Origin of the sequence: Variovorax sp. Root473 (assembly GCF_001426505.1) — a bacterium.
Classification (GTDB): Bacteria; Pseudomonadota; Gammaproteobacteria; order Burkholderiales; family Burkholderiaceae_C; genus Variovorax.
In genome coordinates, this window is sequence record NZ_LMEV01000017.1 from 1,567,577 (window position 1) to 1,679,871 (window position 112,295).

Consider the following 112,295-nt stretch of genomic DNA (forward strand, 5'->3'; position numbering starts at 1 on the left):
TGCGCCGCCGCCTTGGGGCTTCATGCAGTTCCAGAAGAAGGTGTGGTTCCAGATCTGGGCGGCGTTGTTGTAGATGCCGCCGCTGGACTTCTTGACGATCTCCTCGAGCGTCATCGCTTCAAACTCGGTGCCCTTTTGCAGGTTGTTCAGGTTCACCACGTAGGCGTTGTGGTGCTTGCCGTGGTGGTACTCGAGGGTTTCCTGCGAATACTCGGGCGCCAGTGCGTCGATGGCGTACGGCAGGGGTGGGAGCACATGTTCCATGGTTTTTCTCGTGGGTTGGTTGTGGGGAATGAAGGATTCTAGGAACTAATTTTCGGAGACGCGTCGGACGTGTTCCCGTTGTGGTTCCCTCCATGCGTCACGGTCAGGTCGACCTCGCCATCCGCGAGCCGCGCGACGACCGCATCGCCTGCATGAAGCTTTTTCGCACTGATGACCGCGCGGCCGGAGCCATCGGTGAGCCAGGCGTAGCCACGCTGCAGCACCAGCGCCGGATCGAGCAGCCGCAAGCGCAGCGCCACGCGGTCCAGGCGTTCGCGCCGCTGCACCAATGCACGGTCGAATTTCGAAGAGAAGTCGGCCGCGATCGATCGCGGCACCTGCGTCAGGCGCTCCCGTCGAGACAGCACCGCGAAGTGCAGGCGCTGCGCATGGTGGGCGAGGCGAATCTGCTGGCGAGCCACCAGGTTCGACGGCCGGCCAAGACGCCCCGCCGCTTGATCGAGTCGCTGCCCCAGTACGTCCAGGCGTGCGCCGAGCGCGTCGCCCAGCCGTTCGTCGAGCAGGTCGAGCGCGCCGAGCCACAGGTCGCGCGGCGCGCTGACGAGTTCCGCGGCGGCCGTCGGCGTCGGCGCGCGCAGGTCGGCGCAGAAGTCGGCGATGGTGAAATCGGTTTCGTGCCCCACGCCGCTGATCACCGGCACGGGACTCTGCACGATGGTGCGCGCCAGCGTTTCGTCGTTGAAGGCCCAGAGGTCCTCGATCGAGCCACCCCCGCGCACCAGCAGGATCACGTCGACGGCCGGCGCCAGCGCGTAGAGCGACTGCAAGGCGCGCACCAGTTCAGCCGGCGCGTTGGCGCCCTGCACTGCCGCTGGGGCCAGCACCACGGGAATATGGGGCACGCGCCGCCGCAGCGCGGTCACGACGTCGTGCAGTGCCGCGGCGCCCAGCGAGGTGACGACGCCCACGGCACGCGGCATGGACGGCAGCGCGCGCTTGCGTGCCGGATCGAACAGGCCCTCGGCTTCGAGGCGCGCCTTGCGCTGCAGGAACTGCTCGAACAGCGCGCCCTGCCCCGCGCGGCGCAGGCTTTCGGCCACCAACTGGAGGTCGCCGCGCGGCTCGTACACCGCCAGGCGGCCACGCACCTCGACCTGATCACCGTCACGCGGCGTGAAGTCGAGCAGGCCGGCCGCGCGGCGGAACATCGCGCAGCGCAGCTGGCCGGATTCGTCCTTGAGCGAGAAATAGCAGTGACCGCTCGATGCGCGCGAAAACCCCGAGATTTCCCCACGCACCGAAACTGGATTGAAGCGCGCGTCGAGCGCATCGGCCACCGCGCGGCACAACGCGCCCACGGCCCACACACGCGGCCCGAGCGCCGCATTCGGCTCCCTGACGCTCATGGTGCCGCTCCGCCGCCGATTGCCACTCTTCCACAACGGGTGCTGTGTTCCCTGCTTTGAAAGGGCATGCTGGAACAGATGCACGAGTTCTCGTGCAAGCTGTTGATTTCATTAAAAAAAGTGCTGCTCAAAATTCAATCGATCTAGCGAAAAGCCCGTCCCATGCGGGTTCGGAGACATTGCGCCACGGGTTAATCACAAAGTTATCCACAGAATCTGTGCGTCTTTGCCGACATGCAAACAAGCCGCGAGCCGATGGTTGGCTCGGTGGATAATCGCCGCGCATTTGCAGTCTACGGGCCGGAGGATTTTCTTGTTTTCCATCATTGTTGCCGCGGGCTGGCCAATCTGGCCATTGCTCGCCTGTTCGGTCATCGCACTCGCGCTGGTCATTGAACGATTCACCAGCCTGAAGACCACCAAGGTCCTGCCGCCGAAGCTGCTGGACGAGACCATCACCGTGTCACGCGGCGCGGTTCCCGGCCCCGATGTCGTGACCAAACTGGAAAGCAACTCGATGCTCGGCCAGGTGCTGGCCGCCGGCCTGCGCGCGCTGAACGCCAACCCTCGCTGCACCGAAGAAGACCTGCGCGCCGCCATGGAGGCCTCGGGCCGCACCGTGGCGCACAAGCTGGAGCGCTACCTGCCGGCGCTGGCCACCATCGCCTCGGCCGCGCCGCTGCTCGGCCTGCTGGGCACGGTGATCGGCATGATCGAGATCTTCGGCTCGCAGTCGCCTGGCAGCGGTGCCGTCGGCTCGGGCAACCCGGCGCAGCTGGCGCACGGCATCTCGATCGCGCTCTACAACACGGCCTTCGGCCTGATCGTGGCCATTCCGACGCTGATCTTCTGGCGCTACTTCCGCAGCCGCGTCGACGAGTACCTGCTGAACCTCGAACTCTCAGGCGAGCGCTTCGCCCGCCACCTGAACGCCCTGCGCAAATGAGCACGCGGGGCCGCATGCAGTTTCGCCACGGCGCGCGCGACGAACCGGAGATCAACCTGATCCCGTTCATCGACGTGCTGCTGGTCGTGCTGATCTTCCTGATGCTGTCGACCACCTACAGCAAGTTCACCGAGATGCAGCTGCGGCTGCCGACGGCGGACGTCGACGCCCAGCGCGACTACCCGAAAGAGGTGATCGTGGCAGTGTCGGCCGACGGCCGCTACGTGATCAACAAGTCGCCGCTGGCGGACCGCAGCGTCGACACCGTGGCCGCTGCACTCGGCGCCGCCGCCGCCGGTGGCAAGGACAGCGTCGTGATCATCAGCGCCGATGCCGCCAGCCCGCACCAGGCCGTGGTGACGGTGATGGAGGCCGCGCGCCGCGCCGGCCTGATGCAGATCACCTTCGCCGCCCAGTCGACGGCCCAGGGCGGTCACTGAGTGTCGACTGGCGCGCGGCTGCAGGATGCCTGGCTGTGCCGCGGTGCGCTGGCCTGCCTGTTGTGGCCACTGTCGCTGATCTACGGCGCCCTTTTCGCGCTGCGACGCGCCTTCTATCGCTGGGGATGGCAGAAGACCGGACGCGTGCCGGTTCCCGTGATTGTGGTCGGCAATGTGGTCGCGGGCGGGGCCGGCAAGACACCGGTCGTGATGGCGGTCGTGCGCCACCTTCAGGCGCGTGGCCTGCGGGTGGGTGTGGTGTCGCGCGGCTACGGCCGGCGCACTGATGACTGCCGTGAAGTCCAGGCCGACTGCGATCCGCAGGACGTTGGCGACGAGCCCGCGCTGATCCACCATGCGACTGGCGCGCCGGTCTTCGTGGCCCGGCAGCGCATCGAGGCCGCGCGCGCTCTGCTCGAACGGCATCCGGCCACGCAGGTCATCGTCAGCGACGACGGCCTGCAGCATCTGGCGCTGGCGCGCGACATCGAGATCTGCGTGTTCGACGATCGCGGTGTCGGCAACGGCTGGCTGCTGCCCGCCGGCCCCCTGCGCGAACCCTGGCCGCGCCCCTGCGACCTGCTGTTGCACAGCGGCGAACGGCCCGCTTTCACTGGCGGCTACACCGCCATCCGCGAGCTGGCGCCGTACGCCCTCGCGAAGGATGGCCGACGCATCCCGCTCGAGACGCTCGCCGGCCAGCCCGTGATCGCGCTCGCCGCCATCGCGCGGCCGGAGGCCTTCTTCACGATGCTGCGTGCACGCGGCCTGACGCTCGCGGACACCTTCGCACTGCCCGATCACCACGACTTCACCGGCTGGCAACGTCCGGCCGGTCCCGCCCTGCCCCTAATCTGTACGGAAAAAGACGCCGTCAAGCTCTGGCAGCATGCGCCCGACGCGCTCGCCGTGCCGCTGCACTTCGAACCCTCGCCGGCGTTCTTCGCCGCCCTCGACGCAAAGCTATCATCGCTCGATGGATACCAAGCTGCTTGAACTGCTCGTCTGCCCCGTCACCAAGGGCCCGCTGACCTGGAATGCCGAAAAGCAGGAACTCTGCTCGCGCAGCGCGCGCCTTGCCTATCCGGTCCGCGACGGCATCCCGGTGCTGCTAGAAAACGAGGCCCGCACGCTGTCCGACGAAGAGCTGGGCCTGTGAGCTTCACCGTTCTGGTGCCAGCCCGGCTGGCTTCGACGCGACTTCCCAACAAACCGCTGGCCGACATTGCCGGCCTGCCGATGGTCGTGCGCGTGGCGCAACGTGCTCGCCAGTCCGGCGCCCTTCGCGTGGTGGTGGCCGGCGATGACGCTTCCATCATCGACGCCTGCAAGGCGCACGGCATCGAGGCCCTGCTCACCCGACAGGACCACCCCAGCGGCACCGACCGGCTGGCCGAAGCCTGCGAACAGCTCGGTCTCGACGGTGACGCGATCGTCGTCAACGTGCAGGGCGACGAGCCGCTGATCGACCCCGCGCTGATCGACGCCGTCGCCGCCACGCTGGCCGCGCGCCCGCAAGCCGCGATGAGCACCGCCGTCCACGCGATCGACTCGCTGGCCGACTTCATGAATCCGAACGTGGTGAAGGCCGTGCTCGACGCCCAGGGCCATGCGCTGTACTTCAGCCGCGCGCCGATCCCCTGGTGGCGCGACGGCTCGTCGGGTGGTGCGGCGCCGTCGGTGCTGCCCAACTCCGCACCGCTGCGCCACATCGGCATCTACGCCTATCGCGCAGGCTTCGTGCGGCAATTTCCATTGCTGTCACCCGCCCCTGTCGAAGCCACCGAGGCGCTCGAACAGTTGCGCGCGCTGTGGCACGGACACCGCATCGCGGTGCATGTGAGCGATGTGGCACCGGGTCCCGGGATCGACACGCCCGAAGACCTGGCGCGCGTGCGTGCCGTCTTTGCGGCCGGCTCGCCCGCGTGAGCTGCAGGCCGCCCCGAGGGAGACGGCGGCAATTTGTCACGGGGACGCATGCTATCCTCGATGCAATTCCGCCTCGGCGCGCCTGAGGGCGCGCATGGGGCGCGACACAAAATCTAAGAACCTTCCGAGGACACCATGAGACTTATTTTGCTGGGCGCGCCCGGAGCAGGCAAAGGCACGCAAGCGACCTTCATCTGCCAGAAATACGGCATCCCCCAAATCTCTACAGGCGACATGTTGCGCGCCGCCGTCAAGGCAGGCACCCCCCTCGGGTTGCAGGCCAAGACGATCATGGATTCGGGCGCGCTGGTCAGCGACGACCTGATCATCAATCTCGTGAAGGAACGCATCGCGCAGCCCGACTGCAACGGCGGTTTCCTGTTCGACGGCTTCCCGCGCACCATTCCCCAGGCCGACGCCATGAAGGCAGCCGGCGTGAAGCTTGACTACGTGCTCGAGATCGACGTGCCCTTCGGCGACATCATCGAACGCATGAGCGGCCGCCGGTCGCACCCGGCATCGGGCCGCACCTACCACGTCAAGTTCAATCCGCCGAAGGTGGAAGGCAAGGACGACGTGACCGGCGAAGAGCTGATCCAGCGCGAAGACGACAAGGAAGAGACGGTGCGCAAGCGGCTCGACGTCTACAGCCAGCAAACCCGTCCGCTGGTCGACTATTACTCGGCCTGGGCCAAGGCCGATCCGGCCGCCGCGCCGAAGTACCGCGCCATCCAGGGCGTGGGCACGGTCGACGAGATCACGCAACGTGCGCTCGCCGCACTGAACAGCTGATCCGCCAGCGTCTCTCTTAGCCGCCCTCCGACTCCGGCAGGGCGGTCACTCCCAAGAGTTCCAGCACCAGCGCGACCCGCGCCTTCACCGGCGTGAGTGCGCCCGCGTCCCGCAGCGGGTCACCGGGTTTTGGCAGGATGCGTCCGTTCGTGCAACGCGTGGCGCGCAGCACCGCCACGCCGGCGCCTTGCGCCTTGAGCGCTGCGGCTTCTAATGCGTGGTGCACGGTGCCGTTGCCGGTTGCGGCCACGACCAGCCCACGCAAGGGTTCAGCCAATGGAAGCAGCAACGCTTCGACGATCGCGCCGCTCGCGCCCGCGTGGCTCATGACGATCTCGACGCGAGGCCACGGCTTCGACACCGCCTCCAGCCGTGCCGCATCCATCGGCGCTCCCTGCGGCCACGCGCGCACGCGCCGCACCTCACCCTCTTCCACATAGCCGATCGGCCCCGCGTCGCCCGACGCGAAGGCATCGAGGCGATACGTGTGCACCTTCTGCACATCAAGGCCGCCGTGGATCGTGCCCGCGCAGACCACCGACACACCCTGCGCGCCTGGCGTCGAAGCCACTACGAGCGCGTCGCGCACGTTCTGCGGACCATCGGGCGACAGCGCCGTCGCCGGACGCATCGCGCACGTCAGCACCACCGGCTTGGCGGGCGCCAGCACCGCATGCAGGAAGAAGGCCGTTTCCTCCAGCGTGTCGGTGCCGTGCGTGACCACGACGCCCGCGACGTCGGGCTGGGCCAGCCAGTGGGTGCAGCGCGTGGCCAGTTGGTGCCAGGTGTCGGCATCCATGTCCTTGCTGTCGAGCTGCGCGACCTGCTCCGCCACCAGCGTCACGCCGGACGGTGCCTCGATGCCGCCCAGCAGGTCCGCCACGCTCACCTGCCCCGCCGTGTAACCGATGTTGTCGCCGCTGCTGGCGGCCTTGCCGGCAATGGTGCCACCGGTGCCCAGCACCACCACGCGGCGCGTCTGGGACAAAGAGGAATGAGTCATGGCTTGTCAACTTTTGAAAACTGGTTAAAAATACAGGTACTGGATATCTAGCCAGTGCCGCAAGGAAACACTATGCAGTTCGCAGTGAAGCTTACCGCCCGCCAGCAGCAGATCCTGGACCTGATCCAGGCCGCCATCGCACGCACCGGTGCGCCGCCCACGCGCGCCGAAATCGCCAACGAGCTGGGCTTCAAGTCGGCCAATGCCGCCGAAGAGCACCTGCAGGCCCTGGCCCGCAAGGGCGTCATCGAACTCGTCAGCGGCACGTCGCGCGGCATCCGCCTCAAGGGCGATGCGCTGCGTTCGCTCCACGAAACGCGCCATCGCGAAGGCAACCAGTTCTCGCTCTCGCTGCCCGGCATGGCCCAGCTCGCGCTGCCGCTCATCGGCCGTGTGGCGGCGGGTTCGCCCATCCTCGCGCAAGAGCACGTCGACCAGACCTACTACGTCGAGAACACGCTGTTCCAGCGCCAGCCCGACTACCTGCTCAAGGTGCGAGGCATGTCGATGCGCGACGCCGGCATCATGGACGGCGACCTGCTCGCCGTGCAGGCCACCAAGGAAGCGCGCAACGGCCAGATCGTGGTGGCGCGCCTTGGTGAAGAAGTCACCGTGAAGCGCCTGAAGCGCAACAAGCAGGTGATTGAGCTGCACGCCGAGAACCCCGACTATCCGACCATCATCGTCCAGCCCGGCGAGCCCTTCGAAATCGAAGGCCTTGCGGTCGGCCTCATCCGCAACACCATGCTGATGTAAGCCTCAGGCCTGCTGCGTCAGCAGCAAGCACCTCATCCGGCCGCGACAGGTGGCGGGCGTATGGCGCGAAGTTGCCATCACCCTGTTGCGGCCGATTCAAGAAATCCTGCCTGTGTTCAACCTCATACTTTTTTGGAGTTCACATGGGAATCGCCCTCCTCGCCATCGCCGACTTCTGGTCGCCCCTGCAATCGTTGGCCATCCGCTGGATGCCCGTCCGCCGCTCGCCGCGCGGTGACAGCAGCGACGCTGCAGCCGGCCTGCGCTACGTGGCTGTGCGCCCGGCCTGCACGGCGCGCGCCGCAGGAAGCCCCACACCGGCAACGTCGCCATCTGCGGCCGCAACGCCTGCCCGTCCGCTGCGTGTGGTCCGCGTGGTCGACCGGCAAGGCACGCAGCGCGGCTGCGCCAACCGGGTCGTGATCTCCGGCCGCATGGCCGACGTGTGCGCCGAGCTCGACCGGCTCGCCGCGCTGGAAGCCGCTGAAAGCGGGAGCGGCACGCCCCGCCCCAGCCACCTGCACTGAGAAGGTGCGAGCGAGCCTGCCGTGCCTGCGCGCCTCGCAGGCGCACGGTGGATTCACACACAATGGTCTGGAACAGGCCCTCAAAGTGCCATCTGGTGCGGGGTATCCAAACGTTCACACGTGCGACCTGCCAATGCTGCGAGGCACAATGGCATGCCATGAACATTGTGATCCTCGACGATTACCAGGACGCCGTGCGCAAGCTGCAGTGCGCTGCCAAGCTGGACGCGTACGCCGCCAAGGTCTACACCAACACGGTCAAGGGCATCGGTCAACTGTCGGTTCGCCTGAAAGATGCGGACGTCATCGTGCTCATCCGCGAGCGCAGCCAGATCTCCCGCCAACTGATTGAGAAGCTGCCCAAGCTCAAGCTGATTTCCCAAACCGGCCGCGTCGGCGGCCACATCGACGTCGCGGCCTGCACCGAACGCGGTGTGGCGGTGGCCGAAGGCTCGGGCTCCCCGCAAGCGCCCGCCGAACTCACCTGGGCGCTGATCATGGCGGCCATGCGCCGCCTGCCGCAGTACATCAGCAACCTCAAGCACGGGGCCTGGCAGCAGTCGGGCCTCAAGTCGGCATCGATGCCGCCGAATTTCGGCGTGGGTTCGGTGCTCAAAGGCAAGACGCTGTGCATCTGGGGTTACGGGCGCATTGGCCAGTTGGTGGCGCGCTACGGACAGGCCTTCGGCATGCAGGTTGTGATCTGGGGCCGCGAGGCCAGCTGCGCCAAGGCGCGCTCCGACGGCTTCCAGGTGGCGCAGAACCGCCACGAATTCTTTGCTGCGGCTGACGTTCTGTCGGTGCACTTGCGGCTCAACGAGGAAACCCAGGGCCTCGTCAAGCTCGAAGACCTCTCCCGCATGAAGCCAACGGCGCTGTTCGTCAACACCTCGCGCGCCGAGCTGGTGGAGGCCGATGCCCTGCTGGCCGCGCTCAACCGCGGGCGCCCCGGGCTCGCCGCCATCGACGTGTTCGAGAGCGAGCCGCCGCTGCAGGGCCATGCGCTGCTGCGTCTCGAGAACTGCATCTGCACGCCGCACATCGGCTATGTCGAGCAGGAAAGCTACGAGAGCTACTTCGGCCAGGCGTTCGACAACGTCGTGAGCTTCATCAAGGGCAACCCCACGAACATCGTGAACCCCGGCGCGCTGCAGGTCCGGCGGTGAGCGCATGAGCCGGCCCGCGCCGCAGCGAGGCGCGCTCTGGGCGCTGCTGGCCGGCAATTTTGTGATCGGCACGGGCGTGATGGTCGTGCCCGGCACGCTCAATGAGATCAGCGTCTCGCTGGCGATCAAGGTCGCCACGGCGGGCCAGCTGATCACTGCAGCCGCTTTCGTGATGTGCCTGGGCGCCCCGCTGCTGGCCGCCGCGGTCGCAGGCTGGGACCGCCGCAAGCTGCTGGCGCTCACCCTGCTCTGGTACGCGGCGTGGCACGTGGTTGCGGCGCTCATGCCCAGCTTCGGCGCGCTGCTGCCGGTGCGCATGCTCACGGTGATCGCTCCCGCCATCTTCACGCCACAAGCTGCGGCCTGTGCCGGCATGCTGGTGCCGCCCGAGCAGCGCGGGCGCGCCGTGACCTTCGTCTTCCTCGGCTGGTCGGTGGCCTCGGTGCTGGGCCTGCCGATCGGCGCGCTGATCGGCGGCCACCTGGGCTGGCGCATGGCCTTCATGGTCATCGCGGCGCTCAGCGTCGTGAGCGCCGCTTCGGTCTGGCTTACGCTGCCCAACGGCATCCGTCCCGCCGCGCTCACGGCCGCCGCCTGGTCACGCGTGCTGCGCAGCCCGGTGCTGATGGGCATCGTGTCGGTCACGGCACTGCAGGGCGTCGGCCAGTTCGTGCTGTTCAGCTACTTCGGTCCGCTGCTCAAGCAAGGCTTCGGCGCCGACGCCAACACGCTGAGCCTGATGTGGGCACTGTTCGGCGCCTTCGGGCTGCTGGGCAACATGGTCGTGAGCCGCTACATCGACCGCGTCGGTGCCGGACGCATGGTGCTGCTCACGACTGGGCTGATCGCGCTGAGCCTGCTGCTGTGGCCGCTGGCCAGCACGCTGGCGTGGCTCGCGGTGGTGCTCGTGCCCTGGGGCCTGGGCTGCTTTGCCACCAATTCCTCGCAGCAGGCGCGGCTGGTGGGGCTGGCGCCTGCCCTGGCGCCGGGCTCGGTGGCGCTCAACAGCTCGGGCATCTACATCGGCCAGGCCCTGGGCGCGGCGCTCGGCGGCTGGCTGCTGGCGAACGACGCCACCGAGTGGATGAGTCGGGTCGGTTTCGCGCTGATGCTGCTGGCCATGGGCCTGAGCATCGCCATCGACCGCAGCCGCCGCCCGGCCTGATTCCGATGCCCCGCGTAACACCCCGGGGCGCGGGCCTCCCGCGAGATTGCAAAATCGGAGCTTTCGTCCGTGTCGCGCACCCGCGCCGGCACGGCCGCCCGGACACCCACCAACCCATGAGAACCTTGATCCCATGACAGTGAACTACCCCCGAATCGGCGTGATCGGCGCCGGCGCCATGGGGCGCGGCATCGCGCAGATCGCCGCCCAGGCCGGCAGCGAAGTGCTGCTGCTCGACAGCTTTGCGGGCGCCGCCGAACGCGGCCGCGAAGCCCTCGCCGCCCAATGGAACAAGCTGCACGAGAAGGGCAAGATCGACGCCCCCACGCGCGACGCGTATGTCGCCCGTGTGAAGGCGGTCGACGCCATGCAGGCGCTCGCGGGCTGCGACCTCGTGGTCGAGGCCGTGGTCGAGAACCTCGAGGTCAAGCGCACGCTGTTCCGCGAGCTCGAAGACGTGGTCGCGCCCACCGCGACACTGGTCACCAACACCTCGTCGCTGTCGGTGACGGCCATTGCAGCCGGCCTGCAGCATCCCGCGCGCTTTGCGGGCTTTCACTTCTTCAACCCCGTGCCGCTGATGAAGGTGGTCGAGGTGGTAGCCGGTTTCAAGACCTCGCCCGAGGTCTGCCGGCAGCTGGCGGGCTATGCCGCGCAGATGGGCCACAGTGCCGTGCAGGCGCAGGACACGCCCGGCTTCATCGTCAACCACGCGGGCCGCGGCTACGGCACCGAGGCGCTGCGCATCGTGGGCGAAGGCGTGGCCGACTTCGCGACCATCGACCGCATCCTGAAGGACCAGGCCGGCTTTCGCCTCGGCCCGTTCGAGCTGCTGGACCTGACGGCACTCGACGTGTCGCACCCGGTGATGGAGTCGATCTACCACCAGTACTTCGAAGAGCCGCGCTTCCGCCCGAGCGTGATCACCGCGCAGCGCCTGGCCGCCGGCGCGCTGGGCCGCAAGACCGGCGAAGGTTTCTACCGCTACGACAACGGCGTGATGCAGCAGACGCCCGAAACGCCGGCGCCCGTGGTCGAGGGCACGCCCGCGGTCTGGGTGTCGCCGCGCGCTGCGCGCCGGGCTGAGCTGCTGCGCCTGGTGAACACGCTGGGTGCGCAGATCGACAGCGGCAGCGCCCCCGCACCGCAGTCGATCATCCTGGTCGCGCCGCTGGGCTTCGACGTGACGACGGTCGCGGCCGTCGAACGGCTGGACGCCACGCGCACGGTCGGCATCGACATGCTGATCGACGACGCCGCCACCAAGCGCCGTGTGCTGGCCACCAACCCGGCCACGCGCCGCGACGTGCGCGACGCCGCCCACGCCCTCTTCGCTCGCGACGGCAAGGCCGTGAGCGTGATCCGCGACAGCGGCGGCTTCGTCACGCAGCGCGTGGTCGGCGCCATCGTCAACATCGCCGCCGACATGTGCCAGCAGCGCGTGTGCACGCCGGCCGACCTGGAGACCGCGGTGCAGCTGGGCCTGGGCTACCCGCGCGGCCCGCTCGCCATGGGCAACCTCTACGGGCCGACCAACATGCTCGAAGTGCTGTTCAACCTGCAGACCGTGTATGGCGATCCGCGCTATCGCCCGAGCCCGTGGCTGCGCCGCCGCGGTGCACTGGGCCTGAGCCTGCTGCACGAAGAAGAATAAACACACAGACAACCGAACAGGCACACACGCCATGACCGCCGAACTCAAGAGCACCAGCGAAGGCAGCACCATGGTGCTGACCATCGTCAACCCGACCCAGCGCAATGCGCTGGGCCCCGAGATCTACGCCGCCGGCATCGAGGCGCTGAACGGCGCCGAGAGCAGCGACGAGATCCGCAGCGTCGTCATCGTGGGCGAAGGCGCCTGGTTCTGCGCCGGTGGCTCGCTGCAGCGGCTGCAGGCCAACCGGCAGCTCGACCGCTCGGTGCAGGCCGAGAGCATCGAGGGCCTGCACAACTGGATCGACTCGATCCGCACCTTCCCCAAGCCGGTGATTGCAGCCGTCGAGGGCGCGGCGGCCGGCGCCGGCTTCTCGCTCGCGCTGGCCTGCGACTTCGTCGTGGCCGCGCGCGACGCCGTGTTCGCGGCCTCGTACAGCAACGTGGCGCTCTCGCCCGACGGCGGCCTCAGCTGGCACCTCGGGCAGGCGCTGCCGCGCCAGCTGGCAAGCGAATGGCTCATGAACGGAGAGCGCATCGAGGCAGCGCGCCTGCACGCCTTCGGCCTCGTCAACGAACTCACCGACAGCGGTCAGGCGCTGTCCGGCGCGATGGCCCTGGCCACGCGCCTGAATGCGCGCGCGCCCAATTCGCTGGCCAGCATCAAGGAGCTGCTGAGCGACGCGCGCAGCGCCACGCTGGCCTTGCAGCTGTCGCAGGAGCGCGATCATTTCGTGCGCAACCTGCACCACGCGAACGCGGGCATCGGCATTGCCGCGTTCCTCGACAAGACATCGCCACGCTACGAGTGACGCCTGACGGCGTCGCTCCCGAGACACCCCACAGCTTTTCAGTCGCCGAGAGGACAGACCATGGACGACCCCATTCTTACCATCGAAGAACGTGAAGCGATCAACAGTGGTCGCTGGTTTTCTTCCCTATCTCCATCACTACGGCACGACATCCTCCGATGCGCCTTTGTCAAACGCTACAAGGACGGCGACCTGCTCGCTGCGCGCGGCGACCCGCCCGAGCACTGGATCGCCTGTGCCAAGGGGGCGTTGCGCGTGAGCTCGACCGCGGTGTCGGGCAAGCAGGTGACGCTGACCTACGTCGAGCCGGGCATCTGGTTCGGCGACGTGGCGATGTTCGACGGGGAACGCCGCACGCACGACACGTACTCGCACGGCGACACCACCGTGCTGTGCGTGGCGCGGGCCGACTTCCAGAAGATCCTGGCCACGCACGTCGAGCTGTACGAGGCGCTGATGCGGCTGCAGGCGCGCCGCATCCGCACGCTGTTCGGGCTGGTGGAAGACCTCAACACCCTGCCCTTGCGCGCACGCCTGGCCAAGCAGCTCATCCACCTGGTGCGCAGCTACGGCGTGCCCAGCCTGGACGACGGCAGCCAGACGCGCATCGGCCTGCAACTGGCGCAGGAAGAGCTCGCGCAGCTGCTCGGTGCCTCGCGCCAGCGGGTCAACCAGGAACTCAAGACGATGGAGCGCGAAGGCACCATCCGGATCGAGCCGGCCGGACTGGTCGTGCTGGACCGCTCGGCGCTGATGCAAATCTCCGTAGCAGACAACTAAAAGAATCGACATGAGCCAGGACTTCTCCAGTTTCATTGGCACCCGCGCGGTGTCCCAACAGCACACCTTCGACGCGGACGCACTCGCGGCCTGGCTCGAAAAGAACCTCGAGGGCTTCCAGGGTCCGTTGACGGTCGAGATGTTCAAGGGCGGCCAGTCCAACCCGACCTACAAGCTCGTCACGCCCACGCAGAGCTACGTGATGCGCGCCAAGCCCGGCCCGGTCGCCAAGCTGCTGCCCTCGGCCCATGCGGTCGAGCGCGAATACAAGGTGATGCGCGGCCTGCAGGGCACCGACGTGCCCGTGCCGCGCATGTACTGCCTGTGCGAAGACGAAGCCATCATCGGTCGCGCCTTCTACATCATGGAGTTCATGCAGGGCCGCGTGCTGTGGGACCAGTCGCTGCCCGGCTTCAGCAACGCCGAACGCGCCGCCTACTACGACGAAATGAACCGCGTCATTGCGGCGCTGCACACAGTCGACTTCGCCGCGCGCGGCCTGGGCGACTACGGCAAGCCCGGCAACTACTTCGAGCGCCAGATCGGCCGCTGGAGCAAGCAGTACAAAGCCTCGGCCGATGGCGCCGGCGAACTGTCGCAGCCCATCGAGGCCATGGAGCGCCTCATCGACTGGCTCCCCGCCCACATGCCGGCGAGCGCACGCGACGAAACCAAGGTCTCGATCGTGCATGGCGACTACCGCCTGGACAACGTGATGTTCCATGCCACCGAGCCGCGGATCATCGCGGTGCTCGACTGGGAGCTCTCCACGCTGGGCCATCCGCTGGCCGACTTCAGCTACCACTGCATGTCGTGGCACATGCCTCCCACCACCGGCCGCGGCATCGGCGGCGTGGACGTGGCGGCACTGGGCATTCCCACCGAGAGCGAATACATCCGCCGCTACTGCGAGCGCACGCGCATCAGCACGCCCGAGGCGCTGGCGCCCGACTGGAACTTCTATCAGGCCTACAACCTGTTCCGCATGGCTGCCATCCTGCAGGGCATTGCGAAACGGGTCGAAGCCGGTACCGCATCGAGCGAGCAAGCCGTGGCGTCCGCACGCGGCGCGCGGCCGATGGCCGAGATGGCCTGGCAATTTGCCCAAAAGGCATAGCCAGCCCTCCCCCCTTAACCCCACCAGGAGACAGCATGGATTTCGAATATTCGGCCAAAACCAAGGAGCTTCAGAAGCGCGTTCTCGCCTTCATGGAAGACCACATCTACCCGGCCGAAGCCGAGTACACCGCCGAACTGGCCGCCAACACGGTCGCCGGCAAGCGCTGGAGCGCCCTGCAGACCGTCGAGAAGCTCAAGGCCAAGGCCAAGGCCCAGGGCCTGTGGAACCTGTTCCTGCCGGTCGACAGCGCCTCGGCCTCGGGCTATGAGGGTGCGGGCCTTACCAACCAGGAATACGCCCCGCTGGCCGAGATCATGGGCCGGGTGCCATGGGCATCGGAAGCCTTCAACTGCTCCGCGCCGGACACGGGCAACATGGAAACCATCGCCCGCTACGGCTCGGAAGAAATCAAGGCGCGCTGGCTCAAGCCGCTGCTCGAAGGCCAGATCCGCTCGGCCTTCGCCATGACCGAACCCGACGTTGCCTCCAGCGATGCCACCAACATCGCCACGCGCATCGAGCGCCAGGGCGACGAGTACGTCATCAACGGCCACAAGTGGTGGATCTCCGGTGCCGCCGACCCGCGCTGCGCCGTGTTCGTCACCATGGGCAAGACCGACCCCGAGGCGCCCAGGCACTCGCAGCAGAGCATGGTCATCGTGCCGGCCGACACGAAGGGCATCCGCATCGTGCGTCCGCTCAATGTCATGGGCTACGACGATGCGCCGCACGGCCACGTCGAGATGTACTTCGAAAACGTGCGCGTGCCCGTCGGCAACATCCTGCTGGGCGAAGGCCGTGGCTTCGAGATCGCCCAGGGCCGCCTGGGTCCCGGACGCATCCACCACTGCATGCGCCTGATCGGCCTGGCCGAGCGCGCGCTCGAGCTGATGTGCAAGCGTGCCTCGTCGCGCGTGGCCTTCGGCAAGACCGTCGCCTCGCAGACCGTCACCCAGGAACGCATCGCCGAAGCGCGCTGCAAGATCGACATGGCCCGCCTGCTCACACTGAAGGCCGCCTGGCTGATGGACGTGGCCGGCAACAAGGTCGCGCGCACCGAGATCGCCATGATCAAGGTCGTGGCGCCCACCATGGCCTGCCAGGTCATCGACTGGGCCATGCAGGTCCACGGCGGCGGCGGCATGTGCGACGACTTCCCGCTGGCCTCGGCCTATGCGCAGGCGCGCACGCTGCGCTTTGCCGACGGTCCGGACGAAGTGCACCGCAACGCGATCGCCAAGTGGGAGCTGGGCAAGTACGCCGCCGACAAGTCGGGCGTCACCGCCGACGCGCCTGTCACGCGCTTCTGATCCGGAAAAAAGTAAGGGCGCGATCGCCGCACCCTTTCTTTCTGTTCCAGCCATGCCGCCCACGCCTTGCGCGTCGGCGGCATTTTGTTTGGTCTTAGAGCGGCCTCTGCAGGAAGACGGCGTGGCCGAATTCCGGGTCGAGCTGGTAGTTGACGAAGCCCTCGCGCTCGTAGCTGCGCAGCGCGGACGCATTGCCCGACAGCACCTCGAGGGTGAGCTTGCAGGCGCCGCGTCGGCGGGCTTCCTGCGCCACCAGTGCGAACATCTGCTGCGCCACGCGCTGGCCGCGGTGGCTGGCGCGCACGACCACGTCGTGCACGTTGACCAGGGGCTGGCAAGCGAAGGTCGAAAAACCCTCGATGCAATTGATGAGGCCCACGGGCGTGTCACCGTCGAAGGCCAGCACGCTGAACGCCTGCGGACGCGCCGCGAGCGCAGCAGGCAGACCTTCGCGCACCGACGCCGCCAGCGGCGTGCCACCACCAGCAGGATCGCGTGCGTAGCTGTCGAGCAGCTCAACCACGGCCGCGGCCTGCAGCGGATCGCGGTAATCGGCCAGGCGCGTTTCGATGCGGCCCGCCGTCGTCATGCGGCAGTCTTGAGTGTGGCCGCGAGGCGCTCGGCGCAGGACCGCGACTGCTTCGGATCGCGCGCCTCGACCATCACGCGCACCAGCGGCTCGGTGCCACTCGCGCGGATGAGCACGCGGCCTGCATCGCCCAGTTCGGCTTCGATGCGCTTCGTTTCGCTGGCGAGCGCTGTGTTGCTCTTCCAGTCCTGCTCGGGTGCAAGGCGCACGTTGATCAGCGTCTGCGGGAACAGCGTGACGCCTTCGAGCAGCTGTGCCACCGTCTTGCCGCTGCGCACGCAGGCCTGCAGCACCTGCAGCGCACTCACGATGCCGTCGCCGGTGGTGTGGCAGTCGAGCGCCAGCAGGTGGCCCGAACCTTCGCCGCCGAGCAGCCAGCCGCGCTTGTCGAGTTCTTCGAGCACGTAGCGGTCGCCGACCTTGGCACGCACGAACTCGATGTCCTGCGCGCGCAGGGCCATCTCGACGGCCTTGTTGGTCATCAGCGTACCGACCACGCCCGCCGGCTTCTCACCGCGCGCGATGCGCTCGGCCACCATCAGGTACAACAGCTCGTCGCCGTTGAACAGGCGGCCGCTGGCATCGACCAGCTGCAGCCGGTCGGCGTCGCCATCGAGGGCGATGCCGTAGTCGGCCTTCTGCGCCGTCACGGTGGCGACCAGCGCCTCGGGATGCGTGGCACCGAAGCCTTCGTTGATGTTGAGCCCGTCGGGCGCGCAGCCGATGCTCGTGACGTCCGCCCCCAGTTCGTGGAACACGTTGGGCGCCACCTGGTAGGCCGCGCCGTGCGCCGCATCGACCACCAGCTTCATGCCGCGCAGCGACAGGTCGTTGGCGAAGGTACTCTTGCAGAACTCGATGTATCGGCCGTCCGCATCATTGAGGCGGCGGGCCTTGCCGAGGTCGGCGGAGGCCGCCCACACCGGCGCTTCCTCGAGCGCAGCCTCGACGGCCAGCTCCCAGGCGTCGTCGAGCTTGGTGCCCTGGGCGCTGAAGAACTTGATGCCGTTGTCGGGAAAGGCGTTGTGGCTGGCGCTGATCACTACGCCCAGGCTGGCGCGCTGGGCGCGCGTGAGGTACGCCACGCCCGGCGTGGGCAGCGGACCGAGCAGCACCACGTCGACGCCGGCCGAGTTGAAGCCGGACTCGAGCGCCGATTCGAGCATGTAGCCCGAGATGCGGGTGTCCTTGCCGATGAGCACCGTGGGACGGGCCTGGGTTTTCTTGAGCACGCGGCCGACCGCGTGTGCGAGGCGCAGCACGAAGTCGGGGGTGATGGGCGATTGGCCGACCGTGCCACGGATGCCGTCGGTGCCGAAGTATTTACGGGTCATTTGCTGTTATTGCTCTTGTGAAGTTCGTTGGTCCTGCGGTGCTTCCGCGCGCATGGCACGCCATACGGCGAGGGCGGCGACGGTGTCGCGCACGTCGTGCACCCGCACGACCGCTGCGCCCCGGTCCACGGCCAGCACGGCGGCTGCCACGCTGGGCACGGAACGCCCGGATGCATTGTCGATGCCCGTGACCGCCCCGATCGAGGACTTGCGGGACCAACCTAGCAACAAGGGGTAACCAGTTGCCAACAATGCCCTCTGCCGCCCGAGGAGCGCGAAGTTCTGCGCCACGCTCTTGCCAAAGCCGACGCCCGGGTCGAGTGTGATGCGCGCGGGATCGATGCCCAGTGCCTTCAAAGGCGCCAGTTGCGTGTCCCAGAAAGCCAGGACCTCGGGGATCACGTCGCCCTGCATCGGCAACGTCTGCATGGTCTGAGGGTCGCGGTGCATGTGCATCAGGCAGATGCCGCAGGTCGGGTGCGCCGCCACTGCCTCGCGCGCGCCGGGCTGGCGCAGTGCCCAGATGTCGTTGACGATGTCCGCCCCCAGATCGAGCACCGCCCGCATCACCTCGGGCTTGTAGGTGTCGATGGACAGCGGCACGTTCAGCTTCACCGCCTCGCGCACCACGGGCAGCACGCGTGCCAGCTCGGCGTCCAGCGGCACGGCGGGGCTGCCGGGGCGGGTCGATTCGCCGCCGATGTCGAGGATGTCGGCACCCTCCTCCAGGAGCTGCTCGCAGTGCCGAAGCGCAGCTTCGGTGGACGCGTGCGCGCCGCCATCGGAAAAGGAATCGGGCGTGACGTTGACGATGCCCATCACGCGCGGCTGCGCGAGGTCGATGCGAAAACGCGAGGTCTGCCAGACCGCCGCACCATGAAAAACGGGGCCAGAGGCCCCGTTGCTGTTTGCCGTGGTACCCACTCAGGCCGCCGTGGGCGCCGGGTCGGTTGCGACGGCCGGCGTGCCACCGCTGCCGCCGCTGCCCGAAGGCGGGATGCGCGGTGTCCAGTCCTTCGGCGGACGCGGTGCACGGCCGGCCATGATGTCGTCAAGTTGTTCGCTGTCGATGGTTTCCCATTCAAGCAGCGCCTTGGCCATGGCGTGCATCTTGTCGCTGTTCTCTTCGATCAGGCTGCGCGCCAGGGCGTACTGCTCGTCGATGATGCGCCGCACTTCGGCATCGACCTTTTCCATGGTCTGCTCGCTCATGTTCGTGGTCTTGGTGACCGAACGGCCCAGGAACACTTCGCCTTCGTTCTCGGCGTAGACCATCGGGCCCAGCGCGTCGGTCATGCCGTAGCGCGTGACCATGTCTCGGGCGATGGAGGTCGCGCGTTCGAAGTCGTTGCTGGCGCCGGTGGTCATCTGGTGCATGAACACTTCTTCGGCGATGCGGCCACCGAACAGCATGCTGATCTGGTTCAGCATGTACTCGCGGTCGTAGCTGTAGCGGTCCTGCGAAGGCAGGCTCATGGTCACCCCGAGGGCACGGCCCCGCGGAATGATCGTGACCTTGTGGACCGGGTCGCACTTGGGCAGCAGCTTGCCGATGAGCGCGTGGCCGGACTCGTGGTAGGCCGTGTTGCGGCGCTCTTCCTCGGGCATGACCATGCTCTTGCGCTCAGGGCCCATGAAGATCTTGTCCTTGGCCTTCTCGAAGTCCTGCATCTCGACCACGCGCGCATTGCGGCGTGCGGCCATCAGCGCGGCTTCGTTGCACAGGTTGGCCAGGTCGGCGCCCGACATGCCGGGCGTGCCGCGGGCGATGACGCTCGGGTTCACGTCCTGGCCCAGCGGGACCTTGCGCATGTGCACGCCGAGGATCTGTTCGCGACCGCGGATGTCGGGCAGCGTGACGTACACCTGACGGTCGAAACGGCCCGGGCGCAGCAGTGCGGCGTCCAGGATGTCGGGACGATTCGTGGCAGCCACGACGATCACGCCAAGGTTGGTTTCGAAGCCGTCCATCTCGACCAGCATCTGGTTGAGGGTTTGCTCGCGCTCGTCGTTGCCGCCGCCGAGGCCTGCGCCACGCTGGCGACCCACCGCATCGATTTCGTCGATGAAGATGATGCAGGGGGCATTCTTCTTGGCGTTCTCGAACATGTCGCGCACGCGGGCCGCGCCCACGCCGACGAACATTTCAACGAAGTCGGAGCCCGAGATCGAGAAGAACGGCACCTTGGCTTCGCCGGCGATCGACTTGGCCAAGAGGGTCTTGCCGGTGCCGGGAGGGCCGACCAGCAGCAGGCCGCGCGGAATGCGACCGCCGAGCTTCTGGAAACGCTGCGGGTCTTTGAGGAAATCGACCACTTCACGGACTTCTTCCTTGGCCTCGTCGCAGCCTGCGACGTCGGCGAAGGTGACCGTGTTGTTGTTCTCGTCCATCATGCGGGCCTTGCTCTTGCCGAAGCTGAACGCCCCGCCCTTGCCGCCGCCCTGCATCTGTCGCATGAAGTAGATCCAGACGCCGATCAGCAGGAGCATCGGGCCCCAGCTCACCAGGAGCGTCATGAGGAGCGAGCCCTCTTCGCGCGGCTTGACGTCGAACTTGACGTTGTGGTCGATCAGGTCGCCCACGAGGCCGCGGTCCAGGACCGTGGCGGTCGTGCGGATCTTGCGATCGTCGTTGGTGACAGCGACGATCTCGCCGCCACCGGCGCCTTCAGGGATGACGGCGCTCTTGATCTGGTTGTTGCGGACCTGGTCCAGGAACTCGGAATAGCTCACCGTTCCCGAGCCGACGCCGCCGCGGGTGTCGAACTGCTTGAACACAGTGAACAACACCATGGCAATGACGAGCCATACGGCAACTTTGGAAAACCACTGATTGTTCAAACGAAGCTCCAGTCGAAAGCGCGTGACGGGAATATGAATACGCGCTGAGGGTACGCAATTGCGCCCCATTTTAGGCTTTTCAAGCTGCGAAAAGCGGACATTTCCCTATAGCAGCCATAGGCTGACAAGGGTTTGCACCCCTGGAGGGCACGCATCGGCAAGGTATCAATGCGTATCGAGCGCCTTCAGTCCCCTGCCAATGAGGAAGGTCTCTGCCGATTTATCGCGCGACGCCTTCGGCTTGAGTGGCTTCACAACGCGGAAATTGGCCTTGAACATCTTGACCAATTCGTCGTACCCGCTGCCGTGGAATACCTTGGCCACCAGTGCCCCTTCGGGCTTCATGTGGTGCTGGGCAAAGTCGATGGCCAGCTCGATCAGGTGCGCCACCCGGGCGGCGTCGGCCGAGTGGATGCCCGACAGGTTGGGCGCCATGTCGGACACCACCAGATCGGCCTTGCGCCCGGCCAGCACGGCCAGGAGTTGCGCCAGCAGCGCGTCCTCGCGGAAATCGCCCTGCAGGAAGGTCACGCCCTCGATGGGCTCCATCGGCAGCAGGTCGAGCGAGATGATGGTGCCGTCGAGGTCGCCGACCGCCGCCCCGCCGGGCGACATGCGCCGCCGCAGGTACTGGCTCCAGGCGCCCGGGGTCGAACCCAGGTCGACCACCAGCTGGCCGGGCTTGACCAGCCCGAGCGACTCGTCGATTTCCTTGAGCTTGTAAGCCGCGCGGGCGCGGTAGCCTTCTCTGGTCGCGAGCTTCACGTAGGGGTCGTTGATGTGGTCGTGAAGCCACGCCTTGTTGACTTTTTTGCTTTTGGCTTTGGTGCTCATGAGGGTGTTCGTGTACGCGTCGATAATACGGGGATGCCCGCCATTCAACTTACCCCTGCCGAGCGCAAGGTGCACCGCGCCGAAGCTCACCACCTGGATCCGATCGTCATGGTCGGTGGAGACGGGCTTACCCCTGCCGTGAAAAAGGAGGCCGACGCGGCCCTGAAGGCCCATGGCCTGATCAAGGTGCGCGTGTTCTCCGACGACCGTCTTGCCCGCGACGCCATGCTGCAAGAGCTCGCCGACGAACTCAACGCCGCCCCGATCCAGCACATCGGCAAGCTGCTCGTGCTGTGGCGCCCGAAGCCCGAAAAAGAGCGGGTGATCGACGAAGACCGCATGCCCGGCCCGCGCGACGTGAAGATCGTCAAGTACAGCAAGCGCGGCGGCCAGCGCCCAGAAATCAAGACCCTGCGCGTGCTCGGCAACCAGCGCCTCACCCCGGGCGGCACCATCAAGCGCGCCAAGGCCAAGCGTCCGCTGTCGGCCAAGAAACGCAACCAGGCGGACTGAACTTGGTGGCAGCGCAAGGCGCCCAGCGCCATATCCTCTGCATGAAGTGGGGCACCAAGTACGGCCCCGAGTACGTCAACCGGCTCTATGCCATGGTGCGCCGCCACCTCAGCGGCGACTTCAAGTTCGTCTGCCTGACCGACGACGGCAACGGCATCCGTCCCGAAGTGACGTGCCTGCCGATTCCACCGCTCAACCTCCAGCTGGCCCCGGGCCAGCGCGACGGTGCCTGGAAGAAGCTCACCACCTTCGAGCAGGACCTGCACGGCCTGCACGGCACCGCCCTCTTCCTGGACGTCGACGTGGTGATCGTCGGCAGCCTGGACGCCTTCTTCGAGCAGCCCGGCGAATTCCTGATCATTCACGACTACGCCCGCCCCTGGCGGCGCGAGCGGATCACCGGGAATTCATCGGTCTACCGCTTCGAGCTAGGGGCGCATGCCGACGTGCTGGCGTACTTCCGCGCCAACATGGACAAGGTGCAGGCCGAGTACCGTAACGAGCAGGCCTACCTGTCGGACTTCCTGCACAAGCAGGGCAAGCTTTCCTATTGGCCCGAGGCCTGGTGTCCGAGCTTCAAGTACCACGGCATCCCGACCTGGCCGACCAACTACTGGGAAGAGCCCTTCGTCCCTGAAGGTGCCCGTGTGATGGTGTTCCACGGTGAGTGCAACCCGCCCGATGCACTGGCAGGACGGCGCAATCGCGCCTTTCGCTATATCCGGCCGGCGAGCTGGGTCGCCAAGCACTGGAAAGAGTAAGACCGGAGGCGGCGACGATATCTGTCGCTGCCCGCCTCCCCGGGTTGCTCAGCGCGGCACCCGGGCGGCGCCCATGTGCCACAGCAACGTGCCGACGCACGCCCACTGAACGAAGTACATGCCGGTGCCCACGGCATGCCACAGCTTGAGGTTGTCGCGCGCCACGATGCGCGGCGCCACGGCGTACTGCTGCAACAGCGCCAGCAGCAAGGCCGCCAGCACGAGGAAGATCGCTGTCAATACCGGCCCGGTCATGCCGTCATCAGCCTTCTGGCGGAAATGGATCAGCAGGATCAGCCCGCAGCCGATGGCGATCCAGCTCTGCGCCTCGAACAGCTGGGCGGCGAAGTTGCCGGCGACCGCAGGGTTACCGAGCTTCGCGAACAGCATCGGCACGACCAGGAAGCCGATCGTGGTGAGGCTGCCCCACCAGAGGGCTGCCAGCATCAGCGCGACGCGGTCTTTCATTCGCCCGTTCAGAGGTAGCGGACCGCCACGATCTCGTAGCGCTTGAGGCCACCCGGCGCTTGCACTTCGGCCGTGTCGCCCTCTTCCTTGCCGATCAGCGCGCGCGCAATCGGGCTGGAGATGTTGATGAGCCCGAGCTTCAGGTCAGCTTCGTCTTCGCCGACGATCTGGTACTTGACCGCTTCGCCCGACTCTTCTTCCTCGAGCTCGACGGTCGAACCGAACACCACCTTGCCACCGGCGTCGAGTTCACTCGGATCGATGATCTGTGCCGCCGAGAGCTTGCCCTCGACCTCCTGGATGCGACCCTCGATGAAGCCCTGGCGGTCCTTGGCGACTTCGTACTCGGCGTTTTCGCTCAGGTCGCCCTGGGCGCGCGCTTCGGAAATGGCGTTGATGACCCAGGGACGGTCGACCGTCTTGAGTTGGTGCAATTCGGCGCGCAGCTTTTCTGCGCCGCGCTTGGTGATCGGAATGGTGGCCATGTTTGGTTCTCCATAAAGCGAAACCGCCGAACGATGCCGTTCGGCGGTCGATGGGTGGGACAGATCAGACGAGATTGCGTCCGGTCAGCCGGCTCAGGATGGCGAGCGGGCTCGAATCTGGATTGTATTGCTTCGAAGCGGCCAGATGAAGGGTCTGCTCAAGCATGTACTGGCCCGCCATCACGGCGTGCGAGGTCTGGTCCGAGAAGCACACCCACACCGAACCCGGCGGGAATTCGGCCTTCTCCTGTGGCGAGTTTTCCTGGTACGCCATGTCCGACTTCATGCCATCGTGCAGCTGCAGCATCAGGTGGTCGTACTCGCTGCGCAACGACTTGGTGACGTGCAGCGCCTGCAGCAGCTTGGCCTGCCAGCGCGCATAGGGCTTGGCACGCGGCAGGAAGCGCCTGGCGATGTCCTCGAAAGGCTCGCCCACACGCCACACGCGCGGTGCGCCGTCGGGGTTGACGTTGGTGAACACACGCAGGATGCGCTCGCCGTAGTTGGGACGCGACGGGAACGCATCGACGTGCAAACGCCGATCGTCCGCACGCCACGACTGCACGCGCGTCTCGACCTGCGCCGGCCGGTAGCTGGTCGGCGCAAGCCGCAAGGCCGATGTGTAGTGCGGCAGCAGGCCGTGGATGAGCTGCTGCGCCTGTGCACGAAAGCGCCCCACCATCGCCGCCGCCGTGCGTTGCACCGCCTCGTCCCCGACAGCGCCCTTGAGCTTGCCGTTGGCATCGAGGCTGATGTTGCGCACATCGGGCGACAGCAGGCTGGGCGTCAGCAGGCTGCGCTCCTCGGCCAGCAGCTCGAAACCCAGGCGCGGGAAGTACAGCACCTTGCCGGCTTCCAGCTCCGCGATCCACGCCTCATTGGGCGTGGCCGCATTCCAGTCGGTCAGGTCCAGTTCGACCAGCTGCGTTTCCATGGCGGCGCTCGATCAGGCGGCAGCCAGCTGCGCGTGCATCTCCTGCACCGAGATCACGCCCAGCTCGTCCATGAAGCCCATGCCCTCGACCGCCGCTTCGGCGCCGAAAATCGTGGTGAAGGTCGTCACGCGCGCCAGCAGCGCCGAGGTGCGGATCTGCCGCGAATCGGTGATTGCGTTGCGGCGCTCTTCCACCGTGTTGATGACCAAGGCAATCTCGTTGTTCTTGATCATGTCCACGATGTGCGGGCGGCCTTCGGTCACCTTGTTCACCGTCGCGCACTCGATGCCGGCGGCACTGATGGCGGCGGCCGTGCCCTTGGTCGCGACGATCTCGAAGCCCAGCTTGACCAGTCCGCGCGCCACTTCCACGGCGCGCGCCTTGTCGTTGTTCTTCACCGAGATGAAGACCTTGCCCGACTTGGGCAGGTGCGTGCCCGCGCCCAGCTGCGACTTCACGAAGGCTTCGCCGAAGGTCCTGCCCACGCCCATCACCTCGCCGGTCGACTTCATCTCGGGGCCGAGGATGGTGTCCACGCCCGGGAACTTGACGAACGGGAACACGGCTTCCTTCACGCTGAAGTACGGCGGCGTGACTTCCTTCGTGATGCCTTGTGATGCGAGCGACTGGCCGGCCATGCAGCGTGCGGCCACCTTGGCGAGCTGGATGCCCGTGGCCTTGCTCACGTAAGGCACGGTGCGCGACGCACGCGGGTTCACTTCGAGCACGTAGATGACGTCCTTGCCATCCTTTTGCTGAATGGCGAACTGCACGTTCATCAGACCGACCACGTTCAGCGCCTTCGCCATGGCGGCGCTCTGGCGCTTCAGCTCGGCAATGGTGTCGGCGCTCAGGCTGTAGGGCGGCAGCGAGCAGGCGGAGTCGCCCGAGTGCACGCCGGCTTGCTCGATGTGCTCCATCACGCCGCCGATCAGCGTGCCGCCTTCGGCGTCACGGATGCAGTCGACGTCGCATTCGACGGCATCGTTCAGGAAGCGATCGAGCAGCACCGGCGAGTCGTTGCTCACCTTGACCGCTTCGCGCATGTAGCGCTCGAGGTCACGCTGCTCGTGCACGATTTCCATCGCGCGGCCGCCAAGCACGTAGCTCGGACGCACCACCAGCGGGTAGCCCAGGGCCGCAGCCTTTTCGAGCGCTTCGGGCTCGGTGCGCGCGGTGGCGTTCGGCGGCTGGCGCAGGCCCAGCTCATGGAGCAGCTTCTGGAAACGCTCGCGGTCTTCGGCTGCGTCGATCATGTCGGGCGAGGTGCCGATGATCGGCACGCCGTTGGCTTCGAGGTCGAGCGCGAGCTTGAGCGGCGTCTGGCCGCCGTACTGCACGATCACGCCGAGCGGCTTTTCCTTGTCGACGATCTCGAGCACGTCTTCGAGCGTCAGCGGCTCGAAGTACAGGCGGTCGGAGGTGTCGTAGTCGGTCGACACGGTCTCGGGGTTGCAGTTGACCATGATGGTCTCGTAGCCGTCCTCGCGCATGGCGAGCGCGGCGTGCACGCAGCAGTAGTCGAACTCGATGCCCTGGCCGATGCGGTTGGGACCGCCGCCGAGCACCATGATCTTCTTCTTGTCGGTCGGGTCGGCTTCGCACTCGTCTTCATAGGTCGAGTACATGTAGGCCGTGTTGGTCGCGAACTCGGCCGCGCAGGTGTCCACGCGCTTGTAGACCGGGCGCACGCCCAGGGCGCGGCGCTTCTCGCGGATGGCCGTGTCGGTGGTCTTGAGCTGCTTGGCAAGCCGGCGGTCCGAGAAGCCCTTCTTCTTCAGCGCGAGCAGCGTGTCCTTGTCGATGTCGTCGAGCGATTTGGTTTCCAGCTCGAGCTCGATCTTCACGATCTCCTCGATCTGCACGAGGAACCACGGGTCGATCTTGGTCAGCGCGAACACTTCATCGACGCTCAGGCCCATGGCGAAAGCATCGCCCACGTACCAGATGCGCTCGGGACCGGGTTCGCCCAGTTCCTTCTCGAGCACTTCGCGGTCCTGCGTCTTCTCATTCAGGCCGTCGACGCCCACTTCGAGGCCGCGCAGGGCCTTCTGGAACGACTCCTGGAAGGTGCGGCCCATGGCCATCACCTCGCCCACCGACTTCATCTGCGTCGTCAGGCGCGAATCGGCCTGCGGGAATTTCTCGAAGGCGAAGCGCGGGATCTTGGTGACCACATAGTCGATCGAGGGCTCGAACGACGCGGGCGTGGCACCGCCGGTGATCTCGTTGCGCAGCTCGTCGAGCGTGTAGCCCACGGCCAGCTTGGCCGCGACCTTGGCGATCGGGAAACCCGTGGCCTTGGAGGCCAGCGCCGAGGAACGCGACACGCGCGGATTCATCTCGATGACGACCATGCGGCCGTCCTTCGGGTTGATCGAAAACTGCACGTTCGAGCCGCCGGTGTCGACTCCGATCTCGCGCAGCACGGCCAGCGAGGCGTTGCGCAGGATCTGGTATTCCTTGTCGGACAGCGTCTGCGCGGGGGCCACGGTGATCGAGTCGCCGGTGTGCACGCCCATCGGGTCGAGGTTTTCGATCGAGCAGACGATGATGCAGTTGTCGGCCTTGTCGCGCACGACTTCCATCTCGTACTCTTTCCAGCCGAGCAGCGATTCTTCGATCAGCAGCTCGTTGGTGGGCGAGGCTTCGATGCCGCGCTTGCAGATGGTTTCGAATTCGTCGGGGTTGTAGGCGATGCCGCCGCCCGTGCCGCCGAGCGTGAAGCTGGGACGGATCACGGTCGGGAAGCCGAGCGTCTTCTGCACGGCCCAGGCTTCGTCCATCGTGTGCGCAATGCCCGAACGCGCCGAACCAAGACCGATCTTGGTCATCGCGTCCTTGAACTTCAGGCGGTCTTCGGCCTTGTCGATGGCTTCGGGCGTCGCGCCGATGAGTTCGACCGGCTTGTTGGTGGACGCGCCCGTGTACTTGTCGAGCACGCCGTTGCGCCAGAGGTCCAGCGCACAGTTCAGTGCGGTCTGGCCGCCCATGGTCGGCAGGATCGCGTCGGGACGTTCCTTGGCGATGATTTTCTCGACCGTCTGCCAGGTGATGGGCTCGATGTAGGTGACGTCGGCCGTGGCCGGGTCGGTCATGATCGTCGCGGGGTTGCTGTTGATCAGGATGACCTTGTAGCCCTCTTCGCGCAGCGCCTTGCAGGCCTGCACGCCGGAGTAGTCGAACTCGCAGGCCTGGCCGATGATGATCGGGCCGGCGCCGATGATGAGGATCGATTTGAGGTCTGTGCGCTTAGGCATTCTCTTTCTCCGTCTTTTCCGTCTTGTTCTTTTCCATGAGTGCCGTGAAGCGATCGAACAGGTAGCCGATGTCGTGCGGGCCCGGCGAGGCTTCCGGGTGACCCTGGAAGCAGAATGCGGGCTTGTCGGTGCGCGCCAGGCCCTGCAGCGTGTTGTCGAACAGGCTGATGTGGGTGGGACGCAGGTTGGCCGGCAGCGACTTCTCGTCGACCGCGAAGCCGTGGTTCTGGCTGGTGATGCTCACGCGGCCGTTGTCCAGGTCCTTCACCGGATGGTTCGCGCCGTGGTGGCCGAACTTCATCTTGAAGGTCTTCGCACCGGAAGCCAGCGCCATGATCTGGTGGCCCAGGCAGATGCCGAAGGTCGGGATGCCGGTCTCGATCAGTTCCTTGACCGCGGCGATGGCGTAGTCGCAGGGCTCCGGGTCGCCGGGGCCGTTGGCCAGGAAGATGCCATCGGGCTTGAGCTTGAGCACGTCGGCCGCGGGCGTCTGCGCCGGCACGACGGTGATGCGCGCGCCGCGCTGCGCAATCATGCGCAGGATGTTCTTCTTGACGCCGTAGTCGAACGCAACCACATGGAACTGCGGCGTGATCTGCACGCCGTAGCCCGCACCCAGCTTCCACTCGGTTTCGGTCCACTCGTAGGTCTGCTTGACCGACACCACCTTGGCCAGATCGAGGCCCGACATGCTCGGTACGGCCTTGGCGGCGGCAATGGCCTTGTCGATCAGCGCCTGTGTCACGGCTTCGCCTGCGGCCAGGCCCAGGATGCAGCCGTTCTGCGCGCCGTGGGTGCGCAGGTGGCGCGTGAGCTTGCGGGTGTCGATGTTCGCGATGGCCACCGTGTTGCCGGACACGAGGTACTCGGTCAGCGTGGCGGACTTGCGGAAGTTGGACGCGACGAGGGGCAGGTCCTTGATGATCAGGCCCGCGGCATGGATCTTGTCGGCTTCGATGTCCTCGCCGTTGACGCCGTAGTTGCCGATATGCGGATACGTCAGGGTGACGATCTGCTGGCAGTAGCTCGGGTCGGTGAGGATTTCCTGGTAACCGGTCATCGAGGTGTTGAACACCACCTCACCGGTCGTGGAGCCGGCGGCTCCGATCGAGTTGCCGAGAAAGACCGTGCCGTCTGCGAGCGCCAGGATGGCGGGCGGGAAACTTCCCTTGAGAGACAAAAGCACTGGGTTCTCCGAATGGTTACGGTCGCCCGGAGCCCCAGGCGCGTTGCCTGCGGACTGCTGCTTAAGGGGATTTTGGCGTTGAAGGCGGCCGGGCGACGCTGATTTGCGAGTAAGCCCCCGATTGTAGCCCGGACTGGGTGTGTTATTTGGCCTGTAGGGCCGCTCCGCTTGCGTGCAGGCAGATGGCAGCGGCAGCGGCCACGTTGAGCGACTCCTCGCCGCCCGGTTGCGCGATGCGGATGTGGTGGGCGGCCCGGGCCTCCAGCGCGGCCGAAACGCCCTGCCCCTCGTGGCCCATCAGCCAGGCGCAAGGGTGCGGCAGATCGGCCTTGTGCAGCCATTCGCCCCGGTGCGAGCTGGTGGCCACCAGCGGCACCCGCAGCGCATCGAGCGCGTCGATGTCCACGCCTTCGACCAGCCGCAGGCCGAAGTGGGCCCCCATGCCGGCGCGCAGCACCTTCGGCGCCCACAGCGCGGCCGTGCCCTTGAGCGCGATCACCTGGGTGAAGCCGAAAGCCGCTGCGCTGCGCAGGATGGAGCCGGCATTGCCGGCATCCTGCAGACGGTCGAGCACCACGCTCGGCGCGTCGGGCAGGATTTCGGGTCGCGCCGGCAGGTCGAGCACGAAGCCCATCGGCGCGGGCGACTCCAGGCCGCTCACTGCGCGCAGCAGGTCGTCGGCGACCACTACCGTTTTGATAGCACTCTGCACCCATTCGGCGGGCACCGAAGGCCAGAACGCCTCTGAAAACACGGCCACCGCCGGCCTGACGCCGCGGGCCAGCGCCGCACGGCACAGGTGATCGCCCTCCAGCCAGAGACGGCCGAGCTTGCGATAGGCGCCCGGGTCCTGCGCGAGCTTGCGCAGGTCCTTGAGCAAGGGGTTGTCGCGCGAGCTGATGTGGCTCGGGCCGGTGTCGATGGTCATGCTGGACTCAAGCGGCGGCGCGCGGATCGAGGCGCGCGCCGTGGTTTTCGGCAGCACCGATCACGAGGCCCGTCTGCACATCGCCGGTCACGACGGTGATGCCCCGGCTCTCGGCGGCCGTGCGCGCCAGCGCTGCGGCCACCGGACTGAACGAGCGGCGGTGGTGCACGCAGGCGCCATGCTGCTGAAGCGCCTCGAGGTGCTCGCGCGTGCCGTAGCCCTTGTGGCCGGCAAAACCGTAGTGCGGAAATTCGTCGTGCAGCTGCGTGCACAGCCGGTCGCGATGCACTTTGGCAAGAATGGACGCAGCAGAGATCGCCTTGACCCGCGCGTCGCCCTTGACGATGGCCTCGGCCAGCACGTCGAGGCGAGGCAGCCGGTTGCCGTCCACCAGCACCTTGACAGGCTTCAGTCGCAGGCCCTCGACCGCGCGACGCATTGCGAGCATCGTGGCCTGCAGGATGTTGAGGGTGTCGATCTCCTCGACCGAGGCCTGCGCGATGGAGCAGCACAGCGCCTTGGCGAGGATCTGGTCGTGCAGGCGTTCGCGCTGCAGCGCCGTGAGCGTCTTGGAGTCGGCCAGACCGCGGATCGGCCGCAGGTCGTCCAGGATCACGGCTGCGGCCACCACGGGGCCGGCCAAGGGCCCGCGTCCGGCTTCGTCGACGCCTGCCATCAAGCCGGGCGCGTCCCAGACCAGCGGAGCCTGCTCAGCTTTCAAGAACTTTCTGGATCGCATCGGCGCAGAGTGTGGGCGTGTCGCGCTGCAATTGCACATGCAGCGCTGAAAATCTTTGTTGCAGCGCCTGCGTCTTCGCGGGCGCGTCGAGCCATTCGAGCGTGGCCTGTGCCAGCGCCTCGGGCGAGGCGGCTTCCTGCAGCAGCTCCGGCACCACGAACTCGCGGCACAGGATGTTCGGCAGTCCGACCCAGGGCTGCAGTTGCTTGCGCTGCATGAGGCGCCACGAGAGTCCGTTCATGTTGTAGGCGATGACCATCGGCCGCTTGAACAGCGCCGCCTCGAGCGTGGCCGTGCCGCTGGCGATCAGGGTGACGTCGCAGGCGGCAAGCGCAGCATGCGACTGGCCATGGAGCAGTGTCACCCGCCCCGCCATGCCGGCCGCCTGCAGCAGGCCTTCGACCTCGGCGCGCAGCCCGGGCAGGATCGGCGCAATGAGCTGCAGCTTCGGCTTGGCCTTCTGCATCAACGCCGCAGCTGCGAAGAAGCGGGCTGCGAGGTAGCGGATTTCGGAACGGCGGCTGCCGGGCAGCAGCGCAACGACCTGCGCCTCGGAGTCCAGCCCCAGCGCGGCGCGGGCAGCGGTGCGGTCGGGCGTCATCGGGATCACGTTGGCAACCGGATGGCCGACGTAGCTTGCCGCGACGCCCTGCTTTTCGAGCAGCTCGGGCTCGAACGGAAAGATGCACAGCACGTGGTCGGCGGCAGCGCGGATCTTGTCGATGCGCTCGGGGCGCCAGGCCCAGATCGAGGGACAGACGAAATGAACCGTCTTGATGCCTTCGCGGCGCAGACCGGCCTCGAGGTCGAGGTTGAAATCGGGTGCATCGACACCGATGAACAGCTCCGGGCGCTCGCGCAGCAGGCGGGCCTTGAGCTGGCGGCGGATTCCGGCGATTTCGGCGTAGTGCCGCAAGACCTCGATGTAGCCGCGCACCGCCAGCTTTTCCTGCGGCCACCAGCTCTGGAAGCCATGCGCCAGCATGCGCGGACCGCCGATGCCGCCCGCCCGCAGCGCAGGCCAGCGGGCTTCGAGTCCGTCGAGCAGCAGGCCCGCCAGGAGGTCGCCGGACGCTTCGCCCGCGACCAGCGCGAAGTGGCGCTGCTCGCTCGTGCTCATCGCGCCCATGTCAGCGCGCGATGCCGCGCGTTGAACTGGCGAGGAAGGCCTCCATCAGCGCAACATCGCCGGCGGCCTCGGGCATTTCCGCCGCGAGGGTGGCGATACCGGTGCGCGCCTCTTCGAGCGTCTTGCCCTGGCGGTACAGCAGGCGATGCATCTGCTTGACCGCGGCGAGCCGCTGCGCGGAGAAATCGCGTCGGCGCAGGCCCACGACGTTGAAGCCCCGAACGGCCAACGGATTGCCGTCGACCAGCATGAAAGGCGGTACGTCCTGCGAGACCGCGCTGGCAAAGCCGACCATCGCATGCGCGCCGATCGATACGAACTGATGGATACCGGTCAGCCCACCGACCGTGACCCAGTCGGCCAGGTGCACGTGGCCTGCCAGCGTGGTGTTGTTGGCCAGTGTGGTGTGGTTGTCGACATGGCAGTCGTGCGCAATGTGCGTGTACGCCATGATCCAGTTGTCGTTGCCCACGCGCGTGACGCCGCCTGCTCCGGGCACGCCGAGGTTGAAGGTGCAGAACTCGCGGATCACGTTGCGGTCGCCGATGGTCAGCTCGGTCGGCTCGCCCGCGTACTTCTTGTCCTGGGGAATCGCACCAAGCGACGAGAACTGGAAGATCCTGTTGTCGCGGCCGATGGTGGTGCGCCCTTCGATCACGCAATGCGGACCGATGGTGGTGCCCGCGCCGATCCGCACATGCGGGCCGATCACGGTGTAGGGACCGACCGACACCGAGGCGTCGAGCTGGGCCTTCGGGTCGACGATCGCTGTCGAATGAACCTGGGTCATGCCTTGCAGAAGACGATGCGCCGGATCAGCTGTTGATCTGGCGCATGGCGCACATCAACGAGGCTTCGCACGCCAACTCGCTGCCCACGAGCGCGCGGCCCTTGAACTTCGAGATGCCGGCCTTCATGCGTTCGATCTCGACTTCCAGGGTGAGCTGGTCGCCGGGTTCCACGGGCCGCTTGAAGCGCGCGCCGTCAATGGCCGCGAAGTAGTAGACCGTGTTGTCATCGGGCACGATATCGAGCGAACGGAACGACAGCAGCGCCGCGGCCTGGGCCATGGCTTCGAGCATCAGCACGCCCGGCATCACGGGGCGGTGCGGAAAGTGGCCATTGAAGAACGGCTCGTTCATCGTGACGTTCTTGAGCGCCGTGATGCGCTTGCCCTTCTCCATGCTCAACACCCGGTCCACCAGAAGAAACGGGTAGCGATGCGGCAGCAACTTGAGAATTTGGTGGATATCGAGCGTCGTGTCCGTCATGGTGTTCTGTTCCTGCATCGTCTTCATTGATTCGAGGGGGCTTTTTCCAGCGCCTTCAGTCGTTCGCGCAGGCTGTGCAACTGCTTGAGCGTTGCCGCATTTTTTTCCCAGCTCGCATTGTCATCGATCGGAAACATGCCGGTGTACTGGCCGGCCTTGCGGATGGAACGGGTCACCACGGTTGCTGCCGACACATGCACACCGTCGGCCACCGTGAGGTGACCCAGCACGATGGCGCCGCCGCCGAAGGTGCAATTCGCACCGATGGTGGCACTGCCGGCCACGCCGACGCAGCCCGCCATGGCGGTGTGCTTGCCGACGCGCACGTTGTGGCCGATCTGGATCAGGTTGTCGAGCTTCACGCCGTCTTCGATGACGGTATCGTCGAGCGCGCCGCGATCGATGCAGGTGTTGGCGCCGATTTCGACATCGTTGCCGATGCGCACCGCGCCCAGCTGCTCGATCTTCACCCAGGCACCCTGGTGCGGCGCGAGGCCGAAGCCGTCGGCCCCGATCACCACGCCGGGGTGCAGCAGGCAGCGCTCGCCAATGCTGCAGTCTTCGCTGACCGTGACACGCGACTTCAGCACGGTGCCCGCACCGACGCGTGCGCCCCGCTCCACCACGCACAGCGCGCCAATGCGCGCGGTGGCGTCGACCTGGGCTTCGGGATGGATCACGGCAGACGGATGAATGCGGTCGGCGTCCGGACGCGCATGGTGCGCTTTCCAGAGCTGCGTCAGGCGCGCAAAGTAATAGTACGGGTCGGGCGTGACGATGTAGGCGCCACGCGCCGCGGCAGCCTCGCGCATGGCGGGCGACACGATGACACAGGCCGCCCTGGAGGCGGCCAGTTCCTGCTGGTATTTGGGATGGCTCAGGAAACTGAGCGCATCGGGCTGTGCATTCTGAAGCGGGGCAAGCCGCTCGATGGACAGCGTGGCATCTCCATGAAGCTCGCCCCCGAGGGCGTCAACGATGGCTCCGAGCTGCAGCGACACGCCGGTTCGCGGCGTTACTTGCCGGCCGCAGGCGCAGAGGAGCCGACCGACGCGTTCAGCGCCTTGATCACCTTGTCGGTGATGTCGTGCTTCGGGTTGATGTAGATCGCTTCCTGGAGGATGGCGTCGTACTTCTCGGCTTCGGCGACCTGCTTGACCACGCGGTTGGCGCGCTCATAGACCTGCTGGAGCTCTTCGTTCTTGCGCGCGTTCAGGTCTTCCTGGAACTCGCGCCGTTTGCGCTGAAAGTCGCGATCCTGGTCGACCAGCGAGCGCTGGCGCGAGACGCGCTGGCTTTCCGACAGGGTTGGTGCCTCGCGCTCGAACTTCTCCGAGGCCGTCTTCAGCGCATCGCCCTGAACGGTCAGGTCCTTCTCACGCTTGAGAAACTCGGCTTCGAGCTTGGCCTGCGCAGCCTTGGCCGGTTGCGCTTCACGCAGCACGCGATCGGGGTTCACGAAACCGATGCGAAAGCTCTCCTGGGCCTGCGCGGGCGCAGCCACCAGGGCAAAAGCGGGAATCAGGAACGCGCCGGCTGCGGCGCGAATCAATTGCTTCATTTAGAAAGACGTTCCGATCTGGAATTGGAGGCGCTGAATTCTATCCTTCGGGATCACGACGAACCCGGTGTTGGGATCCAGCACTTCCTTCTGGGACTTGACGGGGAAAGCATAGGCCAGGCGCAGCGGGCCCAGCGGCGAGATCCAGCTGATGCCCAGGCCGACCGAAGCGCGCAGCTTCTTCTGCGACTTCCACTGTTCGTCCGTGATGTTGGGCGCACGGGAGCCGAACACATTGCCGACGTCGAAGAAGCCATACAGGCGCAGCGTGCGGTCGTTGCCGGCGCCGGGGAACGGCGTGCTCAACTCGGCGTTGAAGATGGCCTTCTTGGTACCGCCGATGGCGGCGCCTTCGGTCTGACCGAGCAGCGGCTGGTCGCGCGGGCCCAGCGAGTTCTGTTCGAAGCCACGGATCGACCCCAGGCCACCGGCATAGAAGTTCTTGAAGATCGGATACGTCTTGCCGCCGAACGCCTTGGCGTAACCGACTTCACCATTGATGGCGAAGGTGTACTGCTTGTTGATCGCGAAGAACTGCTGGTACTGGTAGCTGGTCTTGAGGTACTTCATGTCCCCGCCCACGCCCAGTTCGAGGTTGGCGCGCTGCAGGCGACCGGTGGTCGGGACCAGCGCGCTGTCGCGGCTGTCGCGGCCCCAGCCCACCGTCAGCGGCACGCCCCACACGCTCTTCTGGTCGCAGCCGGTGACGAACCAGCCGGTCGCGTCCTTCGCGCACTGGAAGTAGTTGAGGTACGACTGCGGCGTGGTGAGGCCGGCGAGCGCCGAGCGGTTCGGATCGAATGCGTAGCGCTCCAGGCCGATGCCGAAGAAGACGGTGTCGAGTTCGCTGAACGGCACGCCGAAACGGATCGAGGCACCCTGGTTCACCAGCTTGTAGTCGCCGTCTTCGTTCGTGGAGTACGGCCGCGTCGTCGTGTGGTAGACGCTGATCGTGCGCGAGATGCCGTCCTTCGTGAAGTACGGATCGGTGGTGGTCAGCGACAGTGTGCGGTTGTACTTGCTGGTGTTGACCTGCACGCCCAGGAAGTTGCCCGAGCCAAACACGTTCTCCTGCGAGATGCCGAAGGTCAGCGCGACCTTCTCGGCGCTCGAGTAGCCGGCGCCGAGCTGCAGGGTACCGGTGGGTTTTTCGGCCACGTTGACGGTCAGGTCGACCTGGTCGGGCGAGCCAGGCACTTCTTGCGTTTCGACGTTCACCTCGGTGAAGAAACCCAGGCGGTCCACGCGGTCGCGCGAGATCTTGATCTTGTCGCCGTCGTACCAGGAGGCTTCGAACTGACGGAATTCGCGGCGGATCACTTCATCGCGCGTCTTGTTGTTGCCGCCCACCGACACGCGACGCACATACACGCGGCGCGCGGGCTCGGCCTGCAGGGTCAGCGTGACGCGGTTGTTCACGCGGTCGATGTCCGGACGCGCCTGCACGCGGGCGAAGGCGTAGCCGAAGGTGCCGAAATAGTCGCTGAAGGCCTTGGTCGTCTCGGTGACCTGCTCGCCGTTGTAAGGCTCGCCGGGCTTGATGGTGATGAGCGACTTGAACTCGTCGTCGCGGCCGAGGTAGTTGCCGTCGAGCTTGACGCCTGCCACCACGAACTTCTCGCCTTCGGTGATGTTCACCGTGACGGTCAGGTCCTTGCGGTCCGGCGAAATGGCGACCTGGGTCGAATCGATGCGGAACTCGAGGTAGCCGCGCGTGATGTAGTACGAGCGCAGGGTCTCGAGGTCGGCGTTGAGCTTGGCGCGCGAGTACTGGTTCGACTTGGTGTACCAGCTCATGAAGCCGCCGCTGTCCTGGTCGAACAGGCTCAGCAGCGTCGATTCGCTGAAGGCCTTGTTGCCGACCACGTGCACTTCGCTGATGCGGGCGGACTCGCCTTCGGTCACGGTGAACGTGAGATTGACGCGGTTGCGCTCAATGGGCGTGACGGTGGTCACGACGCTCGCGTTGTAGAGACTGCGGCTCACATACTGGCGCTTGAGCTCCTGCTCGGCGCGATCGGCCAGTGCCTTGTCGTACGGTCGGCCGTCGGCCAGGCCGATTTCGCGCAGCGCCTTCTGCAGCGCCGCCTTGTCGAATTCCTTGGTGCCGACGAAGTCGACATCGGCAATGGTGGGCCGCTCTTCGACGATCACCACCAGCACGTTGCCGTTCACGTCGATGCGCACGTCCTTGAACAACCCCAGGTCGAACAGCGCGCGGATCGCGGCCGAGCCGCGTTCGTCGCTGTAGGTGTCGCCCACACGCAAGGGCAGCGACGCAAAGATCGTGCCGGCCTCGACGCGTTGCAAGCCTTCGACGCGAATATCGCGCACCGTGAAAGGCTCGACGGCCCAAGCGGCCGTGGCCGCCAGCGCACTGGCCACCACCGCGGCAACGCTACGCAGGCGAAAGCGACTGAAGTTTGTATTCATCTGTGAATTGGGCCGGCACGGAAAGGGCCGGCAGAAAGTTAACCAAAGAGCCGCGTGACGTCGTTGAAGAGTGCGACCGACATCATCAGCAGCAACAAGGCGACACCGCCGCGCTGCAGCCGTTCCATCCAGGCGTCGGAGACGCTTTTCCCGGTCAGGCCCTCCCAAAGATAATACATCAGGTGTCCTCCATCGAGGACCGGGAGCGGCATCAGGTTGAGCACCCCGAGGCTCACGCTGATCAGAGCGAGAAAGACCAGGTACTGTGTCAGTCCGAGGCTCGCGGACTTGCCCGCGTAGTCAGCAATTGTTAAGGGACCGCTCAGGTTCTTGATCGACGCTTCGCCGATCAGCATCTTGCCCATCATGCGAACCGTGAGCGCGGACACCTCCCAGGTGCGCACTGCGCCGCGCCAGATGCCGTCGACCACACCCTGGCGCACCGTGACCATCTCGGGCGGCGCGCCGACGTAGGCGCCGATGCGCGCGACCTTGGCCGCGCCCTCCTCGCGCACTTCCGGCTTGACCTCGAGCGAGAGCGGCTGGCCGCCGCGCTGGAGCTGCCAGGTCTGCGTGCGCGCCTGCCCGGTGGCATCGACCGAGGCACGAATGACTTCGCGCAGTTGCTGCCCGTCGAAAATGGGCGTGTCGCCGATGGCGAGGACCAGGTCGCCGTTGCGAAGGCCCGAGCGCTCGGCAGCGCTGCCCGCCATGACCTCGCCGATCTCGGGGCGGGTCAGCGGTGCGACCACGCCGATCTTGCGGAACATCTGCGCATCGGCGTCCTTGGCCTCGATACGGCTCAGCGGCAGGACCAGCTGACGGCCGGGGCGACCACCCTCGCCCGCCACTTCGAGCGTGAGGTCGCGCCCGTCGAGCGCGCCGCGCGTCATGCGCCAGCGCAGGTCTTCGAACGACTGCACGGGCGACAGGTCGCCGTCGAAACCGGCCTGGGTGATGTGTTCGCCGCCGCGCAGGCCGGCTGCCTCGGCCAGCGACGCCGCCACCGGCCGGGCCAGCTTGGCAACGGGCTCGTCGACACCGATCCAGTTGACCGCCGTGTACAGCACGACCGCCAGCAGCAGGTTGGCGACCGGACCCGCAGCCACGATGGCCGCGCGCGAACGCAGCGGCTGGGTGTTGAAGGCGCGATGCCGCTCCTCGGGGGCCACAGGGCCCTCGCGCTCGTCGAGCATCTTGACGTAGCCACCGAACGGAAAAGCCCCGATCACGAACTCGGTCTGCTGCCCCGGATGCTGACGCCTGGGCTGCCAGCGCAAGAGGGCCTTGCCGAAGCCGACCGAGAAGCGCTCCACCTTGACGCCGCAGGCCACCGCGACGCGGTAATGGCCGTATTCGTGGACCGCGATGAGGACGCCGAGGGCGACCACAAAAGCTATGACGGTGAGCATCAGGGTCCTCTGCGCTGTAGGGAATCAGGCCGCGAAACGTGCCGCGGCGGCATTGGCCGCCTCGCGGGCACTGGCGTCGAGTGCCAGCAGGTCGGCCAGCGATGCCGGTTTGGAGGGCAGGATCGCCTCCAAAGTTTCCAGGTTGACCGCATGAATGCGATCGAAGCGCAGACGCCGATCGAGAAAGGCGGCCACAGCCACCTCATTGGCCGCATTCAGTACCGCGGTGGTGCCCGAGGCGGCGCGCAAGGCCTGCCACGCCAGCCCCAGGCCCGGGAAGAGCGCCGGATCGGGTGCATCGAAGGTCAGCGAACCCATCTGACGGAAGTCGAGCCGTGCCGCGCCGCTCTCGATGCGCTCCGGCCAGGCCAGGCCGACCGCAATCGGTACGCGCATGTCGGGCGTGCCGAGCTGCGCGATGACCGAGGCATCGGTGAACTGCACCATCGAATGAACCACGCTCTGCGGATGGATGACGACCTCGATCTGCTCCGGCGACACGCCGAACAGGTGGCGCGCCTCGATCACCTCGAGCGCCTTGTTCATCATCGTGGCCGAGTCGACCGAAATCTTGCGGCCCATGACCCAGTTCGGGTGCGCACAGGCCTGCTCGGGCGTCACGGCGCCTAGCGTGTCGGGCGCGCGGGTACGGAACGGACCGCCCGACGCCGTCAGGATGATCTTGTCGATGCGCCGCGACCAGGTGGACGGGTCTTCGGGCAGCGACTGGAAGATGGCCGAGTGCTCGCTGTCGATTGGCAGCAGCGTGGCGCCGCCCTCCTGCACCGTGCGCATGAACAGCTCGCCGCCCACGACCAGGGCTTCCTTGTTGGCCAGCAGCAGGCGCTTGCCGGCGCGCGCCGCGGCCAGGCACGGCGCGAGACCGGCTGCGCCGACGATGGCGGCCATGACGGCATCGACTTCGTCGTCGGAGGCGATTCTTTCGAGCGCATCGTCGCCCATCAGGACGCGGGTCGGCAGGTTGTTCTGCTCGAGCTTTTCGGCCAGCAGCGCGGCATGCGGCGCGCTCGCCATGACGGCGAAGCGCGGCGAGAAACGCGCGCATTGGGCCAACAGCTCGTCGACCTTGGTGGCCGCCGAGAGCGCAAACACCTCGAAGCGTTCGGGGTGACGGGCAATGACGTCAAGCGTGCTGACACCGACCGAACCGGTCGAGCCGAGCACCGTGACACGTTGTTTGGGAGTGTTCACAGGAACGCCAGCATCATGGCGATGGGAAGCGCCGGCAAGAGGGCATCCACGCGGTCGAGCACGCCGCCGTGGCCCGGCAGCAAGCGGCTGCTGTCCTTGGCGCCGGCACTGCGCTTGATCAGCGACTCGACAAGGTCGCCGACGACGCTCATCGCCGCCAGGAACACGGCACCGATCAGCAGCAGCCACCAGCCGCGCTCATGCAGGCGGGTGTAGAGGCTGGGCACCGTGGCGCCAAAACTCTTGTCGGCCCAGACCCAGGCAAACGCCAGCACGACCACGCCGGCCATGCCGCCCCAGACACCTTCCCAGCTCTTGCCGGGACTGATGGCCGGCGCCAGCTTGGCGCGCGTGAATTTCAGGCCGAAGGCACGGCCGGCGAAATAGGCGAACACGTCCGCCACCCAGACCAGCACCAGGATGGACAACAGGAAGTTGATGCCGACCATGCGCGCCTGCACCGCGGCGAGCCAGGCGACCCACAGCGCCAGCAGCCCGCCGACCAGCCGCAACCCGCGTGGAATGCGGGGCCAGCCCGGCACCGCGACGCGCAGCAGCGCTGCGCCGCCGAGCACCCAGGCCGCACTGGCCAGTGCCCACATGAGGAACAGGCGCTGCTCCAGCAGGCCCAGCCACCACGACAGCCCGCACAGCACCACCATCTCGGCGCCCAGGAACAGCGACATGCCCTGCCCGTAACCGTTCAGCCGTCCCCACTCCCATGCCGCAGCGCCGATCAGCACCAGCATCACGCAGGCGAACGGCAGGTAGTTCCGGTAGAACAGCGCTGGCAGCAGGATCGCGAGCAGCACGATCGCCGTGAGGATGCGTTGTTTGAGCATGCGAAAGGGAAGTGACGGGCCGTCGTCAGGCCGCGGAAGTCGAGACCTGCGCCGAGGTCTGCCCGAAGCGACGCTCGCGGCCCTGGAACGCGGCGATGGCCTCGTCCAGCGCGGCCTCGTCGAACTCGGGCCACAGCTTGTCGCTGAAGAACAGCTCGGCATAGGCACTCTGCCAAAGCAGGAAATTCGACAGCCGCTGCTCGCCGCCGGTGCGGATGAACAGGTCGGGGTCGGGCACGTGGGCCAACGCCATGGCACGGTCGAGGTTCATCTCGGTCATGGGCAGGCCCTGCTCGGCGAGCTTGGCCGCGGCGCGCGCGATGTCCCAGCGTCCGCCGTAATTGAAGCAGATGTTGAGAATCAGACGCGTGTTGTGGGCCGTGATCTGCTCGGCCGACACCAGGCCGGCCACCATCTTGTCGGACAGGCCGGCGCGTTCGCCCACGAAATGCAGCCGTACACCGTCGGCGTTGAGGCGCGGCACTTCGCGCGCCAGCGCCCCGACCATCAACTGCATCAAGCCGGAGACTTCTTCAGGCGGACGGTTCCAGTTCTCCGAGGAGAACGCGAACACGGTCAGCACGCCCACGCCGCGGTCGGCGCAGGCCTTCACGCAGCGCCGCAGCGACTCGACGCCCTGCTTGTGCCCCGCCACGCGGGGCAGGAAGCGCCGGGTGGCCCACCGGCCGTTGCCATCCATGACGATGGCAACGTGGTGCGGTGGGGTCGTCGTCTGCGGCGAGGAGGCCATGCGGAGCCTCAAACGGCCATGATCTCCGCTTCTTTCGCGGCGACCAGACGGTCGATTTCCGCGATGTGCTTGTCGGTGACCTTCTGGATGTCGGCTTCGGCGCGCTTCTGGTCGTCTTCCGAGGCCAGCTTGTCCTTCACGAGCTTCTTGACCGCTTCGTTTGCGTCACGGCGCAGGTTGCGCGTGGCGATCTTGGCGCTCTCGCCTTCGTTGCGGACCAGCTTGGTCATTTCCTTGCGGCGCTCTTCGCTCATGGCAGGCAGCGGCACGCGGATCAGGTCGCCCATCGAGGCCGGATTCAGGCCCAGGTCGCTTTCGCGAATGGCCTTTTCGATCTTGGCGCCCATGCCCTTTTCCCAGGGCTGGACGCTGATGGTGCGTGAGTCGAGCACCGAGACGTTGGCCACCTGGCTCAGCGGCACCTGCGAGCCGTAGTACTCGACATGGATCGAGTCGAGCAGCGCCGAGTTGGCGCGGCCCGTGCGGATCTTGGTGAGGTTGTTCTGGAAGGCGGCGAGCGACTGGTTCATCTTCGCGTCGGTCGCACTGCGAATGTCTGCAATGGTCATCTCATTTACTCCTAGGCATGCACCAGCGTGCCCTCGTCCTCGCCCATCACGACGCGCTTGAGGGCGCCGTTCTTGAGGATCGAGAACACCTTGATCGGCAACTTCTGGTCGCGGCACAGCGCAAAGGCCGTGGCGTCCATGATGCCGAGGTTCTTGGCGATCGCCTCGTCGAAGCTCAACGTGGCGTAACGGGTTGCATGGGGGTCGATTTTCGGATCGGCCGTGTACACGCCGTCCACCTTGGTCGCCTTGAGCACCAGCTCGGCGCCGATTTCGGCACCGCGCAGCGCGGCGGCCGTGTCGGTCGTGAAGAAGGGGTTGCCCGTGCCAGCAGCGAACACCACAACCTTGCCCTCTTCGAGGTACTGCAGGGCCTTGGGCCGCACGTAGGGCTCGACCACCTGCTCGATGGCAATGGCGGACATCACGCGGGCCACGAGGCCCTGCTTGTCCATCGCGTCGGCGAGGGCCAGCGAGTTCATGACGGTGGCCAGCATGCCCATGTAGTCGGCTGTGGCGCGATCCATGCCGACGGAGCCTCCCGCGACGCCGCGGAAGATGTTGCCGCCGCCGATCACGACCGCCACCTGGACGCCCATGTGCACGACCTCGGCCACCTCCTCCACCATGCGCACGATGGTGGCGCGATTGATGCCGAAGGCGTCGTCGCCCATCAGTGCCTCACCCGACAGCTTCAACAAGATTCGCTTGTGGGCTGGGCGGGCATCAGACATGGACATATTCCTTAGGGGGTTGGCGGGGGCGAGTGTAAAACGTGACGGTGAAAAAGCGGCGGCACGCTGTCGCGCACCGCCGCCTGGAGGCCAGCCGAATCAGGCGGCAGCCTTGGCAGCAGCGACCTGGGCGGCGACTTCTGCGGCGAAGTCGTCGACCTTCTTCTCGATGCCTTCGCCGACCACATACAGGGTGAAGCCCTTGATCGTGGTTTCGGCAGCCTTGAGCATCTGCTCGACGGTCTGCTTGTCGTTCTTCACGAATGGCTGGTTGTGCAGCGAGACCTCCTTGAGGTACTTCTGCACACCGCCTTCGATGCGCTTGGCAACGATGTCGGCCGGCTGCGGCTTCTTGCCTTCGGCTTCGGCAACCTTGCGGTCTTCTTCGGCCTTGCCAGCGGCCACAGCGCGCTCTTTTTCGATCAGGTCAGCGGGCACGTCCGATGCCTGGACGGCGACCGGCTTCATGGCGGCGATGTGCATCGCGACGTCCTTGGCCGAGGTGTCGTCACCTTCGAATTCGACCATCACGCCAATGCGCGTGCCGTGCAGGTACGACGCCAGCTTGCCGTTGCCGGCGAAGTGCTTGAAGCGGCGGAAGCTCATGTTCTCGCCGATCTTGCCGATCAGGCCCTTGCGCACGTCTTCGAGCGTGGGGCCAAAACCGTCCTGCTCGTAGGCCAGCGCACCCAGCGCAGCCATGTCGGCGGGGTTGTGCTTCGCGACCAGCATGGCGGCAGCATTGGCCAGGGCCAGGAAGCTGTCGTTCTTGGTGACGAAGTCGGTTTCGCAGTTGATTTCGATCATGCCGCCGGCAGCGCCATCGACAAAAGCCGTGACCACGCCTTCAGCAGTGATGCGGCCCGATGCCTTGCCCGCTTTGTTGCCGAGCTTGATGCGCAGCAGCTCTTCGGCCTTTTCCATGTTGCCGTCGGCCTCCGTCAGGGCCTTCTTGCATTCCATCATGGGCGCATCGGTCTTCGCGCGCAGTTCGCCGACCATGCTTGCGGTGATTGCAGCCATTTGTGTATCTCCGTAAATTCAAAAATCAGGTTAAAAAAAAGGGGCACCAAGCCCCTTCTTCAGGCTCGCGAACGCGCCTATCAGGCCGAAGCGCCCTCTTCGACTTCGACGAATTCGTCGCTACCGCCTTCGGCGACAGCCTTGACCACGTCACCGCCCGCGCTGTTGCGGCCTTCGATGATGGCGTCGGCGATGCCACGGGCGTACAGCGTGACGGCCTTCGACGAGTCGTCGTTGCCAGGAATCACGTAGTCGATGCCTTCAGGCGAGTGGTTGGAGTCGACCACGCCGATCAGCGGGATGCCGAGCTTCTTGGCTTCGGCCACAGCGATCTTGTGGAAGCCCACGTCGATCACGAAGATGGCATCGGGCAGCGCAGCCATGTCCTGGATGCCGCCGATGTCCTTCTCGAGCTTCGCGATTTCGCGCGAGAACGTGAGCTGCTCCTTCTTGCTCAGGCTGTCGAGGCCGGCTTCTTGCTGGGCCTTCATGTCCTTCAGACGCTTGATCGAGGTCTTGACGGTCTTGAAGTTCGTCAGCATGCCGCCGAGCCAGCGGGTATCAACGAAAGGCACGCCGGCGCGGCGGGCTTCTGCAGCGACGATTTCACGGGCTTGACGCTTCGTGCCAACCATCAGGATCGTGCCGCGGTTGGCCGTGAGCTGCTTGGCGTACTTCATCGCATCCTGGAACATCGGGAGCGACTTTTCCAGGTTGATGATGTGAATCTTGTTGCGGTGACCGAAGATGAACGGAGCCATCTTGGGGTTCCAGAAGCGGGTTTGGTGACCGAAGTGGACACCGGCTTCCAGCATTTCGCGCATGGTGGTCGACATTGAATTTACTCCAAAGGTTGGGTCTAAAATCCAGCCCGTTTTGCGCCCCTTCGACGGGGCCGCAACACCTTGATTGGGCCGGTTTGCGGATGTGCTTGACTGGCGGCGACAAAACTGTCGCATAACCAGCGAAACCCAAAGAGTATAGCACGGCGGCCACCCCCTCCTGCCTCGAACCGAGCCGTTCCAAGGTACCCTCGACGCCATGAACGACCTTCACGCCACCCGTCTCACCCTTCTGGCTGGCGGTTCCGATGCGCGCACCGAAATGGAGCGCGCCATCGCCCTCTCCGAATCACCCGCCTGCGCCCACGTTTTCACCCGCACGATGTTCGACGAGGCCCGCGCGGCCGCCGCCGCATCGGCGCCCGAAAGCCGGCTGGCCGGACTGGCCTTCACCAGCAAGGACCTGTTCGACGTCGCCGGCCAGCCGACACCCGCCGGCTCGGCCGTGCTCTCGCACGCACCAGCCGCCCCGGCCGATTCGCTCGCTGTGGCCCGACTGCGCGCCGCCGGCGGCGTGCTGACCGGGCGCACCAACATGACGGAGTTCGCCTTTTCCGGCGTCGGCGTCAACCCGCACCACGGCACGCCAGCCAACGTGAGCGATACCGCCACGCCGCGCATTCCGGGCGGCTCGTCGTCCGGCGCGGCCATCTCGGTGGCGAGCGGCGCGGCCTTCATCGGCCTGGGCTCCGACACCGGCGGCTCGATCCGCATTCCGGCTGCGCTGAACGGCATCGTCGGTTTCAAGAACACCGCCCGCCTCACGCCGGCCGACGGCGCGCTGCCACTGTCGACCACGCTCGACACCGTCTGCGCCATGACCCGCTCGGTGCGCGACGCCGTCACCGCACACGAAATTCTCTCGGCGCGTCAGGTGACGCCCGGCTCGGTGCCCCTGTCGGCCTACCGGCTGGCCGTGGTGAAGAACGTCTTCCTCGACGATCTCGAACCCGCCGTGGCCACGGCTTTCGAGCGCACCCTGGCGACCCTGCGCGACACGGGCGCTCATATCCACGAGATCGAACTGCCCGAGCTGGCCGACCTGCAGGCCATCAACGCCACTGGCGGCTTCTCGGCGGCCGAGTCGTACGCCTGGCACCGGTTGCTGCTGGAACGCAGCGGCGCCGGTTACGACCCGCGCGTGGCGCAGCGCATCCTGCGCGGCGCCGGCATGAAGGCACATGAATACATCGACCTGGTCCGCGCCCGTCGCGACTGGATCGCCCGCGTCGAGAAGGCGCTGGCGCCGTTCGATGCCATGCTGTCGCCAACCGTGCCGATCACGGCGCCTTCCATCGCCAGCGTGAGACCGGGCGCCGAGCGCGACGACGAATTCTTCCGCGTCAACGCGCTGCTGCTGCGCAACCCGTCGATCGTCAACATGCTCGACGGCTGCGCCATCTCCCTGCCCTGCCATGTCGCCGGCGAACTGCCGGTTGGCCTGATGCTCTGGCATGCAGCGATGCACGACGACGCCGTGCTCGCAGTGGCGCTCCAAGCCGAACACACGCTGCAGAAATAACCGCTGTCACCGTCCGTCTCACGGGCATCAGCCGCCTCTTTTATCTAGAACATTTCAATGAAAATCGCGATCGTGGGCGCCGGCATCGTCGGCGTCACCACCGCCTGGGAACTGGTTTCCGACGGCCATGAAGTGAGCGTGTTCGAGCGCCGCGGCGCCGCCGCCGAAGAGGCCAGCTTCGCCAACGCCGGCGTGGTCGCGCCGGGTTATGTCACGCCGTGGGCCGCACCAGGCATGCGCGGGAAGGTGCTGCGCTCGCTGCTGTCCTCGCACGGTGCCATCAAGCTGCGCTGGCCGCTGAGCACGCGCGACCTCGGCTGGATGGCGCGCTGGCAGAAGGCCTGCAAGCTCGAAACCTACCTCGCCAACCGCGCCCGCATGCAGCGGCTGGCCTTCTACAGCCGCACCCGGCTGCACGCGGTGACCGAAGCGCGCGAACTGAGCTACGAACGCAGCGACGGCTACCTGGTGCTGCTGCGCTCCAAGCGCGAGAAAAAACTGGTGCAACCCGGACTCGACGTGCTGCGCGCGGCCGGCAGCGTGTTCCGCGAGATCGACGCCGACGAGGCCCGCCTGATCGAGCCCGCGCTCAACCCCGACACCCCGCTGGCAGGCGCCATCCACCTGCCGGAAGACGAAGTCGCGAACTGCCGCCAGTTCGCGCTGCTGCTCAAGTGGGAAGCCGAGGCCTTGGGCGCGCAATTCCACTTCAACTGCGACATCGCGCCGCTGAGCCGCGCCGCGCCCACCTCGCTGACGCTGGCCAGCGGCTCGGACGCCTTGCAGTTCGACGCCATCGTGGTGTGCGCCGGGCTGTCGTCCGCCGCGCTGCTGCGCCCGCTGGGGCTGCGCATTCCGCTGGCGCCGGTCTATGGCCATTCGGTCAGCGCCCCGGTGCGCGAGCCGCTCAACGCACCGCGCAGCGCGGTGATGGACGAACGCTACAAGGTCGCCATCTCCCGCCTGGGCCAGCGCGTGCGCGTGGCCGGCAGCGCCGAGATCGGCGGCTCGCCGGACGCCATGAGCCCCGCCGCGATCCAGACCCTCTACAAGGTATTGCACGACTGGTTTCCGGGCGCAGCCACGCTGCAATCGGGCATCCAGCAATGGAAAGGTGCGCGGCCGATGCTGCCCGATGGCCCGCCCGTCCTCGGCGCCAGCGGCATTCCCGGCGTGTGGCTCAACCTGGGTCACGGCTCGAGCGGCTGGGCGCTGTCGTGCGGCAGCGCGCGCGTGCTCGGCGACCTGATCGCAGGACAGGACCCCGGCATCGACCTCGAAGGCCTGGGAATCGAACGGCTCAGTCTTTAGGGCCCCAGCGGCGCAGTTGCTCGGGGCTTGCCGGCGTTTCCGTCGGCGGTTCGGGCCGAGGCACCCGCCGTTGGGCGATCAACCCCAGAACAGCTGGCGCAATCAGCCCGAAGAACACCAGCACCAGCAGGTCCACGCCCAGCATCAGCCACTGCGTGCCGGACCCCGCCTCCACCGGCACATCGAGCCACCGGACCACGCCGAGTCCATAACCGACGCCCAGGGCCCAGGCGACGTCGCGCATCGGCACTCGGCGCAACACCTCGGCCAGCAGGAACACCCCCCACACCACGATCAGCAGGCCGACCGCCCAGGCCGCACCGGCGATCATCGCCACGGCCGTGCCGAGGAAGCCGGCAATGCACGCCAGCAGCAGAACCAGCAACCAGCCGAAGGTCTTGAGCATCATCGGCCGATGATAGGAGGCGCGGCGTCGGCGGCACAATGGATCGATGCATCGCATCACGTCCGCCAGCGCCGCCGATCTGTTCGATACCGCCGCCACGCGCCGCATTGAGCAGGCAGCGGCCTCCGCCCTGCCCCCTCACACGCTGATGCAGCGCGCGGGTCTTGCCGCGGCACGACTCGCGATGGCGCTCGCGCCGCACGCGCGAACGATCTGGATCGCATGCGGGCCGGGGAACAACGGCGGCGATGGCCTTGAAGCCGCGGCGCAGTTGCGGCACCGCGGCTTCTTTCCGGTCGTCACCTTCGCGGGCGACGAACGCCGGCTGCCGTTGGATGCCAAAGCCTCGCTGCAGCGTGCGCGCGATGCGGGCGTCACCTTCGCCTCGAAGCCTCCATCGAGCTTCGAACTGGCGATCGATGCGTTGCTCGGCATCGGATCAACCCGCCCGCCGTCGGGCGCAATGGCCGAATGGCTTGCGCGGATGCATGCGAGCGCCTCGCCAGTGCTCAGCATCGATGTGCCCTCGGGCCTCGATGCCGACACCGGCTCGTTGGCCTCCGCTGCAGACCAAGCACCCGCATCGGTTCGCGCCACCCTCACCTTCCTCACGCTGAAACCGGGGCTGTTCACGGCGCAAGGCCGCGACGCGGCCGGCACGGTGTGGTTCGACGATTTGGGTTACAGCGCTTTCGTCCAGGAGCGACCGACGGCCCGCCTCGCAGGCGCGCCCGATATCCAACCGCGCACGCACGCCTCGCACAAGGGCAGTTATGGCGATCTCGCGGTGATCGGCGGCGCCTCGGGCATGGCAGGCGCGGCACTGCTGGCCGGCTCGGGTGCCCTCCATGCGGGCGCGGGACGCGTGTTCGTCGGATTGCTCGATCCCCGCGCGGCGCCGGTCGACACCTCGCAACCCGAGCTGATGCTGCGTGACGCGCATGCGCTGGATCTCGCGGGCATGACCGTCGTGTGCGGCTGCGGCGGCGGCGATGCCGTGCGAGAACTCCTGCCGCGTGTGCTGTCGACGGCCGCCGCGCTGGTGCTCGACGCCGACGCGCTCAACGCCATCGCCGCCGACGCGTCACTTCAAACGCAACTGATCGTGCGAGGCAAATCTGGCGCCCCCACCGTGCTCACGCCGCATCCATTGGAAGCCGCACGCCTGCTCGGCGCCACGGCGGCCAGCGTGCAGGCCAACCGCCTCGCCGCGGCCCGCGCGCTGGCGTCGCGCTTCGGCGCGGCAACGGTGCTCAAGGGTTCTGGAACAGTGATTGCCGATGCGGGCGACAAGCCGCCGGTCATCAACCCGACCGGCAATGCCCGTCTCGCCACCGCAGGCACCGGCGATGTGCTCGCCGGCATGATCGGCGCGGCGTTGGCGATGCGCCGCCCCGCGTTCGAGGCGGCGTGCGAAGCCGTCTGGCAACACGGCCACATCGCCGACACGTGGCCGGCCGATGCGGCCCCGCTCACGGCAGGCGCACTGGCCCGCCGCGCGCCCGCCTGAGCGCAGGACTCAGCCGCGCCCGACGAAGGGCATCTTCGTCGCCATGATGGTGTGGAAGAGCACGTTGGCTTCCAGCGGCAAGTTCGCCATGTAGAGCACAGACTGGCCGACGATCTTCACGTCGATCAGCGGTTCGATCGCGAGCTCGCCATTGGCCTGCGGCACACCGGTGGCCATGCGCGAAGCCAGCTCGGTCATGGCATTGCCCACGTCCACCTGCCCCACCGCGATGTCGTACTTGCGGCCGTCAAGCGAGGCGGTCTTGGTCAGCCCTTCGACTGCGTGTTTGGTCGAGGTGTAGGCCGCCGAATTGGGCCGCGGCGTGGTCGCCGAGATCGACCCGTTGTTGATGATGCGGCCGCCGCGCGGCGTCTGCGCCTTCATCGTGCGGAAGGCCTGCTGGATGCAGAAGAACATGCCGGTGAGGTTGATGTCGACCACCCCCTTCCACTGCTCGGGTGTCCAGTCCTCGAACGGACCCGGCGGGTTGCCCACGCCGGCGTTGTTGAAGAGCAGGTCGACACGCCCGAAGCGCTCGACCGTGGCACCGAACAGCGCCTGCACCGAGTCGGCATTGGCCACGTCGGTGGGCACCGCAAAGGCGCGCGCACCAGCGCCCGATTCTTCCGCCACCTGTTCCAGCGGCTCGAGGCGGCGCCCCGCAAGGGCCACGCTCCAATCGTCGGCCAGCAAGGCCAGCGCGGCCGCGCGGCCGATGCCCGACCCGGCGCCCGTGACGATCGCGATGCGGCCCTTGTTGTTTTCCACGCTCATGCTTCATGTCTCCTTTTCAGTTGGTCCATACACACGGAAAACACGTAGTGTGCATGGCGCCCTCATCCACGGCGGGGCTTGCGCCCCTTGCCCTGCATCTTGTTGGCGGCTTTCTTCACCGCCGACTTGAAGGCCTGCATCGCCGATTGCGGACCGGCGGGCGCCACGGCAGCGCCGCCGCCGTGATCCGACCGCGACTCGCCAGCGGCCTCCGCCTTGTGGCGGGAGCTTCGCTTGGCCGATGCCTTCGCCGGTGCGCTGCCTTTGTCCTTCATGGCGCGCGAGGTCAGGTCTTCGCCTTCGCGCACGAGACGGAAGTCGATCTTGCGGCCATCGAGGTCGACGCGGCTCACCTGCACCCGCACGCGCGTGCCGATGGCATAGCGGATGCCCGTGCGCTCGCCGCGCAGCTCCTGGCGCATCTCGTCGAACTTGAAGTACTCGCCGCCGAGCTCGGTGATGTGGACCAGGCCCTCCACGTACATCGCATCGAGCGTGACGAAGATGCCGAAGGTGGTGGCCGCCGTGACCACGCCGCCGTATTCCTCGCCGAGGTGCTCGCGCATGTACTTGCACTTGAGCCAGGCCTCGACGTCGCGGCTGGCTTCGTCGGCACGGCGCTCGTTGGCGCTGCAATGCAGGCCCGCCGCTTCCCATGCCAGCACTTCCTTGGTCGGTGCGATCGTGGCTTTGTGCGGCTTGGTCGTCGGCGCCTTCACGCGCGAAGCCAGGCGCTTGGCCAGCTTGGCATGTGCCTCGCCCGGCGTCGGCAGCATCGGCAACTGGTAGCGCGTCTTGCCGAGGATCGCCTTGATCACGCGGTGCACCAACAGGTCGGGATAACGCCGGATCGGGCTCGTGAAGTGCGTGTAGGCCTCGTAGGCCAAGCCGAAGTGGCCGCTGTTGAATGGTGTGTAGATCGCCTGCTGCATCGAGCGCAGCAGCATCGTGTGGATCTGCTGTGAGTCGGGGCGCTCCTTGGTGGCTTCGGCGATCGCCTGGAACTCGCCGGGACGCGGATCGTCGGTGATGCTCAGGCCCACGCCCATGGCCTTCAGGTAGCCCCGCAGGATTTCCTTCTTCTCGGGCGTCGGGCCTTCATGCACCCGGAACAGGCCCGGGTGCTTGCCTTCGGCGATGAAGTCGGCGCTGCAGACGTTGGCGGCGAGCATCGCCTCTTCGATGATCTTGTGCGCCTCGTTGCGCGTACGTGGCACGATCTTCTCGATACGGCCTGCGTCGTCGCAGATGATCTGCGTCTCGGTGGTTTCGAAGTCGACCGCCCCACGCTTGCCGCGCTGCTTGAGCAGGGCCTTGTAGACGTCGGCAAGATTCAGCAGATCCTTGACGCGGTCCTTGCGCTTGGCGGCTTCAGGGCCGCGCGTGTTGCCGAGGATGGCCGCGACTTCGGTGTACGTGAAGCGAGCATGGCTGAACATCACGGCCGGGTAGAACTGGTACGCGTAGATCTCGCCGTCGGCTGCGACCAGCATGTCGCACACCATGCACAGGCGTTCGACCTCGGGGTTGAGCGAACACAGGCCGTTCGACAGCTTCTCGGGCAGCATCGGAATCACGCGGCGCGGGAAGTAGACACTGGTGGCGCGGTCGTACGCATCGATGTCGATGGCCGAGCCGGTATGCACATAGGCACTGACGTCGGCGATCGCAACCAGCAGTCGCCAACCCTTGCCGCGGCCCACCTTCGCAGGCTCGCAGTACACGGCGTCGTCGAAGTCGCGGGCGTCTTCTCCGTCGATGGTGACGAGCGGCACGTCGGTGAGGTCGATGCGGCCCTTCTTGTCGGCGGGGCGCACCTTCTCGGGCAAGGCCTTGGCCTGCGCCAGGCATTCTGCGGAAAACTCATGCGGCACGCCGTACTTGCGCACGGCGATTTCGATCTCCATGCCGGGATCGTCAATCTCGCCCAGCACTTCCCTTACGCGGCCCACGGGTTGGCCGAACAAGGCCGGCGGCTCCGTGAGCTGGACGACCACGACCTGTCCGACCTTGGCGGGGCCGGTGGCGCCCTTCGGTATCAGGACGTCCTGGCCGTAGCGCTTGTCTTCTGGCGCAACGAGCCAGATCCCGCCTTCGTGCAGCAAGCGGCCGATGATCGGCTGCTCGGGTCGCTCGACGATCTCGACCACGCGCCCTTCGGGACGACCCCGGCGGTCCTGTCGCACGATGCGCGCCTTGACGCGATCCTTGTGCAGCACCGCGCGCATTTCGTTCGGCGGCAGGTAAATATCGCCCTCCCCGTCGTCGCGCTGCACGAAGCCGTGCCCGTCGCGATGTCCTTGAACAGTTCCTTCGATTTCGTCCAACAAGCTGCTGGAAGTGACATTATTTTTGATATGATCTCCTTCTTTCCTGAAATTCAAAACGTGACTGCTTCTGCAGTCATGTGGGCCCAGATGGCGGAATTGGTAGACGCACTAGTTTCAGGTACTAGCGAGTAACATCGTGGAGGTNNTTTAAACAGACCTTTACCAGGTCATCCGATTGAAGCCACCGGTCCCCGGTGGCTTTTTTCATGGCTGCTCGAAACTGCATCAAACGGGCGACGCGATCATCAGATCACGCCCCTCGACGCCGGCCATGCACGCACGATCGCACCCACCCGCCTTCGACAGGACACTCGCCGCACGAGCGATGTCGCGCAGAAGCCGAAATGTCGACTCGCTCAAAAGAGCGCGCCAAATTTGTGTATATAATCGTGGTCTTTGCTGAGAAGCAAAATCAGCCCAGATGGCGGAATTGGTAGACGCACTAGTTTCAGGTACTAGCGAGTAACATCGTGGAGGTNNNNATTGAACAGACCCTTACCAGGTTTTCTGACAAAAGCCACCGGCCTCCGGTGGCTTTTTTCTTGGCCGTTTGAATCAGGTGCATCAAACGGGCAACGCGATCAGGTCGTGGCCTTCGGCGCCCACGATGCGTGCACGCGTGAACTCGCCGACCTTCATCGTCTTGCTGATCTTCTCGGGTGGCAGGAGGCGAACAGTGCCGTCGATCTCCGGTGCATCGGCGTACGTGCGCCCCACCCCACCCTTGCGGCCCAGCGCCGGCGCTGAATCGACCAGCACCTGCATGGTCGAGCCGATGCGCTTTTGCAGCTTGGCGATCGACACGGCCTCGGCCACTTCCATGAAGCGGGCGCGGCGCGCTTCGCGCTCCGCCTCGGGCAGCATGCCCGGAATGTCGTTGGCGGTTGCGCCTTCGACCGGGCTGTAGGCAAAGCAGCCGGCACGATCGATCTCAGCTTCGCGGATGAAGTCGAGCAGGTGCTCGAACTCCTGCTCCGTCTCGCCGGGAAAGCCGGCGATGAAGGTGCTGCGGATCACGAGTTCGGGACACGTCTCGCGCCAGCGCGCGATCCGCTCCAGGTTCTTCTCACCGCTGGCCGGCCGCTTCATGCGCTTGAGCACGTCGGGGTGGCTGTGCTGCAGCGGCACGTCGAGGTACGGCAGCACCAGGCCGCTCGCCATCAACGGAATGATTTCGTCGACGCTCGGATACGGGTACACGTAGTGCAGACGCACCCAGGCGCCATACGGCTCGGCGATTTCGCCCAGCGTACGAACGAGTTCGAGCATGCGGGTCTTGACGGGCTTGCCGTCCCAGAAGCCGGTGCGGTACTTCACGTCGACACCGTAGGCCGAGGTGTCCTGGCTGATCACCAGCAGTTCCTTCACCCCGCCCTCGAACAGGGCCTTGGCCTCGCTGAGCACATCGCCCACGGGACGCGAGACGAGGTCGCCGCGCATCGAAGGAATGATGCAGAAGGTGCAGCGGTGGTTGCAGCCCTCGCTGATCTTCAGGTAGGCGTAGTGCCGCGGCGTCAGCTTGAGGCCGGCCACGCCGAAGGTGTTTGGCACGAGGTCAATGAACGGGTCGTGCGGCTTCGGCAGGTTGGCGTGCACGGCATCCATCACCTCCTGCGTGGCATGCGGGCCGGTGACGGCCAGCACGCTCGGGTGCATCTGGCGCACGAGGTTGCCGCCCTGGTCGCCAGTCTTGGCACCCAGGCAGCCAGTGACGATCACACGGCCGTTCTCGGCGAGGGCTTCGCCGATGGTGTCCAGGCTTTCCTTGACGGCATCGTCGATGAAGCCGCAGGTGTTGACGATCACAAGGTCGGCGCCCTCGAAAGTCTTGGAGGTTTGATACCCCTCGGCACTCAGCTGGGTCAGGATCAATTCGGAATCGGTCAAGGCCTTGGGACAACCAAGGCTGACAAAGCCGACCTTGGGGGCGGTCGGCGTGACAGTACGTTCAGGGGAGGCAACTTCGCTCATAGGCCTCTATTGTCCCAGCTATCGGTGACAGCGGGGCGTTCATCGGACGGTCGCCCCATTCAGGCGATCCGCCGCACAGCACTCAGGGGCGCTTGATGCCAAAGGCGCCCAGCACCTGCTCGGTGTTTTTCTGCATTTGCTCCTGCATCTGCAGGAAGACGCTCTTCGATTGCTCGACGTAGTTGCCCATCAACCCCTGGATCATCGGCGACTGCATGGTCATGAAGCGCGACCACATCTCAGGCGTCAGGCCCTCGGCCTTTTCGGTGAGCTGGGCTTGCATCTCGGTCATGGCCTGGATGTTCTTCTCAAGGTAGGGGCCCATGTAGCCCTGCATGGCCTGTCCGTAGAAACGGATGATGTTGGCCAGGACCTGCTCGGTGAACATCGGCGCTCCGCCCGCTTCTTCTTCCAGAATGATCTGCAACAGGATGCTGCGCGTGAGATCGTCGCCGGTCTTGGCGTCGCGCACCACGAACTGCGCGTTCTTGATGACCAGCTGCTTGACCTCGCTCAGCGTGATGTACGTGGATGTCTCCGTGTCGTAGAGCCGTCGGTTGGGGTACTTCTTGATCACACGCTGGACCGGCTTCACCCCGGACTTCTTGCTCTGCACTACAGACTCCTTCACATGGACGCCCATGTCATCGGATGATTCTAGGGAGCGGTTTTGCTGCATCGCGACAAGGTTTACCCTGACCGTGATTTTTCTTCACGCATCCTGTGCGGTCGCGTACTCGGCGCCACACGCATGACACGCCGCCGTTTCAGGACGCTCCGCGGTCGCCAGACGAAAACGCAGCGGAACCTTCTGTCCGTAGACAACCCAGCACCGAGGGCAGTGCTCCTGCCCCGCCGTTGGAAGATAGGCCCGAGAGCGCTGCTCTGCGCGCTCTTCGGTCACCGGGACGCCCTGTCGTTGTGCACGCGCTACCTCGCGTGCGGCCATCGTGTCGGCGCGACCGCTCGCGAGGTCGTTGATGCCGTAGACCGCGCGCGCGAATTCAACAGGGGCCTGCTTGAGCAATGCGGCCACGCGTAGGTCGGCGTGCGCCCGATCAACGGGTGTTGATCGCTTATTCATCAGATCGCTTATCAAGGAAATTCGAGAAGATTGGCAGACCGCTCAAGGTAGCACAACCACATGGCTTCGACGCTTTGCCTGCACCGGGCGAAGGGCCGTGCGCGAAAGCGATTTTTGCCTGCCCTGATCACTGTGGTGACCCGGCCGATCCAGAGGCGAACACATCGCCCAAACGACGAACGGGTTGCAGCGAAATCGCTGCAACCCGTGTTTGATTTGGTAGGCGCGATTGGATTCGAACCAACGACCCCCACCATGTCAAGGTGGTGCTCTAACCAACTGAGCTACGCGCCTAAGAGAAGCATCGAGTATAGCAGGAGAAATGGCCCTTTTCAGCGCCGACGCGCAGATCGCACACCAGTCACGGCAGTCACCACGCCGAGCACCTGCGTCAGTCGCGCGGCATCGGCGATTTCCACGGTGAAGGTCATCCAGGCGGTGCCCTTGATCGACTGCGTCTGCACACCGATCACGTTCATCTTCTCTCGTGCGAACACGTCGGAGATATCGCGCAGCAGGCCTTGGCGGTCGGCCGCTTCCACCGCCACATCGACTGCGTAGACCGGCGCATCCGAGCCCTTCTTCGGCAAGCCCCATTCGACATCGATCACGCGCTCGCCGTCCTTCGCGGCCATCATGCGGAAGTTGCTGCAATCCGCGCGATGCACGCTGACACCATGCCCGCGCGTGACGAAGCCACGGATCGCATCGGGCGGCGCCGGCTTGCAGCACTTGGCGAGCTGCGTCATCAGCGACGACACGCCCACCACGAGCACGCCGCCCTTGCCCGATTTTTCACTGCCGCGCGCCTTCTTGATCTGCACGCCGTCATCAGGGTTCAGTGCCGGCTCGGGCGGGCGCAGCAGTGTCTCGATGTTGCGCAGTGAAAACTCGTCTTTGCCGACCACCTCGAACAGATGGTCCGCCGACTTGAAGCCGAGCTGCGAAGCCAGGTCTTCGAGCCGCATGGCCGTCTTGCCTTCGCGCTGCAGCAGCTTCTCGACGGCTTCGCGTCCGCGCGCCACGGTCTCGTGCGTGATCTGCGCGTTGAACCAGGCCCGCACCTTGGCGCGCGCACGGTGGCTCGCGAGATAGCCCAACTCGGCGTTCAACCAGTCGCGCGACGGCCCGCCTTCCTTGGCCGCCATGATCTCGACCGTCTGCCCATTGGACAGCGGCGTGTTGAGCGGCACCATCGCGCCATCGACACGCGCGCCGCGGCAGCGATGTCCCAGCGTCGTGTGCACCGTGTAGGCGAAGTCGACCGGCGTCGCACCCTGCGGCAGCTCGACGATGGCGGCATCGGGCGTGAGCACATAGATGCGGTCGTCGAACAGGCCCTGCCCCTGCAGCCCGCCCGACAGGTCGCGCTCCCAGGCCAGCAGCTGGCGCAGCACCGCAATCTTGGCGTCGTACTCGCCGCTCGCCCAGACGCCCGCGTAGCCCTTGTGGCCCGCTTCCTTGTAGGCCCAGTGCGCCGCCACGCCATGTTCGGCGTGGTCGTGCATTTCCTCGGTGCGGATCTGGATCTCGATCGGCTTGCCTACCTTGCCGTCGACGATCTCGCGCACGACAGTGTGCAGCGACTGGTAGCCGTTGGGCTTGGGCCGCGCGATGTAGTCGTCGAACTCTTCGTCGATGGGCTGGAAGTGCGAGTGCACCCAAGCCAGCGCGGCATAGCAGTCCTTCACGTCCTGCACCACCACGCGCAGCGCGAGGATGTCGAAGACCTGCTCGAAGTCGAGCGACTTGCCGCGCATCTTCTTGACGATGCTGTAGATGTTCTTCGGGCGACCCTGCACCGTGGCCTTGACGCCCTCGGCCTGCAGTTCATGCTCCAGCTGCGAGCGCAACTGCTCGACATGGCCTTCGCGCTCGATGCGCTTCTCGTCGAGCAGGCGCGCGATCAGCTTGTAGGTTTCGGGCTCGAGAAAGCGGAATGAGAGATCTTCGATCTCCCACTTCACCTGCCAGATCCCCAGTCGGTTCGCGAGCGGCGCAAACACCTGCAGCGACTCACGCGCCACGCTCTCGGGCGCGGGCTGCTTGCTGGCCGCCGCGTGACGCAGCGTCTGCAGGCGCGAGGCCAGCCGCAGCATGACCACGCGCAGGTCGCGCGAAAACGCGAGCAGCATCTTGCGCACGTTCTCGGTCTGCGCGCCGGCGCCTTCGGCATGGTGCCCTTGCGAGGCCGTGCGCGCCTGCTCCTGCACACGCACGAGCTTGGTGGTCTCGACTGCGAGGGCCGCGAAGTTGTCGCCGAAGACCTTGGCAATCACCTCCTGCGGGCGGTTCAGGTGCTGGCACGAATACACGAGGTAGCTCGCGGCCTGCATCGCTTCGGAGCCGCCCATCTTCGCAACAATGGCGGCTACCGCATCGGCGTGCGCCAGCGTGTTCTCGCCGGTGTCGAGTTTTTCGTCGGCGATCAGCGGCTCGGCGAACGCACGGGCGCGTGCCAGCATGTTCTCCATGACCGGCGAGCGGTCGGCCGTGGCGGCCGACAGCGGGTAATCGACCATGACGCCATCGGACACAGGTGCCGTCTGAAGGTTCGCAGACTCTCGCTTCACGATGCCCTCAATCGAACAGGAAATTCGTGACGACGGCGACCTGTGCGGGATCGACGAAAGTGGGCGCGTGGCCCACGCCCTCGAACTCGACAAGCGTGGCACGCGGCCCGCGCTGCGTCATTGCGGCCGCCGTCTCGGGCGACAGCAGGTCGGACGCCGCGCCGCGCGTGAGCAGCGTGCGCGCCTCGATGGCGTCGTACAGGCTCCACATCACCGCCCCGCCCTGCGCCGCGATCTCGGGCGTGATGGCGCGCAGCGGCACGCCGATGGCCGGGTCGTAGTGCAGCACCCAGGCACCCTCGCCCGCCGGGCCGGCACTGGCGGTCTTGGCGGCACCGTCGGCGCTGCGTTCGGACGCCGGCACCACCATGTGCTGCGACAGCGCCCGCCACTGCTCGGGCGTGTGCGGCCCGAAGGTGGTCGACAGGGCCCACATCGCATCGGCCGCAGCCTGCACGCTCGGAAACTGGCCGCTCTTTCCCACATACGCGCCGATGCGCTGGATGGCCGCGGGCTCGACCGTGGGACCGACATCGTTCGCGACGAAACGGCGAATGGGCCGTGGCAGCGGCAGCTCCTTGTGACCAGCCAGCACGAAGCCGATCAGCCCACCCATGCTGGTGCCGACGTAGTCGAGCGTGTCGATGGGATGTTCGCCGTGCAACTGCGCGATCAGCGTCACCATGTCGGCCGCATACACAGGCACTTGATAGAAAGCAGGGTCGCGCAGCCAGTCGCTGCGCCCGCGCCCGACCACGTCGGGACAGACCACGCGCACATCGCCGCCCGCGCGCGCCACGATGGCCTGCGCGAGCACGTCGAAATCGCGCCCCTGCCGGGTCAACCCGTGCACGCAGACCACGACATGTGCGCTGTGCGCGTCGCCCCATTGCCAATAGGCCATGCGATGACCGCCCTGGGCGTCGTTGCAGGCCACGTCGTGAAGGGTCGGTTCTGTCATGGAAACGGAGGGGTTCGGGTGCGGATAATGGTCTCGTTGCATCCTAATTCATCCGGAGATTGATCTTCATGCTCAAAGGCAAAACCGCGCTTGTCACGGGGTCCACCAGTGGCATTGGCTTCGCCATCGCCAAGGCGCTGGCCCAACAAGGTGCACACATCGTGCTCAACGGTTTCGGCGACGCCGAAACCCCCAAGGCCCAGATCGAGGCGCTCGGCGTGCGTGCCGAATACCACGGGGCCGACATGAGCAAGCCCGACCAGATCGAGGACATGATGAAGTTCGCCGCGTCGACGTTCGGACGCGTGGACATCCTCGTGAACAACGCCGGCATCCAGCACGTCGCCAAGGTGGAAGACTTCCCGACCGAACGCTGGGACGCGATCATCGCCATCAACCTCACGAGCGCCTTCCACACGACGCGCCTGGCGATTCCCGCGATGCGGGAGGCCAACTGGGGTCGCATCATCAACGTCGCGTCGGCGCACGGGCTCGTGGCCTCGGCGCAGAAGTCGGCCTATGTCGCGGCCAAGCACGGCATCGTGGGCCTGACCAAATCCGTGGCACTCGAGACGGCCACCACCGGCGTCACCTGCAACGCGATCTGCCCGGGCTGGGTGCTCACGGCACTGGTGCAAAAGCAGATCGATGACCGCGCGGCACGCGAAGGCATTTCGGCCCTCCAGGCGCAGAACGAATTGCTGGGAGAAAAGCAGCCCTCGCTGCAGTTCACGACGGTCGAGCAACTGGGCGGGTTGGCCGTCTTCCTGAGCTCTCCCGCGGCCGATCAGGTGCGGGGCGTCGCCTGGGCCATGGATGGCGGCTGGACGGCTCAGTAAATAAACAGAGACAACAAAAAACGCCGGCGGCACTCGCCCGCCGGCGCTGCGCGCTCTCTGTTTGTCTTCTTACTTGAGCTGCACCGACCCGGAAACGTTCACGACCACGTTGGTCTTGCCCGCTTCCACCGGCACGGCCGAATCGGCGGCCGAGAACGACTTGGCCTGCATGGCCATCACGCGCGGGCGGATCGGGCCGCTGTCGTTCGCGTTCACCGACACCTCGCGCAGCGTGTAGCCACTGAAGCCGAACCCTTTGGCCAGTTCGCCGGCCTTCTGCTTGAAGTTGTCGATGGCGATGTTCTGCGCCTCGGTTTCGGTCTTGGCACGTTGCTCGCGGCTCAGGCCAAAACCGACGTTGCCCACGCTGAGCGTGCTGATGCGTCCGGCCGTCTGGGTGATGCGCGCGAAATCGCGGCCTTCGAGCACGAGTTCGGTCGAACCCTGCCAGCCGTTGATCTTGCCGTCCTTGGTGTAGCGCGGGGACAGGCTGAAGTTACCGGTGCGCACGTCGAGCTGGCCCGGCTGCGCATTCTTCTTGGCTTCGGCCAGCGCGGCGTCGAGCGCGGTCTTGAGCTGAGTCTGCACGGTGCCTGCCTCGGCGGCATCGCGCGTGGTCACGAGGGTCATGCTCAGCAGGTCTTGCTGAACTTCGACGGTGCCGGAGGCCGACAACTGGAGCACGTTTTGTGGAGCGGGCATGACGGCATTCTGGGCCCAAGCGGTACCCGCGACAGCCAGCGTGGCGCAGGCTGCGATCAATCGAACAGTCTTCAAGACAGATTTCTCCCTGTTGGATACGAGGAAAGCCCTCGCCTGCGCCGAGTTTTCTCAGTGGCGCAGGCTGCGCGGCGCGGTTTGCGGACTGGCGACGGGCTGCGGTGCCGGCACGATGCGCTCGGCTGGCTGTGATTCTGCCGAATTCAGCAGGACGCCCGTTCCCGCAGGCACCCACTGCCCCCGAACCTGCTGACGCAGTTCGAACAGCTCGCCCGCCGTGAGCCGGCGTCCCGCCAGCGCTTCGTCGCGGCGCTGCTCTTCGCGCTGGGCTGCCCGATGCGCAGCCACGGCGTCGCGCACTTCGCTGCGGCGCACTTCGCCGACCCGTAAAAACCCTTCGGAAGCGACGGACGTCGCACCACAAGCGCACGCGAAAAAAAGCAGAGGCAAGGCAGAAAAAGAAGATCTCATCGAGCAATCGTCATAAGGCAGCACGGACTGTGCCATCGCCAGGCAAAGCTTGGATAACCAGAGCGCGAGCGCCCGCAAGTTGTGTAACTTAGTGTCAACCACTACGGAATTCGGCAGCAATGGCGGCCTAACGCCTTCAGAATCGGCGCTGTTACAAATTCAACGTTGTAGAAATGACTCAAGTTCCCGCTCGCACCGACAAGATCGTGATCGTCGACGACGACGCCCGCATCCGCGACCTCCTGCGCCGCTACCTGACGCAGGAAGGATTCGAAGTGATCGTGGCCGAGGACGGCAAGGCGCTCAACCGCATCCTGTTGCGCGACACGGTCGATTTGATCGTGCTCGACCTGATGATGCCCGGCGAAGATGGCCTCTCGGTGTGCCGCCGCCTGCGTGCCGCCAACGACCGCACGCCGATCATCATGCTCACCGCCAAGGGTGAAGATGTGGACCGCATCGTCGGTCTCGAAGTCGGCGCCGACGACTACCTCGGCAAGCCCTTCAACCCGCGCGAACTGCTGGCCCGCGTGCACGCCGTGCTGCGCCGCCGTCCGCCTCTGGAGGCGCCGGGCGCCCCCTCCACCGAGAACGAGACCGTCACCTTCGGCCCGTTCGCCTTCGACCTCGGCTCGCGCACCCTGAAGAAGGACGGCGAAGAACTCTCGCTGACCACCGGCGAATTCGCGATGCTGAAGGCGCTGGTGCGCCACCCGCGCCAGCCGCTGTCGCGCGAAAAGCTGGCCCAGCTGGCCCGCGGCCGCGAGTTCGAGCCCTTCGACCGCAGCCTGGACGTGCAGATCTCGCGCCTGCGCAAACTGGTCGAGTCCGACGCCGCGGCGCCGCGCTACATCCAGACCGTCTGGGGCGTGGGCTACGTGTTCGTGCCGGACGGCACGGCCTGACGCCCCGCTGAAAGGTGGCCATCGGCCTCCATTCCGCCCGACCTGACCCGGCCCAGGAGGACGGCGCACAGGTCACGATGCCGAGCCCGCTCGAAGCGAGCGCGCAGCGTGACCGTCGCCCCGGCCTCAAGTTGGGTTTCAGCCTTTTCTGGCGCACCTTCTTCCTGCTCGCGCTGCTGCTGATCGGCTGCACGGTCGCGTGGCTGCAGACCTTCCGCTCGCTCGAGTACGAGCCACGCGCCATCCAGACCGGCCACCAGATCGCCTCGCTCGTGAACCTCACGCGCGCGGCGCTCGTGTATTCGGACGCGATCACGCGGGTCTCGCTGATCAAGACGCTGGCCGACCAGGAAGGCGTGCGCATCCTGCCGCGCGAACCCAACGACCGCTTCCAGCCCTACACCAGCGGCGCGCTCGACGAGCGCGTCACCGAAGAGCTGATCGCCCAGCTCGGCGAAGGCACCACCGTGGCCAGCCGCGTGAACGACGAAGCCGGCCTGTGGATCGGGTTCACCATCGAGAGCGACACCTACTGGCTGCTGCTCGACCCCACGCGCTTCAGCCGCGTGGGCGGGCGCACCTGGCTGGTCTGGCTCAGCACGGCGATGGCGCTGTCGCTCGCCGGCGCGGCGCTGATCACGCGACTGATCAACCTGCCGCTCAAGCAGCTGTCGCGCGCCACGCTGCAGGTGCGCGAGGGCGAGTACGAGGCGCACCGGCTCGACGAGCGGGCGCGCACCAACGAGATCCGCGCGGTGAACATCGGCTTCAATCGCATGGCCGACCAGCTCGCCAAGATCGAGCAGGACCGCGCCATCATGCTGGCCGGCATCTCGCACGACCTGCGCACGCCGCTGGCCCGGCTGCGGCTCGAAACCGAGATGAGCGTGGCCGACGAAGACGCACGCGACCACATGGCCGCCGACATCGCGCAGCTCGACGCCATCATCGACAAGTTCCTCGACTACGCCCGCCCCGACCACGTCGACCAGCGTCCGGTGCTGCTGCGCGACGTGATCGACGCCTGCACCTACGCCGTGCAGGACTACGAAGAGATGAACATCCACGTCGACGTGCCCGCCGACCTGAAGGTGATGGGCGACGAGGTGGAGCTCACGCGGGTGATCTCCAACCTGGTCGAGAACGCGCGGCGCTACGGCAAGACGCCGTCGACCGGCGTGGCCGACGTCACGATCCAGGCGCAGGCCAACAACGACGCGGTGCTGATCAAGGTGCGCGACCATGGCGCGGGCGTCGAGCCCGCCCTGCTCGTGCAGCTGACCAAGCCCTTCTTCCGCGGCGACGCCGCGCGCACCTCGGCGGCCGGCGCCGGCCTGGGGCTGTCGATCGTGGCGAAGAACATCGAGCGCATGGGCGGCACCTTTGCGCTCACCAGCACGCCGGGCCGGGGCCTCGCGGCCCACATCCGGATGCCGCGCGCGATGTCGGCAGCCGGCAAGCCCGGCAGCGACGTGCCGGGCAAGAAACAGGTCGCCTGAAGACCTGTGCGTTCGTCAGCGGTGCAGCAGCACCGCAGCGCGGGCTTCCATCGCCCGCCCCTCGCCCACCGGGCCGAGCTTCTCGGCCGTCTTGGCCTTCACATTGACCTGGCCGAGCGCAATGCCCAGCGTGTCGGCAATGCGCTGGCACATGGCTGGAATGTGCGACGCCAGCTTGGGCGCCTGCGCAATCACGGTGCTGTCGACGTTGCCGATCTCCCAGCCCGCCGCGCGCACGCGGCGCGCCGCCTCGGCCAGCAGCACCGCCGAATCGGCGCCGCGGAACTGGGCGTCGGTGTCGGGGAAATGCCGGCCGATGTCGCCCAGCCCGGCACCGCCGAGCAGCGCGTCGGTGATGGCGTGCAGCAGCACGTCGGCGTCCGAATGCCCGAGCAGGCCGGTGGTGTGCGGCACCTCGATGCCGCCCAGAATGAGCTTGCGCCCTGCCACCAGCTGGTGAACGTCCCAGCCTTCGCCGATGCGGATGTTGAACGGCGTCGTCGTCATGCCATGGCCTTCTTGCGGCCGAGCAGAACTGCCTCGGCCAATGCGAAATCTTCGGGAAACGTGACTTTGAAGTTCTGTGCGCTGCCGGGCACCAGCAGCGGCGCCAGGCCGAGATTTTCGATGGCGCTGGCCTCGTCGGTCACCACATCGCCCACGCGCTCCAGCGCGTCGAGCAGCATGCCGATGCGAAACATTTGCGGCGTCTGGGCCTGCCACTTGTCGGCGCGCGGCAGGGTCTGCGTCGCGCGGCCGTCGGTGGACGAGACCTTCAGTGTGTCGGCCAGCCGCTGTGCCAGCAGGCCGCCGACGGCGTCGTGCTCGCAGGCGGCAATCAGCGCCTCGATCTGGCTGGACGTGACCAGGCAGCGCGCCGCGTCGTGCACCAGCACCCAGTCGTGCGCGCCGGCGCCTTTCTGGCGCAGCGCCACCAGGCCGTTGCGCACCGAGGCGGCGCGCGTCAGGCCGCCCACGCGCAGCAGGTACTCATCCGTCGCGGGAAAGCGCGGCAACGCCGTCTGCACCTCGCGGTCCTCGGGCGACACCACCACCGCCACCCCCGCGAAACGCCCGGCCAGCGCGCGGAATGCGTCCAGCGTGTGAGCCACCATCGACTGGCCTGCCAGGCGCCGGTACTGCTTGGGCTGCGCGCCGCCGGCACGGTGGCCGGAGCCGGCACAAGGGATCAGCACGTAGAAACGGGAAGAAGACATGGAGGGTGCGGCACGGGCCGATGGCCGACAAGCGGATAAGGGGCCGCCATTCTAGAATTGACCTTCGCACACCCCTCGCCGTCCGGCGCGGGGTGTCGTGCATTTTTCGAACCGCTCCATGGACCTCCCCCTTCTCCCGGCGGGCAAGCGTTTCACGCTGCCGCGTCCCCCGTTGTCGGCCGATGCGCTGATGCTGGCCCAGCTCGGCATGCGCGAGAAGGCCGCGGGTCGCGCCACCGCGATGTTCACCGCCGACGCGAACGACGCCCAGCGGCTCATCGACGAGATCGCCTTCTTCGCACCCGACCTGCGCTGCGCCCTCTTCCCCGACTGGGAAACGCTGCCGTACGACAGCTTCTCGCCGCACCAGGACCTGATCAGCGAGCGCCTGGCCACGCTCTGGCGCATCAGCCAGAAAGAGGCCGACGTGGTGCTGGTGCCCGCCACCACCGCGCTCTACCGCCTCGCGCCGCCCGCGTTCCTGGCCGGCTACACCTTCCACTTCAAGGCCAAGCAGAAGCTGCAGGAGTCCAAGCTCAAGGCCCAACTCACGCTGGCCGGCTACAGCCATGTGACGCAGGTCGTGAGCCCGGGGGAGTATGCGGTGCGCGGCGGCCTGATCGACCTCTTCCCCATGGGCTCGCTGGTGCCGTTCCGCGTCGACCTGTTCGATGACGAGATCGACTCCATTCGAACCTTCGACCCCGACACCCAGCGCAGCCTCTACCCCGTGCCCGAAGTGCGCCTGCTGCCGGGCCGCGAGTTTCCGATGGACGACGATGCCCGCGCGCGCTTTCGCAGCCGCTGGCGCGAACTGCTCGAAGGCGACCCGACCAAGAGCCGCATCTACAAGGACATGGGCAACGGCGTGGCCACCGCCGGCATCGAGTACTACCTGCCGCTGTTCTTCGACGAGACGGCCACGGTGTTCGACTATCTCGGCGCCGACGCCACGGTCGTGCTGCACGGCGACCTCGAACCCGCGTTCCAGCACTTCTGGCAGGACACGAACGAGCGCTACCGCCTCGTGCAGGGCGACCCCGAGCGCCCCGCGCTGCCGCCCGAGGCGCTGTTCCTCAACGCCGAGCAGTTCTACCAGCGCGCCAAGCCACACGCGCAGCTCGCCATTCGCGGCGACATCGCCACCGATGCACCCTACGCCGAGTTCGACAAGCTGCCGCCATTCGCGGTGGTGCGCGGCGCCGAAGATCCGCTGGTCGGCCTGAAGGCCCACATCGCCGCCACGCCGCACCGCGTGCTGCTGATCGCAGAGAGCGACGGCCGCCGCGAAAGCCTGCTCGATTTCCTGCGCGCCAGCGGCGTGAACCCACCCGCCTTCGATTCGCTGGCCGAGTTCGAAGCATCGGCCGACGAAAAAATCGGCATCGCCACTGCCGCGCTGGCCTCGGGCTTTGCGTGGCGCGAACAGGCGATCGACTTCGTCACCGAGACCGAACTGTTCGCCACCGCGCCCACCACGCGCCGGCGCGGCAAGCGGCAGGAGCAGGTCAGCGACGTCGAGGCGCTGATCAAGGACCTGTCCGAGCTCAACGTGGGCGACCCCGTGGTGCACTCCGCGCACGGCATCGGCCGCTACCGCGGTCTGATCCACATGGACCTGGGCCAGGGCGTCGACGAAGAAGGCAAGCCGCTGCTGCAGGAAATGCTGCACCTGGAGTACGCCGACAAGGCCACGCTGTACGTGCCCGTGTCGCAGCTGCACCAGATCAGCCGCTACACCGGCGTGAGCGCCGACGAGGCGCCGCTGCACAAGCTGGGCTCCGGCCAGTGGGAAAAGGCCAAGCGCAAGGCCGCCGAACAGGTGCGCGACTCGGCCGCCGAGCTGCTCAACATCTACGCCCGCCGTGCCGCACGCGAAGGCCATGCCTTCCGCTATTCAGCCGCCGACTACGAGGTGTTCGCCAACGACTTCGGCTTCCAGGAGACCGCCGACCAGAAGGCCGCGATCCACGCCGTGGTGCAGGACATGATCTCGCCCCAGCCGATGGACCGGCTGGTCTGCGGCGACGTGGGCTTCGGCAAGACCGAGGTCGCGCTGCGCGCCGCCTTCATCGCCGTCACCGGCGGCAAGCAGGTGGCCTTCCTGGCGCCCACCACGCTGCTGGCCGAGCAGCACTACCAGACGCTGGTCGACCGTTTTGCCAAATGGCCGGTGAAGGTGGCCGAGATGAGCCGCTTCCGCTCGGCCAAGGAGATCACGGCCGCCGCCAAGGGCCTGGCCGAGGGCCAGGTCGACATCGTGGTCGGCACGCACAAGCTGCTCTCGCCGTCGGTCAAGTTCAAGAACCTGGGCCTGCTCATCATCGACGAGGAGCACCGTTTCGGCGTGCGCCACAAGGAGGCGATGAAGGCGATGCGCGCCGAGGTCGACGTGCTCACGCTCACCGCCACGCCGATTCCGCGCACGCTGGGCATGGCGCTCGAGGGCCTGCGCGACCTGAGCGTGATCGCGACCGCGCCGCAGCGGCGCCTGGCGATCAAGACCTTCGTGCGCAACGAGGGCACGGGCGTGATCCGCGAGGCCGTGCTGCGCGAATTGAAGCGCGGCGGGCAGGTCTACTTCCTGCACAACGAGGTCGAGACCATCGAGAACCGGCGCCAGAAGCTCGAGGAAATCCTGCCCGAGGCCCGCATCGCCGTGGCCCACGGCCAGATGCCCGAGCGCGAACTGGAGCGCGTGATGCGCGACTTCGTGGCCCAGCGCTACAACATGCTGCTGTGCTCGACCATCATCGAGACCGGCATCGACGTGCCCACCGCCAACACCATCGTGATGAGCCGCGCCGACAAGTTCGGTCTGGCGCAGTTGCACCAGTTGCGCGGCCGCGTCGGTCGCTCACACCACCAAGCCTATGCCTACCTCATGGTGCCCGACACCGAAGGCCTGACCAAGCAGGCCTCGCAGCGGCTCGAAGCGATCCAGCAGATGGAGGAGCTCGGCTCGGGCTTCTACCTCGCGATGCACGACCTGGAGATCCGCGGCACGGGCGAAGTGCTCGGCGAGAACCAGAGCGGCAACATGATGGAGATCGGCTTCCAGCTCTACAACGAGATGCTCAGCGAAGCCGTGCGCTCGCTCAAGGCCGGGCAGGAGCCCGACCTGCTGTCGCCGCTGTCGGTCACGACCGAGATCAACCTGCACGCGCCCGCCCTCCTGCCCGACGACTACTGCGGCGACGTGCACCTGCGGCTGTCGTTCTACAAGAAGCTCGCGACCGCCAAGACGCCCGACCAGATCGACACGCTGCTCGAAGAGATCGTCGACCGCTTCGGCAAGCTGCCGCCGCAGGCGCAGACGCTCATCGACACGCACCGCCTGCGCGTGCTCGCGCGGCCCTACGGCGTGGTCAAGGTCGATGCCGCGCCGGGCATCATCAACATCACCTTCAAGAAGGACGCGCCGGTGGACGGCATGGCCATCATCCAGCTGATCCAGAAGAACAAGCACATCAAGCTCGCCGGCAACGAGAAGCTGCGCATCGAGCGCGAACTCAAGGAGCCGAAGGACCGCGCCCAGATGGTGCGCGACGTGCTGCGCAGCCTCGGACAACCCTTCGTCAAGGAAACCGCCCCCGCATGAGCGCTACGACAGAAATCTCCCCCGGCCTCGTCCTCCAGCGCGTGAAGCCGCCGCTGAAGCTCGCCGACTTCAAGCTGATCGCGTTCGACATGGACTCGACGCTGATCAACATCGAATGCATCGACGAGATCGCCGATGCCGTCGGCAAGAAGGCCGAGGTGGCCGCGATCACCGAAGCCACGATGCGCGGCGAGATCAAGGACTTCAAGGAAAGCCTGCGCCGCCGCGTGGCGCTGCTGCAGGGCGTGCCCGTGGCCGCGCTGCAGCAGGTGTACGACGAGCGCCTGAAGCTCAACCCCGGCGCCGCCGAGCTGGTCGCCGCCTGCAAGAAAGCCGGCCTCAAGGTGCTGCTGGTGTCCGGCGGCTTTACCTTCTTCGCGAACCGCGTGAAGGACCAGCTGGGCATCGACTTCGCGCGCTCCAACCTGCTCGACGAAGCCGATGGCCAGCTCACCGGCCAGGTCGTGACGCAAAGCTGGGGCGACATCTGCGACGGCGCCGAAAAGCGCCGCACGCTGCTCGAAGTGGCCTCGCTCATGGGCATCTCGCCGCAAGAAACCATCGCCGTGGGCGACGGCGCCAACGACCTGCCGATGATGGGCGAGGCCGGGCTGTCGGTGGCCTATCACGCCAAGCCGAAGGTGCGCGAGCAGGCCATGGTGGCGATCAACGCGGGCGGGCTCGACCGCGTGCTGGAAATCCTGAAATGACCGACGCCGCCCCGCTGTACCGCGCCGACGCGCTGCGCGACTACGCCAGCGCCCTGCTGCAGAAAGCGGGCCTCGCGGCCTCGATGGCCGACAGCGTCGCACGCACGCTGGTCGAAGGCGACCTGCTGGGCCACGACACGCACGGCCTCGCGCTGCTCGCCGGCTACGTGAAGGAAATCGAATCAGGCGGCATGACGCCGGGCGGCGCGCCCGAGGTGCTGTCCGACCGCCCCGCCTCTGTGCTGTGGGACGGCAAGCGCCTGCCCGGCCCCTGGCTCATGGACCAGGGCATGGACCTGCTCATTCCACGCGCGCGCGAGCTCGGCACCGCCTCGCTCGTGATCCGCCGCAGCCACCACATCGCCTGCCTCGCGGTCTACACGCTGCGCGCGCTGCAGGAAGACATGCTGATGCTGCTGGCCTGCTCCGACCCCAACACCGCCAGCGTCGCGCCCTTCGGCGGCACGCAGGCGGTGTTCACGCCGAACCCGCTGGCAATGGGTTTTCCGCTGTCGCAGGGCGGCGTGATGGTCGACATCTCGGCCTCGATCACCACCAACGGCATGAGCAACCGCAAGCGCGCGGCCGGCGAGACCTTTGCCGAGGAATGGCTCATCGACGCATCAGGCCAACCGTCGAACAACCCGCAGGTGCTGTTCGACCAGCCGCCCGGCACGCTGCTGCCCGTGGGCGGCCTGAGCCATGGCCACAAGGGCTACGGCATGGCACTGCTGGTCGAGACGCTCACGGCCGGCCTCGCAGGCCACGGCCGCGCCGACCCGCCCGAAGGCTGGGGTGCGACGGTGCACCTCACGCTGCACGACCTGCACGCCTTCGGCGGCAAGGACGCCTTCCTGCGCCAGATGGACCACGTGGCCGAAAAATGCCGCGACAACGCGCCCGTCGACCCGGCCAGGCCTGTGCGGCTGCCGGGGGAAGGCGGTTTGAAGCGTCGGGAAGCGCAATCGGCGAACGGGGTGCGGCTGCACCCATCGATTGCGCGCTCGCTGCAGGAAGCGGAGCAGCGGCATGGCCTGCGGCTGGCGCAGGCGCTGATCTGACATCCGACGGGGCTTATTCCTCGCCGTCGTTTCCGGCGTGCTCGGGCGCGCCCGCAGGCCGCGGCTGGCGCTTGCCTGGCTTGGCCAGGATCTCGACGTAGAACTGCGTGCCGCCCTCTTTCACCACACCGTCGATGAGGCCGGTGATGGCCGTGAGGTGGATGGTTTCGGCGGATTCCTGGGCGGTGCCGAACTTGCAGTCGAAGTCCCAGAAGTCGGCGCCTTCGGGCAGGTCGCGGCGGCGCTCGCGCTTGATGTACTTGCGGATCTCGTGCTTGACGGCTTCGAGGTGACGGTCGGGGTGCTTGCCCTCGACCTGAAGCTGGAAGGTTTTTCTCATGGTCGATGGTAACCCGGCCCCGCCCCGGGGCGGCCCGGCGGCGATGGCAGGCCCTTCGCGGGTCTGGCCGCTGTGTACAGTCGGCGCATTCAACGGATTACAGGTGAAAGCATGGCACGCGCAAACGACTGGGCAAGCAAGGTGATGGCATTGGTGAACGGCGGCAACGCCCCGGCGGCCATTGCACAGATCAAGGTCGCGCCGTCGGTCAAGGACCTGAAGGCACTGCAGACCATCATGACGCTCTCCAAAATGAAAGGCCGCTATCCGAACGTGGATGCGGCCATTTCAGAGAACCTGGACCTGCTCGCAGCGCCCCGCCTGCACCGGTCCCCCTGACGATTTACAGGGCCTGGCCGAGGCGTTTCACGCCTTCTTCGATCTTCGCGATGTCGGCCGTGGCGAAGCTCAGGCGCAAGGTCGCCACATCGGGCTTCTCTGCGAAGAACGGCGCGCCGGGCACGAAGGCCACCAGCTTCTCGATCGCACGCTTGGCCAGCTCGTTGGCATCCGCCAGCTTGCCGTTGGCGCCCGTGAGACGCGCCCAGAAGAACAGACCGCCGTTGGGCTGCGTGAAGCTCACCGCATCGCCCAGCTCGCGTGTCAGCGCGGCGCCCATCGCTTGCGCACGCTGGCCGTAGACCTCGCGCACATGCGCCAGCGTGCCGGGCATGCGGCCGCTCTTGAGGTACTGCGCGGCCGTGGCCTGCGCGAAGGTGCTGGTGTGGGCGTCGCTGAACTGCTTGCACATCGTCGCCTTGGCCAGCAGCTCGGGCGGAGCGATCATCCAGCCGATGCGCAGGCCGGGGCTCAGCACCTTGCTCAGACTGCCGCAGTGCGCGAGCAGTTCGCGGCTGCCGGGCACGTCCTTGCTCAGCGACATGATGGACGGCGGCGGCGCTTCGCCGAAGTACAGGTCGCCATACGGGTCGTCCTCGACGATCAGCGTCTGGTACTTCACGGCCAGCTCGAGCACCTTCTTGCGGCGTTCCAGCGTCAGCATCGCGCCGCTGGGGTTGCCAAAGGTGGGAATCAGGTAGACGAACTTGGGCTTGTGCTCGGCGATGAGTTTTTCGAGCTCGTCGGTCTTCACGCCGTTGGCGTCGATGGGCGCGCTGATGAGCTGCGCGCCGTACAGGCGGAAGCACTGGATCGTGGCCAGGAAGGTCGGACCTTCGACGATCACCTTGTCGCCGGGCGAGATCATGGTCTTGCCCAACAGGTCGAGCGCCTGCTGGCTGCCGGTGGTGACGATCAGGCCGCTGGGGTCCACGTCGACGCCCTTGGTCTTCATGAAGGCACTGAGCTGGTTGCGCAGCGGCTCGTAGCCTTCGGTGGCGCCGTACTGCAGGGCCCCGCCGGCCTCTTCGGTGAGCGCTTTGTGGCTCGCCTCCTTCAGGCCCTCGACGTCGAACATGGCGCTGTCGGGAAAGCCGCCCGCGAAGCTGATGATGCCGGGCTTGCCCAGCAGCTTGAAGAGTTCGCGGATGGCGGAGGTTTCGACGTTGTCGAGGCGGGAGGCGAATTGCATGGTCAGTCTCACTTTCTGGGCGTCATTGTCTGTCGGGAAGGGGCGCGGTACTTTACGACCCACAGGTAGTTTGTTGAATTTACTATCCATATGTAGTATTCTAAAAATACCTCTCAAAGGTGGTAATCATGACAACCTACCCGATCGAAACGCCGCAACAGCTGCGCACCCTGCTCAAAGCCTTGCGGCAATCAAGCCACCTGACGCAGACAGAACTCGGCACGCGCCTGGGTGTCAGCCAGAAGCGGATCGCACGCATCGAGGCTGAGCCTGGTGTCACCAGCTTTGACCAGATGGCCAGGCTGGCCGCTGCCATGGGCTACCGTTTCGTGCTCGAGGAAGTGCCGGCATCGCCGCCTGCCACGCCGGCCGCTGGAGAAGCGCAGTGGTAGCCACGCACACGCTGGCCGTCTGGACCAATGGCCAGAAAGTAGGCAACTGGGAGGTGCGCGATGGCGAGCATCGGTTCCAGTACGCCGAATCGTGGGTGGCCTCGCCCGCCGCGCGCCGCATCTCGCTCTCGTTGCCGTTCATGCCGGGCAACTCGATACATCGCGGCGACGTGGTGCGCAACTACTTCGACAACCTGCTTCCCGACAACGACGCCATTCGCGAGCGCCTGCGGCTGAAGTTCGCCACGCGCAGCATCGGCGCCTTCGACCTGCTCGGCGCTATCGGGCGCGACTGCGTGGGCGCGGTGCAATTGATGCCGACGGACGAATCACCCGTTGGCTTCGATCGCATCGAAGCCGAGCCACTCGACGATGCCGGCGTTGAACGCGCCATCGACGCATCGCTGTCGTCGGGCCATGTGCTGGGCCAGCGAGACGACGAGGAGTTCCGTATTTCCATTGCCGGCGCACAGGAAAAGACCGCGTTACTGCAACAAGGCGACCGCTGGTATCGGCCCATGGGCGCCACGCCGACCACCCACATCCTCAAGCTGCCGCTGGGACTGGTGGGGAACATGCGCGCCGACATGCATTCGTCGGTCGAGAACGAATGGCTCTGCTCGCGCATCGCCGAAGCCTTCGGCCTGCCCGTCGCACATTGCGGCATCGAGGTGTTTGGTGCGCGCAAGGTCCTCGTCGTGCAGCGCTTCGATCGCGCCATGCAACGCGCAAGCACGCCGCACGAATGGATTGCACGGCTGCCGCAGGAAGACTTCTGCCAAGCCCTCGGCGTGCCGGGCACGCTCAAATACGAAGCGGACGGCGGCCCCGGCATGCGCGAGATCCTGCGCGTGCTCGACGGCAGTACACAGGCGGCCGCCGACAAGGTCCACTTCGTGAAGGCGCAGATGCTCTTCTGGCTGCTCGCCGCCACCGACGGCCATGCGAAGAACTTCTCGATCTTTCTGGAGCGCGGCGGCGGCTATCGCCTCGCTCCGCTGTACGACGTGCTGTCCGCATGGCCGGTCATCGGTGCCGGCCCGAATCACATCAGCTGGCACAAGGCCAAGCTGGCCATGGCGATCCGGGGGCGCAACGCACACTGGAAGCTGGCCGATATCCAGCCGCGCCACTGGGATGTCGTCGCCAAACTCGCGGGCCTGGGCAACGCGCAGGCCCTGCGCGCGGACATCATCGACGCGGTGCCCGGGGTCATTGCCCGTGTCGAAGCACAACTGCCACCCCATTTCCCCGAGCAGGTGTCGAGCGCCATCTTCGACGGCATGAAAGCCAATGCCAGACGCCTTGCCGCCGCATCCCCAGCCCCATGAAAAAATCCGACATTCCCCTTTTCTTCGCGACCCTGCAGGCCGCCAACCCCGAGCCGCGCACGGAGCTTGAATACACCACGCCCTTCGAGCTGCTGGCCGCGGTGCTGCTGTCGGCGCAGGCCACCGACGTGGGGGTGAACAAGGCGACGCGCCGGCTCTATCCGGTGGCGAACACGCCGCAGGCGATCCTCGATCTGGGCGTCGAAGGGCTGGAGTCGTACATCAAGACGATCGGGCTGTACCGCAGCAAGGCCAAGCACCTGATCGAGGCCTGCCGGATGCTGGTCGAGCTGCATGGCGGCGAGGTGCCGCGCACGCGCGCCGAGCTCGAGGCGCTGCCGGGCGTGGGGCGCAAGACGGCGAACGTGGTGCTCAACGTGGCGTTCGGCGAAGAGACCATCGCCGTCGACACGCACATCTTTCGCATCGGCAACCGCACCGGACTTGCGCCCGGCAAGACGCCGCTGGACGTGGAACTCAAGCTCGAAAAACGCATCCCACCCGAATATCGCCTGCACGCGCACCACTGGCTGATCCTGCACGGACGCTATGTCTGCGTAGCGCGCAAGCCGCGCTGCTGGGAATGCGCGGTCGCGACCTTCTGCGCCTTCAAGCCCAAGACGCCGGCCCCCAAGACCGCCTGAGCGGCACACACCACATCGCACATGACGACGACAACGATTTTCAAGACAGCACCGCCCGCCGCCCTCCTCCTGCTCGCGGCGCTGTGCACTGCGGGCACGGCCTGGTCGCGCGACGGCGTGCTGCCGCCGGAGACGATGGCGCTCTATGGCGGACGCTGGTCGTCCAACTGCGCGGACGCAGCGGCACCAACGCTGCAGGTGCGCGAAGACATGCTGATCGCCGAGCGCGGCAAGCGCCGCGTCGTCGGCCGCGAGCCGGACACGGCGCACAGCTTCTTCGGCAACCAGGCGCCGCCGCCGAACTTCGATGTGGCGCTGATGAGCCGTGTCGGCAAGGGCGACCACGCGATGATGAATTTCCTGGTCTTTCGCGATGCGCGCGGCCAGTCGATCACGCTGAAGGCCGACAAACCCGTCATCGGCCAGCTGGGTCCGGAACTGATGAAACAGCGCTACTGGCGCTGCGATGGCTCGGCGCGCGCCGCAACGCCGCCCGCCGACGCCGCGGCAATGAACAAGCCGCCAGCGCCGGCCACGGGCAGCCCCGCTGCACTGGCGCGCGGCCCCGCGATGGACAAGGCCTGGCGCGCCGCGCTCGGCGCGCGTGAGACCGAACCGTGGCTCGTGCGCCGCGAAGGTCCGGCGCCCGAGCCGCAATGGGTCACGGTGGACGGCACGCGCTACCTGCTGCATGCCTTCTGCAAGCCGCACGATTGCCACGACCACAACGCGATCGCGCTCTACGACCAGGGCTCGGGCCGGCTCTACGGCCTGGTGCAGCGCAACGGACAGAACCGTCTTGTGGGCGGACCTTCGCCGCAGTTCGCGGGGCAACTCGACCGGCTGTGGCGCGAGCAGTGGCGCACCAAGAACTGACGAGGTCCCCTCAGGCCGGCGCCGCGACCACGCGCCAGTCGCCGAAAGCCGCCGCGTCGTTGGGCCATTGATCGGCCCGTTCGGGGCACGACACACCCTGCGACAGCAGCTGCACCGCGCGCAGCACGCCGGCATGCGTGACCCACAGCGCGTCGGCGCGGGTCGCCAGCCAGTCGGCGTGCGCGGCGGCCACGCGCAGCATGAAGCCCCGCACGCTCTCGCCGTCCCCGCCAGCGGGTGCATCGGCGAAACGGGTGGTCCACGCGTCGAATTCTTCGCGCGCCACAGCCGACCACAGGTGACCTTCCCAGGCGCCGAAATTCATCTCCGCCAGCCGCACATCGCGGCGCACCGACAGATCGGGCCGCAGCGCGGCGATGGCGTCGGCCAGCATGGCGCAGCGCCGCAACGGAGAACTCCACAGCCCGATGCCGGCCGGCAGCACCGCGGCGATGCGCGCGGCCGCGGCCTGCGTGTCGTTGGCATGCGCGTCGAGGTCGGTCGCGCCGTAGCACAGGCCCGCCGGCGCGATCACGGGCGCGTGGCGCTGCAGCCAGAGCCGAGCCGTCGCGGTGCTCATGCCTTCCACGCCAGCGCGAGATAGATCGCCAGTTCGCACACCTGCTGCGTGGCGCCGAGCCCGTCGCCCGTGAAGCCTTGCAGCCGACGCACGAACAGCCGCGCCATCCAGCCGCCCGCGAGCACCAGCGCCGCGAGTGCCGCGCCCACGTGCACCGCGTCGTGCGCGCACAGCAGAAGCGCCACGGCGGGCGCGGCCCAGAGCACGGCGACGAGCAGTGCACCGCCGCTGATCGCGTCGGCGAGCGGCTTGGCCTTGCTGCCGCTGCTGTCGCCCACGTAGGGCAGCCAGCGGATCAGGAACAGCGGCGCCAGCCGCGACAGCACATGCGCGCCGACGATGGACACGGCGGCCACGTCGAGCCCGCGCGCGGCCAGCGCAGCGAGCAAGCCGAACTTCAGGCCCAGCGCCAGCACCAGCGCGACCGCGCCAAAGGCGCCGATGCGCGAGTCCTTCATGATCTCCAGCGCCCGCTCGCGGCTGGCCGAACCGCCGAGGCCGTCCGCCACGTCGGCCAGGCCGTCTTCGTGGAAAGCGCCCGTGAGCATCACGGTGGCGATGGTGCTCAGCACAGCTGCGGCAAAAGCCCCGGCAGCGCCCGGCAGGCCAGCGCCCACGCCGACGAACACAACCGCCGCCAACCCACCCGCGATCCATCCGATGGCCGGCAGGTGCGCCGCGGCGGCGCGCAGCATCTGCGGGCTGAAGCCGACCCAGTCGGCGAGTTTTCCCGTCACCGGCACGCGGGTGAAGAACTGGACGGCCAGCAGGAAGTGGCGCACGCCGTTCATTGCTGGCGCGACACGCCTGCCGATTCGAAGCTCGCCATCTCGCGCAGGATGCGGCAGGCGGATTCGAGCAACGGCCACGCCAGCGCGCCGCCCGAGCCTTCGCCCAGGCGCAGGTCGAGGTTCAGCAAGGGCTCGAGCCCGAGTTGCTTCAGCAGCAGCGCATGCCCCAGCTCGGCCGAGCTGTGCGCCGCCACGCAGCGCTGCGTCACATTCGGCCGGATCGCCTGGGCGACCAGCACGGCGGCGCTGGCGATGAAGCCATCCACCACGATCACACGCCGCTCCTGCGCCGCCTGCAGCACCGCGCCGACCAGCGTCGCCACCTCGAAACCGCCGAACGCGGCCAGCGCCTCAAGCGCCGCATTCGCGCCGGCGTGCATGGCGAGCACCTCGCGCAGCACCTCGCGCTTGCGTGCGAGGCCTTCCGCATCGAGCCCGGTGCCGGCACCGGTGCACAGGCCGATGTCCAGCCCGGCCAGGCGCGACAGCAACAGCGCGGCGGACGAGCTGTTGCCGATGCCCATTTCGCCGAGCAGCAGCGCGTTGCCCGGCAGCGCGCGCACCACCTCGCGGCCGTTGGCGATGGCCTGGGCGCACTGTTCGGGCGTCATGGCGGGGCCGGCCGAGGCGTCGGCCGTGCCGGCGGCGATGCGCCGCGACACCAGGCCGGGGCGCGGCTGGAAGTCGCGCCGCACGCCGCAGTCGACCACGGTGAGCGCCAGGCCATGCTGGCGCGCCAGCACGCTGACGGCCGCGCCGCCGGCCAGGAAGTTCTCGACCATCTGCCAGGTCACATCGCTCGGATAGGCCGACACGCCGCGCGCCGCCAGCCCATGGTCGCCTGCGCACACCAGCATCTGCGGCGCATCGAGCACGGGCTGCTCGGTGCCCAGGATGGTGCCGATGCGCAGCGCCAGCGCTTCGAGGCGGCCCAGCGCGCCGACGGGCTTGGTCTTGTTGTCGAGCGCAGCCTGCAGGCGCGCCGCGAGCGCGGCGTCGGCGACGTCTGGAACGGCGGGAATCAGGTCGGTGTCGGTCATGCGATCAGGCCGGCAAGCACGCCGGCGTCGAAGTGGGTGTCAATGAAGTCGGCCAGGCCGTCGAAGGTGGCGTCCAGCGTGGGCGCTGTGGTGCCGAACAGCGCCTGCAGCGCGGCCGGGTCTTCGAACAGGCCGTGCAGGTACAGGCCCAGCACGTTGCCGCGCGTGTTCTGCCAGGCCAGGCCCTCGGGCATCACGGCGTGGCCATCGTGGGCCAGTTGCGGGTGGGCCGCCGTCTGGCCGTGATGGATTTCATAGCCGGCGATGCGCACGCCCGACAGCGCGGCCCAGGGGCCGGCGACAAGGTCAGCCGAGAACGTCGCCTCGCGGTGACGCACGGTCTTCTCGCGCTCGAACACAGTCACGAGCGGCAGCAGTCCGAGTCCGGGCGCATTGCCGTCGATGCCGTGCGGATCGACCAGCGCCTCGCCCAGCATCTGCAGCCCCCCGCACACGCCCAGCACCGCGCCGCCGCGCCCGGCATGCTCGGCCACCGCGCGGTCCAGCCCCTGCGCGCGCAGCCAGGCCAGGTCGCCGCTCGTGTGCTTGGAACCTGGCAGCACGATCCAGTCGGCGCCGGCCACGTCGGCCGGCGTGCGGGCCCAGACCAGGCGCACACCGGGCACGTTCTTCAGCGCCTGGAACTCGTCGAGGTTGCTCAGGCGCGGGTACGCGACCACCGCCACGGTGCGCGTGACCACGCCGCTGGCGCGGCTGCGGTCGTCGAACACGCCGTCTTCCTCGGGCAGGCCGTGCTGCCACCACATCGGCAGCGTGGCCACCGTGGGCACGCCGGTCAGCGCCTGCAGCTGCTGCGGCGCGGGCGCGAGCAGCGAGGCGTCGCCCCGGAACTTGTTGAGCACGAAGCCATGGATGAGCGCCCGGTCGGCCTTGGGCAGCAGCGCCCAGGTGCCGTACAGGTGGGCGAAGGCGCCGCCGCGATCGATGTCGGTTGCCAGCAGGCAGCGCGCCTGCGCATGGCGCGCGACGCGCATGTTGACGATGTCGCTGGCCATGAGGTTGATCTCGGCCGGCGAACCGGCGCCTTCGATCACGACGACGTCGTTCTCGGCGCGCAGTTCGTCGAAGGCCTGCGCGATCTGCGGCCAGACGCGTTCGCTGCGCCCGCGCCACGGCAGCGTGGAGAGCGACTCGCTCACCTGCCCCATCAACACGACCTGGCTGTGGGTGTCGCGCTCGGGCTTGAGCAGCAGCGGGTTCATGCGCACGTCGGGCACGGCGTGGGCGGCCAGGGCCTGGAAGTACTGGGCGCTGCCGATCTCGCCGCCCTCGACCACGCGGGCGTTGTTGCTCATGTTCTGCGCCTTGAACGGCGCCACCCGCAGCCCCTGGCGGGCATACCAGCGGCACAGCGCAGTGGCCAGCCAGCTCTTGCCGGCGCCGCTCGTGGTGCCCAGGACCATGACGCAGCGCGCCGGTCCGCTTGTCGCTCTAGAACTCATCCGGGGATTGTCGTTGAGTGCCGAACTGAATCCGGAGGGCCGACTCAGACGTAACAAGGATGTGGCCCCTCGGGGTCGCACCCGAAACCATGTCCGCCCTCAACGATCTGGCGCTGACGGTCGAGGAGCGCGAGCCCGGCCGGTTCTACTGGCTCCTGCTCGAAGCCGTCCACGACACCGGCAGCACCGCCGACACGCTCGGCTACCAGCCGATGCGGGTGGCTGCGCGCCCGCAGCCCAGCTATTCGAGCGCGCTCGCGCTGGGCGCGGCCGCGCTGAAGCAGGTGGCCGCGACGGCGAGGCATCCGGGCCCCAGCGACAGCGCCTGAGCCCGGAAGGCGCCGATCAGCGGGTCGCCACCTTTTCCTCCGCCGGCACGTCCCAGCCGCCGCCGATGGCGCGGATCAGCCCCACGGTCGCCTGGTACTGCGCCGACTTCACCTGCAGCGCCTGGCGCCGGTTGCGCAGTTCGCTGCGGCGCGTGTCGAGCAGGTCGAGCTGGCTCACGTAGCCGTTGCGATAGCGCGTGTCCGACAGGCTGGTGGCGCGCTGCGCCGAGGTCACGGCCTGCGCCTGCACCACCGACTGCTCCTGCAGGATGCGGAGGGCGGCCAACTGGTCTTCGACCTCCTGGAACGCCACCAGCACCTGCGATCGGTAGCTGGCCAGCGCGCCGTCGAGCTGGGCATTGGCGCCCTGCACGCCGGCCTCGCGGCGGCCGCCGTCGAAGATCGGCAGCGACAACAGCGCACCCACGCCCCACGAACGGGCCGACCACTTGAAGAGGTCGCCGATCTCGGGCGAGGCGTAGCCGGCCGCGCCGGTCAGCGAGATGTTCGGGAACCACGCGGTCTGCGCCACGCCCACGCGGGCCTGCGCCGCCATGACGGCGCTCTGTGCGGCCGACACGTCGGGCCGGCGCGTGAGCACCGTGGACGGCACACCCGGCGGAATGACCGGCAAGGCGGTCGCCCAGTCGTCGGGCCTCATGCCGAAGCTGGAGGCCGAATCGCCCACCAGCACGGCCAGCGCGTGTTCCACCTGGGCACGCTGGCGGTCGAGCGCGAGCGCGTCCGATTCGGTGGACGACACCTCGGTCTGCACGCGCGCCACGTCGAGCTCGGCGATGTCGCCGGCCTGCTGGCGACGCTGCGTCAGGCGCAGCGTGTCGCGGTAGGCGGCCACCGATTCGCGCACCAGCACGCGCTCGGCATCGAGCGCGCGCAGCTGCAGGTAGGTCTGCGCCACTTCGGCCTGCACCGCAAGGCGTGTGCTCTGCAGCAGCGCCTCGCGGCCGGCCGCGTCGAGCTTGGCCGCATCGGCCGCGCCCGAGAGGCGGCCGAACAGGTCGACCTCGTACGAGAACGTGGCGCCGATGTTGGTCATGGTGCCCGGCCGGGTGCTGGCCGTGGCCTTGTCCAGGCCCGCGCCGCGGTTGGCGCCGGCGCCCAGGCCGATCTGCGGCAGGCGGTCGGCCTGCGCGCTGCGGGCCAGCGCACGCGCCTCGGCCAGCCGTGCGGCAGCGGCCTGGATGTTGGCGTTGTCGACGGCGGCGCGCTCGATCAGCGTGTTGAGCACCGGGTCGTTGAACGCCAGCCACCACTCGCCGCGCGGTTGCGCTTCGGCGGGCGTGGCGCGGGTGAAGCCGGCCGGGGCCGTGGCACCCGGCTGCTGCTGCGGCTGTTCCTTGAACTGGGCCGCAGTCGGCACCGAAGGCATGCCCGAGGGCACGCTGGCGCAACCGGCCAGCACGAGGGCCGCCACCAGCGGCAGCATGGCGGTGCGCAGCGGGCGCATCAGGGTGGGGATTCCGAATGTCATGGAAAACCTTCTTTCTTCTTGTCGATCAGTCATGCGCGCCGTGCGACGGACGCGGCGAGGCCGGCACCGGATGCAGACCGCCACCGCCCGAGCCACCGTGCGAAGGTGTGGCGGGATGGTCGGCCGACACGAAGTCGTCGCCATGCGGCACTTCGCCGTGCAGCTTGAGCGCGCGGTTGCCTGCGAGGCGGCGCATGAGCACATAGAACACCGGCGTCAGGAACAACCCGAAGGCCGTCACGCCGATCATTCCGGCGAACACCGCCACGCCCATGGCCTGGCGCATTTCCGAGCCCGCGCCGGTCGAGAGCACGAGGGGCAGCACGCCCATGACGAAGGCCAGCGAGGTCATCAGGATCGGGCGCAGGCGCAGGCGGCTGGCCTCGATCGCGGCCTGGATCGGCGTGCGTCCGGCGAACTCCAGCTCCCGTGCGAACTCCACGATCAGGATCGCGTTCTTCGCACTCAGCCCCACCAGCACGATCAGCCCGATCTGCGTGAAGACGTTGTTGTCACCCCCCGATATCCATACGCCCGCCATCGCGGCCATGATGCCCATCGGCACGATCAGGATGATCGCGATCGGCAGCGTCAGGCTTTCGTACTGCGCGGCCAGCACCAGGAACACCAGCAGGATCGCCAGCGGGAACACCAGGAAGGCGGAGTTGCCGGCCAGGATTTCCTGGTAGGTCAGCTCGGTCCACTCGAAGCTCACGCCCTTGGGCAGCGTTTCGGCCGCGATCTTCGTAATCACGTCCTGCGCCTGACCCGACGAGTAGCCGGGGGCCGGGCCGCCGTTGATGTCGGCGGCCAGGTAGCCGTTGTAGCGCATGGCGCGTTCCGGGCCGAAGGTCGAATTGACCTTCATCAGCGCGGCCAGTGGCACCATCTCGCCCGAGGTCGAGCGCACCTTCAGCATGCCGACGTCTTCGGCACGGGCGCGGTACGGCGCATCGGCCTGGACGCGCACGGAATACGTGCGGCCGAACTTGTTGAAGTCATTGGCATACAGGCTGCCCAGGTAGATCTGCATCGTGTCGAAGATGTCCGTCACCGGCACGCCGAGCTGGCGCGCCTTGGTGCGGTCGATGTCGGCATACAGCTGCGGCACGTTGACCTGCCAGCTCGTGAACATGCCCGTGAGTTCAGGCGCGGCCTGCGCCTTGGTCATGAAGGCCTTCACCGCGGCGTCCATCTGGTCGTAGCCGACCGAGGCGCGGTCTTCGATCTGCAGCTTGAAGCCACCCGTGGTGCCCAGGCCCGCCACCGGGGGCGGCGGGAACATCACGATGAACGCGTCCTGGATGCTCGAGAAGGCGCCGTTGAGCTGACCCGCCACCGCACCGCCGCTCTGGTCGGGGCGCTTGCGCTGGTCGAAGGGCTTGAGTGTGGCGAACACGATGCCCGAGTTCGAGCTGTTGGTGAAGCCGTTGATCGACAGGCCCGGGAAGGCAATGGCGTCTTCCACGTTCGGGTTCTTCTTCATGATCTCGCCCATGCGCTGGATCACCTCGTCGGTACGGTCGAGCGTGGCACCGTCGGGCAGCTGGGCGAAACCGATGAGGTACTGCTTGTCCTGCGCCGGCACGAAGCCGCCGGGCACCGCCTTGAACAGGCCGAAAGTCACGCCCACCAGCGCCAGGTAGATCACCAGCATCAGCGTCTTGCGCGAGATAACCCGCTTGACGCCACCGCTGTAGGCCTCGGAGCCGCGATGGAAGAACTTGTTGAAGCCGCGGAACAGCCAGCCGAAGGCCTTGTCCATGCCGCGCGTCAATGCGTCCTTCGGTTGGTCGTGGCCGCGCAGCAGCAGTGCGGCGAGCGCGGGCGACAGCGTCAGCGAGTTGATGGCCGAGATCACCGTCGAGATCGCGATGGTCACCGCGAACTGCTTGTAGAACTGGCCCGTCAGACCGCTGATGAACGCCAGCGGCACGAACACGGCCACCAGCACCAGCGCGATGGCGATGATGGGGCCCGACACTTCGCGCATCGCACGGTAGGTCGCTTCACGCGGCGTCAAGCCGGCTTCGATGTTGCGCTCGACGTTCTCCACCACCACGATGGCGTCGTCCACCACGATGCCGATCGCCAGCACCAGGCCGAACAGACTCAGCGCGTTGATCGAGAAACCGAGGATGTGCAGCACCGCGAAGGTACCGATCACCGACACCGGCACGGCCAGCAGCGGAATGATGGAGGCGCGCCAGGTCTGCAGGAACAGGATCACCACGAGCACCACCAGCAGGATGGCTTCGAGCAGCGTGTGGATCACCGATTCGATCGATGCACGCACGAACTGCGTCGGGTCGTAGGCGATGCGGTATTCCAGGCCTTCGGGCATGTTCTTGTTGAGCTCTTCCATCGTCTTGCGGACGTTGGCCGAGATGTCGAGCGCATTGGAGCCCGGTGCCTGGAACACGCCCATGCCGACGGCCGGGTCGTTGTTCAGCAGCGAACGCAGCGAGTAGTCGGCGGCGCCCATTTCGAGGCGGCCGATGTCGCGAAGACGCGTGACGGCGCCGTCGGTGCCGCTCTTGACGATGATGTCGCCGAACTCTTCCTCGCTCTGCAGGCGCCCTTGCGCATTGATCGACAGCTGCATGTCCACGCCCGACAGGCCCGGCGATGCGCCGACCACGCCGGCCGCGGCCTGCACGTTCTGGCCACGGATGGCAGCCACCACGTCGGAAGCCGAGAGGCCGCGCTGTGCAACCTTCTGCGGGTCGAGCCAGACGCGCATCGAGTAATCGCCGCCGCCGAAGATCTGCACCTGGCCCACGCCTTCGATGCGTGCGAGCGGGTCCTTCACGTTCAGCACCGCGTAGTTGCGCAGATAGTTGATGTCGTAGCGGTTGTTCGGCGAGACGAGGTGGACCACCATCGTCAGGTCGGGTGCGCTCTTGACGGTCGTGATGCCCAGGCGCCGCACTTCCTCGGGCAGGCGCGGCTCGGCTTGCGAGACGCGGTTCTGCACGAGCTGCTGGGCCTTGTCGGGATCGGTGCCGAGGCGGAAGGTGACGGTCAGCGTCATCACGCCGTCGGTCGTCGCCTGGCTGCCCATGTAGAGCATGCCTTCGACGCCGTTGATCTGCTCTTCGAGCGGCGTGGCCACCGTTTCAGCAATCACCTTCGGGTTGGCGCCCGGGTACTGGGCGCGCACCACCACCGAAGGCGGCGCGACTTCCGGGTACTCCGAGATCGGCAGGCCGCGCAGCGCGATCAGGCCGGCGATCAGCATCAATAGCGACAGCACGCCGGCAAAGATCGGCCGGTCGATGAAGAATTTTGAGAGATTCATGTTGGTTCTCCGGCGGGCGCCAGGGCGCCCTCCTCCGAAATCAGGACTTGGCCGCTTCCGCGACGCGTTCTGGTTGTTGTTGCTTCGTATCGGCCTTGGCGTCCATGGTCACGGACTGCGGCACCACCAGCGCACCCGGGCGGATGTGCTGCAGGCCGTTCACCACCACGCGGTCGCCGGCCTTCAGGCCCTTGCTCACCACGCGCAGGCCGTTGATGGGCGCGCCCAGCGTCACCTCGCGGTAGACCGCCTTGTTGTCGTCGCCCACCACCATCACGAACTTCTTGTTCTGATCGGTACCGATGGCGCGCTCGCTCACGAGCAGCGCGGTGTCGTTGCGGGCCTGGCCCATGCGGATGCGGGCGAACTGGCCGGGAATGAGCGCGCCGTCCTTGTTGTCGAACGAGGCACGCACACGCACGGTGCCGCTCTTGGCATCGACTTGGTTGTCGATCAGTTGCAGCTTGCCGGTGAAGGGCGTGCCTTCCAGGCCTGCGGTGCCCATCTGCACGGGGATCGTGTCGATCTGGCCGCGGGCGCCGGCGTTGGCCGGCAGGTCCTTCAGCGCGCGGGTGATGACCTGCTCGTCGGCATCGAAGCTCGCGTAGATCGGACTCACCGACACCAGCGTGGTCAGCACCGGCGCACCGGGGCCGGCGGCCACGAGGTTGCCCACGGTCACTTCGAGCTTGCCGATGCGGCCCGACACCGGTGCGCGCACCTGCGTGTAGCCCAGGCTCAGGCGTGCGGTCTGCAGCGACGCTTGCGCGGCGCGCAGGTTGGCTTCGGCTTCGCGGCCGGCGTTCACGCGCTCGTCGAGTTCACGCTGCGCGATGGCCTGCTCGTCCCACAGGCGCTTGGCACGCTCCTGCTCGCTGCGGCTGAAGGCCTGGCGCGCCTGGGCCGAGGCGACCTGCGCTTCGGCGCGCTCCACCTCGGCGGCGTACGGCGCGGGGTCGATGGTGATGAGCAGGTCGCCCTGCTTCACCAGCGCGCCTTCGCGGAAATGCACCGCCTGCACGGCACCCGCCACGCGGGAGCGCACATCGACGCGTTCCACCGCTTCGAGCCGGCCCGAGAACTCGTCCCAGGCGTTGATCTCGCTCGACGCCACGGTGGCGACCGACACCGGGGTGCCCTGTTGCGCCGCGACCGGCGCCGTGGCCTCGGCCTTGAAGCTGTACATGCCCACCACCGCGGCGGCCACCGCCAGCAGCGCCGTCAGGCCGGTGACGGTGGGCCACAAGGCCTTGCGGCCGGTGGAAGAGAGCGTGTGTTCGTTCTTGTTCGACATGATGGTTCGTCCTTCTCGATGACTTTTTCGGGATGCAACAGGCCATCCCGGCGCCGAAGGCGTCAGGAGGCGGAATTTGGAGAACAGAAAGCCCTGCCACCGGCCTCGGTGGAGGCGGCGGCTTGTTTCAGGGGCGGAGCGGACCCTCGCGGGCCTAGCTGGGCTCAGGGACCGCCGGGGGCGGTGTGGTGGCGCTGAAGAATTCGCGGAAATGCTGCTGCACGCTGGCTTCGCAGGACGCGCATCCCACGGCCTCGGTGTCGTACAGCGCCTTGGGCCAGTTGTCGGCCCCGGTCAGCACGCTGCTCGTGACCTCGATGCCGGCGGAGCGCAGCCGGCCTGCAAAGGTCATGGCCTCGTCGCGCATCGCATCGTCGGGCCCCACCAGCACCAGGGCCGGTGCCAGGGCAGCCAGTCGCAGCGATCCGCTCGGCACCGCGTACGGGTGCGTGGCGTTCGACGGACAGCTCAAGTACTTGGCCCAGCCCGTGGCCCAGCGGCATTCGGCCTCGTCGTTCGTGGCATTGCGCAGCGAGGCGGTGCCGGCGCACGGGTCGAGCATGGGCGACAGCAGGATCTGGCCTGCCAGCGGCGGATGGGCGCGGTCGCGGGCCACCAGGGCCACGCTGGCCGCCAGGTTGCCGCCGGCCTCTTCGCCGGCCAGGTACACCAGGGCGCCCTTGCCGCCGAGCTTCACGCGCTGCTTGTAGAGCCACTCAAGCGCCGCATAACCCACCTCGACCGGCTCCGGGAACGGGGCCGCCGGGGCCAGCGGGTAATCAAGCGACACCACCACCGCACCCGCGCCGGCCAGCAGCCGGGCCACGTTGCGGCCGTTGTCGAGGCTGCCGCAGATGAAGGTGCCGCCATGGAAGTGCAGCACCAGCGGCACGGTTTCGCCCCGTGGACGCTGACCGTAGACACGGGCAGCCACGGGCTCGCGGCCGGGCAGCTCGATCGACAGATCGGACTCCACGCCGTGTGCCGCGGCAAGCGCAGCAGCTTCAGCGGACCGGGACGATGGACGGGGTGACATGGGCGACCTCAGAGATATAGGCGATGGTTGAAATATAAGGCGCTACATGCGCGTTGAAACAGGAAACACAGCCTTACTCTGTTTCCAAACGGAGAACAATCGGGCACAACGCAGGGGCGAGTTCCTTGTGTGAGAATCCGCCTCCTTCCGGCATACGCCGGTCTCGCTGAACAGGCATTCGATGGATCAAATCCAGGCAATGCGGATCTTTGTCCGCGTGGTCGAAGCCGGCACCTTCACCCGTGCCGCCGACTCTCTGGCCCTGCCCAAGGGCACCGTCACCAAGCAGATCCAGGCGCTGGAATCGCGCCTGCGCGTGAAACTGCTCAACCGCACGACCCGGCGCGTCACCGTCACGCCCGACGGCGCCGCCTACTTCGAGCGCGCCGCGCGGCTGCTGAACGACTTCGACGACATGGAAGCCAGCATGACGAACGCGCAGGCCAATCCCACGGGGCGGCTGCGCATTGACGTGGGCACCTCGGTGGCGCAGCAGATCATCCTGCCCAACCTGGCCAGTTTCTGCGACCGCTACCCCGACATCCAGGTCGACCTGGGCGTGAGCGACCGCACCGTCGACCTGATCAGCGACAACGTCGACTGCGTGATCCGCGCCGGCGAGCTCAGCGACCAGTCGCTGGTCGCGCGCCGCATCGGCACCCTGCACTTCGTCACCGTGGCCTCGCCGGCGTACATCAAACGCTATGGTGCGCCGCAGCACCCGAACGACATCGAGAAGCGCCACCACGTCGTGAGCTACTTCTCGGGCACCACCCGGCGCGTGTACCCGCACGAGTTCAAGAAGGGCGACGAGTACATCGAGCTCAACGGCCCCTACCGCGTGTCGGTCAACGAGAGCAACGCCCACATGACCGCCGTGCTCGCGGGCTTCGGCCTGTCGCAGTGCATCACCTTCACCGCCGAGCCGCTGCTGGAAAGCGGCCAGCTCATCGAGGTGCTGGCCGACTGGCAGCGCGACCCGCTGCCGATTCACGTGGTCTACCCGCCGAACCGGCACCTGAGCGCCAAGGTGCGGGCCTTTGTGGACTGGGCGGCGGAGCTGTTTGCGAAGAATCCGCGGTTGCAGAAGCGCTGAGGGCGGTTTCTTTCCGGTCCTTCAGGGCTGGATCAGCGCTGCCAGCGCGCGCGCCGAGAGCGCATCTTCTTTGGACAGGTGCTCGACCAGGCTGAGCCGGTCGGCCTCGGTGCGCTGCTGCGAGAGAAAGCGCTTGCCGCTCAGCGCGAGGATGTCGATCTCGAACCCGACCAGCCGCTTCAACGCGTCGTCGACGAATTCGGGCGATGCATCGGCGAGCGACCAAGGCTCGTCGCGCCCCGCTTCCTGCGACCGCGTCAGCGCTTCGAGGTGCGAGCGCAGCCAGGCGGCGTCTTCGATGAACCGCAAGCGGCCCGTCGCCTGCACCGCGATGTAGTTCCAGCTCGGCGCCAATCGCCCGCTGCGCTGGCCGTTGACGTACCAGCGCGGGGAGATGAACGCGTTCGGGCTCTGGAAGACGACCGTGACGTCACAACCCTCGCGCGCCTCGCTGTTCCACAACGAATGGCTGCGGGCCACATGGCCTGCCAACACGCCATGCGTGCCGCGATCGATCACCTCCAGCGGCAGCAGGTTGGCATCGACCGCCCCGCCCGCAACCGTGAAGAGCGTGGCCAGCGGGTAGGCATGCATGAGCCGGTGAAGCTCGTCGCGCGCCTCGATGGCGAAGAGGGGCTGGATGTGCACGGGGGGAGGCCTTTCGGGGGATCGATGCGCGCCGAGTATTGCGCTCCCTCCCCTCCATCACAGTCACATGGAAGTCACCCCGGCGTCAGTAGACCGGCTCGCACCTCACCTCGGTCTTCACCGAATTCGCAATGAAGCATTCCTCATGCGCCCGATGGTGCAGGTGCTCGATCTGCTCCCGCGTGGGCAGGTTCTCGCCCGAAAAACTCACCTGCGGACACAGCGTGACGACAGTCATCGCCATCTTTCCTTCGGCGTTCTTTTCCATCACGCCCGTGGCCGCGTCGACATAGCGATCGACCACGAACTTGCGCTTCACCGCCATGGTGAGGAACCACAGCATGTGGCAGCTGGACAGCGAGGCCACGAACATCTCTTCCGGATCGACGGCCGACGCGTCGGAGAACGGCAACGGCACCACGTGCGGCGACGAAGAGCCCGGCACCTCTGCGCCACCGTCGAAGCGCAGCACGTGGTGGCGGCTGTAGGTGTTGGCCAGGAAGTCCTGGTCGCCCCGCTCCCAGACGATCTCGGCGGTGTACTCGGACATGGGTCGTGCTCCTCGATGGATGGAATGAATGAATGGCTGAATGTCAGAGGCTCATCAGCTTCACGATCAGCGGTACCAGCAACGCGGTCGCGATGCCGTTGAGCCCCATGGCCAGCGCCGAGAACGCGCCCGCGGTTTCGTTCACCTGGATGGCCCGTGCGGTGCCGATGCCGTGCGCCGCCATGCCGACGGCAAAGCCCCGCACCGCGGGCTCCTTGATGCGCAGCAGGTTCAGCAAGCCCGTCGCCATGATCGCGCCCGAGATGCCCGCGATGGCCGCGGCCACGGCCGCCAGCGACGGCAGGCCGCCGATCTTCTCGGCCACGCCCATCGCGATCGGCATGGTGGCCGACTTGGGCGCGAGCGACATCAGGAGTTCGTGCGAACCGCCGAGCACCCAGCCGATGCCGATGGCCGACACGATGGCAGCCACCGAGCCCACCAGCAGCGCCACGCCGATCGGTAGCCACAGGCGCCGAAGGCGCCCGACCTGGCTGTACAGCGGCACGGCCAGTGCCACGGTGGCCGGGCCGATGAGGAAGTGGACGAACTTCGCGCCCTCGAAATAGGTGTCGTACGGCGTGCGCGTGAGCAGCAGCACGCTCACGATGACGATCACCGACACCAGCACCGGATTGACCATCGGGTTGCGTCCGCTGCGTGCATGCAGCCACAGCGCGCCCAGGTAGGCCAACAGCGTGAGCGACAGCCACAACAGCGGCGACTGGGCCAGGAAGACCCAGATCTCGGAGAGCTTGGCGGGCGCGCTCATTCGGCGTCCTTGCCGGTGATGCGGATCATCCAGCGCAGCGTGAGCGCAGTCACCGCCATGGTGAAAGCGCCGCCCACGACACCGGCCGCCAGGAACGGCAGCCACTCGCGCCCTACCCGCTCGAAATGCAGCATGACGCCGGTCACCGCCGGAATGAACAGCAGCATCAGGTTGCGCAGCAGATGGCCCGAGGTGTCGGTCAGCTCCTGTGGCACGCCGCCGCGCACGAGCAGGCCGACGAAGAGCAGCAGCATGCCGATCAGCGGACCGGGAATCGGCAGCGACAGCCACTGCACGAGCAGTTCGCCCGCGAGCTGGCACAGAAAGAGCGTGGTGATGGCGTAGAGCATGGGCCTCGTTGTTTTCCTTTTTTGCGACAGCCCTATTGTGGTGCGAGGTGCGTTCAGCCGCTGTGTCGTGCGGCGCTGGCCATCGCCCACGCAGCTTTCAGCGCCTGCTGGCTGGCCGGCGGCAGCACACCCAGGCGCAGGTGCCCCGGCAGGCCGAAGGAAGTGCAGTCGCGCAGCTTGATGCCCACGGCGCGCAGTGCGGCAGCGCGGGGCGGATACGGCGTGTCGGGCCGTGCGCCGAAGAAGTTGGCGTCGCCGGGCAGCACCTGCCAGCCCAGCGATTCGCACACGGCGCGCTGCCGCGCCTTCCAGTCGCGCAGGATGTCGAGGCTGCGCGCGAGCCAGCCTTGCGCTTCGTCGGTGGTCCAGGTCGTGAGCAGCGCCACGCCGTGCGTGCCCAGCGGCCACGAGGGTGCGAGGCGCTCGAGCCGCTCCAGCAGCGGGCCGGCCACGTCGACGTTCGCCGGTGCGATGGCGTAGGCAGCGCGAATGCCGGTAAGGCCCATGGCCTTGTTCGGTGTCCACAGCTGCCAGACGCGGTCGCGCTGCGCAGCGTCGTGCGAGGGCTGGCCTTCGAGGCGCAGCGCCTCATAGGCCATGTCGAGCACGCAAACCGCATCGCTCGCGGCATGGTGCGCGATGTCGGGCTGCGGCTGGCCGAACGGGCTCGACGGTTCGCAGCACCAGCGCAGCGCGGCACCGTCGGCCTCGTCGGGTGCGCGCCGCACGCCGAGGCCCCAGGCCAAGGCCGAGCGTTCGTAGTCGCCGTAGCTGTGCGCGGGCAGCCAGACTTCTCCACCACCGCCCTGCGCCACGACCGCGCTGATGCGGTGGATGAATTCGCTCGCGCTCGCTGCGATGGCAATGCGTTCTTCGGCCACGCCATGGAAATCGGCAAGCACTGAACGCAGCGCCGTGTAGCGCGGATCGGGATAGTGCGCCGCGTCGGCGTCGCGCAGCGCGGCCAGCACCGCGGGGCATGAGCCGACCGCGTTGCCATTGGTCGAGAAGTCGTGCGGCGCGGCGCCCGCCTCGTCGGGGCCGCCGTGCACCATCGATTGATTCGTCATGCCCACCTCGCCAGCAGCGGCGACAGCATCGCGAGCGAAGCGATCACCGCCAGCCCCCACGCGGCCCGTTCGCCGAACTGCGCGGTGCGCGCGGTGTCGGCCGACGTGGCGGCGCGCCCTTCCCCATTCAGCGCATAGACACCCGGCTTCGCCAGCCGCACACCCAGCAGCAGCGCCATCGCCCCCATCGGCCAGCCGCTGTTGGGCGACGGCGTGCGGCGCGCCTCGCGGGCCACGCCGCGCGGCCAGCGGCCGGCCGCGAGGGCCAGCAGCAGCACGGTGAGGCGCGCGGGCAGCCACGAGAGCACGTCGTCGGCGCGTGCGGCCCACTTGCCGAACCACGTCCAGTCGCGCCCGCCGCGTTCGCCGCGGTAGCCCCACATGGCATCGGCGGTGTTGGCGAAGCGGTAGAGCGCCGCGCCTGGCAGGCCGAACAGCACGAACCAGAACACAGGCGCGACCAGCGAGTCGTTGAGGTTCTCGGCCAGCGACTCGATGGCGCTCTCGCGCACCTCGCGCTCGCTGAGCGCCGAGACGTCGCGGCTCACGAGTCGCGCGAGCCGTGCGCGGCCCGCGTCGAGCGATTCGCCCAGCGCGGCCTCGACCGTCAGCACCTCGTCGCGCAGCATGCGCCACGCAAAGAGCGGCTTGAACGCGAGCCCGAGCACCACGGCCATGGCCCAGACGGGCAGCCATTGCATCGCCAGGCTCTGCACCGCCGACGCGACGGCGAACGCGGCCATCGCGCCCACGCACCAGCCCAGCGCGCCCATCGCGAAGCCCGGCAGATCGCGCGGCCTGGCGTCGGCAGCGCGCGGTGCGAGCCGGCTGCCGATCCAGTCCAGGTAACGGCCGATCCACACGACCGGATGCAGCGCGGCGGGCGGCTCGCCCAGCCAGCGGTCGACGGCCAGCGCCAGCCACAGGGCGGCGACCAGCACGAGGGCGAAGACGGTGAAGGGATCGAGCGCGGGCATGGCAGGCATTCTCGTGAATCAGGCGACGGGCACGGCCCGGCCGCGCCGCCACTGCACCAGCGCACCGACGGCCAGCAGCAAGGCAGCGCCGAAAGCGGCGAGCAGGCGCGGCAGCACGGCGGACGACAGCGGGGGCGATGGGGTGTCGGCGACGGGCTTCAGCTGGAGACCAGTCACCGGTTGCGCGAGGTCCGCTGCGGCGGGCGATTCGGGTGCGGGTTGGGTCGCCTCGACGGGCGCCACGGCGGGTGCGGCGACGACCGGCGCAGGAGCAGTCACAGGCGACGCCACCAACGCAGCCTGCGCAAACCGCTGCACCGCCTCGTTCCGTTCGCGCAACCCCGTGGCGCGCACCGCCTCCGTGTAGGCCTGCGCCAGCTCGCGCCGCGTCGCGGCATCGGGCGTCCAGTAGTTCAGCCGCACGGCGTCGAGCATGCGTTCCAGCGCCTGCGCGAAGGCGGCGCGGTTCTCGCGCTCCAGCCACTGGCGCGTGCCGAGCCTGTAGGTGTCGCGCACATAGACCTCGTGCAGCGACTGCCAGTGGTCCGCGCGCACGGCCGCGGGCGCGGTCGCCTGCCAGCCCCAGAGGAACTGCGCGGTCTTGAGCACCTGCAGCGCGCCGCTGTAGCCCTCGGCCTTCTGCGCCTCGATCCATTGCGGATGCAGATAGCGCGTCTGCATCTCGCGCGCGATGGCGCCGGCGGCGGTGTCGGTGCGCACGGCCGCGCCGTCGCGCAGGTTCTGCACGTACAGCGCCGGGTCCTCGCCCGTGAGGTGGCGCACGGCCAGCGCGATGCCGCCCAGGTACTGGAACGGGTCGTCGTTGGTCAGCACGCCATAGAGGTTGGAGGTGCGCGCCATCAGCGCCGCATCGACCTGTGCGAGGTTGCCCGCGAAGGCGCCCGGGCGCGTGGCGCCGTCGAGGCCGCGCCCGTAGGCATGACCCATGCGGTCCATGTAGAGCCCGGCCATCTGCGCGTCGCCGCCGCCGCGCTGCTGGCCCTTCCAGAGTTCGGTGGCGAGCACCGCCTCCTCGAGCCCGGCGCCGTAGCTGCCCTGCTCGTTCGAGAACACGCGCGCGGTCGACCAGCGCCGCGCCTCGGCCGCCGTCGCGCCCCCGGCGCGCAGCGCGCGCGCCATCGCCTCGCTGTGCTGCGCGACGGCGTTGCCGGGCTCATCGAGCGCGGCCACCTGCTGCACGGCCTCGTCCAGCCAGCGCATCACGTGCGGGAACTGGTCGCGGTACGAACCGGTGACGCTGATCAGCACGTCCATGCGCGGTCGTTTCAGCACCGCGGCCGGCACGACCTCGATGCCGACCATGCGCCCGGCCTCGTCCCAGCGCGGCTTCACGCCGAGTGCATGGAAGGCCTGGCTCTCGGTCACGCCCTGGTGGCGCGAGGCCTCGCCGGCCCAGAGCGTGAAGGCGATCTTCTGCGGCGGCCGGCCGCCGTGGGTACGGACGTGCGCGGCGATCCAGTCGTCCATCGCGGCGACGCCGGTGTCCCAGGCGGCGCGCGTGGGCACGCGGCTGGGGTCGAAGCCGTAGAGGTTGCGCCCGGTCGGCAGGCTGTCGGGGTCGCGCACCGGGTCGCCGCCGTAGCGCGATTTCAGGTAGCGGCCGTCGAGTGCGGTGAACAGGCCTTCGATTTCTTCGTTGTGGGCCAGCACCGCGTCGAGCGCGCGGGCCCGTGCGGCGAGCGAACGCAAAGGTTCCGCATCGGTGGCGGAGTCGTTGCCCGCCAGCACGGCCTCCAGCCAGCGCGCAGGCTTCGACGCTGCAATGCCCTGCGCATCCGTGAGGAACATTTCGTCGAGGTCTTCGCCCATCGCCTGCGCCACGGGCTTGCCGAGGATCTGCAGGATCGTCTGGCGCCGCCGCTGCACATCGGGCGCCTCGCCGAAGGTGGCCAGGCCCAGCGGCTGCGCGGTCTGCGCGAGCTCGTCGAGGTACGGGTGCAGCACGGCGATGAAGCCGGCGAAGTCAGCGCGGATGCGCGCGGACGTCCATTGCAGGTCGCGGTCGTAGTGCTGCGCGACGAAGTCGGTGGTGAGGCGCCGTTCCAGTGCGGTCTTCACCGCGCCGGGCGACAGCGTTTCCCAGTCGTGCAGGCGCTCGTGCATGTCCCGCACGCCGGGGCGGAAGCCCGCGGGCGTGAACATCGGGGTCGAATGGCTCACCATGGTCGCGCGGCCGCGGCGCTTGGCGGTCGTCGCCTCGCCGAGGTTGTCCATGATGTACGGGTAGACGTTGGGCACGTCGCCCAGCGCGAGCAGCGGATCGTCCTGCACCGAGAGCCCGCGTTCCTTGCCCGCCGACCACTCGACCGTGCCGTGCGTGCCCACATGCACCAGCGCGTCGGCGCCGAAGCGGGTGCGCAGCCAGAGGTAGGTCGCGAGGTACCCGTGGCTCAGCGGCACGGCCGCGCGGTGGTACACCTGCTGCGCCTTGTCGGCCACCTGCGTGGCAGGCTCGAAGCGCGGCTGCTGGCGCAGCACGACCACCTGGCCGAACTGCACGCGCGGCACGACGAAGGCCAATGCGCCGGCCACGGGCCGCAGCATCGTCGAGGCCTCGGGCGGGCCCCAGTAGGCTTCGATGCGGCGTTGCGTGTCGGTGGGCAGCGCACGGAACCACGCGAGGTACTGCGACAGCGGCAGCGTATCGGCCAGCCCCTGGTCGAGCAGCGGCTGCAGCGCGTCGCCGCCTTGCGCGGTCGGGTAATAGGCCTTCATCGTGGCCTGCACCTGTGCGATCACCTTGTCCGCGCCCGGCGCCTCGGTGCGGTAGCCGGCCGCCTGCATCGCGGAGAGCATCCGGTCGACGCTGCGCGGCACGTTGAGGAACGACGCGCCGAAGTTGGCCTCGCCCGGCGGGTAGTTGTAGACCAGCATCGCCACGCGGCGTTCGGCGGCGGGCGTGCGCCGCAGGCGCAGGAGCGCGGCGGCCTTGTCGGCCACGGCGTCGATCTGCGCGGGCAGCGGCTGCAGGCTGCCGGTGGCAGCGTCGCGCGCCGTCACGAGCATCGGGTCGGTCATGCCCGCGAGTTCGCTCGGGCTGTAGTAGGCCGCGATGTCGGTCTGCGCCAGGCCGTCCTTGCTGCGCGCCCACTGCGCCGCGTCCATGGCCAGCGATGGCAGCGTCTGCAGCACGGGCACGCCGATGCGTTCGAGTTCAGCCTTGCGCTCGTTCGGGCTGAACACCAGCGCGGCGTTGATGAGGAGGTCGGACACGCGACGCTCTCGCTCACCCTCGCTGGCGTGCGTCATGCGGAAGAACAAATCCTTCTGCTGGCGCGGGCCGTAGAAGGCGTAGGCGCGCAGACCGCGCTGCGCGAGCGAGCCGATCAGCCGATCGAGCCAGCCCGTGTCGTCGCTGGTGAGCGTGGCGCTGTTGACCGCGATGGCGACGGTGCCCTGCCCGCCCGGCAGTGCTTCGACGGCCGAGATACTGCTTTCGACGCGCGGCCAGTCGGGGTGATAGAAGCCCGCGAGCGGCATCGGCACGGGGTCGGGCAGCCCGGTGGCATCGCCGACGCGTGCCATCGCCTGCACCGAGGCTTTCAGGTTCGCTTCACCCGGAAAGCGCCAATAGGCACGCAGGCGCTGCGCCCAGGCCGCATCGACGCCGCGCTCGGCCGCGAGCGGCGGCACCTCGGGCGGCGTCTGGCCCTTCGCCACGAGCGCGAACTCACCGATCTGCACATAGGGAACGGCGCTGCGCGCGATGACGTCGCCGAAGCGCGCAGCCGCCGACTGGGCAACGCTGAGGTGTGGCGCATCGATGACCAGCAGGCGCGCGCCATCGAGCGCGGCAGCCAGCGTCTCGGGCGTGTCCTGCGCAGCCGACACCACCTGCAGCGGCACACCGGCCGCACGCGCTGCTGTCTGCAACCGCACGACGCGCGCGGGCGACACCAGTGCCGTGCTCAGCACGACCACGCGAGACTCGGCAGCCATCGCAGGCTGCGCCGTCAGGCACAGGAGGCAGAGCAGAAGTGTGAAAAGTCGCGTCACTTCCCGCCCGACGCCGGCACCGCGTCCGCCGGCACGTAGATCATCGTGCCGTCCTTCAGGCGCCAGGCGGTGCCGGCCTTTTCGCCGTCGCCCTGCCCCGTCGCGCCGCTGGCCTTGAAGCGCGTCACCTTCCGGCCTTCGCGCGTGATGATCTCCATGTCGGGCTGGCCCTCGTGGCGGATCACCGTCACCCTGTCCTGCGAGAACGGGTTCACCGGGTTGTTGATGACCGCGATCATCAGCATGCCGATGACGACCATGAAGACGTCGATCAGGTTGATGGTCGAGAGCACCGGGTCGTCGTCATCGCTGTCCAGGCTGCTCAGGATGGAGAACTGGCGTCGGCTCATGACAGCCGGTCCCGCGCGTCGAGCAGCATCACCAGCTCGCGCATGAGCCAGCGGCGGCGCACCGTGTAGACAACGAAGGTGATCGAGGCCGAGGCCAGCGCCACGATCACGGCCGCGAACGCGGGCGCCAGGCTCTGCGCCACGCCCTGCGATTCGCCCGAGGCCACGGCCACGAGCGCCGGGCCCATGGGGATCATGGTGGCGATCAGTCCCAGCATCGGCGCCACGCGGCTGCACAGGCGCACGCCTTCGAGCTGCTTGAGCACGACCAGCTCCATCTGTTCCTGGCTGGCCTGCGCGTGGCGTTGCAGCACCAGCGCGCGCGACGGGTCGCGCCGGCGCTGCCACCCCTCGATGCCGAAGGCGCCGAGGCAGTACACCGCATAGACGAAGGACAGCAGCACGCCGAGCGTCACGGGCCAGAGGAACAGCCGCGCGAGCTCGAAGAGAACGGTGTCGAAGGCCAGCATCAGGTGGGCTCCACGCAAGAAGATGAAGTGGAAGAAGGATCGAACAGGTCCGACGGCCGGCCCCAGCTTTCGTCGAACACCAACGACGCGAGCGGCGCGCGCCGGGCCCAGCGTTCGCGCTGCAGCATCGGCTCTTCGTAGAACGCATGCACCGGGCCCAGGCACAGCAAGGCGATCGGCTCGGCGCCTTCGGGCAGGCCGAGCAGCACGCCCAACTCGGCGGGTTCGAACAGCGACACCCAGCCCATGCCCAGCCCTTCGGCACGCGCGGCGAGCCAGAGGTTCTGGATCGCGCAGGAGGCCGAGGCCAGGTCCATCTGCGGCAAGGTGCGGCGGCCGAACACGTGCTGCTCGCGGCCATCGGCCAGCGTCACCACCAGCAGCTCGGCCGCGTCGAGCACGCCCTGCACCTTGAGGCGCATGAACTCGTCTTCGCGCTGGCCGAGCGCGCGGGCGGTGCACACACGTTCGCGCTCGACCACCTCGTGCAACTGCCGGCGCAACCCTTCGCCGCGCACGCGGATGAAGCGCCACGGCTGCATGAAGCCGACGCTGGGCGCATGGTGCGCGGCGTCGAGCAGGCGGCGCAGCACCTCGGGCGCCACCTCCCCACCCGCGAAATGGCGCATGTCGCGCCGCTCGTGGATGGCGCGGTACACCGCCTTCGCCTCGTCGGCCGCGAACGCATGCGCCACCATCGGGATCAGTCCTCGATGCCGCGCTGCGCCGGAATGCCGGCCTTGAACGCGTGCTTGACCATCTGCATCTCGGTGACGGTGTCGGCCAGCTCGATGATCTCGGGCGGGCAGCGGCGGCCGGTGAGCACGACGTGCACGTGCTTCGGGCGCGCGCGCAGGGTCTCGAGCACGCCGTCGAGCGGCAGCCAGCCGTAGATCAACGGATAGGTGATCTCGTCGAGCACCACGAGGAAGAAGTCGCCCGACAGGATCGCGGCCTTGGCCTTTTCCCAACCGTCGCGCGCGAGCTGGCCCGAGCGTTCGAGGTCCTGGCTCTTCCAGCTGAAGCCGTCGCCCAGGCCTTCGATGGGAATGCCGATCTGCTCGAACATGCGGTGCTCGCCGAAGCGCGCCGACGGCACCTTCATGAACTGGTAGATCTTCACGGCCTTGCCGCGGCCGTGTGCGCGCAGCGCGAGGCCGAACGCGGCCGTGCTCTTGCCCTTGCCGTCGCCGGTGTTGACGATGACGATGCCGCGGCGTTCGCCTTCGGGCTTTTCGTAGGGCTTTTCGCTGGGAGGGGTTTCTATTTGCATGAGGTTTTCCGTTTGCTTGTGTCTTTGACGCTGTCGTTCAAGGCATGCGCACAGGCGCGAAGCTTCATAACGGCAACGCGATCCATTGGTCTGCCACGCGATGCACGCGAATCCGATGGTCGAACACCTGTTCGAGCGCAGCATGCGTCGCAGGATCGGAACAAGCACCGTGATGCGTCACCCGCCCCCGGTTCATCACCACCAGTTCGTCCGCAGCCAGCGCCATCGGCAGCTCGTGCAATACGCTGACCACGGTGCGACCTTGCGCGACCAGTTCGCGTGCCGTCTGCATCCAGTCGGCCTGATGGGGCGGATCGAGGTTGGCCAGCGGCTCGTCCATCAGCAGCAGTTCGGCCTCGACCGCCAACGCACGCGCCAGCAGCACGCGCTGTCGCTCACCTCCCGACAGCTGCCCCAGCGGACGGTCACGCCACTCCCAGGCCTGGGTGCTGCGCAGCGCACTTTCGACGGCAGCGCGATCAACCTCGCTCGGCGCGGCTAGCCAGCGCTGATGCGGCAAGCGGCCGAGCATGGCGACGTCATAGACCATCAGGTCGTCGGCGCTGCCTTCGCCCGTGCCGCTCTGGCCCAGCCAGGACAGGCGCCGCGCGCGCACGCGGGCCGGCACGGCCGCCTGCGCTTCGCCGAAGAGCCGCACTTCGCCGCGATGTGCGAGCAGACCTGCCAGCGCTTTCAACAACGTCGACTTGCCAGCGCCGTTCGGCCCGACGATGCTGGTCCAGCGGCCGGCCGCGAGCGACAGGTCGATGCTGTGCAGCACCTCGACCGACCCGAGCGTGGCGCTGAGGCCTTGCGCTTCGAGCGCGGCGGATGGGGTGCGGCTCACAGGCCACCGCCCTTCGCGCCGCGCCGGTGCATCAGCCACAGCAGGTAGCTGCCGCCGAGCACCGCCGTGAGAACGCCCACCGGCAGCTCCTGCGGTGCGATCAGCCAACGCGCCAGCAGGTCGGCCGCCATCAGCAGCAGGCCGCCCATCAGCGCCGACAGCACGATCAACCGCGCATGCGTGGTCTTGACCACCGAGCGCACCAGGTGCGGCGCGGCCAGACCGACAAAGGCGATCAGGCCGGTCTGCGCGACGGCGGCACCGGTCGCCAGCGCCAGCACCGCCACCAGCGCGGCGCGCATGGCGCCCAGCGGCAGGCCCAGGCTGCGCGCCGTGGCCTCGCCCAGCGCCAGGCCGTCGAGCACCGGCGCGAGCGCCCAGGCCAGCAGCAGGCAGGCCGCGCCGACCACCGCCATCACGCCGCAGGCGGCCCAGCCGACCAGCCCGGTGCTGCCGAGCACGAAGCCCTGCAGCGCCTGAAGAATGTCGGCCGAGGCGATGGTGATGAGGTCCTTGGCGGCGCCCAGCACCACGCCGACGATCACGCCCGCGAGCAGCAGCCGCAGGGTCTGTTGCACGCCGCGCGCCAGCGTGAGCGTGAGCAGCACCGCGGCCACGGCGCCGACAAAGGCCGCACCGGTGAGCCCCAGGCGCATCACCCATTGCGTGCTGGTGACGGAGCCGCCGAACAGCATCAGCGCCAGCGCCACGGCGAGCGACGCGCCCGAGGCGCTGCCCAGCAGGTACGGATCGGCCAGCGGGTTGCGAAACAGCCCCTGCGCCACCGCGCCCGCGAGCCCGAGCAGCGCGCCCGCCAGCCACGCGCCGAGGGTGCGCGGCAGGCGGATGTCCCAGACGATCTGCAGCGCCACCGGATCGTGCCGCGCGGACAGCAGGCTCTGGAATCCGGTGCTGCCGATGCCCAGGCCGAAGAGCATCAACGCCGCGCCCAGCACCAGCAGGCCGGCACCGAGCAGCAGCACGCGACGCAGGTGCGCGGAATGCATGCCGCTCACCGGCCCTTGTCCGTCAGGCACTGCGCCATCAGGCGCGCCGCCTCGTCCATGCGCGGGCCGGGGCGCACGACCACGTCGGTCTGCTCGGCGTCGAAGCGGCACACCCGCCCCTCGCGCACCGCGCGGATGCCGCCCCAGCCGGGCCGCTGCTCCAGCCCCATCGCGCTGCGCACGCTGACCATGATGAGGCCGGGGTTCGCGCGCACGACGAACTCGGGGTTGAGCTTGGGAAAGGGGCCGAGCGAGGCGGGCACGATGTTCTTCACGCCGAGCCGCGCGAGCGTCTCGCCGATGAAGGACGACTCGCCCGCCGCGTAAGGGCCGGTGTTGACCTCGAAGTACACGCGCAGGCCTTTGGCACTGGCGGGCAACGACTGCGCCGCGGCCGACACGGCCGCATCGATGGCGCGCCACACGACGGGCGCCTCGTGCGTGCCGAGCACCTGGTCGAGCGCGCCCAGCACGCGGCGCACGTCGGCGTGGCTCTTGGGTTCGAGCACGATCACCTTCAGGCCCAGTGCCTCGAGCCGCTGCGTGACGCGTGACGATCTGGCGAGCAGCACCACGTCGGGCTTGAGCGCGACGACGGCCTCGACGTTCGGGTCGATCCCGCCGCCGAGCTGCGGCAGCGCGCGCACCTGCGCGGGCGAGTTGGAATAGCGGTCGACGCCGATCAGGCGGTCGCAGGCGCCGAGAGCGCAGACGCCTTCGGTCAGCGACGGCAGCAGCGAGACGATGCGCTGCGGCGGCTGCGCCAGGTGCACGGTGACGCCGCGCTCATCGACCACGTCGATGGCCTGCGCAACCTGCGCGTACGCCACCAACGCAAGGCCGAGCGAGAGCGCGCGCAGCCAGGTCTTCACGGGTTCGAACCTCATGCGACGGGTGCCTTCAGCGTCAACGGCAGGCCGGCAACCATCAGCGTCGCGCGGTGGCAGGCAGCCGCCACATCCTGGTTCAGCCGACCGAGCACGTCGACGAAGGCGCGGGTCTCGCGGCCCAGCGGGATCACGCCCAGCCCGATCTCGTTGCCGACCAGAACCACCGGCCCGCGCGCCTCGCGCAGCGCGATGAGCAGCAACGTAGCGTGCGCCGAGGGCGTGCGCGTGACCACCGCGGCGCCTTCGGTGCGCAGCGGCATCAGCAGGTTGGTGAGCCACAGCGTGAGGCAGTCGACCACCACGAGCGTGTCGGGCGCGCTCTGCGTGACGATGGCCCGACCCAGCTCGATCGGCTCCTCGAGGGTCTGCAGGCCGGGCACGCGCTCGGCGCGGTCGGCCTGGTGGCGCGCGATGCGCTCGCGCATCTCGTCGTCGTGGGCCTGCGCGGTGGCGATCAGCACCGCGCGGCGCGATGCGGGCCCGGACGCCAACCAGTCGGCCGCGCGCTGTTCGGCGCGGCGCGACTTGCCGCTTTTCTGGCCGCCGAGGATGAATTCGTGCTCAATGAGGGGCATCGGAAGACGCCTGTGCGGCGTGGCTGTCGAGTTCGAGGGGCATGGCGCCGAAGAGCCGCGCGGTCGCTTCCGGGCTGGACGCGAACCACGCATGGAAATAGCTCGCGCGCACCGGCCCGTGCACGTACAGCGCCTCGCCACCGCGCGTGCCGACGGTGCGCGCGGCAGGCGCAAGCGGCGTCTCGCAGCGCGAGTAATGGAAGGTGTGGCCACGCAAGGCATGCGCGCCCAGGTCGAGCTGCTGCGGGCCCAGGCCGGCGAGCCGCTTCTGCATGACCGCCCGGCCCGGCAGCACGCCCCAGAGGCGGTGCACGTCGTGCGATTCGGCATCGTCGCGCGTGGCGAGTTCTTCGAACAGCGCCATCATGCCGCCGCACTCGGCCCAGATGGGCTTGCCGGTGGTCACGTGGTTCGCGAGCGACAGCCGCAGCCGGTCGCTGGCCGACAGCACTTCCGCGTGCAGCTCGGGATAGCCGCCGGGGAACCAGGCGGCGTCGCAAGGCGGCAGCGGCTCGTCGGCCAGCGGCGAGAAGAACGCGAGCCGCGCACCGAGGGCTTCGAGCACGTCGAGGTTGGCCGGGTAGATGAACGAGAACGCCGCGTCGCGCGCGATGGCGATGGTGCGACCGGCCAGCAGCGGCGCGATGGGTGCGGCGGCGCCGGGCTCGAAGCGCACCTGCGGCAGCTGATCGGGCGTGCGTTGACCGAGCGGCGTGGTGGCGAGCACGTCGGCCGCGGCGTCGAGCCGCTCCATCGCGTCGCCGAGTTCGGCCGCGCCGACCAGCCCCAGGTGGCGCTCGGGCAGCGCGAAGTCGGCGCTGCGCGGCAACGCGCCGAGCCAGTCGGCGGGCTCGCGCAAGGCGTCTTTCAGCATGTCGGCGTGGCGCTCGCCGGCCACGCGGTTGGCGAGCACGCCGGCCCAGGGCAGGCCCGGCTGGAAATTCTGCAGGCCGTAGGTTAGCGCGCCGAAGGTGCCGGTCATGGCGTGCGCGTCGATCACGGCGAGCACCGGCAGGCCCAGGCGCTCGGCCAGTTCGGCCGCGCTGGGCGTGCCGTCGAACAGGCCCATCACGCCTTCGACGATGACCAGGTCGGCCTCGCACGCGGCGGCATGCAGGCGCGCGCGGCAGTCGGCTTCGCCGGTCATCCACAGGTCCAGCGAATGCACCGGCGCACCGGTGGCCAGCGCGAGCCAGTGCGGATCGAGGAAGTCGGGCCCGCACTTGAAGGCCCGCACGCGGCGCCCCTGGCGCACGTGCAGCCGCGCCAGCGCGGCGGCGACCGTGGTCTTGCCCTGCCCCGAGGCCGGCGCGGCCACGAGCACCGCGGCGCAGGTAGCAGCGGCGCCAGTGGTCCCGGGCGAGGAACGGTGGGTGTTTACTGTGGTGTCCACTTGAGTCCGACGTACGCGGTGCGGCCCCCGGTGGCGTAGAGCCGTGCGAACTGGTAGTCCTTGTCGCCCGCATTGTCCACGCGTGCCACGAGGTTCAGGTCGCGCGTGATCTGCGTGCTGGCCGACAGGTTCAGCAGCGTGTAGCCGCCGAGCTTGACGGTGTTGGCGACATCGTCGAAGCGCTTGCCGGAGCTCTGGAGTTCAGCGCCCAGCGTCCAGCCGGCGATGCGCCAGTCGGCGCCCAGCGTGCCGTGCGCCCGTGCGCGGCGCGCCAGCAGGTTGTCGGTGGCGAGGTCGCGCGGGTCCTGGTAATCGAGCGACGCGCGCAAGGTGACGTCGCCGATGCGGTGGCCGCCCGTGAGCGTCACGCCTTGGTAGCGCGCACGCGCCGTGCTGGCGTAGCAGCCGAACGACGACTGGCAGCCCTTGGCGCTGCCGTCGAACACGATCAGGTTCTGCACGCGGTTGCGGTACAGCACGATGCCGGCTTGCGTGGCGCCGGCCGTGTACTGCAGGCCCAGTTCGACGTTGCGGCTCGATTCGGGCTGCAGGCTCGCCAGGCCGTACTCGCTGAAGCGCTGGTACAGCGTGGGCGCGCGGAACGCGGTGCCCGCCGACACGGTGGCGCGCAGGCTCGGCGTGATGGCGTAGCCGTAGGCGGCGCTGCCGGTGGTCTTGCCGCCGAACTCGCTGTCGTCGTCATGGCGCACATGCAGCTGCAGCGAATGCGGGCCCTTCACGTAGCCGTAGCCCAGTGCGGCGGCGTTCTGCGAGCGGTCGCGCGAGAACAGCTTGGCCGAGGTGGTCGGTGCGTTTTCGAGCGCATCTTCGCGGCGCTCGAGCGTGGCGGTCACCAGGTGCGCGCCGAAACGGAATTCGTTCTGGAACAGGTAGCCGCGCAGGCGGGTTTCGGTGCGGTAGAACGAAGGCTGGGTCTTGTAGACCGTTTGCGAATCGGTCACCTGCAGCCGGGTGCTGTAGATGTCGTTCCACTTGGCCGACCAGGTCAGGCCGGCGGTGCGCAGTTCGTTGGTCGACACGTCGTCGCGGAAGGTGATCGGCGGCCGGGTGCGAAAACTCACCGGCGGGTCGTAGGCCGCCTCGGTGTTGCTGGTGAGCAAGGTGGCGTCGAGACGCTGGTCGGGCGTGATCTGGAAGCCCAGCTTCAGGTTGCCCGAGGTGCTGCGGTAGCCGTCACGGTCGGGATTGGTGAAGCCGTCTTTCGAGGGCGTGCGCTTGGCGATCGGCTGGATGTTGAAGCCCTTGCTTTCTTCATGCGACACGCCGAACGAGTAGTCGAGCAGGCCCGACTTGCCGCTCACGCCGCCTTCGATCTTGCGCAGGCCGTGGCTGCCGAAGCCGATGCCGGCGTAGGGCGACACGCCCTCCTCGCCGCGCCTGGTGAAGAGCTGGATCACGCCGCCCACGGCGTCCGAGCCGTAGACCGCGGCGGCGGGGCCTCGCAGCACTTCGATGCGGTCGATCTGCGCGAGCGGAATGCCTTCCCAGCCGGCACCGCCGGTCGATTGCGAATCGATGCGCACGCCGTCGAGGTAGACCGCGGTGAAGCGCGATTCGGCGCCGCGGATGAACACGCTGGTGGCGTTGCCCACGCCGCCGCTGCGCGAGATCTCCATGCCGGGCAGGCGCGCCAGCACGTCGGCCACGCCGGTCGCGCCGCTGCGCTCGATGGCTTGGCGGTCGACGATGGAGACGTCGCCCACCAGGTCCGACAGCGCCTGCGGCGTGCGGTTGGCGGTGACGACGGTCTCGTCGAGCATGGCAGATGCGGTTGCTGCGGCTTGCGCTTGCACGGCCAGCGGCACCAGGGCCAGGCCGCCGAAGGCCGAGGCCAGGGCGAGCGTGAGCGGCAGGCGCGCGGGACGATTGCGGCGCACGCTGGCACGGCCGCTGGAGAGGGAAACACAGGAAATCATGGAGTGAACCGAACGAACGTCTATGCCCTGGCCGGCTTCCCCGCCGGCGCCATGGGCGTCATGGCTACCGATGCGGCAGCCGCCTTGTTGGCCGGTATCCGGGCTGGCAGATCGCCCCTTGCCGCCTTCCCAGGCGCCTGTTTCAGAGCGCCCAGTGGCTGGATGGAAAGGGGTGACGCCTTGCGGCGTCGTCTGCTTGACCGTTGCGGGGGCAGCGCAGGCGGCTTCGACCCCGGGGGGCGTCCACTCCTGCTTCCCGTTGAACTGCGCCGTGCGAACCACGCCGCGAGCACCAACGGGCGGGATTTTAGGGTGAATCGGCATTCAGACGGGCCCACGGGGCAGGCACGCCACACTGCGTTTGATCGCGGGCGGCGCAGGCCCCAGAATCTCGGCCACGTCTGGCGTGCGCCCGCGCGGTGCGCCGGACCTTCCGAATTTCCGGGAAACTACAATCGCCAACCATGCCCGCCTCCAGCCCCATCGACCAGATCGCCGAGCGTGTGGAACGCCTGCTCGTGCGTCACGAAGAGGTGCAGCGCACCAATGCGCTGTTGCAGGAACAGGTCGATGCGCTCACGCGTGAACGCGACGGCCTGAAGTCGCGGCTCGCCGCGGCCCGCACCCGCCTCGATGCCCTGCTCGAACGGCTGCCGGCCGAACCCCCTTCCGAAGATTCCCATCACGCATGAAGCAGATTGAAGTACAGATCATGGGCCAGAGCTATTTGCTCGGCTGTCCCGACGGCGGCGAGGCCCAACTGCGCGAGGCCGTCGACCGCGTGGACGCGGCCATGTGCAAGATCCGCGATGCAGGCAAGGTGAAGGCCCGCGATCGCATCGCCGTGCTCGCCTCGCTGAACCTGGCTTTCGATCTCGCAGCCCAGCAGGCCGCTGCTGCCGCCGCACCGGCGCCTGTTGCCGCCCCGCGCGCCGAAGAAAGTGCTGGCGACGCCGACCCGCAGGCCGCCCAGCTCATTCAGAGACTCGATCAAGCCCTGGCGGGCGATGGACATTTGCTCTGAAGGCACGCGGCGCGGCGCAGACGGGGCGTAAAATCCACTCCGTCTGCAGACGTGTCGGGCTTAATATTTCCTTGTTCCAATGCTCTCCGGAGCCGGGCTTGGTACATCGCTCGACGGGCGTGATCATCTCGCGTCAGATGAACCCGAAGTCTTGCTGCCCTCGCCCACCTGAACCCTGGTTCAGGATGCGGGTCCGGCACACCATCTGCAGACACCTTTTCTCGCCACGGCCCCCTGCTTCACCGCACGGGGCCGTTGCTTTTTCAGCCGCTCCCTTTCCCCTCATCCGCCTGTGAACTTCACCGCCCTGCTCGACCCGCTCCTGATCGCCGAACTCGCCGCGCTCGGCCTGGGCACCGGTTTCCTCGCGGGCCTCTTGGGCATCGGCGGCGGCATGCTGATGGTGCCGTTCATCACGATCATCATGGGCCAGCGCGGCGTGCCGGCCGACCTGGCGGTGAAGATGGCGATCGCGACCTCGATGGCGACGATCATCTTCACGTCGGTATCGAGCGTGCGCGCGCACCACCAGCGCGGCGCGGTGCGCTGGGACATCGTGCAGCGCCTGGCGCCCGGCATCGTGATCGGCAGCCTCGCGGGCAGCCTGGGCGTGTTCGCGCTGCTCAAGGGCACGGCGCTGGCCATCTTCTTCGCGCTGTTCGTGGGCTTCTCGGCCACGCAGATGTTCCTCGACAAGAAGCCCAAGCCGGCACGCCAGATGCCGGGCACCGGCGGCCAGTTGGCGGCGGGCGGCGTCATCGGCTTCATCTCGGGCCTGGTCGGCGCGGGCGGTGGCTTCATCAGCGTGCCGTTCATGACCTGGTGCAACGTCGCGATCCACAACGCGGTGGCGACCAGCGCGGCGCTGGGCTTTCCGATCGCGGTGGCCAACGTGCTGGGCTATGTGCTCAGCGGCCAGTCGGTCCAGGGCCTGCCGGCCGGCGCCTTCGGCTACATCTGGCTGCCCGCGCTCGTGGTGATCGCGGCCTGCAGCGTGTTCACCGCCCCGCTGGGCGCGAAGGCCGCACACAGCCTGCCGGTGAAGAAGCTCAAGCGCGTGTTCGCGAGCATCCTGTACCTGCTGGCCGCCTACATGCTCTGGAAGGGCCTGCGCGGCTGAGGCATATCAAAGACTCCCCGGCTTTCCTGTGCCATCCTATGCAGCACTTGTTCATCGTCGTAGAAGGAAAGCCATGAAAATTCTCATCGCAGTCGACGGCAGCGCCTACACGCAAAAAGCCCTCAACTACCTGCTGACCCACCGCACCATGTTCGTGGACAGCCATGAACTGGTGGTGGTGAACGTCTGCACCGGCATCTCCGGACACGTGGCACGACACCTCAGCAAGGAAATCGTTGCCGATTACTACGCCGAGGAAAACGCCAAGGTGCTCGACCCGGTGAAGGCCTGGTTCGCCGAGAAGGGCATCGCCAACTTCACCGCCGACGCGCGCCACGGTCACGCGGCCGAGGAAATCCTCAAGTCGGCCACCGAATCGAAGGCCGAGCTGATCGTGCTCGGCACGCACGGCCACGGCATCCTGGGCCGCGCGCTGATGGGTTCGGTCGCGACCAAGGTCGTGGCCGAGACCGACATCTCGGTGCTGCTGGTCCAGTAGTAAGAAGACCAGTCAACCCGGCAACGGCCGATGCGCCGTGGCCGCGGTCATTGCGGCGAGCGCTGCTGCCGCCATTCGCGCGGCGAACATCCGAAGCGCTCGCGAAACGCGCGGCTGAAATGCGCCGCGTCGTTGAACCCCCTCCCGTACGCGATCTCTCCCACGGGCCGCCCTGCCAGGCGCGGCTCCAGCAGGTCGCGGCTGCATGCGTCGAGCCGGCGCTCCCAGATGTACTGCGCGGGCGTCAGCGGCTCGCTCTTGAACACGCGGTGGATGTGGCTCACCGACATGCCCAGCTGCGCCGCCAGCGTGCCCACCGACAGCGTCGGATCGGCCAGTTGCTCGTCGATGCGCTGCTTCACGCGCGCGAGGTGGTACGCCGTGAGCTTGCTGAGCGCCGGTGCGTGCGCGGCGGGCAGCGTCTGCAGGCCGGCCACGAGGATGTTCTGCACGCCATGGGCCACCGCCAGCGCCGAGGCCGGCTGCAGCGCGTCGAAGTCCTCGCGCAGCGTGCGGATCATGCCCAGCAGCAGGTGCCCCGCGCCCTCGCGCCCTGACACCGTGGTGGCCGTGAGCGCTTCGGTGTCGCGCAGTTCGCTGCGCAGCCGCTCGCCGGGCAGCTTGAGCACGATCTGCTCGAAGGGCTGGTCGAACAGCAGCTGGTAAGGCCGCGTGCTGTCGTACAGCGCGAAGTCGCCGGCGCCGAGCACGGCGTCGCGCCCGTCCTGGCGCACCACGCCCTGCCCGCGCGCCTGGATGCTCACGAGAAAACAGTCGTCGCTCGACGCAGCGATGTGGCCCGGCGTGCGCATCACCTTCTGCGCCCGCGAGGTCACGACCGACATGCCGAGGCCGGGCAGTGCGTGCTGGCGGATGCTGCCCTCGAAGTCGCCGCCGTCGCCGGTGCGCACCGCATCGCATTCGAGCTGCACGTAGACGTTGCAGATCATGTCGGTCCAGTACGCGAGCCGCTGGTCGCGCGGGACGGCAGCGGTGCTGAGCAAGGGGGTCATTGGGGTCCTCGGAAGGCCTTCGCAAGGCACATGCAACGCTGGAACAAGAACGCCGCCAATCCGGGTCAAGGCGTTCCGGCGGCGCGAATTTACGCTTCATGCAACCCGCATGCCACCGCGCAAACCCGGTGCGCACAGTGGGGATTTTGTTACGTTCATTGCCCCCTGGAGAACACCCCATGCCGACCACCGTCCACCCCAAGCTCCGCGTCGCCGCCGTGCAGGCCGCGCCTGTTTTCCTCGACCTCGACGCCACCATCGACAAGACCATCGACCTCATGGCGCAGGCCGCGAAACAGGGCGTGCAGCTCATCGCCTTTCCCGAGACCTGGGTACCGGGCTACCCGTGGTGGGTCTGGCTCGATTCGCCGGCCTGGGGCATGCAGTTCGTGCAGCGCTACCACGACAACTCGCTGGTTATCGGCTCGCCCGAGTTCGAACGCCTGCAGGCGGCGACGCGCCAGCACAAGATCTGGCTGTCGCTCGGCTACAGCGAGAAAGCGGCGGGCAGCCTGTACATCGCGCAGGCGCTGATCGACGACCAGGGCCGCACGGTGCAGACGCGCCGCAAGCTCAAGCCCACGCACGTGGAACGCACCGTGTTCGGCGAAGGCGACGGCGCCGACCTGCACGTGGTCCAGACGCCGCTGGGCAACATCGGCTCGCTGTGCTGCTGGGAACACCTGCAGCCACTGAGCAAGTACGCGATGTACGCGCAGAACGAGCAGATCCACTGCGGCGCATGGCCGAGCTTCTCGCTCTATCGCGGCGCGGCCTACGCGCTGGGCCACGAGGTCAACAACGCCGCGAGCCAGGTGTATGCGGTCGAGGGCGGCTGCTTCGTCATCGCGCCCTGCGCCACGGTGTCGAAGGCCATGAGCGAGCTGATGTGCACCGACGACGGCAAGCGGCAGATGCTGGGCGTCGGCGGCGGGCATGCGCGCATCTACGGCCCGGACGGTTCGCCACTGGGCACGCCGCTGGCCGAAGACGCCGAAGGCCTGGTGGTCGCCGACATCGACCTCGGCATGATCGCGCTCGCCAAGGCTGCGGCCGATCCGAGCGGTCACTATTCACGGCCCGACGTCACGCAGCTGCTGCTAAACAAGACGCGACGCACGCCCGTGGTGGTGCAGCTCACGCCGGAGCCCGAGGGCAGCGTGCCCGAGCCGATCGCAGCCTGAACCGACGGAGCCGCCTCATGGAATCGGCCATTCCCGAACACCTGTGCTGCCCGCGCACGCGCGAGCGCCGCATGGGCGACGACTACACCCCGCCCTACCCCGGCTGGTCGGCGCGCGCGCCCGTGGCGACGCAGCAGGTCGTGATGGGCTACTTCGGCGTGCAGTCGCGCGGGCCGGCGATGCAGGGCCGTGCCTGCGCCGCGCTCATGAAAATAGCCCGCGACTTCGCCCTGCCCGACGGCCCCGGCCACCACGACCTGACGCACTGCGTCGACGCCAACGGCTTCGACAACATGATCGCCATCGCCTACTGGCCCGACGCGGCGGCGTTCGCGCGCTGGTGTGCCACGCCCGCCATCGAAGCCTGGTGGAACGCCGACGAGCGCTTGCATGAAGGCCTCGGCTACTTCCGCGAAATCGCATCCCCGCGTGCGGCGCACTTCGAGACCCTGTTCAGCACGCCAGACCGCCTCGAGGGCATCGGCGTGGTGATGGGTGGTGTGAGCGGCGAACTGCAGGAGCACGGCTACTGGGGGTCGATGCGCGATCGACTCCCGCTCGCGCAGGCCGACGCGCTCGCGCCTTCGGGCACGCGCGCGGTGATCGCCGGTACGCCTGCACCGGGCCAGCGCGTGCGCATCGCGGGCCACACGCACCTCGCGATGATCCGTTCGGGCCAAGAATGGACCGAGACCACCGGCCAGGAACGCCAGCGCTACCTGGAAGACATGGCCCCGGTGCTGCGCCAAGGCATGGACTTCCTGCGCGACCAGGGCCTGCCCATCGGTTGCTACAGCAACCGGTTCATGCACCACCTCGACGCGCACGGCGCACCGCTGCAGAAGTCCTTCGGCCTGAGCTACTGGCGCTCGCTGGCCGACATGGAGCACTGGGCCGAGTCGCACCCGACGCACGTCGCGATCTTCGGCAGCTTCATGCGCTACGTGCAGGCGCTGAACTTCGAGCTGCGCCTGCGCCTGTACCACGAGGTGTCGGTGCTCCAGGCCGACGAGCAAAGCTACGAGTACATCAACTGCCACGCGCGCAGCGGGCTGATGAACGGGCTCGCACCCGCCGCCTGAAGCCCGGGCGCGCGGCGGAGCTCAGGCGGCGAACAGCCCCTTGTGCTCGGCGCGCAGCAGCGCCTTCTGCACCTTGCCCATCGTGTTGCGCGGCAGTTCCGGCACGACGAAGCAGCGCTTCGGGATCTTGAAGTTCGCCAGCTTGGCCTTGAGCTCGGCCACGATGGCGTCGGCGTCGATCGTGGCGCCGCCCTTGGGGATCACGATGGCCACGCCCACTTCGCCGAAGTCGGGGTGCGGCACGCCGATGACGGCGCTTTCGGCCACGCCGGCCATCTCGTTGATGTAGCCCTCGATCTCGGCCGGGTACACGTTGTAGCCGCCGCTGATGATCAGGTCCTTGCTGCGCCCGACGATGGTGATGTAGCCGCGCGCATCGATCTTGCCCACGTCGCCGGTCTTGAAGAAACCGTCGGCGGTGAACTCTTCCTTGGTCTTCTCGGGCATGCGCCAGTAGCCCGCGAACACGTTGGGGCCCTTCACCTGGATGCCGCCGATTTCGTCGACCGGCAGGTCCTTGCCCTCGTCGTCGCGCACGCGCAGCTGCACGCCGGGCAGCGCGAAGCCGACGGTGCCGCCGCGACGCTCCCCCTTCTTCGGGTCGTACGGGTTGGACGTGAGCATGGCGGTCTCGCTCATGCCGTAGCGCTCCAGGATCGTGTGGCCGGTGCGCTCACGCCACTCGTCGAAAGTCTCGATGAGCAGCGGCGCCGAGCCTGCGACGAACAGGCGCATGTTGCGCACTGCCTCGCGCGTGAGGCCCGGCTCGGCCAGCAGGCGCACGTAGAGCGTGGGCACGCCCATGAACACGGTGGCCTCGGGCAGCTTGGCGACGATGCGCCTGGGGTCGAACTTCGAGAACCACAGGATCTTGCTGCCGTTGAGCAGCGCACCGTGCAGCGCCACGAACAGGCCGTGCACGTGAAAGATGGGCAGCGCGTGGATCAGCACATCGCCCTTCGTCCAGCCCCAGTAGTCCTTGAGCACTTCGGCGTTCGACAGCAGGTTGCGGTGCGTGAGCATCGCGCCCTTGCTGCGGCCCGTGGTGCCGCTGGTGTACAGGATGGCCGCCAGGTCATCCGGCTTCTTGGCAGCGACGGTATGGCGGTCGCTGCAGCGCGCCGCGGCGTTGAGCAGCGTGCCGGTGCGGTCGTCGTCCAGCGTGAACACATGGCGCGTGCCGGCCGCTTCGGCAATGGGGCGCACCCAGGCCGCATTGCGGCCGGTGCACACGACCACGGCGGGCTCGGCGTTGCCGATGAAGTACTCGATCTCGGCGCTCTGGTAGGCCGTGTTGAGCGGCAAGAACACGTAGCCCGCGCGCAGGGTCGCGAGATACAGCAGCATGGCTTCGACCGATTTCTCGACCTGCACGGCGACCCGCGCGCCCTTCTCGAGCTTCAGGCCGTCGAGCAGGTTGGCGATCATCGCGCTGGCGCGGTCGAGGTCGCGCCACGAATAGTGCAGGCCGTTGTCGGTCTCGACTGCGATGGCGTCGAGATCGGCAGGAAAGGCCGCGCGCAAGGCTGCGAACAGGTTGGCGTTGGGAGGAGAGGCTTTCTTC

The 112,295-nt window shown here is 67.6% G+C and carries 108 protein-coding genes, 1 tRNA gene, 1 pseudogene and 1 riboswitch (1 of these 111 cut by a window edge); of the genes and pseudogenes, 39 read left to right on the forward strand and 71 right to left on the reverse strand.

Annotated elements, in window-relative coordinates; all coding sequences use genetic code 11:
• Positions 1–264: pseudogene (locus tag ASD34_RS28350) on the reverse strand (superoxide dismutase [Fe]); the annotation flags it as partial.
• A gap of 38 nt (positions 265–302) precedes the next feature.
• Complete coding sequence (gene xseA / locus ASD34_RS20715) at positions 303–1,631, reverse strand: exodeoxyribonuclease VII large subunit (protein ID WP_056581212.1); 1,329 nt, start codon at positions 1,629–1,631, stop codon at positions 303–305.
• Between the two features lie 313 nt (positions 1,632–1,944).
• On the opposite strand from xseA, the gene ASD34_RS20720 reads away from it, so the two are divergent.
• The 6 genes from ASD34_RS20720 to adk all read left to right on the forward strand — a co-directional run bounded on the left by ASD34_RS20720 (position 1,945) and on the right by adk (position 5,738).
• Positions 1,945–2,577 carry a MotA/TolQ/ExbB proton channel family protein gene (locus tag ASD34_RS20720; RefSeq protein ID WP_056581215.1) on the forward strand — a complete coding sequence of 211 codons (633 nt, stop codon included), beginning with the start codon at positions 1,945–1,947 and terminating at the stop codon, positions 2,575–2,577.
• Between the two features lie 14 nt (positions 2,578–2,591).
• On the forward strand, positions 2,592–3,017 hold the full coding sequence (locus tag ASD34_RS20725) for an ExbD/TolR family protein (protein ID WP_056581218.1): 426 nt from the start codon (positions 2,592–2,594) through the stop codon (positions 3,015–3,017).
• Entirely contained in the window at positions 3,018–4,013 is a 996-nt protein-coding gene (lpxK, locus tag ASD34_RS20730; protein WP_056581222.1) for a tetraacyldisaccharide 4'-kinase, read from the forward strand.
• Positions 3,994–4,176 carry a Trm112 family protein gene (locus tag ASD34_RS20735; RefSeq protein ID WP_013541700.1) on the forward strand — a complete coding sequence of 61 codons (183 nt, stop codon included), beginning with the start codon at positions 3,994–3,996 and terminating at the stop codon, positions 4,174–4,176. Before lpxK ends, ASD34_RS20735 begins: the two co-directional genes overlap by 20 nt.
• On the forward strand, positions 4,173–4,946 hold the full coding sequence (gene kdsB, locus ASD34_RS20740; protein WP_056581224.1) for a 3-deoxy-manno-octulosonate cytidylyltransferase: 774 nt from the start codon (positions 4,173–4,175) through the stop codon (positions 4,944–4,946). The genes ASD34_RS20735 and kdsB overlap by 4 nt, the downstream gene beginning before the upstream one ends.
• Before the next feature lie 135 nt (positions 4,947–5,081).
• Positions 5,082–5,738 (forward strand): adenylate kinase, encoded by a 657-nt coding sequence (adk, locus tag ASD34_RS20745; RefSeq protein WP_056581227.1) that lies wholly within the window; start codon positions 5,082–5,084, stop codon positions 5,736–5,738.
• 16 nt (positions 5,739–5,754) lie between these two features.
• On the opposite strand, the gene ASD34_RS20750 is transcribed toward adk, so the two are convergent.
• Positions 5,755–6,741, reverse strand: coding sequence for an asparaginase (locus tag ASD34_RS20750; RefSeq protein WP_056581229.1), 987 nt, complete (start codon positions 6,739–6,741; stop codon positions 5,755–5,757).
• A gap of 72 nt (positions 6,742–6,813) precedes the next feature.
• Here ASD34_RS20750 and lexA point away from each other — a divergent pair, with 72 nt between their 5' ends.
• From lexA to ASD34_RS20795, 9 genes are all read left to right on the forward strand, one after another.
• On the forward strand, positions 6,814–7,497 hold the full coding sequence (lexA, locus tag ASD34_RS20755) for a transcriptional repressor LexA (protein WP_056581233.1): 684 nt from the start codon (positions 6,814–6,816) through the stop codon (positions 7,495–7,497).
• A 143-nt stretch (positions 7,498–7,640) separates the two neighbouring features.
• Positions 7,641–8,024 (forward strand): hypothetical protein, encoded by a 384-nt coding sequence (locus ASD34_RS20760; protein WP_056581236.1) that lies wholly within the window; start codon positions 7,641–7,643, stop codon positions 8,022–8,024.
• A 158-nt stretch (positions 8,025–8,182) separates the two neighbouring features.
• A complete protein-coding gene (locus tag ASD34_RS20765; RefSeq protein ID WP_056581239.1) occupies positions 8,183–9,190 on the forward strand; it encodes a D-2-hydroxyacid dehydrogenase family protein in 1,008 nt (335 codons plus the stop codon).
• Positions 9,191–9,194: 4 nt separating this feature from the next.
• Positions 9,195–10,355, forward strand: a complete 1,161-nt coding sequence (locus ASD34_RS20770; protein WP_056581242.1) for an MFS transporter — start codon at positions 9,195–9,197, stop codon at positions 10,353–10,355.
• Positions 10,356–10,488: 133 nt separating this feature from the next.
• The gene (locus tag ASD34_RS20775) at positions 10,489–12,009 is read left to right on the forward strand and encodes a 3-hydroxyacyl-CoA dehydrogenase (protein WP_056581244.1); all 1,521 of its coding nucleotides are present in this window, start codon (positions 10,489–10,491) and stop codon (positions 12,007–12,009) included.
• 31 nt (positions 12,010–12,040) lie between these two features.
• Positions 12,041–12,820: an oxepin-CoA hydrolase, alternative type gene (locus ASD34_RS20780; protein ID WP_056581247.1), complete on the forward strand. Its 780-nt coding sequence runs from the start codon at positions 12,041–12,043 to the stop codon at positions 12,818–12,820.
• Positions 12,821–12,880: 60 nt separating this feature from the next.
• The gene (locus ASD34_RS20785) at positions 12,881–13,600 is read left to right on the forward strand and encodes a Crp/Fnr family transcriptional regulator (protein ID WP_056581250.1); all 720 of its coding nucleotides are present in this window, start codon (positions 12,881–12,883) and stop codon (positions 13,598–13,600) included.
• 10 nt (positions 13,601–13,610) lie between these two features.
• On the forward strand, positions 13,611–14,717 hold the full coding sequence (locus ASD34_RS20790) for a phosphotransferase (protein ID WP_056581253.1): 1,107 nt from the start codon (positions 13,611–13,613) through the stop codon (positions 14,715–14,717).
• Between the two features lie 35 nt (positions 14,718–14,752).
• Complete coding sequence (locus ASD34_RS20795; protein WP_056581256.1) at positions 14,753–16,030, forward strand: acyl-CoA dehydrogenase family protein; 1,278 nt, start codon at positions 14,753–14,755, stop codon at positions 16,028–16,030.
• Between the two features lie 94 nt (positions 16,031–16,124).
• On the opposite strand, the gene ASD34_RS20800 is transcribed toward ASD34_RS20795, so the two are convergent.
• The 5 genes from ASD34_RS20800 to ASD34_RS20820 form a co-directional block, all read right to left on the reverse strand.
• Positions 16,125–16,619 (reverse strand): GNAT family N-acetyltransferase, encoded by a 495-nt coding sequence (locus ASD34_RS20800; RefSeq protein ID WP_056581259.1) that lies wholly within the window; start codon positions 16,617–16,619, stop codon positions 16,125–16,127.
• Positions 16,616–17,953, reverse strand: a complete 1,338-nt coding sequence (gene glmM / locus ASD34_RS20805; RefSeq protein WP_056581262.1) for a phosphoglucosamine mutase — start codon at positions 17,951–17,953, stop codon at positions 16,616–16,618. Before glmM ends, ASD34_RS20800 begins: the two co-directional genes overlap by 4 nt.
• Before the next feature lie 6 nt (positions 17,954–17,959).
• Positions 17,960–18,772 (reverse strand): dihydropteroate synthase, encoded by an 813-nt coding sequence (gene folP / locus ASD34_RS20810; RefSeq protein WP_056582585.1) that lies wholly within the window; start codon positions 18,770–18,772, stop codon positions 17,960–17,962.
• Positions 18,773–18,877: 105 nt separating this feature from the next.
• Positions 18,878–20,794: an ATP-dependent zinc metalloprotease FtsH gene (gene ftsH, locus ASD34_RS20815; protein ID WP_056581264.1), complete on the reverse strand. Its 1,917-nt coding sequence runs from the start codon at positions 20,792–20,794 to the stop codon at positions 18,878–18,880.
• Positions 20,795–20,959: 165 nt separating this feature from the next.
• On the reverse strand, positions 20,960–21,628 hold the full coding sequence (locus ASD34_RS20820; protein ID WP_056581267.1) for an RlmE family RNA methyltransferase: 669 nt from the start codon (positions 21,626–21,628) through the stop codon (positions 20,960–20,962).
• 33 nt (positions 21,629–21,661) lie between these two features.
• Between ASD34_RS20820 and ASD34_RS20825 the strand changes: the two genes are divergently transcribed.
• Positions 21,662–22,141 (forward strand): YhbY family RNA-binding protein, encoded by a 480-nt coding sequence (locus ASD34_RS20825; protein ID WP_056581270.1) that lies wholly within the window; start codon positions 21,662–21,664, stop codon positions 22,139–22,141.
• Between the two features lie 41 nt (positions 22,142–22,182).
• Positions 22,183–22,902, forward strand: a complete 720-nt coding sequence (locus ASD34_RS20830) for a glycosyltransferase (RefSeq protein WP_157609727.1) — start codon at positions 22,183–22,185, stop codon at positions 22,900–22,902.
• Positions 22,903–22,950: 48 nt separating this feature from the next.
• Here ASD34_RS20830 and ASD34_RS20835 read toward each other — a convergent pair whose 3' ends face one another.
• From ASD34_RS20835 to rpsB, 21 genes are all read right to left on the reverse strand, one after another.
• The gene (locus tag ASD34_RS20835) at positions 22,951–23,370 is read right to left on the reverse strand and encodes a DUF4149 domain-containing protein (protein WP_056581274.1); all 420 of its coding nucleotides are present in this window, start codon (positions 23,368–23,370) and stop codon (positions 22,951–22,953) included.
• A gap of 8 nt (positions 23,371–23,378) precedes the next feature.
• Positions 23,379–23,855: a transcription elongation factor GreA gene (gene greA, locus ASD34_RS20840; protein ID WP_056581276.1), complete on the reverse strand. Its 477-nt coding sequence runs from the start codon at positions 23,853–23,855 to the stop codon at positions 23,379–23,381.
• Between the two features lie 64 nt (positions 23,856–23,919).
• Positions 23,920–24,789 carry a Kdo hydroxylase family protein gene (locus ASD34_RS20845; protein WP_056581278.1) on the reverse strand — a complete coding sequence of 290 codons (870 nt, stop codon included), beginning with the start codon at positions 24,787–24,789 and terminating at the stop codon, positions 23,920–23,922.
• 12 nt (positions 24,790–24,801) lie between these two features.
• Positions 24,802–28,050: a carbamoyl-phosphate synthase large subunit gene (gene carB / locus ASD34_RS20850; RefSeq protein WP_056581281.1), complete on the reverse strand. Its 3,249-nt coding sequence runs from the start codon at positions 28,048–28,050 to the stop codon at positions 24,802–24,804.
• Positions 28,043–29,236, reverse strand: a complete 1,194-nt coding sequence (gene carA, locus ASD34_RS20855; RefSeq protein ID WP_056581284.1) for a glutamine-hydrolyzing carbamoyl-phosphate synthase small subunit — start codon at positions 29,234–29,236, stop codon at positions 28,043–28,045. The genes carB and carA overlap by 8 nt, the downstream gene beginning before the upstream one ends.
• Positions 29,237–29,378: 142 nt before the next feature.
• Positions 29,379–30,164, reverse strand: a complete 786-nt coding sequence (locus tag ASD34_RS20860; RefSeq protein ID WP_056581287.1) for a TrmH family RNA methyltransferase — start codon at positions 30,162–30,164, stop codon at positions 29,379–29,381.
• Between the two features lie 7 nt (positions 30,165–30,171).
• The gene (rnhB, locus tag ASD34_RS20865) at positions 30,172–30,903 is read right to left on the reverse strand and encodes a ribonuclease HII (protein ID WP_056581290.1); all 732 of its coding nucleotides are present in this window, start codon (positions 30,901–30,903) and stop codon (positions 30,172–30,174) included.
• On the reverse strand, positions 30,875–32,023 hold the full coding sequence (lpxB, locus tag ASD34_RS20870) for a lipid-A-disaccharide synthase (protein WP_082548972.1): 1,149 nt from the start codon (positions 32,021–32,023) through the stop codon (positions 30,875–30,877). The genes rnhB and lpxB overlap by 29 nt, the downstream gene beginning before the upstream one ends.
• Positions 32,024–32,033: 10 nt before the next feature.
• Positions 32,034–32,822 (reverse strand): acyl-ACP--UDP-N-acetylglucosamine O-acyltransferase, encoded by a 789-nt coding sequence (gene lpxA, locus ASD34_RS20875; protein WP_056581293.1) that lies wholly within the window; start codon positions 32,820–32,822, stop codon positions 32,034–32,036.
• Positions 32,823–32,847: 25 nt separating this feature from the next.
• On the reverse strand, positions 32,848–33,303 hold the full coding sequence (gene fabZ, locus ASD34_RS20880; RefSeq protein WP_056582588.1) for a 3-hydroxyacyl-ACP dehydratase FabZ: 456 nt from the start codon (positions 33,301–33,303) through the stop codon (positions 32,848–32,850).
• Between the two features lie 23 nt (positions 33,304–33,326).
• On the reverse strand, positions 33,327–34,304 hold the full coding sequence (lpxD, locus tag ASD34_RS20885; protein ID WP_056581297.1) for a UDP-3-O-(3-hydroxymyristoyl)glucosamine N-acyltransferase: 978 nt from the start codon (positions 34,302–34,304) through the stop codon (positions 33,327–33,329).
• Between the two features lie 14 nt (positions 34,305–34,318).
• Positions 34,319–34,864 carry an OmpH family outer membrane protein gene (locus ASD34_RS20890; protein WP_056581299.1) on the reverse strand — a complete coding sequence of 182 codons (546 nt, stop codon included), beginning with the start codon at positions 34,862–34,864 and terminating at the stop codon, positions 34,319–34,321.
• Positions 34,865–37,297 carry an outer membrane protein assembly factor BamA gene (gene bamA / locus ASD34_RS20895; RefSeq protein ID WP_056581303.1) on the reverse strand — a complete coding sequence of 811 codons (2,433 nt, stop codon included), beginning with the start codon at positions 37,295–37,297 and terminating at the stop codon, positions 34,865–34,867. It abuts the gene before it with no gap.
• 38 nt (positions 37,298–37,335) lie between these two features.
• Positions 37,336–38,712: an RIP metalloprotease RseP gene (gene rseP, locus ASD34_RS20900; RefSeq protein ID WP_056581306.1), complete on the reverse strand. Its 1,377-nt coding sequence runs from the start codon at positions 38,710–38,712 to the stop codon at positions 37,336–37,338.
• Between the two features lie 21 nt (positions 38,713–38,733).
• Positions 38,734–39,921 carry a 1-deoxy-D-xylulose-5-phosphate reductoisomerase gene (gene ispC / locus ASD34_RS20905; RefSeq protein ID WP_056581309.1) on the reverse strand — a complete coding sequence of 396 codons (1,188 nt, stop codon included), beginning with the start codon at positions 39,919–39,921 and terminating at the stop codon, positions 38,734–38,736.
• Positions 39,918–40,763 carry a phosphatidate cytidylyltransferase gene (locus tag ASD34_RS20910; protein WP_056581312.1) on the reverse strand — a complete coding sequence of 282 codons (846 nt, stop codon included), beginning with the start codon at positions 40,761–40,763 and terminating at the stop codon, positions 39,918–39,920. Before ASD34_RS20910 ends, ispC begins: the two co-directional genes overlap by 4 nt.
• A 25-nt stretch (positions 40,764–40,788) precedes the next feature.
• A complete protein-coding gene (gene uppS, locus ASD34_RS20915) occupies positions 40,789–41,514 on the reverse strand; it encodes a polyprenyl diphosphate synthase (protein WP_056581315.1) in 726 nt (241 codons plus the stop codon).
• A gap of 8 nt (positions 41,515–41,522) precedes the next feature.
• Positions 41,523–42,083: a ribosome recycling factor gene (frr, locus tag ASD34_RS20920; RefSeq protein WP_056581318.1), complete on the reverse strand. Its 561-nt coding sequence runs from the start codon at positions 42,081–42,083 to the stop codon at positions 41,523–41,525.
• Between the two features lie 11 nt (positions 42,084–42,094).
• Positions 42,095–42,817 (reverse strand): UMP kinase, encoded by a 723-nt coding sequence (pyrH, locus tag ASD34_RS20925; protein ID WP_056581321.1) that lies wholly within the window; start codon positions 42,815–42,817, stop codon positions 42,095–42,097.
• A 99-nt stretch (positions 42,818–42,916) separates the two neighbouring features.
• Positions 42,917–43,840, reverse strand: coding sequence for a translation elongation factor Ts (gene tsf, locus ASD34_RS20930; protein ID WP_056581324.1), 924 nt, complete (start codon positions 43,838–43,840; stop codon positions 42,917–42,919).
• Positions 43,841–43,920: 80 nt separating this feature from the next.
• Positions 43,921–44,676 carry a 30S ribosomal protein S2 gene (gene rpsB, locus ASD34_RS20935; RefSeq protein WP_056581327.1) on the reverse strand — a complete coding sequence of 252 codons (756 nt, stop codon included), beginning with the start codon at positions 44,674–44,676 and terminating at the stop codon, positions 43,921–43,923.
• 205 nt (positions 44,677–44,881) lie between these two features.
• Between rpsB and ASD34_RS20940 the strand changes: the two genes are divergently transcribed.
• Together ASD34_RS20940 and ASD34_RS20945 are read left to right on the forward strand one after the other, a co-directional pair.
• A complete protein-coding gene (locus tag ASD34_RS20940; protein WP_056581329.1) occupies positions 44,882–46,204 on the forward strand; it encodes an amidase in 1,323 nt (440 codons plus the stop codon).
• Positions 46,205–46,261: 57 nt separating this feature from the next.
• A complete protein-coding gene (locus ASD34_RS20945; protein WP_056581331.1) occupies positions 46,262–47,515 on the forward strand; it encodes a D-amino acid dehydrogenase in 1,254 nt (417 codons plus the stop codon).
• On the opposite strand, the gene ASD34_RS20950 is transcribed toward ASD34_RS20945, so the two are convergent.
• A complete protein-coding gene (locus tag ASD34_RS20950) occupies positions 47,505–47,924 on the reverse strand; it encodes a hypothetical protein (RefSeq protein WP_056581335.1) in 420 nt (139 codons plus the stop codon). The two genes, ASD34_RS20945 and ASD34_RS20950, sit on opposite strands and share 11 nt — an antisense overlap.
• Positions 47,925–47,967: 43 nt before the next feature.
• Here ASD34_RS20950 and ASD34_RS20955 point away from each other — a divergent pair, with 43 nt between their 5' ends.
• Positions 47,968–49,431, forward strand: a complete 1,464-nt coding sequence (locus tag ASD34_RS20955; RefSeq protein ID WP_056581338.1) for a bifunctional ADP-dependent NAD(P)H-hydrate dehydratase/NAD(P)H-hydrate epimerase — start codon at positions 47,968–47,970, stop codon at positions 49,429–49,431.
• 9 nt (positions 49,432–49,440) lie between these two features.
• Here the strand turns inward: ASD34_RS20955 and ASD34_RS20960 are convergent, their stop codons facing one another.
• The 8 genes from ASD34_RS20960 to ASD34_RS20990 all read right to left on the reverse strand — a co-directional run bounded on the left by ASD34_RS20960 (position 49,441) and on the right by ASD34_RS20990 (position 59,124).
• The gene (locus tag ASD34_RS20960) at positions 49,441–50,205 is read right to left on the reverse strand and encodes an SDR family oxidoreductase (protein ID WP_056581342.1); all 765 of its coding nucleotides are present in this window, start codon (positions 50,203–50,205) and stop codon (positions 49,441–49,443) included.
• Positions 50,206–50,267: 62 nt separating this feature from the next.
• A complete protein-coding gene (gene rnr / locus ASD34_RS20965) occupies positions 50,268–52,535 on the reverse strand; it encodes a ribonuclease R (protein ID WP_056581345.1) in 2,268 nt (755 codons plus the stop codon).
• Positions 52,536–53,099: 564 nt separating this feature from the next.
• Complete coding sequence (rimO, locus tag ASD34_RS20970) at positions 53,100–54,506, reverse strand: 30S ribosomal protein S12 methylthiotransferase RimO (protein ID WP_056581348.1); 1,407 nt, start codon at positions 54,504–54,506, stop codon at positions 53,100–53,102.
• Between the two features lie 82 nt (positions 54,507–54,588).
• Positions 54,589–55,149 (reverse strand): polyhydroxyalkanoate synthesis repressor PhaR, encoded by a 561-nt coding sequence (phaR, locus tag ASD34_RS20975; protein ID WP_056581351.1) that lies wholly within the window; start codon positions 55,147–55,149, stop codon positions 54,589–54,591.
• Between the two features lie 69 nt (positions 55,150–55,218).
• Positions 55,219–55,542, reverse strand: coding sequence for a hypothetical protein (locus ASD34_RS27210; RefSeq protein ID WP_235510144.1), 324 nt, complete (start codon positions 55,540–55,542; stop codon positions 55,219–55,221).
• Positions 55,543–55,807: 265 nt separating this feature from the next.
• Positions 55,808–55,884 (reverse strand) — tRNA-Val (locus tag ASD34_RS20980).
• Between the two features lie 38 nt (positions 55,885–55,922).
• Positions 55,923–58,112, reverse strand: a complete 2,190-nt coding sequence (locus ASD34_RS20985) for a RelA/SpoT family protein (protein ID WP_056581354.1) — start codon at positions 58,110–58,112, stop codon at positions 55,923–55,925.
• Positions 58,113–58,170: 58 nt separating this feature from the next.
• Positions 58,171–59,124, reverse strand: coding sequence for an alpha/beta fold hydrolase (locus tag ASD34_RS20990; protein ID WP_235510146.1), 954 nt, complete (start codon positions 59,122–59,124; stop codon positions 58,171–58,173).
• Between the two features lie 68 nt (positions 59,125–59,192).
• Between ASD34_RS20990 and ASD34_RS20995 the strand changes: the two genes are divergently transcribed.
• The gene (locus ASD34_RS20995; protein WP_056582591.1) at positions 59,193–59,963 is read left to right on the forward strand and encodes a 3-hydroxybutyrate dehydrogenase; all 771 of its coding nucleotides are present in this window, start codon (positions 59,193–59,195) and stop codon (positions 59,961–59,963) included.
• A gap of 69 nt (positions 59,964–60,032) precedes the next feature.
• Here the strand turns inward: ASD34_RS20995 and ASD34_RS21000 are convergent, their stop codons facing one another.
• Positions 60,033–60,740, reverse strand: a complete 708-nt coding sequence (locus tag ASD34_RS21000; protein WP_056581360.1) for an SIMPL domain-containing protein — start codon at positions 60,738–60,740, stop codon at positions 60,033–60,035.
• A gap of 54 nt (positions 60,741–60,794) precedes the next feature.
• Positions 60,795–61,274 (reverse strand): hypothetical protein, encoded by a 480-nt coding sequence (locus ASD34_RS21005; RefSeq protein ID WP_235510148.1) that lies wholly within the window; start codon positions 61,272–61,274, stop codon positions 60,795–60,797.
• Positions 61,275–61,327: 53 nt separating this feature from the next.
• On the opposite strand from ASD34_RS21005, the gene ompR reads away from it, so the two are divergent.
• Entirely contained in the window at positions 61,328–62,059 is a 732-nt protein-coding gene (gene ompR, locus ASD34_RS21010; RefSeq protein WP_007837017.1) for a two-component system response regulator OmpR, read from the forward strand.
• A gap of 77 nt (positions 62,060–62,136) precedes the next feature.
• Positions 62,137–63,558, forward strand: a complete 1,422-nt coding sequence (locus ASD34_RS21015) for a sensor histidine kinase (protein WP_056581363.1) — start codon at positions 62,137–62,139, stop codon at positions 63,556–63,558.
• 15 nt (positions 63,559–63,573) lie between these two features.
• On the opposite strand, the gene ispF is transcribed toward ASD34_RS21015, so the two are convergent.
• Positions 63,574–64,065, reverse strand: a complete 492-nt coding sequence (gene ispF, locus ASD34_RS21020) for a 2-C-methyl-D-erythritol 2,4-cyclodiphosphate synthase (RefSeq protein WP_056581366.1) — start codon at positions 64,063–64,065, stop codon at positions 63,574–63,576.
• The gene (gene ispD / locus ASD34_RS21025; RefSeq protein WP_056581368.1) at positions 64,062–64,775 is read right to left on the reverse strand and encodes a 2-C-methyl-D-erythritol 4-phosphate cytidylyltransferase; all 714 of its coding nucleotides are present in this window, start codon (positions 64,773–64,775) and stop codon (positions 64,062–64,064) included. The genes ispF and ispD overlap by 4 nt, the downstream gene beginning before the upstream one ends.
• A gap of 118 nt (positions 64,776–64,893) precedes the next feature.
• Here ispD and mfd point away from each other — a divergent pair, with 118 nt between their 5' ends.
• From mfd to ASD34_RS21040, 3 genes are read left to right on the forward strand one after another with little or no spacing between them, the layout of a single operon-like run.
• On the forward strand, positions 64,894–68,376 hold the full coding sequence (mfd, locus tag ASD34_RS21030; RefSeq protein ID WP_056581372.1) for a transcription-repair coupling factor: 3,483 nt from the start codon (positions 64,894–64,896) through the stop codon (positions 68,374–68,376).
• Entirely contained in the window at positions 68,373–69,086 is a 714-nt protein-coding gene (serB, locus tag ASD34_RS21035) for a phosphoserine phosphatase SerB (RefSeq protein ID WP_056581374.1), read from the forward strand. Before mfd ends, serB begins: the two co-directional genes overlap by 4 nt.
• Positions 69,083–70,147 (forward strand): Ldh family oxidoreductase, encoded by a 1,065-nt coding sequence (locus ASD34_RS21040; RefSeq protein ID WP_056581376.1) that lies wholly within the window; start codon positions 69,083–69,085, stop codon positions 70,145–70,147. Before serB ends, ASD34_RS21040 begins: the two co-directional genes overlap by 4 nt.
• A 13-nt stretch (positions 70,148–70,160) precedes the next feature.
• Here the strand turns inward: ASD34_RS21040 and ASD34_RS21045 are convergent, their stop codons facing one another.
• Positions 70,161–70,487 carry a DUF6172 family protein gene (locus ASD34_RS21045; protein WP_056581379.1) on the reverse strand — a complete coding sequence of 109 codons (327 nt, stop codon included), beginning with the start codon at positions 70,485–70,487 and terminating at the stop codon, positions 70,161–70,163.
• Positions 70,488–70,598: 111 nt separating this feature from the next.
• On the opposite strand from ASD34_RS21045, the gene ASD34_RS21050 reads away from it, so the two are divergent.
• Positions 70,599–70,826: a hypothetical protein gene (locus tag ASD34_RS21050; RefSeq protein WP_056581383.1), complete on the forward strand. Its 228-nt coding sequence runs from the start codon at positions 70,599–70,601 to the stop codon at positions 70,824–70,826.
• A 4-nt stretch (positions 70,827–70,830) separates the two neighbouring features.
• Here ASD34_RS21050 and ASD34_RS21055 read toward each other — a convergent pair whose 3' ends face one another.
• Positions 70,831–72,018: a PLP-dependent aminotransferase family protein gene (locus ASD34_RS21055; protein WP_056581386.1), complete on the reverse strand. Its 1,188-nt coding sequence runs from the start codon at positions 72,016–72,018 to the stop codon at positions 70,831–70,833.
• Positions 72,019–72,146: 128 nt separating this feature from the next.
• Between ASD34_RS21055 and ASD34_RS21060 the strand changes: the two genes are divergently transcribed.
• The 4 genes from ASD34_RS21060 to ASD34_RS21075 are packed head-to-tail and all read left to right on the forward strand — an operon-like array spanning position 72,147 to position 75,261.
• Positions 72,147–72,410: a helix-turn-helix domain-containing protein gene (locus tag ASD34_RS21060; protein WP_056581387.1), complete on the forward strand. Its 264-nt coding sequence runs from the start codon at positions 72,147–72,149 to the stop codon at positions 72,408–72,410.
• Positions 72,404–73,741 (forward strand): type II toxin-antitoxin system HipA family toxin, encoded by a 1,338-nt coding sequence (locus ASD34_RS21065; RefSeq protein ID WP_056581390.1) that lies wholly within the window; start codon positions 72,404–72,406, stop codon positions 73,739–73,741. The genes ASD34_RS21060 and ASD34_RS21065 overlap by 7 nt, the downstream gene beginning before the upstream one ends.
• Positions 73,738–74,385, forward strand: coding sequence for an endonuclease III (gene nth, locus ASD34_RS21070; protein ID WP_056581393.1), 648 nt, complete (start codon positions 73,738–73,740; stop codon positions 74,383–74,385). The genes ASD34_RS21065 and nth overlap by 4 nt, the downstream gene beginning before the upstream one ends.
• A 21-nt stretch (positions 74,386–74,406) precedes the next feature.
• On the forward strand, positions 74,407–75,261 hold the full coding sequence (locus tag ASD34_RS21075; protein ID WP_056581396.1) for an Ivy family c-type lysozyme inhibitor: 855 nt from the start codon (positions 74,407–74,409) through the stop codon (positions 75,259–75,261).
• Positions 75,262–75,271: 10 nt separating this feature from the next.
• On the opposite strand, the gene ASD34_RS21080 is transcribed toward ASD34_RS21075, so the two are convergent.
• The 4 genes from ASD34_RS21080 to ASD34_RS21095 are packed head-to-tail and all read right to left on the reverse strand — an operon-like array spanning position 75,272 to position 79,135.
• Entirely contained in the window at positions 75,272–75,841 is a 570-nt protein-coding gene (locus ASD34_RS21080; RefSeq protein WP_056581399.1) for a histidine phosphatase family protein, read from the reverse strand.
• Positions 75,838–76,632, reverse strand: a complete 795-nt coding sequence (locus ASD34_RS21085) for an adenosylcobinamide-GDP ribazoletransferase (RefSeq protein WP_056581403.1) — start codon at positions 76,630–76,632, stop codon at positions 75,838–75,840. The genes ASD34_RS21080 and ASD34_RS21085 overlap by 4 nt, the downstream gene beginning before the upstream one ends.
• Positions 76,629–77,672, reverse strand: coding sequence for a nicotinate-nucleotide--dimethylbenzimidazole phosphoribosyltransferase (gene cobT / locus ASD34_RS21090; RefSeq protein WP_056581406.1), 1,044 nt, complete (start codon positions 77,670–77,672; stop codon positions 76,629–76,631). The genes ASD34_RS21085 and cobT overlap by 4 nt, the downstream gene beginning before the upstream one ends.
• Positions 77,669–79,135 carry a cobyric acid synthase gene (locus ASD34_RS21095; protein ID WP_056581408.1) on the reverse strand — a complete coding sequence of 489 codons (1,467 nt, stop codon included), beginning with the start codon at positions 79,133–79,135 and terminating at the stop codon, positions 77,669–77,671. The genes cobT and ASD34_RS21095 overlap by 4 nt, the downstream gene beginning before the upstream one ends.
• 59 nt (positions 79,136–79,194) lie before the next feature.
• On the opposite strand from ASD34_RS21095, the gene ASD34_RS21100 reads away from it, so the two are divergent.
• Positions 79,195–79,464, forward strand: coding sequence for a hypothetical protein (locus ASD34_RS21100; protein WP_235510150.1), 270 nt, complete (start codon positions 79,195–79,197; stop codon positions 79,462–79,464).
• Between the two features lie 16 nt (positions 79,465–79,480).
• Here the strand turns inward: ASD34_RS21100 and ASD34_RS21105 are convergent, their stop codons facing one another.
• The 4 genes from ASD34_RS21105 to ASD34_RS21120 form a co-directional block, all read right to left on the reverse strand.
• On the reverse strand, positions 79,481–80,956 hold the full coding sequence (locus tag ASD34_RS21105) for an efflux transporter outer membrane subunit (RefSeq protein ID WP_056581411.1): 1,476 nt from the start codon (positions 80,954–80,956) through the stop codon (positions 79,481–79,483).
• A gap of 25 nt (positions 80,957–80,981) precedes the next feature.
• The gene (locus tag ASD34_RS21110) at positions 80,982–84,257 is read right to left on the reverse strand and encodes an efflux RND transporter permease subunit (protein WP_056581414.1); all 3,276 of its coding nucleotides are present in this window, start codon (positions 84,255–84,257) and stop codon (positions 80,982–80,984) included.
• A 40-nt stretch (positions 84,258–84,297) separates the two neighbouring features.
• The gene (locus ASD34_RS21115) at positions 84,298–85,551 is read right to left on the reverse strand and encodes an efflux RND transporter periplasmic adaptor subunit (protein WP_056581417.1); all 1,254 of its coding nucleotides are present in this window, start codon (positions 85,549–85,551) and stop codon (positions 84,298–84,300) included.
• 154 nt (positions 85,552–85,705) lie between these two features.
• A complete protein-coding gene (locus tag ASD34_RS21120) occupies positions 85,706–86,587 on the reverse strand; it encodes an alpha/beta hydrolase fold domain-containing protein (protein WP_056581421.1) in 882 nt (293 codons plus the stop codon).
• Between the two features lie 181 nt (positions 86,588–86,768).
• On the opposite strand from ASD34_RS21120, the gene ASD34_RS21125 reads away from it, so the two are divergent.
• Positions 86,769–87,683 carry a LysR family transcriptional regulator gene (locus tag ASD34_RS21125; protein WP_056581423.1) on the forward strand — a complete coding sequence of 305 codons (915 nt, stop codon included), beginning with the start codon at positions 86,769–86,771 and terminating at the stop codon, positions 87,681–87,683.
• Positions 87,684–87,704: 21 nt separating this feature from the next.
• On the opposite strand, the gene ASD34_RS21130 is transcribed toward ASD34_RS21125, so the two are convergent.
• From ASD34_RS21130 to ASD34_RS21210, 17 genes are all read right to left on the reverse strand, one after another.
• Complete coding sequence (locus ASD34_RS21130; protein ID WP_056581426.1) at positions 87,705–88,331, reverse strand: FMN-binding negative transcriptional regulator; 627 nt, start codon at positions 88,329–88,331, stop codon at positions 87,705–87,707.
• Positions 88,332–88,416: 85 nt separating this feature from the next.
• Positions 88,417–88,881, reverse strand: a complete 465-nt coding sequence (locus ASD34_RS21135) for an OsmC family protein (protein ID WP_056581429.1) — start codon at positions 88,879–88,881, stop codon at positions 88,417–88,419.
• 43 nt (positions 88,882–88,924) lie between these two features.
• A complete protein-coding gene (locus ASD34_RS21140; RefSeq protein WP_056581432.1) occupies positions 88,925–89,653 on the reverse strand; it encodes an LrgB family protein in 729 nt (242 codons plus the stop codon).
• Positions 89,650–90,003, reverse strand: coding sequence for a CidA/LrgA family protein (locus ASD34_RS21145; RefSeq protein ID WP_056581435.1), 354 nt, complete (start codon positions 90,001–90,003; stop codon positions 89,650–89,652). The genes ASD34_RS21140 and ASD34_RS21145 overlap by 4 nt, the downstream gene beginning before the upstream one ends.
• A gap of 53 nt (positions 90,004–90,056) precedes the next feature.
• A complete protein-coding gene (locus ASD34_RS21150; RefSeq protein WP_056581438.1) occupies positions 90,057–91,073 on the reverse strand; it encodes an aminotransferase class I/II-fold pyridoxal phosphate-dependent enzyme in 1,017 nt (338 codons plus the stop codon).
• Entirely contained in the window at positions 91,070–92,050 is a 981-nt protein-coding gene (cbiB, locus tag ASD34_RS21155; RefSeq protein ID WP_056581442.1) for an adenosylcobinamide-phosphate synthase CbiB, read from the reverse strand. The genes ASD34_RS21150 and cbiB overlap by 4 nt, the downstream gene beginning before the upstream one ends.
• An 18-nt stretch (positions 92,051–92,068) precedes the next feature.
• Positions 92,069–96,067 carry a cobaltochelatase subunit CobN gene (cobN, locus tag ASD34_RS21160; RefSeq protein ID WP_082548875.1) on the reverse strand — a complete coding sequence of 1,333 codons (3,999 nt, stop codon included), beginning with the start codon at positions 96,065–96,067 and terminating at the stop codon, positions 92,069–92,071.
• Positions 96,064–96,417, reverse strand: a complete 354-nt coding sequence (locus tag ASD34_RS21165) for a DUF2149 domain-containing protein (RefSeq protein ID WP_056581448.1) — start codon at positions 96,415–96,417, stop codon at positions 96,064–96,066. Before ASD34_RS21165 ends, cobN begins: the two co-directional genes overlap by 4 nt.
• Entirely contained in the window at positions 96,414–96,887 is a 474-nt protein-coding gene (locus ASD34_RS21170) for a MotA/TolQ/ExbB proton channel family protein (protein WP_056581454.1), read from the reverse strand. Before ASD34_RS21170 ends, ASD34_RS21165 begins: the two co-directional genes overlap by 4 nt.
• Entirely contained in the window at positions 96,887–97,585 is a 699-nt protein-coding gene (bluB, locus tag ASD34_RS21175; protein ID WP_056581456.1) for a 5,6-dimethylbenzimidazole synthase, read from the reverse strand. Before bluB ends, ASD34_RS21170 begins: the two co-directional genes overlap by 1 nt.
• Before the next feature lie 5 nt (positions 97,586–97,590).
• Positions 97,591–98,160, reverse strand: a complete 570-nt coding sequence (gene cobO / locus ASD34_RS21180) for a cob(I)yrinic acid a,c-diamide adenosyltransferase (RefSeq protein WP_056581458.1) — start codon at positions 98,158–98,160, stop codon at positions 97,591–97,593.
• A 64-nt stretch (positions 98,161–98,224) separates the two neighbouring features.
• Complete coding sequence (locus tag ASD34_RS21185; protein WP_056581464.1) at positions 98,225–99,007, reverse strand: ABC transporter ATP-binding protein; 783 nt, start codon at positions 99,005–99,007, stop codon at positions 98,225–98,227.
• A complete protein-coding gene (locus ASD34_RS21190; protein WP_056582596.1) occupies positions 99,004–100,014 on the reverse strand; it encodes a FecCD family ABC transporter permease in 1,011 nt (336 codons plus the stop codon). The genes ASD34_RS21185 and ASD34_RS21190 overlap by 4 nt, the downstream gene beginning before the upstream one ends.
• A 5-nt stretch (positions 100,015–100,019) precedes the next feature.
• Entirely contained in the window at positions 100,020–100,901 is an 882-nt protein-coding gene (locus ASD34_RS21195) for an ABC transporter substrate-binding protein (RefSeq protein ID WP_056581467.1), read from the reverse strand.
• Positions 100,898–101,479 carry a bifunctional adenosylcobinamide kinase/adenosylcobinamide-phosphate guanylyltransferase gene (locus ASD34_RS21200; RefSeq protein WP_056581470.1) on the reverse strand — a complete coding sequence of 194 codons (582 nt, stop codon included), beginning with the start codon at positions 101,477–101,479 and terminating at the stop codon, positions 100,898–100,900. Before ASD34_RS21200 ends, ASD34_RS21195 begins: the two co-directional genes overlap by 4 nt.
• Complete coding sequence (locus tag ASD34_RS21205; RefSeq protein WP_056581474.1) at positions 101,466–102,872, reverse strand: cobyrinate a,c-diamide synthase; 1,407 nt, start codon at positions 102,870–102,872, stop codon at positions 101,466–101,468. Before ASD34_RS21205 ends, ASD34_RS21200 begins: the two co-directional genes overlap by 14 nt.
• Positions 102,857–104,809, reverse strand: coding sequence for a TonB-dependent receptor domain-containing protein (locus tag ASD34_RS21210; protein ID WP_056581476.1), 1,953 nt, complete (start codon positions 104,807–104,809; stop codon positions 102,857–102,859). The genes ASD34_RS21205 and ASD34_RS21210 overlap by 16 nt, the downstream gene beginning before the upstream one ends.
• Positions 104,810–104,880: 71 nt before the next feature.
• Positions 104,881–105,121, reverse strand: a riboswitch (cobalamin riboswitch).
• Positions 105,122–105,273: 152 nt separating this feature from the next.
• On the opposite strand from ASD34_RS21210, the gene ASD34_RS21215 reads away from it, so the two are divergent.
• The 4 genes from ASD34_RS21215 (at position 105,274) to ASD34_RS21230 (ending at position 107,452) form a co-directional block, all read left to right on the forward strand.
• Complete coding sequence (locus ASD34_RS21215; protein WP_056581479.1) at positions 105,274–105,501, forward strand: hypothetical protein; 228 nt, start codon at positions 105,274–105,276, stop codon at positions 105,499–105,501.
• The gene (locus ASD34_RS21220; RefSeq protein WP_056581481.1) at positions 105,498–105,833 is read left to right on the forward strand and encodes a cell division protein ZapA; all 336 of its coding nucleotides are present in this window, start codon (positions 105,498–105,500) and stop codon (positions 105,831–105,833) included. Before ASD34_RS21215 ends, ASD34_RS21220 begins: the two co-directional genes overlap by 4 nt.
• Positions 105,834–106,125: 292 nt before the next feature.
• Positions 106,126–106,953 carry a sulfite exporter TauE/SafE family protein gene (locus ASD34_RS21225; protein WP_056581483.1) on the forward strand — a complete coding sequence of 276 codons (828 nt, stop codon included), beginning with the start codon at positions 106,126–106,128 and terminating at the stop codon, positions 106,951–106,953.
• A gap of 73 nt (positions 106,954–107,026) precedes the next feature.
• A complete protein-coding gene (locus tag ASD34_RS21230) occupies positions 107,027–107,452 on the forward strand; it encodes a universal stress protein (protein ID WP_056581486.1) in 426 nt (141 codons plus the stop codon).
• A 47-nt stretch (positions 107,453–107,499) separates the two neighbouring features.
• Here the strand turns inward: ASD34_RS21230 and ASD34_RS21235 are convergent, their stop codons facing one another.
• Positions 107,500–108,465 (reverse strand): helix-turn-helix domain-containing protein, encoded by a 966-nt coding sequence (locus ASD34_RS21235; RefSeq protein WP_056581489.1) that lies wholly within the window; start codon positions 108,463–108,465, stop codon positions 107,500–107,502.
• Positions 108,466–108,644: 179 nt separating this feature from the next.
• Between ASD34_RS21235 and ASD34_RS21240 the strand changes: the two genes are divergently transcribed.
• The gene (locus ASD34_RS21240) at positions 108,645–109,649 is read left to right on the forward strand and encodes a carbon-nitrogen hydrolase family protein (protein WP_056581492.1); all 1,005 of its coding nucleotides are present in this window, start codon (positions 108,645–108,647) and stop codon (positions 109,647–109,649) included.
• Positions 109,650–109,666: 17 nt separating this feature from the next.
• Positions 109,667–110,731 carry a phenylacetaldoxime dehydratase family protein gene (locus ASD34_RS21245; protein WP_056581495.1) on the forward strand — a complete coding sequence of 355 codons (1,065 nt, stop codon included), beginning with the start codon at positions 109,667–109,669 and terminating at the stop codon, positions 110,729–110,731.
• Between the two features lie 21 nt (positions 110,732–110,752).
• Here ASD34_RS21245 and ASD34_RS21250 read toward each other — a convergent pair whose 3' ends face one another.
• A protein-coding gene (locus ASD34_RS21250; RefSeq protein WP_056581498.1) for a malonate--CoA ligase crosses the window boundary here: on the reverse strand, positions 110,753–112,295 show its 3' portion. Its footprint extends 5 nt past the window's final position; 1,543 of the gene's 1,548 nt are visible here — the last part of the coding sequence; its start codon lies off the right edge, out of view; its stop codon occupies positions 110,753–110,755.

Bases quoted from the DNA above. Each gene is read 5' to 3' on its own strand.
- glmM (WP_056581262.1), bottom strand. From the start codon at position 17,953: ATGACCCGTAAATACTTCGGCACCGACGGCATCCGTGGCACGGTCGGC.
- folP (WP_056582585.1), bottom strand. From the start codon at position 18,772: ATGGGCATCGTCAACGTCACGCCCGATTCCTTTTCCGATGGCGGCGCG.
- ASD34_RS21075 (WP_056581396.1), top strand. From the start codon at position 74,407: ATGACGACGACAACGATTTTCAAGACAGCACCGCCCGCCGCCCTCCTC.
- ASD34_RS20990 (WP_235510146.1), bottom strand. From the start codon at position 59,124: ATGACAGAACCGACCCTTCACGACGTGGCCTGCAACGACGCCCAGGGC.
- ASD34_RS20795 (WP_056581256.1), top strand. From the start codon at position 14,753: ATGGATTTCGAATATTCGGCCAAAACCAAGGAGCTTCAGAAGCGCGTT.
- xseA (WP_056581212.1), bottom strand. From the start codon at position 1,631: ATGAGCGTCAGGGAGCCGAATGCGGCGCTCGGGCCGCGTGTGTGGGCC.
- ASD34_RS21055 (WP_056581386.1), bottom strand. From the start codon at position 72,018: ATGCAATTCGCCTCCCGCCTCGACAACGTCGAAACCTCCGCCATCCGC.
- ASD34_RS21125 (WP_056581423.1), top strand. From the start codon at position 86,769: ATGGATCAAATCCAGGCAATGCGGATCTTTGTCCGCGTGGTCGAAGCC.
- ASD34_RS20910 (WP_056581312.1), bottom strand. From the start codon at position 40,763: ATGCTCAAACAACGCATCCTCACGGCGATCGTGCTGCTCGCGATCCTG.
- ASD34_RS20955 (WP_056581338.1), top strand. From the start codon at position 47,968: ATGCATCGCATCACGTCCGCCAGCGCCGCCGATCTGTTCGATACCGCC.
- rpsB (WP_056581327.1), bottom strand. From the start codon at position 44,676: ATGTCGACCACCATGCGCGAAATGCTGGAAGCCGGTGTCCACTTCGGT.
- ASD34_RS21170 (WP_056581454.1), bottom strand. From the start codon at position 96,887: ATGCTGGCCTTCGACACCGTTCTCTTCGAGCTCGCGCGGCTGTTCCTC.
- lpxA (WP_056581293.1), bottom strand. From the start codon at position 32,822: ATGACCCAGGTTCATTCGACAGCGATCGTCGACCCGAAGGCCCAGCTC.
- ASD34_RS21120 (WP_056581421.1), bottom strand. From the start codon at position 86,587: ATGTCACCCCGTCCATCGTCCCGGTCCGCTGAAGCTGCTGCGCTTGCC.
- rimO (WP_056581348.1), bottom strand. From the start codon at position 54,506: ATGAGCGAAGTTGCCTCCCCTGAACGTACTGTCACGCCGACCGCCCCC.
- uppS (WP_056581315.1), bottom strand. From the start codon at position 41,514: ATGGCCTCCTCGCCGCAGACGACGACCCCACCGCACCACGTTGCCATC.
- ASD34_RS20960 (WP_056581342.1), bottom strand. From the start codon at position 50,205: ATGAGCGTGGAAAACAACAAGGGCCGCATCGCGATCGTCACGGGCGCC.
- ASD34_RS21100 (WP_235510150.1), top strand. From the start codon at position 79,195: ATGTGGCCCCTCGGGGTCGCACCCGAAACCATGTCCGCCCTCAACGAT.
- rnhB (WP_056581290.1), bottom strand. From the start codon at position 30,903: ATGCGATCCAGAAAGTTCTTGAAAGCTGAGCAGGCTCCGCTGGTCTGG.
- serB (WP_056581374.1), top strand. From the start codon at position 68,373: ATGAGCGCTACGACAGAAATCTCCCCCGGCCTCGTCCTCCAGCGCGTG.
- frr (WP_056581318.1), bottom strand. From the start codon at position 42,083: ATGACCATTGCAGACATTCGCAGTGCGACCGACGCGAAGATGAACCAG.
- ASD34_RS20800 (WP_056581259.1), bottom strand. From the start codon at position 16,619: ATGACGACGGCGGGCCGCATCGAAACGCGCCTGGCCGATTACCGCGAT.
- mfd (WP_056581372.1), top strand. From the start codon at position 64,894: ATGGACCTCCCCCTTCTCCCGGCGGGCAAGCGTTTCACGCTGCCGCGT.
- ASD34_RS20995 (WP_056582591.1), top strand. From the start codon at position 59,193: ATGCTCAAAGGCAAAACCGCGCTTGTCACGGGGTCCACCAGTGGCATT.
- adk (WP_056581227.1), top strand. From the start codon at position 5,082: ATGAGACTTATTTTGCTGGGCGCGCCCGGAGCAGGCAAAGGCACGCAA.
- ASD34_RS20765 (WP_056581239.1), top strand. From the start codon at position 8,183: ATGAACATTGTGATCCTCGACGATTACCAGGACGCCGTGCGCAAGCTG.
- ASD34_RS21150 (WP_056581438.1), bottom strand. From the start codon at position 91,073: ATGACGAATCAATCGATGGTGCACGGCGGCCCCGACGAGGCGGGCGCC.
- ompR (WP_007837017.1), top strand. From the start codon at position 61,328: ATGACTCAAGTTCCCGCTCGCACCGACAAGATCGTGATCGTCGACGAC.
- ASD34_RS20830 (WP_157609727.1), top strand. From the start codon at position 22,183: ATGAAGTGGGGCACCAAGTACGGCCCCGAGTACGTCAACCGGCTCTAT.
- ASD34_RS20780 (WP_056581247.1), top strand. From the start codon at position 12,041: ATGACCGCCGAACTCAAGAGCACCAGCGAAGGCAGCACCATGGTGCTG.
- ASD34_RS21045 (WP_056581379.1), bottom strand. From the start codon at position 70,487: ATGAGAAAAACCTTCCAGCTTCAGGTCGAGGGCAAGCACCCCGACCGT.
- ASD34_RS21015 (WP_056581363.1), top strand. From the start codon at position 62,137: ATGCCGAGCCCGCTCGAAGCGAGCGCGCAGCGTGACCGTCGCCCCGGC.
- ASD34_RS20825 (WP_056581270.1), top strand. From the start codon at position 21,662: ATGCCCGCCATTCAACTTACCCCTGCCGAGCGCAAGGTGCACCGCGCC.
- bamA (WP_056581303.1), bottom strand. From the start codon at position 37,297: ATGAATACAAACTTCAGTCGCTTTCGCCTGCGTAGCGTTGCCGCGGTG.
- ispD (WP_056581368.1), bottom strand. From the start codon at position 64,775: ATGTCTTCTTCCCGTTTCTACGTGCTGATCCCTTGTGCCGGCTCCGGC.
- nth (WP_056581393.1), top strand. From the start codon at position 73,738: ATGAAAAAATCCGACATTCCCCTTTTCTTCGCGACCCTGCAGGCCGCC.
- ASD34_RS21135 (WP_056581429.1), bottom strand. From the start codon at position 88,881: ATGTCCGAGTACACCGCCGAGATCGTCTGGGAGCGGGGCGACCAGGAC.
- ASD34_RS21230 (WP_056581486.1), top strand. From the start codon at position 107,027: ATGAAAATTCTCATCGCAGTCGACGGCAGCGCCTACACGCAAAAAGCC.
- ASD34_RS21115 (WP_056581417.1), bottom strand. From the start codon at position 85,551: ATGTCGAACAAGAACGAACACACGCTCTCTTCCACCGGCCGCAAGGCC.
- ASD34_RS21145 (WP_056581435.1), bottom strand. From the start codon at position 90,003: ATGCTCTACGCCATCACCACGCTCTTTCTGTGCCAGCTCGCGGGCGAA.
- ASD34_RS21080 (WP_056581399.1), bottom strand. From the start codon at position 75,841: ATGAGCACCGCGACGGCTCGGCTCTGGCTGCAGCGCCACGCGCCCGTG.
- cobO (WP_056581458.1), bottom strand. From the start codon at position 98,160: ATGCAAATAGAAACCCCTCCCAGCGAAAAGCCCTACGAAAAGCCCGAA.
- pyrH (WP_056581321.1), bottom strand. From the start codon at position 42,817: ATGTCTGATGCCCGCCCAGCCCACAAGCGAATCTTGTTGAAGCTGTCG.
- ASD34_RS20845 (WP_056581278.1), bottom strand. From the start codon at position 24,789: ATGGAAACGCAGCTGGTCGAACTGGACCTGACCGACTGGAATGCGGCC.
- ASD34_RS21110 (WP_056581414.1), bottom strand. From the start codon at position 84,257: ATGAATCTCTCAAAATTCTTCATCGACCGGCCGATCTTTGCCGGCGTG.
- ASD34_RS21200 (WP_056581470.1), bottom strand. From the start codon at position 101,479: ATGCCCCTCATTGAGCACGAATTCATCCTCGGCGGCCAGAAAAGCGGC.
- ASD34_RS21050 (WP_056581383.1), top strand. From the start codon at position 70,599: ATGGCACGCGCAAACGACTGGGCAAGCAAGGTGATGGCATTGGTGAAC.
- ASD34_RS21215 (WP_056581479.1), top strand. From the start codon at position 105,274: ATGCCCGCCTCCAGCCCCATCGACCAGATCGCCGAGCGTGTGGAACGC.
- greA (WP_056581276.1), bottom strand. From the start codon at position 23,855: ATGGCCACCATTCCGATCACCAAGCGCGGCGCAGAAAAGCTGCGCGCC.
- ASD34_RS21095 (WP_056581408.1), bottom strand. From the start codon at position 79,135: ATGAGTTCTAGAGCGACAAGCGGACCGGCGCGCTGCGTCATGGTCCTG.
- ASD34_RS20725 (WP_056581218.1), top strand. From the start codon at position 2,592: ATGCAGTTTCGCCACGGCGCGCGCGACGAACCGGAGATCAACCTGATC.
- ASD34_RS21235 (WP_056581489.1), bottom strand. From the start codon at position 108,465: ATGACCCCCTTGCTCAGCACCGCTGCCGTCCCGCGCGACCAGCGGCTC.
- ASD34_RS21210 (WP_056581476.1), bottom strand. From the start codon at position 104,809: ATGATTTCCTGTGTTTCCCTCTCCAGCGGCCGTGCCAGCGTGCGCCGC.
- ASD34_RS21140 (WP_056581432.1), bottom strand. From the start codon at position 89,653: ATGAGCGCGCCCGCCAAGCTCTCCGAGATCTGGGTCTTCCTGGCCCAG.
- ASD34_RS21190 (WP_056582596.1), bottom strand. From the start codon at position 100,014: ATGCATTCCGCGCACCTGCGTCGCGTGCTGCTGCTCGGTGCCGGCCTG.
- ASD34_RS20760 (WP_056581236.1), top strand. From the start codon at position 7,641: ATGGGAATCGCCCTCCTCGCCATCGCCGACTTCTGGTCGCCCCTGCAA.
- bluB (WP_056581456.1), bottom strand. From the start codon at position 97,585: ATGGTGGCGCATGCGTTCGCGGCCGACGAGGCGAAGGCGGTGTACCGC.
- cobT (WP_056581406.1), bottom strand. From the start codon at position 77,672: ATGACCGACACCGACCTGATTCCCGCCGTTCCAGACGTCGCCGACGCC.
- carB (WP_056581281.1), bottom strand. From the start codon at position 28,050: ATGCCTAAGCGCACAGACCTCAAATCGATCCTCATCATCGGCGCCGGC.
- phaR (WP_056581351.1), bottom strand. From the start codon at position 55,149: ATGGGCGTCCATGTGAAGGAGTCTGTAGTGCAGAGCAAGAAGTCCGGG.
- ASD34_RS21220 (WP_056581481.1), top strand. From the start codon at position 105,498: ATGAAGCAGATTGAAGTACAGATCATGGGCCAGAGCTATTTGCTCGGC.
- ASD34_RS20940 (WP_056581329.1), top strand. From the start codon at position 44,882: ATGAACGACCTTCACGCCACCCGTCTCACCCTTCTGGCTGGCGGTTCC.
- lpxB (WP_082548972.1), bottom strand. From the start codon at position 32,023: ATGAGCACGAGCGAGCAGCGCCACTTCGCGCTGGTCGCGGGCGAAGCG.
- ASD34_RS21245 (WP_056581495.1), top strand. From the start codon at position 109,667: ATGGAATCGGCCATTCCCGAACACCTGTGCTGCCCGCGCACGCGCGAG.
- ASD34_RS20735 (WP_013541700.1), top strand. From the start codon at position 3,994: ATGGATACCAAGCTGCTTGAACTGCTCGTCTGCCCCGTCACCAAGGGC.
- cbiB (WP_056581442.1), bottom strand. From the start codon at position 92,050: ATGCCCGCGCTCGATCCCTTCACCGTCTTCGCCCTCGTGCTGGTCGCC.
- ASD34_RS20890 (WP_056581299.1), bottom strand. From the start codon at position 34,864: ATGAAGCAATTGATTCGCGCCGCAGCCGGCGCGTTCCTGATTCCCGCT.
- ASD34_RS20770 (WP_056581242.1), top strand. From the start codon at position 9,195: ATGAGCCGGCCCGCGCCGCAGCGAGGCGCGCTCTGGGCGCTGCTGGCC.
- ASD34_RS20790 (WP_056581253.1), top strand. From the start codon at position 13,611: ATGAGCCAGGACTTCTCCAGTTTCATTGGCACCCGCGCGGTGTCCCAA.
- ASD34_RS20750 (WP_056581229.1), bottom strand. From the start codon at position 6,741: ATGACTCATTCCTCTTTGTCCCAGACGCGCCGCGTGGTGGTGCTGGGC.
- ASD34_RS20820 (WP_056581267.1), bottom strand. From the start codon at position 21,628: ATGAGCACCAAAGCCAAAAGCAAAAAAGTCAACAAGGCGTGGCTTCAC.
- ASD34_RS21105 (WP_056581411.1), bottom strand. From the start codon at position 80,956: ATGACATTCGGAATCCCCACCCTGATGCGCCCGCTGCGCACCGCCATG.
- ASD34_RS20985 (WP_056581354.1), bottom strand. From the start codon at position 58,112: ATGGTCGATTACCCGCTGTCGGCCGCCACGGCCGACCGCTCGCCGGTC.
- ASD34_RS21165 (WP_056581448.1), bottom strand. From the start codon at position 96,417: ATGAGCCGACGCCAGTTCTCCATCCTGAGCAGCCTGGACAGCGATGAC.
- lexA (WP_056581233.1), top strand. From the start codon at position 6,814: ATGCAGTTCGCAGTGAAGCTTACCGCCCGCCAGCAGCAGATCCTGGAC.
- tsf (WP_056581324.1), bottom strand. From the start codon at position 43,840: ATGGCTGCAATCACCGCAAGCATGGTCGGCGAACTGCGCGCGAAGACC.
- ASD34_RS21240 (WP_056581492.1), top strand. From the start codon at position 108,645: ATGCCGACCACCGTCCACCCCAAGCTCCGCGTCGCCGCCGTGCAGGCC.
- ASD34_RS20785 (WP_056581250.1), top strand. From the start codon at position 12,881: ATGGACGACCCCATTCTTACCATCGAAGAACGTGAAGCGATCAACAGT.
- ASD34_RS21060 (WP_056581387.1), top strand. From the start codon at position 72,147: ATGACAACCTACCCGATCGAAACGCCGCAACAGCTGCGCACCCTGCTC.
- ispF (WP_056581366.1), bottom strand. From the start codon at position 64,065: ATGACGACGACGCCGTTCAACATCCGCATCGGCGAAGGCTGGGACGTT.
- ASD34_RS20860 (WP_056581287.1), bottom strand. From the start codon at position 30,164: ATGACCATCGACACCGGCCCGAGCCACATCAGCTCGCGCGACAACCCC.
- ASD34_RS20950 (WP_056581335.1), bottom strand. From the start codon at position 47,924: ATGATGCTCAAGACCTTCGGCTGGTTGCTGGTTCTGCTGCTGGCGTGC.
- ASD34_RS20835 (WP_056581274.1), bottom strand. From the start codon at position 23,370: ATGAAAGACCGCGTCGCGCTGATGCTGGCAGCCCTCTGGTGGGGCAGC.
- ASD34_RS21085 (WP_056581403.1), bottom strand. From the start codon at position 76,632: ATGAACGGCGTGCGCCACTTCCTGCTGGCCGTCCAGTTCTTCACCCGC.
- ASD34_RS21195 (WP_056581467.1), bottom strand. From the start codon at position 100,901: ATGAGGTTCGAACCCGTGAAGACCTGGCTGCGCGCGCTCTCGCTCGGC.
- ASD34_RS20945 (WP_056581331.1), top strand. From the start codon at position 46,262: ATGAAAATCGCGATCGTGGGCGCCGGCATCGTCGGCGTCACCACCGCC.
- fabZ (WP_056582588.1), bottom strand. From the start codon at position 33,303: ATGACGGACACGACGCTCGATATCCACCAAATTCTCAAGTTGCTGCCG.
- ASD34_RS21040 (WP_056581376.1), top strand. From the start codon at position 69,083: ATGACCGACGCCGCCCCGCTGTACCGCGCCGACGCGCTGCGCGACTAC.
- ASD34_RS20775 (WP_056581244.1), top strand. From the start codon at position 10,489: ATGACAGTGAACTACCCCCGAATCGGCGTGATCGGCGCCGGCGCCATG.